The sequence below is a fragment of the Abyssisolibacter fermentans genome, from assembly GCF_001559865.1.
GTDB classification, from domain to species: domain Bacteria; phylum Bacillota; class Clostridia; order Tissierellales; family MCWD3; genus Abyssisolibacter; species Abyssisolibacter fermentans.
The window spans coordinates 57,672-148,067 of the sequence record NZ_LOHE01000112.1; the positions used below are offsets into that span (position 1 = coordinate 57,672).

A 90,396-nucleotide genomic window follows, 5' to 3' on the forward strand; every position below is an offset into this window, starting at 1 on the left:
AACAATACTGAAGATGCTTACAAAGCATCAATCAATAAAGATGGAAGTAATAAAAAGAATAATCAAAAAGATAAAGAAAAAGCTAATAAAGAGAAACAAACTAAAGATAGTGAAAGTAGTAAACTAATAAATAATATTGGCAACCATATAGATATAAAAATATAATATGAGGTGTATGATGTATATTTATATTGTTTCTGGTGGAATAATATGTTTTATAATAGGTTTAGTTATACTTATTATAAATAGTGGTGGAGAAAAAGAAGAACTAGAAAATTTCAATGATTTTGTTACAATGAATGATAAAGAAACAACAGATAATAATACTATAGTCTTAAATGAAATAGTGGGGCAGTTAAATCAGATTATAGAAATGAACAATCTTAATGATAATATAGATACAAAAGAAGTAGAAGAAGATATAGTTGAAGATATAGATACAATAAAAAATAACATTGATTATAAAGAAGTAGAAAAACAACAATTTACTGAAAATAGCAGAACACAATTAACTGAAGCAGAAGAAATTGCTAAATACTACCTTGATGGAATGAGCGTTGTACACATAGCAAAAAAAATGAATAAAGGCATTAGGGAAATAGAAATCATTCTAAAATTGAAAAATTTATATTAAACCAGATTATTAATATATCAAATATTCATTAATAAAACTCATTCTAAATGACAATATAGCTTTACTGATTAACTTTTGCAGAATGTTATTAAAAGTTATATAATAATCTTGGTATTAATATTTTTACAAATTTAATTTTTAAGCAATATTATAATAAATTTAGATAAATTTTTATTGCTAAATAAAATTAAGTATGATATACTACTATAGGTGAAAACACACACTTGGTGACTTTTAGAGTGTGCCAACAGGTTCTCTAAGAGAATGAAGCAGGTGGAGGAAAAACAATGAGGAGGTGTTGAAGATGGCAGTAATATCAATGAAAAGTCTATTAGAAGCTGGAGTACATTTTGGTCATCAAACAAGAAGATGGAATCCAAAGATGGCAGATTATATTTTTACAGCTAGAAATGGCATTTATATTATTGATCTTCAAAAAACAACCAAAAAGGTTGAACAAGCGTATAATTTTGTAAAAGAAGTAGTTGAAAACAATGGAAAGGTTCTATTTGTTGGTACTAAAAAACAAGCACAAGAAGCTATCCAAAATGAAGCTAACAGATGTGGCATGTATTTTGTAAGCCAAAGATGGTTAGGTGGAATGTTAACTAACTATAAGACAATCAATAAAAGAATTGACCGTCTTAAAAAATTAAGAGCTATGGAAGAAGAAGGTACATTTGATGTTTTACCTAAAAAGGAAGTTATAAAGCTTAGACATGAAGCTGAAAGACTTGAAAAATTCTTAGGTGGAATTAAAGATATGAACGGTCTTCCAGATGTATTATTTGTGGTTGATCCTAGAAAAGAAAAAATAGCTATCAGAGAAGCTAGGATACTTGGCATACCAGTTGTTGCAATAGTGGATACTAACTGTGATCCAGATGAAGTAGATTTCGTTATTCCAGGTAATGATGATGCTATTAGAGCTGTCAAATTGTTAACTAAAACAATAGCTAATGCTGTTTTAGAAGGAAAACAAGGAGAGCAAATAGAAGAAGTAGAAGCTGAAAAAGAAATACCAGCAAAATAATTATTGAGATATTAGTAAGGGTTATAAGGGAACAAGTATCCCTTATACTCTTACTTTTTTACAATCTATAGAAAAATGTGTATATTTTCGGAAATTTTAGTTCAGAACTATTACTAATAGATAAATCAATCTTAAAACCCGGATATTATTTAAAATTTTGCTAATAATCAGGGTTATATTTTGATATTTTTAGGAGGCGAATAAAAATGAAGATTAGTGCAGCTATGGTAAAAGAGCTTAGAGAACAAACAGCAGCTGGAATGCTTGATTGTAAAAAAGCATTAGTTGAAGCTGAAGGAGATATGGAAAAAGCAGTTGAGGTATTAAGAAAGAAAGGTCTTTCTAAAGCAGCAAAAAAAGCTGGTAGAATTGCAGCTGAAGGTGTTGTTATGTCATACATACATGGCGGTAGAATTGGAGTTTTAATAGAGGTTAACAGTGAAACAGACTTTGTTGCTAAAGGTGATGAATTCAAACAATTTGCTAGAGATATGGCAATGCAAGTAGCAGCAGCAAATCCAAAATATGTTACAAGAGAAGAAGTTCCACAAGAAGTAATTGAAAAAGAAAAAGAAATATTAAAAGAACAAGCTTTAAATGAAGGAAAGCCTGAACATATAGTAGATAAAATGGTAGTTGGAAGACTAGAAAAATTCTATAAAGAAAATTGTTTATTAGAGCAACCGTTTATTAAAGATCCGGATGCTACTGTTAATGATTTATTAGTTGCGAAAATAGCAAAATTAGGCGAAAACTTAAAAATTAGAAGATTTGTTAGATTTGAAGTTGGAGAAGGCTTAGAGAAAAAAGAAGAAAATTTTGCTGAAGAAGTAGCAAAACAAATTAATGGTTAATAATTAACGGATAAAAAATTAAATGGAGAACACATAGTGTTCTCCATTTAAGTAAGTAATCATAAACATAATATAAGTAGTATATTAGCTTAAGATATCTAATATACTAACGAATATGAAAATAAAGAACTAAATCTTTAATTTAAACAATTTTATATAAAAATTTGCCCAAATTTGTACATGGAAAATATTACGAATTAAAGAGTTTGTAATTTCCTATAAATTACAATAAAAATTAACATCACAAAATTCATATTAATTTAGTGATAAATTTGGTTAATTTAAAGGAATTCTTACAATTTTTATAGAATATTAATAACAGCTAGGAGTGTTAATATGAAAAAACCTTTATATAATAGAGTAGTTCTAAAAATAAGTGGTGAAGCTTTAAAAGGTGAAAAGGGTTTTGGTTTAGACGAAGTCACTATTTTGGACATAGCACAGCAAATAAAAGGATTACAGGAATTAAACGTAGAAGTAGCTATAGTAGTAGGAGGAGGAAATTTTTGGAGAGGTAGAAGCAGTAAAGATATGGATAGAACAACAGCAGACTATATGGGTATGCTAGCAACTGTTATTAATGCTTTAGCTTTACAGGATGCATTGGAAAGAATGGATGTCCTTACTAGAGTACAAACTGCAATCGAAATGAGACAAATTGCTGAACCTTACATTAGAAGAAGAGCTGTAAGGCATTTAGAAAAAGGAAGAGTAGTAATATTTGCTGCTGGAACAGGGAATCCATACTTCTCAACAGATACAACTGCTGCATTAAGAGCGGCTGAGATCGAGGCAGATGTTATTTTATTAGCAAAAAAAGGCATCGATGGAGTATATGACTCAGATCCAATGGAGAATCCTAATGCTCAAAAATTTGATAAATTAAACTATAAAGATGTATTAAATCTAGAATTAGGCGTTATGGATTCAACCGCTGCATCTTTATGTAAAGATAATAAAATACCAATCATTGTTTTTGGCATTGAAGAAAGCAATAATATTGTAAAAGTTGTAATGGGTGAAAAAATTGGTACTCAATTAAATTAAGGAGGTTTAATTTATGTATTTAGAAGTTCATCAAGAAATAGAAGAAAAAATGAAAAAGACTATTAAGGTTTTAAAAGACGATATTAGTAGCATCAGAGCTGGAAGAGCAAATACAGCATTGTTAGATAGAATAACTGTTAAATATTATGGTGTAGATACTCCTTTAAAACAAGTAGCTAATATTTCTGCGCCAGAACCTAGATTGCTTGTTGTACATCCTTATGATCCAAGTATTATTAGTGAAATTGAAAAATCTATACAAAAATCAGATTTAGGAATAAACCCATCAAATGACGGCAAAATTATTAGATTAGCTATACCGCAATTAACAGAAGAAAGAAGAAAAGATTTAACAAAAGTTCTTAAAAAAATAAGTGAAAGTGCAAAAGTTGCTTTAAGAAATGAAAGAAGACATGCTAATGATATACTTAAAAAAATGAATAAAAATGGTGATATTACAGAAGATGATTTGAAAAAAGCTGAAGATGAAGTACAAAAGCTTACTGATCAACATATTAAAAAAGTAGACGAATTAACTGAAAAGAAAAAAGAAGAATTAATGGAGGTTTAGCCTGTTTTGAATTATTTAGTGGGGCTTTGCTTGGAAGAAGCATTATCTAAAATTAATAAAAATCAATATACAATTGAAATTAAATATACTAAAGGTTTGAATAATAAATTTTTAAGTGAACTTAATGAAGCTCGCGTTGTTAAGGTAGATTATTATGATGATGTAGCATCAATTTTAGTTTGTGATTTTTAATCCCCTTCTCTCCAGAGGGGGATTTAGATTTACTGGAGGTAGGCATGGATAAAAATGTTAAAATACAAGAGTTGAAGAAAAAAGTGTTAAGTAGAGAATTGCCTGAACATATTGCTATAACTATGGATGGCAATGGTAGATGGGCTAAAAAAAGGTTTTTACCTAGAACTGTTGGGCATAAAGAAGGTGTAAATGCGTTAAAAAGAATAGTTGAAGTTTGTGGAGATATAAAACTAAAATATTTAACGGTATTTGCCTTTTCAACAGAAAATTGGAAAAGACCAGAGGATGAGGTCAATTATTTATTAAAGCTATTAAGAGAATTCCTAAAGAGTGAATTAAACACTTTGCATAAAAATAGAGTTAAGATTAATATTTGGGGAGATACTAGTGTATTTAGTGATATAATTCAAGAAGAACTCCAATATGCAGTTGAAAAAACAAGAGATAATGATAAACTTATATTAAATTTAGCATTAAATTACGGTGGTAAAGCTGATATAATTAAAGCATGTAAAGAACTTTATCATTCAATAGCAAAAGGTGAAATAAATATAGATGATATAGATGAAGAACTTTTTTCAAAATCTCTTTATAGTAAAGGACAACCTGATCCTAACATATTAATTAGAACTGGTGGAGATTATAGAATAAGTAATTTTTTATTGTACCAAAGTGCATATACTGAATTATGGTTTTCAGATGTTTATTGGCCTTCATTTGATGAGGAACTTTTATATCAAGCTATATTAGATTATAATAATAGAGATAGACGCTTTGGAGGAGTATAAAAAAGAGATATGAGTAAAATAAGTTGCTTATAGTCACATTCGAATTTTAGTTACATCCAAGAGTTAAATTACATGTATAATTTTAATATGTGAGTAATTTAATAATAAAGAAAACAAATCAAAAACGTAATAATGCAAGTTTTTTATTGAATATTAACTAGATAAGGTGGGATAAAATGAAGACAAGAATAATTAGTGCGGCGGTATTAGTAGCAATATTACTAATCTTTCTATATGTAGGCAATATTTATTTAAATATTGGTATATCAGTTATATGTTTTATAGGATTATATGAATTTCAAAAAGTAGTAGAAGCATATAAACTAAAACCTTTTAGAGTAACAAATTATATAACTGCAGCAATATATTTATCATTACTTATAATTTTGCCAAAAGATAAATATAGTATAGTATTACAAGCAACAGTAGTTTTGTATACTTTAGTTTTACTAACTATATTTTTATTTAAAGATGATACAAAGCCAGCTGATATTGGTATAAACTTGATGACAATTGTTTATGTTGTGTTCACTTTATCTCATATGATATTCTTAAATGGAAGTATATATATTTGGTTAATTTTTATTACAGCTTGGTCTACAGATACATGTGCATATTTTATTGGTGTATTTTTCGGTAAGAGGAAATTATGTCCTAAGCTAAGTCCTAAAAAGACAATAGGAGGTTCTATAGCAGGAATATTAGGTTGCATAATAAGTTCTATGATTTTTGGTTATATATTCAAGACTGGAAATATACTACAATTAGGGCTATTAGGATTATTTTGTTCTATATTTGCACAGGTTGGTGACATATGTGCTTCAAAATTTAAAAGAGTTGCTGGCATAAAGGATTATGGAAATCTAATGCCGGGACATGGAGGAATATTAGATAGATTTGACAGTATCATATTTACTGCACCAATTGTTTATTATTTCACTTTGTTTATAATTTAAATTATAAATAAAGTGGTAAGAAAATTAGTAAAAAACATATTCTTAGTGCAAATAAAGTAATAATGAAAGATAACTTAGAATTGAAGGAGAAAATAATGAAGAAAAAAATTAGTATATTGGGTTCTACAGGATCGATAGGAACTCAAGCATTGGATGTAATAAGGAATTCAAAAGATTTTGAAGTGACAGCTCTAACAGCTAATAGTAATATAGATTTACTTGAAAAACAAATAATGGAATTCAAACCCAAATTAGTTGCTGTAGCAGATAATAAAAAAGCTTTAGAATTAAAAAAAAGAATGAATTTATATGATGTTGAAATACTTGCTGGTATGGAAGGGTTACTAGCTGCTGCGAGAGAAGAAGAGTGTGAAATAGTTATATCATCAATAGTTGGAATGGTAGGGTTAAAGCCTACTCTTGAAGCTATAAAACATAAAAAAACAATAGCATTAGCTAACAAAGAAACTTTAGTAACTGCTGGGAAACTAGTAATTGAGGAAGCTAAAAAGAACAAAGTAAATATAATTCCACTGGATAGTGAACATTCAGCTATATTTCAATCTCTATTATCAGGAAAACAGAATGAATTAAACAGAATAATACTAACTGCATCTGGAGGACCATTTAGGGGTAAGAATAAAGATCAATTAAACAATGTTACATTTAGAGATGCTCTTAAACATCCAAACTGGTCAATGGGAAGGAAAATAAGCATAGATTCAGCTACATTAATGAATAAAGGTTTAGAAGTTATTGAGGCTAAATGGTTATTTGATGTTGATATAGAAAACATTGATGTGGTTGTACATCCTCAAAGTATAATACATTCTATGGTTGAATTTGTGGATGGTAGTATCATAGCACAATTAGGACCAACTGATATGCGAATACCAATACAATATGCATTGACATATCCACAGAGGAAGCAGAATAATGTAAAGAAACTGGATTTTTCACAAATAAAAGCACTTACATTTGAGCAGCCGGATATGGATACATTCCCATGTTTAAAACTAGCCATTAATGCTCTGAAGGCTGGAGGAACAATGACAGCAGTATTAAATGCAGCTAATGAGGAAATAGTAAAATTATTTTTAAATGAAAAAATTAAATTTAACGACATACCAATGTATATTCAAAGAGTAATGCAGTATCATAATAATATAATCAATCCAACACTTGAAGATATATTGCAGTCTGATAAATGGGCTAGAGAGTATATAATAGCACAATTTTAAATAAAGGTGGTGGTAATTTTGCCAATTACAACAATATTAGCTGCTATATTTGTATTTTTATTAGTAGTTGTATTTCATGAATTTGGTCATTTTACTGTAGCGAAGTTAGTAGGTATTAAAGTACATGAATTTTCAGTAGGTATGGGACCAAAGATTTTCGGCAAAAGAAAAGGAGAAACCCAATACTCAATAAGAGCCTTACCAATAGGTGGTTATGTGAAAATGGAAGGTGAGGATGAAGAGTCAAAGGATGCTAGAAGCTTTAGTAATAAATCAATTCCAGCAAGAATGGCAGTTTTAGCAGCTGGAGCGATTATGAATTTTGTTTTAGCGATATTGTTGTTTTGCATAATAGCGTACTCAGTTGGTGATATGACAACAACTATAGGTAAAGTTATACCTGGTCAACCTGCATATGAAGCGGGTATAGAAGCTGGAGATAAAATAGTGGCTATATATGGAGCAGAGGTAAATTCTTGGCAAGAAGTAACAGATGCAATAAACAAAAGTGAAAATAAACAAATAGATTTAACATTAGAGAGAAATGGAAATAGGATTAAAAAGACAATAATTCCAGCTTATAATGAAGAAGCAAAAAGATATATGATAGGAATAGAAACTAAACAAGAAAGATCAATTGTAAAATCTGTAAAACGTGGTTTTACTGACACGTTTAATATTCTTGGACAAATGTTTGATTTTTTGGGGAAACTTTTCGCAGGACAGGTAGGAAGTAAAGATGTAGCTGGTCCCGTTGGTATAATAAAAATGGTTGGTCAAGCTGCAAGTTATGGGTTCATACCAGTACTATTTTTTGCAGGATTAATAAGTGTGAATTTAGGATTCTTCAACTTATTACCAATACCAGCACTTGATGGAGGTAGGATAATATTTCTAATAATAGAAGCTTTAAGAGGAAAACCAATTAGTGCAGAAAAAGAAGGTATAGTTCATTTTATAGGTTTTGTATTCTTGATGCTTATTATGGTTGCTGTAACATATAAAGATATAATATATTAAACCCTGATTATTCGTATAACTTTGAATAATATGGGTTAATTATTCACCAAAGGTTATTATAGAAAATTTTGCAATACGAGGTGATATCATGAGAAGGAAGACACATAATGTTTTTGTAGGCGATGTAGGAGTTGGAAGCGACCATAAGGTTACAGTTCAATCTATGACTAATACAGACACGAAAAATAAAGAAGCTACAATCAATCAAATAAAAGAGTTAGAAGCAGTAGGATGTGATATTGTTAGGATAGCAGTTCCAGACATGGAAGCTGCTATTGCTGTTGAACAAATAAAAAAAGCAATCAATATACCTTTAGTAGCAGATATACACTTTGATTATAGATTAGCTATTGAGTGTGTAAAAAATGGAATAGATGCATTAAGAATAAATCCTGGTAATATTGGTTCTAAAGAAAGAGTTTTAGAAGTTATAAAAGCGTGTAAATATCATAATGTTCCCATACGGATAGGAGTAAACTCAGGTTCAGTAAAAAAAGAATATCTACAAAAATATAATGGAGTAAATGTAGATTCACTGGTTGAAAGTGCATTAGAGCATGTTAGAATTTTAGAAGAAAATAACTTTTATGACACAGTTATTTCTGTCAAATCAAGCGATGTTAGACTTTGTGTAGAATCTTACAGAAAGATAGCAAAAGAGACGCAATACCCATTACATATAGGTGTTACAGAAACAGGCACCGTATTTAATGGAACAATAAAATCTTCTATAGGTATTGGGAGTTTATTGTTAGATGGTATAGGTGATACTATTAGAGTTTCTTTAACTGGTGATCCTGTAGAAGAAGTAATGGTAGGAAAACAAATTTTGAGAGCAACAGGTATACTAAACGATGAAGTTGATATTATCTCATGTCCTACCTGTGGCAGAACTCAGATTGATTTAATTTCTATTGCTACTGAGGTTGAGAATCGACTTAAAAGCCTACATAAGCCTCTTAAGGTTGCTGTCATGGGTTGTGTCGTTAATGGTCCTGGTGAAGCTAAAGAAGCTGATTATGGCTTAGCAGGAGGCAAAGGCGAAGGAATTATCTTCAAAAAAGGAAAGATAGTAAAAAAAGTTAAAGAAGAATCATTAGTAGATGAATTAATAGAAACAATTAATAGGGATTTATTATAGTTTAAAAGTATCAGACTAGACTTTTGTCTAGTCTATATTTATAATATAATAAGATATCCATTTGTGATGTGACTTTTAGTACATGTATAAAAATTTATGGTAGTTAAGAAATTTTTACTATAGAAATAAGCTTGAAATCGACTAATACCCAAGATTTAAAGGGGGAGAATTATGCTTTTTAAAGAATTGTTAGATACATTCAACATAACTTCAAATGATGATATTAATAGTATGATAATTAATAAGGTTGTATTAGAAGATAATACTAAAAATTTAACTATAGAACTTAAAACTACAAAAATTATTGATTATAAGATGTTTGATGAAGTAATAATTAATATTAGAGAAAATTTAAAAGAATATAATAAAATAAAATTCAAGTTGAATAATACTCAAGTTGTTGAAGATAATCAAGAGTTAGTTAAAAATTGTTGGAGTAACATAAGTTACTTACTAAAAAGAAATTTAAAACATGCTACTGTATGGATTGATGAGCTTATATGGGAAGTAAAGGAGGACAAGCTATTTATTAAAACTGACAATCAATTAGTATTACTTCCAAGTAATATGATGAGAATAAAAAATACAATTGAGAGCATGTTTGTTGATGAATTTGATCTTAGTTTAAATGTACAAGTAATTAATATCGGAACAAATAATATTAAAGAACATGAAAAGATATTAGCTGATGAAGAAAAGAAATTAATAAAAAATATAAATACTGTTACAAATGAAGCTATTAGTACCCAAGGACAAAACAAAAATACAAATAGTATTAAAAATAGTAAAGGTTCTAATTCTAATGTAATATATGGAAAGAAAACACAAGATGATATTATTAAAATATCTGAAATAAATACTGATTCAGGTAGAGTTACTGTTAAAGGCGAAATATTTAGACTTGAATCAAGAGAATTGAAGGACAATAAAAAGAAATTATATATTTTTGACGTGACAGATTATTCAAATTCAATTACTGTAAAAGTATTTGCAAACAAAACTCAACAAGAAGGTTTAGAAGAAAATTTAAATAAAGGGATGGGTGTAATAGTAACAGGGGATTCAATATATGATACTTTTTCAAGAGAAGTTGTTATAATGGCTAGGCATTTAGAAAAATGTAATTTTAATATAATTACTCAAGATAAAGCAGATGTAAAAAGAGTAGAACTTCATTTACATAGTAGAATGAGTGATATGGATGGTATGTCAGGCTTTAAGGATTTAGCAAAGAGAGCAAAGGATTGGGGTCATAAAGCAATAGCAATAACAGATCATGGAGTAGTACAAAGCTTTCCTGAAGCATTAGATGCATCAAGAAAATATGGTATGAAAATTTTGTATGGTATGGAAGGATATTTATTTAATGATAGTTTACCAAGTGTTATAAACACAAAAGATCAAGAAGTTAACTGTGATTATGTAGTATTTGATATAGAGACTACAGGTTTATCTTCTATAAATGATAAAATAACTGAAATAGGTGCAGTGAAAATATCAAACAATAAAATAGTGGAAAAATATAATCAGCTTGTAAATCCAGAGAAAAACATACCAATTAAAATACAAGAGTTAACAGGTATAACAAACGATATGGTACAAAACAAATCTACAATAGAAGAAGTACTACCCCAATTTTTAGATTTTGTTGGTAATGCTGTATTAGTAGCACATAATGCAAATTTTGATGTAGGGTTTATAAAACAAAATTGTAACAGATTAAACATAGAATTCGATTATACTTATTTAGATACATTACAGTTAAGTAGACAATTATTAACGGAATTAAAATCTCATAAACTAAATAAATTAGCCAAACATTTCAAAGTAAGTCTTGAAAATCATCATAGAGCTTCTGATGATGCACAGGCTACTGCTGAAATATTCTTAAAACTATTAGAAATGGTTGTAGAAAAAAGTGCAGTTAAGCTTGAAGATATTAATTCTTTATTTAATAAAGATATTAACTATAAGTCAGGTAAGACTCATCACATATTAATACTTGCAAAAAACTATGTAGGTTTAAAGAATTTGTACAAGCTTGTATCTGAATCTCATATTAATTTTTTCTATAGAAAACCTAGGATACCTAAATCTATTCTAACAAAATATAAAGAAGGCTTAATACTGGGAACAGCTTGTGAAGCTGGAGAGTTCTATAAAGCAATAATGGATAACAAAAGTGAAAATGAATTAAGAAAGATAATAGACTTTTATGACTTTTTGGAAATACAGCCAGTAGGAAATAATGAGTTTATGGTTAGACAAGGAATAGTAAAAGATTATGACGAGTTGAGAGATATTAACAAAAAAATATATGATTTAGGCAGGAAATATAATAAACCTGTTGTAGCAACTGGTGATGTACATTTTCTAGATCCAAAAGATGAGATATACAGACGTATACTAATGAGTGGAAAAGGCTTTGATGATGCAGATAATCAGCCACCACTTTATTTTAAAACTACAGATGAAATGCTTGAAGAATTTAAATATTTAGGCAAAGACTCAGCTTATGAAGTTGTAGTAGAAAACACGAATTTAATAGCTGACATGGTTGAAGAGATTTTACCAATACCTGATGGTACTTTTCCACCTATTATAGATGGAGCTGATGAAGAATTATATGAAATAACAAACAAAAAAGCAAAAGAGATATATGGTGAACCATTGCCAGAAATCGTTAAAGATAGGTTAGATAGAGAACTTAATTCTATCATAAAAAATGGATATGCAGTATTGTATATTATTGCGGAGAAATTAGTTAAAAAATCATTAAGTGATGGTTATTTAGTTGGTTCAAGAGGTTCAGTTGGTTCTTCCTTTGTAGCTACAATGAGTGATATAACTGAGGTTAATCCGCTGCCAGCACACTATATTTGTCCTAAATGTAAACACAGTGAGTTTATATTAGATGGCAGCTATTCAAGTGGTGTTGATATGCCTGATAAAAAATGTCCTGAGTGTGGCAATGATTATATAAAAGAAGGACATGATATTCCATTTGAGACATTTTTAGGGTTCGAAGGAGATAAAGAACCTGATATAGATTTAAACTTTGCAGGTGAATATCAGCCAACTGCGCATCATTATGTAGAAGAATTGTTTGGAGAAGGACATGTTTATAGAGCTGGTACAATAGGTACAATAGCAGAAAAGACGGCATATGGATTTGTAAAAAAATACTTTAGTGAGAGAGATATGATTGTAAATAATGCAGAAACCAATAGATTGACATTGGGTTGTACGGGTGTTAAAAGGACTACAGGACAGCACCCGGGCGGAGTAATGGTAGTACCAAGAGATAAGGATGTACATGATTTTTCTCCTATTCAGTATCCAGCAAATGATAAAAAATCTGGTGTTATAACAATGCACTTTGATTATCATTCCATTAGTGGTAGGATATTAAAACTTGATATACTAGGACACGATACACCTTCAATAATAAGAATGTTAGAGGATTTAACGGGAGTAGATGCTCAAAGTATAGCACTAGAGGATAAAGAAACTATGGCATTGTTTACTTCAACTAAATCTTTAGGTGTTACTGAGGAAGATATAAACTGTAAAGTTGGTACGTATGGCGTACCTGAATTTGGTACTAAGTTTGTTAGACAAATGCTACTTGATACTATGCCTACTACTTTTGATGAATTAGTCAGAATAAGTGGTTTATCACATGGTACTGATGTTTGGCTTAACAATGCACAAGAGCTAATAAGAGCAGGAGTAACAACGCTGAAAAGTGCTATTGCTACAAGAGATGATATAATGACATATCTTATTCATAGAGATTTAGAAAAGAAAAGATCGTTTACTATTATGGAAAAGGTAAGAAAAGGGAAAGGCTTAACAGAAGATGATGAAAAGTACATGAGAGAGAAGAAAATTCCAGAATGGTATATAGAATCTTGTAAAAAAATAAAATACATGTTTCCAAAAGCTCATGCAGTTGCATATGTAATGATGTCTTTTAGAATAGCGTATTTTAAAGTTCATTATCCACAGGCTTTTTATGCTACTTATTTTACAACTAAAGCAGTTGATTTTGATACACATCTGATAGTACAAGGTATAGAAGTAGTAAAAGATACAATAAAACAATTGGAAGAGTTAGGAAACAACAAGACAGCTAAAGAGAAAAATTTATTGACAGTATTAGAAGTGGTTTTAGAGATGTATGCTAGAGGATTTAAACTTAAAAAAGTTGATTTATATAAATCTGATAGTGATAAATTTTTACTAGAAAATGGAGTAATAATACCTCCTCTCAAATCTTTACAGGGTGTTGGTGAAAATGCAGCTAGAAGTATAGTTAATGAAAGAAAAAAGGGTGAATTTATATCTATAGAGGATTTAGTTAATAGAGCTAAGATTAATAAAACTTCTGTAGAAGCATTAAGAATACATGGTTGTTTAGATGGAATGTATGAAAGAAATCAAATAAGTTTATTTTAATATTTGATTTTTAATACAAAATATGTTATTATTAATATTGAACATATTAAAAATTACGAAAGGAGTGGGAAAAACCCACTCCTTAATTTTGTAATCTACAGGGAATTAGAAAAATTCCCGTAAGATTTTAACAAAATTAACAATACCTTTTTTGATAGAAAATTTTGTTATAATGCATAGCAAATTATAAACCTTATAAATAATATAAATATAATTTACGTAATGCATTTCAACAAAATCAACAACGTTTTTTTTAAGATAGAAGATTTTTGTTATAATGCATAGTAAATTATATACATCATAAATAATATAAATATAATTTACGTAATGCATTTCAACAAAATCAACAACGTTTTTTTAAGATAGAAGATTTTGTTATAATATATTTCGCAAATTATGAACAGCATAAAAGAAAATTATTATATGAAATATATAATTTTTGAAATTTCTTAAATAGTTACCATTAAAAGCAAATTACATAATAAATAAGTGTAATCATAATTTTAGTAATTTATTATAAAAAATATGCTATAAAGCTAAATAGATGAAAATTATGATTATAAATATAATTTGACTAATGTTCAGGAATAATTAAAATTGACTGTAATATTTTTATTACATAGAAGAATTATAGAATGAGAGTTAAGCAATTTATTGTCATAAGTGTTTATAATACACTTTAGTAACTACTTGTAGATTTTGTGAGATTATTATTATTATGAATAACACTAGTTTTTTATGAAAAAATAAGTATATTATATTGGAGGTGAATTTATGAATAAAAAAAGTATTATTGAGTTAGTTAAAAAAATAGTTAAAGATATTTTGTTAAATACTGAATTTTATTTAGTAGATGTAGAATTCGCAAAAGAAGGTATTCATACCTATCTTAGAGTTTTTGCAGATAAACCGGGCGGAATAAGCTTAGATGATTGTCAATATATAAGTCAGAAATTAAGTGCTATATTAGATGAGAAGGACCCGATAGAGGAAAATTATTTCTTAGAAGTATCTTCACCAGGTATAGATAGACCTTTTAAAACTGATGAAGATTTTGAAAGAAATTTAAATGAATATGTTGAAATTAGTTTATATAAAGCTATTGATGGTAGTAAGAAGTTTATGGGAAAACTACTTGATTATAATGATACTGTTGTTACAATACAGGAGGACGATAGCGAGCCACTTGTAATACAAAGAGATCAAATATCAAAAATAAATTTAGCAATATTGATTTAAAAGGGAGGTCTTGGTGAAATGAGAGCTGAGTTTATTCAAGCCTTGGATGAAATAGAAAAGCAAAAAGGCATATCAAAGGACATATTAATAAATGCCATTGAAGCTGCATTAATTACTGCATATAAAAGGAATTTTGGATCTTCTAGTAATGTTGAAGTATTTATCAATAATGAAACTGGAGATGTAAAAGTTTATGCAAAAAAAGTAGTTGTTGATGAGGTAGAAGATGATTTATTAGAAATTTCTCTTAGCAAAGCTAAAGAGATGGATAGCAAATATGAATTAGAAGATGTTGTGAACATCGAAGTAACACCAAGAAATTTTGGTAGAATAGCAGCACAAACTGCTAAACAAGTTGTGGTTCAAAGAATAAGAGAAGCAGAAAGAGAAATAATTTATGATTATTTCATTAATAGAGAGACAGAAATAATAACAGGTACTGTACAGAGGGTTAATAAAAATAATGTTATGATTAATTTAGGTAAAATAGAAGGTGTACTTTTACCTAGTGAACAAATAAAAAATGAAGTGTATAAACAGGGAGATAGAATAAAAGCATATGTTTTAGAGGTTAAAAAAACAACCAAAGGGCCTCAGATATTACTATCTAGAACACATCCAGGTTTTGTTAGAAGATTATTCGAACTTGAAGTACCTGAAATACATGATGGTATAGTAGATATATATAGCATATCTAGAGAAGCTGGTTCAAGAACCAAAATAGCTGTATATTCTAATGATGATAGTGTAGATTCTGTTGGAGCTTGTGTTGGACACAAAGGTTTAAGAGTTAAATCTATAGTAGACGAATTAAGAGGAGAAAAAATTGATATAATAACTTGGAGTAAAGATATAACAGAATTTATAACAAATAGTTTAAGTCCAGCTAAGGTAGTTAGTGTTAGTATTATAGATGAAAATGAAAGATCTGCATTAGTAGTAGTACCAGATTATCAGCTATCATTAGCTATTGGTAAAGAGGGTCAAAATGCTAGATTGGCCGCTAAGCTAACTGGTTGGAAGATTGATATTAAAAGTGAAAGTCAAATAAATGATATTGAGTAGATGGAGTGTTGCTTGTGAGAAAAAGAAAAACACCTCTAAGAAAATGTGTTATTTGTGGAGAAAGAAAAGATAAAAGAGATCTAATTAGAGTAGTTAAAAACAAAGAAAATGAAGTATTTATAGATTTAAGTGGAAAAGCAAACGGTAGAGGAGCATATATATGTAAAAGTATAGAATGCCTAGAAAAAGAATTAAAATCAAAAAGATTAAAAAATACTTTAAGTATTGATATACCAGCGGATACTTATGACCAGTTAAGAAAGGTGATAGAGGATGAACAATAAGTTTTATTCTATGCTTGGGATAGGAAAAAAAGCAGGGTATATAAAAGCTGGTGAAACTCCATGTGTAGATTCCATAAAAAAAGGAAAGGGCTATTTGCTAATAATAGCAGAAGATGCTTCGGATAACACAAAGAAGAAATTCACAAACCTTTCAGATAAAAACAATTTGTCATATCACATTGTTGGCAGTAAGGAATTAATTGGACGTAGCATTGGTAAAGAATTGATATCAACTATAGTAGTATGTAACAAGCAATTTTCTTCAGTGTTAGAAGATTTATTATAGAAAAGATATCGCCTTAAAAATTTAGGGGGTGAACGTATAGTATGACCAAAAAAAGAATTTATCAAATTGCAAAAGAATTAGACATTAGTAGTAAAAAGTTAATAAGTCAATTAAAAGAAGTAGATGTTGAAGTAAATAATCATATGAGTACGGTAGATGATGAGCTAGCTAAGATAATAGAAGAACTTTTCAGTAAAAAAACTGATACATCAGAACAACAAAAACAAAAAGAAGAAGAGGTTGAAGAAATCAAAAAAGAAGAAAAAGTTAAAAAAGTTAAAAAGAATGAAAAAGCTGAAGAAAAGAAAAATGAAGATAATTCAGAGGATAAAAAGATAGAAATAGATGGAACAATAATCGTAAAAGATTTTGCTGAGAAATTAAGTATAAGCTCAACACAACTTATTTCAAAATTGATGTCATTAGGAGTTATGGCTAGTGTTAATCAAGAAATTGATTTAGATACAGCTTCTATCATTGGTGAAGAGTATGGATTTAATGTAGTAAGCATTGAAATAGACGAAGATGATACTGATGATCTTGACTTTGAAGATGATGAAAAAGATTTAAAACCACGTTCTCCAGTTGTAACAGTTATGGGGCACGTTGACCACGGAAAAACTTCATTATTAGACTATATTAGAAACTCTCATATAGCAAACAAAGAAGCGGGTGGAATAACTCAGCATATCGGTGCTTCAACAGTTAGAATAAATAACAAAAAGATTGTATTTTTAGATACTCCAGGGCATGAAGCTTTTACTTCTATGAGAGCTAGAGGAGCACAAATAACTGATATAGCTATATTGGTTGTTGCAGCGGATGATGGAGTTATGCCACAAACTATAGAAGCCATTAATCATGCTAAAGCAGCTGGCGTTCCTATTATTGTAGCTGTTAATAAAATAGATAAAATAAATGCAAATCCAGATAGAGTAAAACAAGAGCTAACAGAGCAGGGTCTAGTACCAGAAGATTGGGGCGGGGATACTATAATGGTTCCAGTTTCAGCTTTAAAAGGAGAAGGCGTTGATGAATTATTAGAAATGGTTACTTTAGTTGCTGAAATGTTAGAGCTTAAAGCTAATCCAAACAGAAGAGCAGTTGGTACAGTAATTGAGGCTGAATTAAATAAAGGTAAAGGTTCAGTAGCTACAGTACTTGTTCAAAAAGGAACATTAAAAGTATCTGATGCTTTTATAGCTGGTACAGCTAGTGGTAAAATTAGAGCTATGCTTGATGAAAAAGGTAAAAAAGTAAAGAAAGCGGGCCCATCTACTGCAGTTGAGATTATGGGTATTTCAGAAGTTCCTGGTGCAGGCGAACTTTTCTATGTTGTAGAAAATGAGAAAAAGGCTAGAGATATAAGTGAAAAGAGAAGACAAAAAATCAGAGATGAAAGAAATAAGTCTAGACAAGTAGTTTCATTAGATGATTTGTTTGATCAAATAAAATCGGGGAATATTAAAGATTTAAATATAATCTTAAAAGCTGATGTAAGAGGTTCTATAGAAGCAGTAAGACAATCGTTAGAAAAACTGAGCAATGAAGAGGTACAAGTAAAAATTATTCATGGTGGAGTTGGAGCGATAACAGAGAGTGATGTAATGTTGGCATCTGCTTCAAATGCTATAGTAATTGGTTTTAATGTTAGACCAACAGTATCAGCTATTAATTTAGGAAATAAAGAAAATGTAGATATTAGAACATACAGAATAATTTATAAAGCTATAGAAGATATACAAGATGCTATAAATGGTATGCTTGAGCCGGAATTTAAAGAAGTTGTTACAGGTAGAGCAGAAATAAGAGCAACATTTAAAGTTCCTAATTTTGGTTTAATTGCTGGTGTTTATGTGACTAATGGAAAGATAGTTAGAAATGCTAATCTAAGACTTTTAAGAGACAATGTAGTTGTATACGAAGGAGAAATAGGATCACTTAAAAGATATAAAGATGATGTAAAAGAGTTAGCTACAGGTTATGAAGGTGGAGTTGGCATTAAAAACTTTAATGATGTTAAAGAAGGAGATGTCATAGAAGCATTTGTAATGGAGGAAGTTAAAAGAAAATAGAATATAAAGAATAAGACGCATACGATTAAGTGAGGTGAACTTACTATGAGTTCAAAGAGGTTAGGTAGAATTTCAGAAGAGATAAAAAAAATAATAAGCAGTTTAATAAGAAATGAATTGAAAGATCCCAGAATAGCTCCAATGACTAGTATTATGGAAGTTTCAGTTACAAAAGATATGAGATATGCAAAAGTATATATTTCTGTTTATGGAAGTGACAAGGAGAAAAATGATACAATAATTGCACTTCAGAAGGCTGCTGGTTTTATAAGAAAAGAAGTAGGTAGAGAGATAAAGCTTAAATATATACCACAAATAGAATTTGCATTAGATACCTCCATAGAGAATGGTATTTACATGAATCAATTAATTGAAAAGGTAAAAAAACAAGAGAGTGAAAAAAATGAATTTTAAAGAAAATGTTAACCTTTTAAAAATTAAATTAGATAAAGCGAGTAAAATAGGTATCATATCTCATATAAAACCTGACGGCGATAATTTAGGTTCATTGTTCTCGCTTGGAACAGTATTGAAAAGACAATATGGTGATAAAATAGATATACTTAAAAGCGATAATATACCAGATAAATATAATTTTTTATCCAATTATAATAAAGCGATAGAACCTAACAAAGATACAAACTATGATGTTGTGATAGTTTTAGACTGTGGTGATGAAAAAAGATTGGGCAAATATGAACATGTACTAAATGGTGCAGTAGTCGTTAATATTGACCATCACATAAGTAACAAAAGTTTTGGAGACATAAATTTTGTCTATAGTGATGCTAGTTCTACAGGTGAAATAGTTTATAAAATTTTAAAACAGATGAATATAAAAATTGATCAAGAAATAGCAACGTGTATTTATGTTGCTATTTCAACTGATACAGGAAGCTTTAAATATGATAACACAACAAAAGAAACACATGAAATAGCTGGTAAACTATTAGACTTAGGTATAGATTTAAACAATATTACAAAAAGGGTTTATCAAAGTATAAAACTAAATGATGCTTTGTATTTTATTAGAACTTTAAAAAATATAGAATTCTTTTATGATTATAGATTAGCTATTGTATGTAGTAGTAATGTTAATGGTTATAATAATCAAGATACCGAAGGAATAGTGGAATATGCTAGAGACATTGACACTGTAGAAGTAGCTTGTTTTATTAAAGAAATAGAGGAAAATAAAATTAAAGTTAGTTTGAGGTCTAAAAGTTATGTAGATGTAGCAAAGATAGCTGAAAAGTTTGATGGTGGTGGCCATGTTAGAGCAGCTGGATTTACATTATGTAATACAATTGACTGTGTAAAAGACAAAATAATACTTGAAATCGAAAAATATTTAGGGTGATATAATGGATGGAATAATAAATGTATTTAAACCCAGCGGTATGACTTCGCATGATGTAGTTAGTTTTATTCGAAAAAAAGCTTGTCAAAAGAAAGTAGGTCATACAGGAACATTAGACCCCAATGCTGTTGGCGTTCTCCCTATTTGCTTAGGAAGAGCAACTAAAATAGCACAATTTTTATCAGATGATAAAAAAAGTTATAGATGCGAGCTAATGTTAGGAAAGCAAACTGATACTCAAGACAGATATGGGAAAATAATAAAAACATCTGATAAAAAAGTAAATAAGGAAGAAATATATAACGCTATAAATAGTTTTAGAGGAGCTATTAAGCAAATACCACCCATGTATTCAGCACTAAAACATAATGGTAAAAAATTATATGAATTAGCCAGAGAAGGGAAAAACATAGAACTCAAAGCAAGGGATGTATTCATTTATAATATAGATATAGTCCATATAGGAGAACAAAGTGCTTTATTTGATGTAGAATGTTCCAAAGGGACATATATTAGATCATTATGTAATGATATTGGCGAAATTCTAGGAACTTTTGGATACATGAATTTTTTATTAAGGTCTAAAGTTGGTATATTTGATATAAATAGCGCCAAAACCGTTGAAGAAATTGATGAAATGGCACAAAAACATCAATTAGAATGTATTCTGAAACCAATAGATTATGCTCTTTATAATTTTGAAAAATTCATATTAAATGATATTCATTATAAACGAATAATAAATGGAGTTAAAATAATCCTTAATGATAGTAAATATGATATAAATAAATTATATAGAGTTTATTGTAGAGATACGTTTATTGGCATTGGTAAAATTGAAATAATTAATAATAGAAAATTATTAAAAATGCAAAAAGTTTTTATAAAAGGTGATTGATGTGCAGCTTTATATAAATGACAATATAAAAATAAATGAAAAAGTAGCCATAGCTTTAGGAAACTTCGATGGCTTACATATAGGACATCAAAGGTTAATAAAGATTATGAAAAACAAAAGTAAAGAACTTGATTTAAAAAGTATGGTTTTTACATTTTCAAATCATACTAAGTGCATACTAGATAAAGATTATAAGCCTGATTTACTGATGAATAATGAGCAAAAGGCTGAAGAAATTGAAAAGATGAATGTTGATTACTTATACATGATAGATTTTAGTAAAGATATAATGAAATTAACTCCAGAAGAATTTATTAAAAAGGTACTACTCAGTAGATTCAATATTGGACTAATAGTTGTAGGTTTTAATTATAGATTTGGTTATAAAGGACAAGGAGATATAGAGGTTCTTAAAAAATTATCAGAAAAATATGGCTTTGAAATAATAGTAGTTCCTCCTGTTAAATGTGATAGTGGATTAATAGTTAGTAGCACTTATATTAGAAAATTAATAAAAGATGGGAAAATAAATATTGCTAATATGTTATTAGGTAGAAATTTTAGTTTGCAAGGTAAAATAATAAAGGGCAAATGTCTAGGTAATAAGTTAGGATTTCCTACTGCTAATATAAAAATATCTAATATCATCATACCACGGTTAGGTGTCTATAAAACATCAGTTATATATGGTGAAAAAAGTTTTGATAGTATAACAAATGTCGGTATGACACCAACATTTGATGGACATGAAATAGTAGTAGAAACTCATTTAATAGATTTTAATAAGGATATTTATGGGGAAAATATAAAAGTGGAATTGTTAGATTTTATTAGACCCGAAAGAAAATTTAATGACATAGAAGAATTGATTAGCCAAGTCAAAAAAGATATAGTATGTATAAAAAAGTAAGACAAAGGATAAAAATATTAGATATCATGATAAACTTAATATAATTATTTAGGTTATATTAATTATCAGGGTTTACATTAATATTGGGTTGTGATAAAATAAATTGTGATTTCCTTTTGCTCTGTATTTTGTTACCTCGGCAGGTACATAGCTTAAGGTGTATAATAAATTTAGGAGGTATATTAATGATTGGTAAAGAAAAGAAATTAGAAATTATTGAGCAGTACAAAGTACACGAAGGAGATACTGGATCACCAGAAGTTCAAGTTGCTATATTAACTTATAGAATTAATGATTTAAATGAGCATTTAAAAGAACACAAAAAAGACCACCATTCAAGAAGAGGTTTATTGAAAATGGTTGGTAAAAGAAGAGGTTTATTAAACTACTTAAAAAATAAAGATATTGAAAGATATCGTGATCTAATAGCAAAACTTGGATTAAGAAAGTAATTTGGAGCGGGGATGTACCCGCTCTATTATTATAATTATTAAGAAAACTATGATATAATTACTAATGAATTTTATAAAAGTCAACTTTAATAATAATAAATAGTAGAAGACTTTTATATATCTATAAGGAATTATGAAATAATTTCTTTAAATAGATTAGAGCAAAGTCTACCTTATGATTTATTTAAATTGGAGAGTTCGTTATTATTGGTAAAGTTAGATATTAAATAAGTTAGTGTGTGTATTTTTATATGTTATAATAGTATTAAACAGAGAAATAAAATCTATGATTTTATGTTGTTGTTCATGAGTAGAGAACTTAAATATATGATTTCTTGTGAATTCACTTGAAGAAAATAGGTAGTGAGTCATATTATAAAATGAATAACAGATACAACTTTTGCTTTTTCCAACGAAGAAATCTAGTAGGAGTTAGATTAAGCAAAAAAACTTTAATTTGCATTTAATACAGTTTAATAAATTACATAAAAATAAACATATATACATTTGATAATTGGACAATATAATAACATACTAGTAATAGTTATAAAGCTCATAGATGTATGATGAAGAGTAGAGTAAATTAGGACTAAAAAGGAGGTAAATAATATAATGGAAAGAAATTTTGAGATTTCCATTGCAGGAAGAAAGCTTGTAGTAACAACAGGAAAAGTTTGTGAACAAGCAAATGGTTCTTGCCTTGTTAGATATGGTGATACTGTTGTAATGGTAAATGTAACTGCTTCAAAACAACCTAGAGATGGAATAGATTTTTTCCCTTTAAGTGTTGATTTTCAAGAAAAATTATATTCAGTGGGTAAAATACCTGGTGGATTTATCAAAAGAGAAGGTAAACCTAGTGATAAATCTGTTTTAACATCAAGATTGATAGATAGACCACTAAGACCACTATTTCCTAAAGGATTTAGAAATGATGTACAGGTAGTAGCAACAGTATTATCTGTAGATCAAGATTGTTCACCTGATGTGGTGGCAATGGTAGGTTCTTCAATAGCTTTAAGCATATCAGATATTCCTTTTGATGGACCAACAGGAGCTGTTTCAGTAGGATTAATAGGAGATGAGTTTGTTCTTAATCCAAATGAAAAGCAAATGGCTAGCTCCGATTTACAGCTTGTAGTAGCTGGAACAAAAGATGCAGTAATGATGGTTGAAGCTGGAGCTAATGAAATTTCAGAGCAAAAAATGCTTGATGCAATATTACTTGCGCATGATGAAATAAAAAGAATTTGTGACTTTGTAGAGAGTATAAAATCAGAAGTCGGAAAAGAGAAAATAGAAGTAGAATTATTTAAAGTAGATGAAGAAATACAGAAAGAGATAATTGAGTTTGCTTCAAACAAACTTGTTGATGCAATAAAAACTATAGAAAAGCAAGAAAGATTAGAAAATATTGAAAAAGTAAAAACAGAAGTAAAAGAGATATTTGGTGAAAAATATCCTGAAAATATAACTGATATAAATGAAATATTAAATTCTATGCTTAAAAAAGAAGTTAGAAAAATGATAACAGTTGATAAGAATAGACCTGACAATAGAAAATTAGATGAAATAAGAAAGATATCATGCGAGGTTGGTTTATTACCTAGAACACATGGTTCTGGATTATTTACAAGAGGTCAAACTCAAGCATTGACAATAGCTACACTAGGAGCTCCTGGAGATGTACAAATTTTAGATGGATTAAATGATAAAGAAGAAAAGAAAAGATATATGCATCATTACAATTTTCCTCCTTACTGTGTAGGAGATACTAGACCGATGAGAGGTCCTGGTAGAAGAGAAATTGGTCATGGAGCATTAGCAGAAAGAGCATTAGTACCTGTATTACCTGATGAAAATGTTTTTCCATATACAATTAGGCTTGTATCAGAGGTTTTGAGCTCTAATGGTTCATCATCTCAAGCAAGTGTATGTGGAAGTACTTTAGCGTTACTAGATGCAGGAGTACCTATTAAAGAGCCTGTAGCAGGTATTGCAATGGGATTAATAAAAGAAGAAGATAATGTTAGTATTCTAACAGATATTCAAGGTATGGAAGATTTCTTAGGTGATATGGATTTTAAAGTAGCTGGAACTAAAGATGGTATAACAGCTATTCAAATGGATATAAAAATTCATGGTATAGATAGAAAAATATTAACAGAAGCACTTGAAAAAGCTAGGATTGGTAGACTGTTCATATTAGACAGAATGCTTGAAGTTATATCAGAGCCTAGAGAAGAGCTTTCAAAATATGCACCAAGAATTTTCACTATGGAAATTAATCCAGAAAAAATTAGAGATGTTATTGGCGCAGGTGGAAAAACAATTAATAAAATAATAGATGAAACTGGTGTCAAAATAGATATAGAAGATAATGGTAAAGTTACTATCTCTACAAATGAAGCAGAAAGTGGAGAAAGAGCCATTAAGATAATATCAAATATTGTTAAGGAAATAGAGGTAGGAGAGATATACTTAGGTAAGGTTGTTAGAATAACTAATTTTGGAGCTTTTGTTGAATTACAACCTGGAAAAGAAGGCTTAATACACATTTCTAATATAGCGAAAGAAAGAATCAAGAAAGTAGAAGATGTATTAAAGGTTGGAGATGAAGTACTAGCTAAAGTAACTCAAATTGATAACCAAGGTAGAATAAATTTATCGAGAAAAGATGCTTTACCTAAAGATGAAGAAAATAATAAAAAGGCATAAACCTATTGGTTTACGCTTTTTTGTACTCAATATTATAATTTTTATAACATGTAAGAAATTTAGAATCTTTTAAACGGATAATTTTATAATTTCGTTATATGGAGGGCAAAGTCTTCCTTTTAAACTTTAACGAAGACTTTGTTCTAAAAAGAAAATTAGCTATCAATTATTAATTGTAGCTTTTTTTTATGAGAAAATTAAATTATTTTTGTAAAAAACATTTAATTAGGTATTTAAATCTTCATTTATTAATATTAATTGTTATATAGAATAAATGGAGGTTTATTATATGAGAAGAATATTTTTTATATCTAAAAGAAAAGTGCTTATGATTATTGTAGCTGCGGTATTAATTATTCTATCAATATTTGGTTATGTTAGGTTAAATGATAATGCAACTGTTTTTGATGTCGACGAAGCTTTGATATATAAAGGTTCAAAAGATGATAAGATTATTGCATTGACATGTAATGTTGATTGGGGAGAAGAGTATATACCTGATATGCTAAAAATTTTAGAACAAAATAATGTTAAAATAACTTTTTTTGTTACTGGAACATGGGCAAAAAAAAATCCAGAAGTTTTAAAAAGTATTTACAAAGCAGGACACGAAATTGGTAATCATGGTTATTTCCATGAGAAATATGGAAATCTAAGTTATACTCAAAATACTAATGAGATTAAAAAAGCAGAAAATATAATCAACAGTATAATTAACGTAAAATGTAAATACTTCGCACCACCATCAGGACATTATAGCGATAATACAATAAAAGCTGCAAAGGCATTAAACTATAAAATTATTATGTGGAGTATAGATACAATTGACTGGAGAAATGATAGCACGAAGGATATTATAATAAAGAGAGTTTTAAGCAAAGCATGTAATTCAGGTATTGTGTTGATGCATCCTAAACCAGAAACAATAAAAGCACTACCAATTATTATTGAAGAGCTAAGGAAAAAAGGTTATAAACTCGGAACAATAACAGATATAATAAACCCAGATTAATCATAGGAAATTAAAATCGTATACTATTATAAACTCATTCTTCCAATGAATTAGTGATTCATTTTAGTACTTTGTTCATAATTCAAAACTACACAGACATTATTCAAAGTTATATAAATAATAAGGGTTAAAATAAATGTTCTTGTCTTGAAACTTTACGGTTTATGATTTATAATTAACTATGCTTAGGTAGAAATAAAATAAGGGAGAGAATAATGTACAATAAAATAACTTTAAAAAATGGACTTAGAGTTGTTATTGAAGAGATTCCTCATGTAAGATCAGTAACAATAGGATTATGGGTTAAAGCTGGTTCAGTAAATGAAAAAGAAAATAACAACGGCGTGTCACATTTTATAGAACATATGTTATTTAAAGGAACAAAAAATAGAACAGCAAAGGAATTAGCTGAAGTTATTGATAATATAGGAGGTCAAATTAATGCATTTACATCTAAGGAATGTACTTGTTTTTATGCAAAGGTGTTAGATGAGCATTTTGAAACTGCTGTAGATGTATTAAGTGATATGATATTTAATTCTAATTTCGATGAAGATGATATAGAGAAAGAAAAAAAAGTAGTAATAGAAGAAATAAATATGTATGAGGATACTCCAGAAGAAATAGCTCATGATTTAATATCAAAAGCTATATTTAATAATCATTCATTAGGATTTCCTATACTTGGACATGCTGATACATTATTAAACATGGATAGAAGTGAAATTATGCGTTATTTTAATGAACACTACATACCTAATAACACAGTAGTTTCAATAGCAGGAAATGTAAAAACTCAAGAAGCTATAGATTTGATAGAAAAATATTTCAAAAATTGGAGTTATAGTGATAATATAATTAAAGAACATGTGGCTCCTGAAATAGAGAGTAATTTTCTCTATAAGAGTAAAGAAACAGAACAGCTTCACCTTTGTATGGGTATGCAAGGTATACCAGCAAGTAGTAAATATTATTATTCACTAATGGTGTTAAATAATATTTTGGGTGGCAGCATGAGTTCTAGATTATTTCAAAAGATTAGAGAAGAAAAGGGTTTAGCATATTCCATATATTCATATCCACTGTTATATAGTAATGCAGGAGCATTTATTATATATGCTGGGATTAATCCTCAATATATAGTAGATGTTGTAGATATGATATTAGCAGAAGTAAATAAAATTAAGAAAAATTGCATTAATGAAAATTTACTGCAAAGGTCTAAAGAACAATTAAAAGGCAATTATATCATTGGTCTAGAAAGTACATCAAGTAGAATGATATCACTAGGAAAATCTGAATTATTATTAAATAAAATTGTTCCTCCAGTAGAAGGATTGGAGAAGATTGACAAAATTACTTTGGAAGATATAGAGCAAATTATTGAAATACTATTTTATGAAGAGAAACTCAATATTGCATATGTAGGAAAAGTTAATGAAAAAGATGAAGTCAATAAAAAATTTAATAGTTTAGTTTCTTTAAAACAAGAAGCATAGAAAATAGAATCTCTAAAACATTTTGATAAATTCAAAATATTTTAGAGATTTTTTATTAAGTAGAGGAGTAATAATAGCAATATATATCTAAATTGATATTATCATAAATGATAATGAATATTTTTAAAATAGTTTCATAAAATTAAATATACTAATTATTAAAAATAAACTTAAAAAAACAATACTAATTAGAATTACATAATAGAAAGGAGGTATAATATGAGATTAACTAAAATGGCAGGTAAAGAAATTTTAAATATAAATAATGGCAGCAGGCTAGGTATTATAGGAAATTCCGATTTATTAATTGATGAAAAAACAGGCAAAATTATATCACTGCTTGTTCCTGATAACGGAAGCCAATTTATAATGTTCAATGATAGGTCAGAAATAGAAATCCCCTGGGAAGCAATCAAAAAAATAGGTAATGACATGTTAATTATAGATATGGAAGGATAAAAAATAGTGTATGTATTATATAAAACATTTTAATATATAACCCAGATTATTCATAGAAAATTAAATACTTTTTTTTAATGAAGCTCATTCTACGAATGAGATAATAATTATTTCTATAATTCTATAAATTAGAAAACATGAACCAAAAACCCTTCTCGAAGATATTATATATATTAGGATGACTAATATGATGTGTTGTAAGAGAGGGGAAAGTATGAAAATAATTGTTCAAAAATTTGGCGGTACATCTTTAGTTAATAAAGATATAAGAGAAAATGCTTTAAACAGAATATTACAAAGATATAATGAAGGTTATAGTTTAGTTGTTGTAGTATCTGCAATGGGTAGAAAAGGAGACCCGTATGCAACAGATTCTCTAATTGAGTTAATCAATAAAGATATTGTCGATTTAAGAAGTATGGATATGATAATGTCATGTGGCGAAATAATATCTTCTGTGGTCTTGTCTAATATGTTAAATGAAAGAGGTCTTCATGCAACAGCTTTTACAGGAGGACAGGCGGGTATAATAACAGATTTTAATTATGGCCATGCGGAAGTTTTATATATAAATACAAGAAAAATATTAAATTGTTTAGAAAAAGGCCAAATAGCAGTAATAACAGGCTTTCAAGGCATGACTAAAAATGGAGAAATAACAACATTAGGTAGGGGCGGAAGTGATACATCAGCAGTTCTATTAGGTGAGTCATTAAATAGTGAATTAGTAGAAATATACACGGATGTAGATGGGGTATTAACTGCTGATCCTAAAATCGTATCTGATGCCAGAGTAATTAAGACAATAAGTTATAATGAACTTTATCAATTAGCTGAAGATGGTGCAAAGGTGATACATCCTAAAGCTGTAGAAATAGCACAAAATAAAAACATGAAGATTTTGATAAGAAATACTGTTAATGATAGCAGCGGAACACTAGTTACAAATTCAGTACAATCTAATAACTTTCTTAAAGATGAAAAAATCATCAGTGCGTTGACTCATAAGTCAAATAAAACACAAATAACTATAAGTACACAGAATGATAAAAACATGATTAATAAACTTATGAAAGAAATTGCTGATAATGGCATAAGCATAGATTTAATAAATTTTTTCGTAGAAAAAATAATATTTACTATTTGTTCAAGTGATTTAAGTAAACTTATTAAAATAATCGAAAAGAAAGATTATGATTACAATATTGTTAATGATCTTAGTAAATTAAGTATAATTGGACATAGAATGTGTGGGAAACCTGGTGTTATGCAAAGAATAGTTAATGCTTTATATAGTGAAAAGGTTGACATTCTTCAAACATCTGATTCTCATACAACGATATGGTGTCTAATACAAACTAAAAATGTAAATAAAGCAATAAATGCTTTACACAAGGAATTTCAACTAAGTAATGATACCAAAGTATATAATTAGGCTATTTGTAAAAACTAATGATAATCTAATTATGAAGAGGTGTAAATAAATGCAAAATGATGAAAAGAGAATTATAAACCAAGATGAAAAAAACGAAGATATAAAAATTATAAATGAGAGGAATCATAAGCTGAATAATGTAAAAGAACTAGGAAATCAAGAAATTCCTATGCCTCCAGAAGATATACACTTTATTTCGATTATTGGAGAGATTGAAGGTCATATTGTTGCTCAACCACAAAAAAAAGCAACAAAATATGAGCATATAATACCACAGTTATTAGCTGCTGAAAGAGATCCTAAAATTAAGGGTCTTTTAATACTGATTAATACAGTTGGGGGAGATGTAGAAGCTGGTTTAGCGTTGTCAGAAATGATAAATAGTATGAGTAAACCAAAGGTTTCATTAATATTAGGTGGTGGGCATAGTATTGGAGTACCTTTAGCAACTTCGTCTGATTATTCATATATTGTTCCAACAGCCACTATGACACTTCATCCAATAAGAATGACTGGTTTAGTAATAGGGGTACCACAAACCTTTAGATATTTTCAAAAGATGCAACAGAGAATATTAGATTTCATTTTGAGAACATCAGATATTTCTAGAGAATACCTAAAACAATTAATGTATGAAACAGACGAAATAGCTAATGATGTAGGAACAATTTTAATAGGTCAAGAAGCTGTTGAATGTGGATTAATAGATGAAGTAGGAGGTTTAGATAAGGCTATAGCTAAACTTTATGAATTAATGGAAAGCTAGTTAACACTTGATTATTTATAACTTAGAGTAAAGCACTATGAATAATCTGGGTTAATAATTAAAACTTCTAAATTACCATTTAATATTAGAAAATAGTAATTTATACGGCTCTGATTTACATTGTTTAGTATAGATAAAAAAGTTAATTTGTGTTATAATTACTCAGTAAAGTGTTAGTGAAAACCATTAACACTTTAGTTTTTTACAGGAGGTTCTTATATGACTTTATTTCAAGCAATAATACTTGGTATTTTCCAAGGTATTTCTGAATTTTTACCAATAAGTAGCTCAGGACATTTAGTTTTACTACAAAGTTTTTTTGGAATAACAGAAGGAACTGTATTTTTTACAGTTATGCTTCACTTTGGTTCATTAGCTTCAATTATTATATTTTATCATAAAGATGTATATAAATTAGTAGTTGAATTTTTTAAGATGATAGGTGATTTATTTAAAGGTAAAGGTCTTAGAGTAAATAATGAATACAGGAAATTAGATATGTTACTTATTATAGGTAGTATTCCTACAGCATTGATGGGATTTTTGTTAAAGGATTTTTTCGAAGGATTATATTCTTCAATTATTAGTGTAGCAATAGCTTTAATAGTAACTGGATTCATATTAATGATTAGTGAAAAAATGGCTACAGGCAAGAAAAATATAACTGGCTTTAAATACATAGATGCTATTATTATAGGTATACTACAAGGTGTTGCAATAACACCAGGAATATCTAGATCAGGTTCTACAATAGTAGGAGGATTACTTGTAGGTTTAAACAAAGAATTAGCAACAAAATTTTCATTTTTTCTTGCATTACCAAGTATATTTGGAGCAACTTTATTGAAAATAGGCGAGGCTTTTTCTGGAGGAGGAGCTGTATTAAATGCACCAATAATAATTGGAACTGTAATATCTACAATAGTAGGATTGTTTGCAATACAATTCTTAATAACTATGTTAAAAAAAGGAAAATTATATTATTTTTCCTTTTATCTATGGATATTAGGAGGAGTTATAATAGTACTAAACTTATTTAAATAGCAGGATTTTAACGAATAAAAAAGAAATACTCATAAGAGGTGGTATGATGAGTAAAAGAGATACAGCTAGTCAAAATAACAAAAGAAGCAGTAATAAAAATACTAAGCAAAGAACAAAGGTAAAACAACAAAGAAGCTATAAGAATGAAATATTAGGAGTAGTTGGTATTGGGCTAGGGTTATTATTTTACGTATTTTTAAAAAGCAGTTCGGCTGGTTATATTGGAGATATGACTAGGAAATACATTTGGATGCTAACAGGTTTTGGAGGGTATTTTATTCCAATAATAATTATGCTTACAGGTTTACTTATATTTGCAAATAAGATAGAAAGCTTTAAAAGGAATCTTATACTTTTATTCATAATATTTATATGTTATTTAATTATTATTGATATAATAGCATTTGGAGATATTACATCTTTACCATTTATGGAGAAATTAAAAATAGCTAAGGAAAGTGGTAGTAACTTACAAGGCGGAGGAATAATAGGAGCAATTCTAGCTTACATGTTTGTTAATTTATTTGGTGTTATAGGTACTTATATAGTATTAGCATGTATTCTTTTAGTAACATTCATATTATTAACTAAGATTAGTCTTGTAAAGATTATAAGAAGCTTTTTTAAGAGTATTTATAGGATATTTAAATGTGCTTATGAAGCAATACTTGATTTTATATTTGTATATGAAGACGTAGAAGAAGTAGTAGAGGATAGACCAATCATAAAGAAACAAGACGATATTAAACTAGAAAATACAAATATTGAGCAGCAAAAATCCGATTTGGATAAAAAAATTGAGATATTAGACTACACAAGAGATGTGCCCAAATTTAATTTATTAGATAAAAAAGTTAACAAACAAGCTTCAGAAAAGAATGTTTCTATAGAAGAAGATAAAACTGTTGTTATAAATCCAAGTAACAGTAAAAGTATATATGATAATTATAAAAAACCTGATATTGAATTTTTGGAAAAAGCTAGTATTGATTATAATGATAATCAAAAAAAATTCATATTAAATAATGCCAATAAGCTTGAAGATACTCTGAAAAATTTCGGAATAGATTCAAAAATAGTACAAATCAGCAGAGGCCCTACCATAACTAGATATGAATTACAACCAGCACCAGGTATTAAAGTAAGTAGAATAGTAAATTTATCAAATGATATAGCATTAAGCTTAGCAGCATCTGGTGTAAGAATTGAAGCACCTATACCAGGCAAAGCTGCTGTCGGTATAGAAGTTCCAAATAGAGTCAAGGATAGTGTTAAAATAAGAGATGTCATAGAATCAAAAGAATTCAAATCATCAGAAAGTAAACTTAGTATAGCATTAGGTAAAGATATCGCTGGGAAAGCAATTATTGCTAACATTGAAAAAATGCCACACATGCTTATAGCTGGAGCTACTGGTTCAGGGAAAAGTGTTTGTATAAATACTTTAATAGCTAGTATATTATATAAAGCTAAACCTGATGAAGTTAAATTAATAATGATAGATCCAAAGGTTGTTGAATTAAGTATTTATAACGGCATACCACATTTATTAATTCCTGTAGTGACAGATCCTAAAAAGGCTTCTAGTGCTTTAAATTGGGCTGTTACAGAAATGATTAATAGATATAATAGTTTTGCAGAAAATGGTGTACGTGATATAAAAAGTTATAATGAAAAGATAAAAGATTTAGATAAGGATAAGATGCCTCAAATAGTAATCATAATTGATGAATTAGCAGATTTAATGATGGCTTCACCAACAGAAGTAGAAGACAGTATATGTAGATTAGCACAAATGGCTAGAGCAGCAGGTATACATTTAATTGTAGCTACTCAAAGACCATCAGTAGATGTTATTACTGGTACTATCAAAGCCAATATACCTTCAAGGCTGTCTTTTGCAGTTTCATCACAATCAGATTCAAGAATTATATTAGATATGAATGGAGCAGAAAAGCTTTTAGGAAAAGGGGATATGCTATATTATCCAGTTGGGTCATCTAAACCAATTAGGGTGCAATGTTCATATATTGATGATAAAGAAGTAGAAAGGATAGTAGAGTTCTTAAAAAGCCAAGGAACACAGGAATATAAAGAAGATATAATAAATAACATTGAAGCAAGCGTTGTAAAACCCATAGATGAAGATGTAGATCCATTACTAACAAAAGCAATTGAGCTTGTTATCAACGAACAACAAGCATCTATATCATATATTCAAAGAAAATTAAAAGTTGGTTATGCAAGAGCAGCGAGAATTGTTGATGAAATGGAAGAAAGAGGTATAGTAGGAGGCCACGAAGGTAGTAAGCCTAGAAAAGTTTTAGTAAGCAAAGAAGAATATGCTGATAATAATGCATAGATTATAAAACCGTCAATTAAATTTTGTTTGGCGGTTTACTATTTAAGCAGAGAATCTAAATCTCGATTTAGTGTGAATTGCTTACTCCTAGGTTAGAAGTGAGTAGGAGTTTCGTTACATATGAAGATATTTAAAAAGTAGGTGTACAATAATGTTAAATAAGGTTCTAATTGAGGATATAATTGAGAGAAAAGATGTTATTTTTATAGATGTAAGAAGTCCCATTGAATATGAAGAGGATCATATACCTGGTGCTTATAATTTACCTATATTTACTAATTCTGAAAGAGAAGAAATAGGTTATATATACAAGCAAGTTGACAAAGATAAAGCAAAAGAGTTAGGACTAAAATATGCTTCTGACAAATTATATGATTACTTTATAAAACTTAAAAAACTATGTAGTAATGATAAAAAGATAGCTGTTTATTGTTATAGAGGTGGTATGAGGAGTAATTCAATTGCTCAAGTATTGAGTATTATGGGATTAGAGGTTTATCTGGTAATAGGAGGTTATAAAAGCTATAGAAAATATGTCATTAATTGGCTAAATGAATATAATAAAGATTTAGAATTAATAGTTTTGCATGGATATACAGGGGTAGCTAAGACAAAAATATTAAATATACTTAAAAAGAAAGGCTATCCAGTATTAAACCTAGAACAAATGGCTCAAAATAGTGGTTCAGTATTTGGTTCAATATCTTTTGATAATAAATCATGTTCGCAAAAAAGTTTTGAATCTGAATTATACAAAATATTAAGAGATGAAAAGAGTAAATATTATTTTACTGAAAGTGAAAGTAAGAGAATAGGAAAAGTTATTATGCCACAGTTTCTGTTCGCTAAATTAATAAATGGAAGACACATATTATTAAATACTAATATTAATAATAGAATAGAAACAGCATTAGAAGATTATATAAAAGAAGATAAAAAAAATGATGATAGGCTTATATTTGCGATATGTAAACTTAAAAATGCACTTGGTAAAAAAGTAGTTTTAGAATTTATAGATAGAATCAAAAATAAAGATTATGAATATGTTATTAAAGAGCTTATGGAAAAATATTACGACCCCTTATACAATTATTCGATTGATAAAATAGAACAATATGATAAAATAATTATGTATAATAAAATAGAAGAAGCAATAGAAGAATTAAAAGCATTTACTAATAATTTAGGCTTGAGAGGAGATATGTAATGAAGCTAAAAGCAGCACTATTGTCACTAGGTTGTTCAAGGAATACAATAGACTCAGAAATAATGATAGGAATATTAGAAGAAAATGATGTTGAATTTGTTGATGATTTAAAAAATGCAGAAGTGATAATTATTAATACATGCAGTTTTATAAATGATGCTAAAGAAGAATCTATCGATGAAATAATTCAAGCTGTACAATATAAAAATGAAGGAAGCTGTAAATATATAATCGTGTGCGGTTGCTTAGCTCAAAGATATAAAGATGAATTAATAAAAGAGATTCCAGAAATAGATGCTATAGTTGGTACAGGAAATATTACAGATATATTTAAAGTAATAAATAAGCTTGTAGCTGGAGAAAAATATTATAAAATAGATTGTATTAATTCATTATATCCTGAAAATTGTAATAGGGTTTTAACAACACCAGAGCACTATGCATATTTAAAAATATCACAAGGATGTGATAATCATTGTACATACTGTATTATTCCTAAGCTTAGAGGGAAATATAGAAGTAGAAATATAGAAGATATAGTAAAGGAAGCAAACTTATTAGTCGACAGAGGTGTCAGTGAAATAATTCTCACAGCAGAAGATACAGGAAAATATGGGATAGATCTATATGGTAAATATATGTTAGCTACTTTGTTAGATGAACTCAATAAAATAGAAGGTTTAAAATGGATTAGATTATTATATATATATCCTGAAACCTTTACAGATGAGTTGATTCAAAGTATAAAAAGAAATGAAAAGGTTTTAAGCTATGTAGATATACCTATTCAACATATAAATAATAGAGTATTAAAAACAATGAATAGAGGAACTTCTAAAGAGAATATTTGTACACTGATTAACAAACTAAGAAGTGAAATAAGTGATATAATAATAAGAACTACATTAATAACTGGATTTCCAGGTGAAACAGAGGAAGAATTTAATGAATTATTAGATTTTGTTAATGAGTATAGATTTGACAGATTAGGAGTATTTGTTTATTCTAAAGAAGAAGGTACACCAGCTGCGTTATTAGATGATCAAATCAAAGAAGAAACAAAACAAGAGCGCTATGATATGATTATGCAGTTACAGATGAAAATATCTGATGAAATAAATAACAAAAAAATAGGAAAGATATATGAAGTGCTTATAGAAGAAGAAATTGAAGATGAAGATTTGTACATTGGAAGATCATATATGGATTGTCCAGAAATTGATGGTATTGTATATGTTCAGTCAAAAGAAAAACTGGCAATTGGTGAAATTGCAAAAGTTAAAATAAAGGAACATTTTGAATATGATTTGAAGGGAGTAATATTGAATGAACTTAGCTAACAAATTAACTATTGCAAGAATATTTTTAGTTCCATTTTTTATGTTTTTCCTTCTAGTGAAAATACCTTATGGAGATATTATAGCTGTATGTTTATTTATATTAGCTGCTTTAACAGATAGTTTAGATGGATATATTGCTAGAAGTAGAAATCAAGTAACGAAATTTGGTAAATTCATGGATCCATTAGCAGACAAACTACTAGTATCAGCTGCATTGATATCATTACTCCAAATGGACAAAATATCAGCATGGGTTGTTATGATTATCATAGCAAGAGAGTTTGCAATAACAGGATTTAGAGTTTTAGCTGCTTCAGAAGGAATAACAATAGCTGCTAGTTGGTGGGGTAAAATAAAAACAATCACACAAATAGTTGCTATTATAACACTACTATTAGATAATTATCCTTTTAGTTTGATTGGGTTACCGTTTGATACGATTTCTGTAATACTTGCTGTTATTTTTACAATAATTTCTGCTATAGACTATATGTATAATAATAGAAAAGTATTTAGTTCTCACTCTAACAAAACTAACGACTAGGAGGCCAGTTATGAAAAGCGAAATCATAAACGTAGGAACCGAAATAATATTGGGCAATATAGTTAATACTCATTCAAGGTATTTGTCAGAAGAATTAGCTAAAATAGGTATTGATGTTTATTATCATGTTTCAGTTGGGGATAATAAAAGAAGATTAGAAGAAATTATAAAAACTGCACTAGATAGATCAGACCTAATCATTTTAACTGGAGGATTAGGTCCAACAGAAGATGATATAACTAAAGATTGTGTAGCATCTGTATTAAACAAAGAGTTAATATTTAGCGAAAAAATCATGAAAGATATAGATGATTTTTATTATGCTAGAAATATTAAATTTGTTAAGTCGGTAGAAAGGCAAGCTTATATAATAGAAGGTTGTGAAGCCCTAAAAAACGAGGTTGGAACTGCACCTGGGATTTATGTTAAAGAAAACGATAAAATAGTAATATTACTACCAGGTCCACCAAGAGAACTTGAAAATGTATTTGAAAATTGTGTAATACCAAAATTAAAAAAGAAAACTAATGAAATAATTGAATCTAAAACGCTTAGTGTTTTTGGAATAGGTGAATCGAATGTAGAAGATGCTATAATTGATTTAATAAACAAGCAAACTAATCCTACAATAGCTACATATGCAAAAGATGGACATGTTGAGGTAAGAGTGACAGCAAAATCGAACAAGTTAGAGGTAGCAGGTAGCTTAATAGAAAATACAGTTAAACATGTAGAAGCAAAAATAGGAGAATATATTTTTAGTAAAGAATTAGAATCATTAGAAGAGGTTGTTTTTAAAATACTTATGGACAAAGGTCTTAAAATAGGTTTTTGTGAATCATGTACAGGAGGTCTAATAAGTAGCAGATTTACAAGAATACCTGGATCGTCTGCAGTGTTTGATAGAGGAATAGTTACATATAGTAATCAGGCTAAGATGGATGAAGTAAGTGTAAGTCCAGAGGATTTAGACAAATATGGAGCAGTAAGTAAGCAAGTTGCAATAGGCATGGCACGTGGATTATATAATAAATGTGATATAGATATAGCCGTATCTGTGACAGGAATAGCAGGACCTACAGGAGGTTCGAAAGAAAAACCTGTTGGCTTAGTATATTTTGGTGTAGTGTTCAAAGATAAAGAATATACAGTGAAAAGGGTATTTTTAGGAGATAGGCACAAGGTTCAAAATAAAACAGCTAATACAGTATTTGATTTGGTGAGAAAATTGCTGCTAGGTAAGGAAATATAAATATGCATTAAAATTATGGACAACAGTTCATAATTTTTTTATAACACGCAATAAATATATTAATTTTATAGATAAATATAAATTTTTCAGACTTTTTTTCACAATAAATTTAAAAAAGATTGACCATATATAAGAAGTATTATATAATATCTATAGAACGTTTGTTCGAAATATTATTAAGGTGGTGAACCAGGAAACTGGGTTATTATGTTAGAGAAAAAGAAAGCTTTAGAAATGGCACTAGGTCAAATTGAAAAACAATTTGGTAAAGGTTCAATAATGAAACTCGGTGAAGATTCAATACTTAATGTTGAATCAATTTCAACAGGTGCACTTCAATTAGATATAGCATTAGGTATAGGGGGAGTACCAAAAGGAAGAGTTATAGAAATATATGGACCAGAATCTTCTGGTAAAACAACAGTAGCACTGCATATAATTGCAGAAAGTCAGAGAAATGGAGGAACCGCAGCCTTCATAGATGCAGAACATGCTTTGGATCCAGTTTATGCTAGAAATCTTGGCGTTAAAACAGAAGATTTAATAGTATCTCAGCCAGATACGGGAGAACAAGGTTTAGAAATTGCAGAAGCTTTAGTTAGGAGTGGTGCTGTAGATGTAATAGTAGTAGATTCAGTTGCAGCTTTAGTACCAAAAGCTGAGATAGATGGTGAAATGGGAGATAGCCATGTTGGATTACAGGCAAGGTTGATGTCACAAGCTTTAAGAAAACTTGCAGGTGCTATAAAAAAATCAAACACGGTTACAATATTTATAAATCAACTTAGAGAAAAAGTTGGTATAATGTTTGGAAATCCTGAGACTACTACTGGTGGTAGAGCGTTAAAATTCTATTCATCCATTAGATTAGATGTAAGAAGAATTGAGACGTTAAAACGTGGCAATGAAATGATTGGTAATAGAACAAAAGTAAAAGTTGTAAAAAATAAAGTTGCACCTCCTTTTAGAATTGCAGAATTTGATATTATATATGGAAAAGGTATATCAAAAGAGGGATGTATACTTGATGCAGCTGTGGAGGATAATATAGTTAAAAAATCAGGTTCATGGTATAGCTATGAAGATAATAAACTTGGACAAGGTAGAGATAATGCAAAGCTTTACTTATCTGAAAATCCTGAATTACTAAATGAAATTGAATACAAAGTAAGAAAAAAACATGACTTATTAAATGATGGTAAAGAAATAGAAAATGAATCAGATAATGAATAGACGATCTCCTATTGGCTAATAATTAGCTAATAGGAGTTTTTTGGAGGTAAAGGTATTAATGGTAATTACAAATATAGAAGAAGAAAATGAAATATATGCTATATATATTGATAATGAATATAGTTATACATTGTCAAAGGATATTATTATAGAATATGAATTAGATATTAATAAAAAAATCGGTTACATGGAGAATATGTATTTAGAAAAAAAATCAATTGATTATGAATGTATAAACAAAGCAATTAAAAAATTATCATATAGCTCAAAGACTCAAAAAGAAATATATAATTATTTAATAGGGTTAGATTACTCAAAGGATTTGGTTAATAGAATCATAGCTAAACTCAAAAAAATAGGGTACATTGACGATTTTAAATATGCCTATAACTATATAACTTATCATAATAAGAATGGGCTTAAAAGCAAAAATATGGCTTTGTACGGTCTAAAGAATAAGGGGGTTAGCTCAGATATAATAAATCGAGTTATTGAAGAGCTAGAAGTAGATGATTATGATGTAGTTATGAAAGTTATAAAAAAGAAAATCAGAATTCCAGAAAAAATATTTGATAGAAAATATGAAGATAAGATAAAAGCTTTTTTATATAGAAAAGGTTTTAAAATAAATACAATTAGCAAAGCAATAAAAGAATTTAAAAATAATATTGAAGATAAATATTTAGGATAAAATCATCATAAATATATAGTAAACATAGTTTATTAATAGAAAATCAAATGCTATAATATATAATTTTGTTTGTAAGACAGCTATTTTATTATTCAACTATAGAGGTAAACGATGCTATATGACGGTTAATAGCATACTTGACATATATGCTCAAAAGTATTAAAATAAAGACGATATCAGCTTTTAAATATAATATATAAATGAATTATTATATTTGATTTTTATGAGCCGAGTAAACTCGGTTTATATTTTATAATATAATAGAAATAATAAATTTTACTATATTATATTAAAAATTTATTTATACTTATATTTTATAAGAGAAGTGAAAAATTATATAATCTATAGGAAATTATAAGTAAGTGGTAATAATTTCGTTTATAGGTTAAGGGATATTAAAAAATAATTTTCCATAGAAAACATGTTATTTTATATATTTTCTTTTACAAAATCTATTAAATACTAAACATAGGTTCATGAATTTTGTATATCGAAAATAATTAAAATTCCTACGTAATATCAGGAACTTATTTTTTTACATTCCTAACAATGGAAGCTTTAAATTTTATAGATACTAAATTTAAAGACTTTATATGATTCATTTTGAATGCAAATGTAAGATAATCGAATTAATTTAATAGTAAAGGAGGTGCTTGTTATTCTTGAAATATTAGCAGGAGGATTAATAGGAGCAGTTGTAGGAGTATTCCTTGGTATATATATAAGAAAAAATATTGCTGAAAACAAAATTATGACAGCAGAAGAACAAGCTAAAAGAATAGTTGAAGATAGTTATAATAAGGCAGAAACAATTAAAAAAGAATATGTATTAGAAGGAAAAGAAGAGGTTCACAAACTTAGAACCGAAATGGAAAGAGAAAATAGAGATAGAAGAAATGAACTACAAAAACTAGAAAGAAGGCTTATTCACAAAGAAGAGGTTTTAGACAGAAAAAGTGAAGCTTTAGAGAAAAAAGAGGATTTTTTATCAAAGAAAATTAAAACTTTTGAAGAAAAAGAATCACAAATTAAAGTTTTATATCAACAACAAGTAGATAAGCTTGAAAAATTATCTGGATTAACATCTGAAGAAGCTAGAGAGTTATTATTGAATGATATTAAAAAAGAAATAAGTCATGAAGCTGCTATACTAATAAAAGAAACTGAAAATAATGCAAAGCTTGAAGCTGATAAAAAAGCTAAAGAAATAGTATCATATGCTATTCAAAAATGTGCTGCTGATCATGTTGCTGAGAGTACAGTTTCAGTAGTTGCTCTTCCAAATGACGAAATGAAGGGAAGAATCATAGGAAGAGAAGGTAGAAATATAAGAACCTTAGAAACTGCTACAGGCATAGATCTAATAATTGATGATACTCCAGAAGCAGTTATTTTATCTGGATTTGATCCAATAAGGAGAGAAGTAGCCAGAATAGCTTTGGAAAAACTGATAACTGATGGAAGGATTCATCCAGCAAGAATTGAAGAAATGGTTGAAAAAGCTAGAAAAGAAGTTGATAATCAGATTCGTGAAGTTGGAGAACAAGCAACATTTGATACTGGTATTCACGGCATACATCCAGAATTAGTAAAATTGTTAGGCCGACTTAAATTTAGAACTAGTTATGGTCAAAATGTTTTAAAACATTCAATGGAAGTCTCACATTTAGCTGGTATTATGGCTGCTGAGATTGGTGTAGATGTGAAAGTTGCTAAAAGAGCAGGATTATTACATGATATTGGTAAAGCTGTTGATCATGAGGTTGAAGGACCACATGTTAGCATTGGAGTAGATTTATGTAAAAAATACAGAGAATCTAAAGCTGTTTTACATGCTGTAGCAGCTCATCATGGAGACATAGAACCAAAGACAATTGAAGCTGTTCTAGTTCAAGCTGCTGATGCTGTATCAGCTGCAAGACCTGGTGCAAGAAGAGAAACCTTAGAGTCTTACATTAAGAGATTAGAAAAATTAGAAGAAATAGCTAATTCTTTCGAAGGTGTAGAAAAATCATTTGCTATACAGGCAGGAAGAGAAATTAGAATAATAGTTGATTCAGAATTAATTAGTGATTTAGATATTATTCATATTTCAAGAGATATTGTAAAGCGAATAGAAGATGAATTAGAATATCCAGGACAAATAAAAGTAAATGTTATTAGAGAAACGAGAGCTATTGAATATGCAAAATAAAGAGAAGTTTATGCTTCTCTTTTTATAATGCATAGCAAATTATTATCCTTAAAAGTTAACTATATATAATTTGTGTAATGCATTTCAAAAAAGTCAACCTCTAGAATTTAATATGAAGACTTTTTTATAATCTATAGGAAATTAGAATTAATTTCCGTTTATAGATTTCAACAAAATCAACAAATGACTTTTATTGATAGAAGATTTTGTTATAATGCATAGTAAATTATTATCCTTAAAAGTTAACTATATATAATTTGTGTAATGCATTTCAAAAAAGTCAACCTTTAGAATTTAATATGAAGACTTTTTATAACACATAGAAAATTATATTCATTTAAACTATAGATAATTAATATAATTTTCGTAAATGTGTTTCAAAAAAGTAAACATATAAAATTCTTTTTTATAATCTATAGGAAATTAGGATTAATTACTCCATATGGAAATACAATACAAATATGAATTATTTAGAGTAATTTATTCAAAAAATTAAAATATTTTATATAATTAGGTATATAGGTATTTAATAATACATAAAATGACAGCTGATATTTACTAAATAATAAAAATTTTACGAAATTGTAACTATTTCATAGATTTATAAAAATATGATTTTTAAATAATAATATATACAAAGAGAAGAAAATTATGTAAAAATATAATACAAAATTATACATATATAATAAATATGGTAAATAATAATGAGCATATAATATTTATTTTTTATTTTTTTATCAATGTAGGAGGATTTTAACAGTTTTTGTTGAATTCTAATATTAGTTTTTATAATATATACAAATAATTAAAGGGGGCTTTTTTCCATGAATGTATTAAAAGTGTCAGCAAAATCAAGTCCAAATTCTGTTGCGGGAGCATTAGCAGGTGTATTAAGAGAGAAAGGTACGGCTGAAATCCAAGCAATTGGAGCAGGTGCTCTAAATCAAGCAGTAAAAGCAGTAGCGATAGCAAGAGGGTTTGTTGCTCCTAGTGGTGTTGATTTAATTTGTATACCAGCTTTCACTGATATTCAAATTGATGGTGAAGAAAGGACAGCTATAAAATTAATAGTTGAACCAAGATAACAAAAATTAGCCCAAAAAAGTCTGCAAATCGTTTGCAGACTTTTTTATGAATTACAAAATATTGATATTATATTTATTTATATTAAGATAGGGTTAAGTACTAAAGTACAAAAACGATAAAAGAATGAGGGGTATAAATGAAATTAAAAGTTTTGGTAGATAATAATACATTTATAGATCGATATTTTTTGGGAGAACCAGGAGTATCATATTACATTCAAGATGAAGAAATAAAAATATTATTTGATACAGGTTATTCAGATGCATTTATTAAAAATGCAAAGAAAATGAATATAAGTCTTATGGATATAGATTACATAGTAATATCACATGGACATAATGACCATACATGGGGCATAATACCTTTAATTAGACATTATTCAGAAGCAAAGATAGAAAGTATAGCTTATAAAATACCAACGCTTATAGCACATCCAGAAACGTTTTTACATAAGGAATATAATAATGAAGAAATAGGCAGTATTATTAACAGTGAAAAATTAAGCAAACATTTTAAAATGAATTTGAGCAAATCACATGTTTGGTTAACAGAAAAAATTGTTTTTCTTGGTGAAATAGAAAGATGTAATAATTTCGAGAATAAAGAACCAATAGGGAAATATGAAAAAAACGGTATTAAAGAAGATGATTATTTAATAGATGATTCTGCATTAGTTTACAAATCATCAGAAGGATTAGTAATAATAACTGGATGTTCTCATGCAGGTATATGTAATATTATCGAACATGCAAAAAAAATATGTAAAGACGATAGAATCATTGATATAATAGGAGGATTTCATCTGTTAAATCCAAGTGAGAAACAACTAGAAGGTACTATAGACTATTTCAAACAAGCAGACATAAAAGAGATTCATGCATGTCACTGTACAGATTTAAAATCAAAAATAGCATTGTCTAACATTGTAAACTTAGAAGAAGTAGGTGTAGGTCTTTCGTTAGAGTATAAATAAAATACAATTTTTTATTAACATACCACAAAATAAAATTATTGATAAATTGTAGGGATAATAATATAATTATGTATAAAATAGTGTGAGGTGATAAAATATGGAGTGCGAGCGAAAAAATACATTTAATGATATTGCAAATGAATATGAAAAAAACAGACCAACATATCCAGCAAAGTTATTTAAAGATATTGTACAATATGCTGATTTAGATAAAAATGATAGAATCATAGAAATAGGAAGTGGAACAGGAAAAGCGACAGAAGGTTTTGTTAATATTGGGTATAATAATATAACATGTGTTGAACTTGGAAGTGAACTTATAGCATTAACACAAGAAAAATTCAAGAATGAAAAAACAATTAATTTTGTTCATAGATCATTTGAAGAGGCAAAGATAAAATCAAATGATTATGACTTAGCAATATCAGCAACAGCCTTTCATTTTGTAGACCCTAAAGTAGGTTATCCTAAAGTCCATAGAATTCTAAAAAAAGGTAGTTCACTAGCATTCTTTTGGACAGTGCATGTTCAAGAATATGATGAGATATATAATCAAATAAGAGAATTATATAAAAAGTATGCACCAGAATTAAATGACGAGAAAATGCCTACACCAGAAGAAGATATAAATGACATTGGAAAAAATATTAAAGCAACAGAGCTTTTTAGTAACTTAGAAATAAAGAAATATAAATGGATGCATACATATACTTCAGATGAGTATGTTGGTTTATTAAACACTCATTCACGTCATAGAATTTTAGAAAAAGAGAAAAAAGAGCCTTTACTTAAAGAGATAAAAGAGATAATAGATAATAATGGAGGTAAAATCGAAAAACAATGCTTAGTAGCTCTATTCTTAGGTAAAAAAATATAAATGAATAATTTTGGATTATATTGATATAGAAATGAGGATTATAAATGACAAGAAAGATAGTTGTAGAAGATTATAACCCAAAATGGGCAGAGGAATTCGAAAAACTAAAAGCAGTATATTTAGAAAAATTGAAGGAAATAAACGTAGATATACAGCATGTTGGTAGTACATCCGTATGTGGGTTAGCTGCAAAACCAATAATAGATATAGATATAATAGTACAAAATGATGAAGATTTAAAGAATGTGATTAAAAGACTTGCTAGCCTAGGCTATGAGCATGAAGGAAATATGGGTATTAAAGGTAGAGAAGCATTCAAGAGAGTATCAGATGAAGTACCATATAATACAGTTATTAAAGAATGGATGCCGCATCATTTATACGCAGGTATCAGAGGTTGTGTAAGTTTAGAAAATCATTTGCTATTAAGAGATTATTTAAGACAAAATAAAGATGCAGCATTAGAATATGGTAACCTAAAGAAAAAACTAGCAGTTAAATACAAATATGATATTGATACGTATGTAGAAAAGAAGACATCGTTTATAATAGATATACTAAGCAAATCTGGAATATCAAAAAAAGATTTGCTAGATATAGAAAAACAGAATAAGAAGTAGAATAAAAGCATACATTGTATTCAATAAGTGAATGTCTTAAATATGAGACAAATCACTTATTTTTTTATCTTTATTTGTGATATCAAAATGGATATTTTTATATTGTACTTATTTTCAAATAATTCATTTTAGTTATTATTAAAATAATTTATAAAAGTTTGTAACTGTATATGATAATTAAATATTAGTTAATAATGTTAAGCCTGTATAGTATAATAATAAAAGTTAGGTTGAAAAGCTTTGAGGAGGTTTATTAATGGCAGATTACAAACAATTGTGGAGTTCGTTAGATATTGACTTAGAAAAACATGATCAACTTTGTGAAGTTTTACCAGAGTTTTATAGCGAAGTATACATGTCACAAGAAAACAGACCTGAAGGAATGAATTATTTTAATATGGTTATTTCAGAAATACATGGTTTAAGAATTAAAGAAATAAATGAAGGAAAAAAAGATAATAAAAAAGTAGTAGGAACATTTTGTGTATTTGTACCAGACGAAATAATAACAGCAGCAGGAGGAGTAAGTGTTGGGCTTTGTGCAGGTTCGGATTTTTGGCATCCAGATGGTGAAAAAATAGTTCCTAAAAATACTTGTCCATTAGTGAAAGCAGCTGTAGGAGCTTATTTTGGTAAAACATGTCCATACTTTCAATCATGTGATTTAATAGTAGGGGAAACAACTTGTGATGCAAAGAAAAAAGCATGGGAAATTTTTAGCGAAGAAATAGATACTCATGTAATGGAATTACCACAAATGAAAAGAGAAAAGAACAAGCAACAATGGAAAGAAGAAGTTGAATTATTCAAAGAAAAAATGGAGCAAGTCACTGGTAACACTATAACAGAAGATGTTTTATATGAAAGAATAAAAATTCATAATAAAAAGAGAAAAGTACTTAAAAGATTATATGATTTTAGAAAACTAGATAATTCACCGATAAGCGGAAAAGATACACTACTTATAACACAAATAGCTTTTTATGATGATCCAGAGAGATTTATAGAAATGACAGAAAAGCTATGTGATGAATTAGACGAAAGAGTGAAAAAAGGTATAGGAGTATACAAAAAAGATGCTCCAAGACTTCTTATTACTGGTACACCTATGGCTGTTCCTAACTGGAAAATGCATCATATTATTGAAACAAGTGGAGCTGCTGTTGTAGCGGAAGAAACATGTACAGGAACAAAATATTTTAAAAATTTAATTTCAGAAGAAAGTAAAGACATGGATGGTATGATTAAAAACATAGCAGATAAATATATCAAAACAAACTGTGCAGTATTTACGCCAAATACTGATAGGATTGATGACATTGTAAGCTTGTATAAAGAATATAATGCAGATGGAGTAATATACTATACTCTACCATTTTGTACCTGTTATGCTAGTGAGTTTAGAAGTGTTAAAGAAGCACTAGAAAAAGAAGGAATACCTGTTATAATGATAGAAACAGGGTATGGATTAGAAGATGCAGGTCAAATTAAGACAAGGTTAGAAGCATTCTTAGAAATGATAGAAGGTTAGATTAAACTATGTATTCATACATTCTATTTCCAAATCATAATAACGGCTTACTAATGGAAAAAGTACTGAAAAAGAACAGAATAAAATATACAATATCACCAACTCCAAGAGAACTAAGTGTGTGTTGTGGTATATCCATAATGATAAAAAAAGAAGACAAAGAAAGAGTTGAAAAATTAATACAAGCAACCCCTAATTTAAAAACCGAAGGAATTCATAGTTTAAAGATGAAAAAAAAGAAAAAATTCATCAATATATAGATTGAAAGGGGCATCAAATTGTATTCAATTGGAATAGATTCAGGTTCAGTAGCCACAAAGGCAGTATTATTTAATGGGGAAGTAGTAGATTATATAATAAGTCCTACAGGCTGGAATCCAAAAGAGAGTTCTAAAAATATTTATAAAGAGATATTAGAAAAAAATAAAATCTATAAAAGCCAGATAGTAAACGTAATAGGTACTGGTTATGGTAGAATTTCTATGGATTTCATAGATAAAGCAATAACAGAAATTACTTGTCATGCAAAAGGAATGCATTATTTAAACACTGATACTAGAACCATATTAGATATTGGCGGTCAAGACAGTAAAGTTATAAATATTGATGAGAACGGGAATGTAATAGATTTTTTTATGAATGATAAATGTGCTGCGGGTACAGGACGTTTTTTACAAGTAATGGCAGTAACACTAGGCATTGATATTGAAAAAATTGATGAAGAGATAGACATTAATAAAAAAGCACAAAAAATATCTAGTATGTGTACTGTTTTTGCTGAATCAGAAGTTGTAAGTTTGTTAGCTCAGGGTATGGATAAAGCAAGTATATTTCTAGGAATATTAGAGTCAATTGGAGACAGAGCATCTACTATGTTGCATAGAATAAATCTTAATGCAGAAATAAGTTTTAGTGGTGGTGTAGCGAAAAGTAATCTCATTAAAAAAATTATAGAAAAGAAGATAAAAAAAGAAATATATGTGCCTTATAATTCGCAAATTATAGGAGCATTAGGGGCAGCAGTAAAAGGGTATAAAATCGATTGATTTCGATTTTATACCCTTTGTTATATAGCATCTCATGGGTTTATTTCCATATTAAGAAATATTGAATAATAATGAATTATTTAGTTATTTATAACATAAATAAAAATATATGTATGAGTTTTTTATGATATAATTACATTAATAGTAAAATGATAAAAAAGTCCGAATTTCAGAAATATTTTCAAATCCATAATTTAATTGAAATATCAAATACATTTAAAAATAATTTATTAAAACATTTGAAGCGATTAATACGGAAATTATACTAAATGTAGATGCGGAATTATTATTTTTATGATATAGTTCATAATATATAGTGTTTTGAAAAAATTTAACTATTAATATTAAAAAATTTCTAAAGAATTTAATGAGTATCTTATGAATAAATAATTTGAATATACTTAGATTAGTAGAATAAATAGAAAAGAGGTTTGCAATGGAATACAGTTTATATGAGAAACAAAAAAATACCAACACGAAAATAAATGAAAAACTCCTTGGGGGTTTTAAATATTGGTTATTGGAAGCAGGTTTAACCTCTAAAACAGTACAAAATCATGTTGGAAATGTAGAGTTTTATATTAACGAATTTTTGACATATTATGAAGTGATAACTGCTGATGCAGGGTGGTCAGAGATAGATATGTTTTTCAGTGATTGGCTTATAAGAAAAACATTTGCTACAGAATATACAATAAAGAAAAATATAACTTCACTAAAAAAATTTTATAAGTTCTTATATGAAGAAAATATCATAGAAAAAAAGGATTATGATTTATTTTTAGAGACTATTAAAAAGAATAAAGAATCATGGATTAAAGTAGCTAATCAGTATAATGATAATGTTGAATATTTAGCATATGAAGATGATTACAACAATAATAACATAGAAACAGAATACGATATAGTAAAAGTAAAGTCATTATTTGAAGCAGTAAAAAAGTTTTCTCAACTAAAGCCTTGGAAAGATTTTGGAAACACAGATGTATTTGGGATTAAATTTCATGATGAAGAAGATATTTTTTTCTGTAGTATACTTGGATATGCTGGAGAGGCATTTGGATTATCTATTTATAAAGGTTTAGAAGGAATAGAAAGCTATTTTAAATTACTAGATAGCAAATATGATTTAGAAGAAGAAATGATTCACGTAATGGATACATGTACACTTTACTTTGACGATAGAAAGGATATTGAAAAAGAAGACTATGAATTAATTCAAATGTCGGGAATTACTTTTAATGGGAAAAAACAATGGCCGTCTTTTAGAGTTTTCAAACCTGGTTTTACTCCAAGATTAATAAATCCAAAGGAATTAAATTTATTAGAACGAATTTTTAGTGTAATAAATGATTATATAATAGATCTAAAAGAAAACTATGATAAGGCTTCATTATTACAATATGGAAAGTGCAATGTTAGAGAATATTCTCTAGATAATACCTATACAGATGTTGTATATAGCTATTCAGAGTTACATGAAAAAAATGAAAGAGTAATAGAAATCCCAATTAACTATAATGAATTGCAAGTAAGACGAATAAAGAAAACATGTAAAATAATAGATGATATTTGGGAAATAGATTCTTTTTATCATATAATGCCAGTAGAGGAGAATGAAGAGATTTACTTTCCATCAATATTTTTAACCGCAAGTGTAAATATGGAGATCATAGTTGGCTATTCACTGACACATCCATATAATATAGCTGAGAACGCTCAGAATTATTTATTATCGTTATTTAGTGACAATAAAATAATACCAAAAAGAATCATTCTTTCAGATGAAAAAATCTATATGTATTTAGATGACATTTTTGAAAAACTTGATATTCCTGTTGATGTAGTAGACAAATTAAATGTGATACCAAATATTAAAAAGGAATTATTTAATGATATTTTAAATGATGAGATAGAAAATTAAAAGTAATAATTTTTGGATAACTAATAAGTAAATAACGTGCTAATTTTATGTTAAGAGGGTGGTAGTTTATGATTGTTTTAAATGGGGGATCATATTATCCACAATCAAAGGATATAGATAAAGAATGGATATCAAGGATAAAAAAAGACGATTTAATCATATTTATACCTTCAGCAACAACACGCTCACAAGTGGAGTATTATGAATTTTTTAGGAAACAGATGCTTATATATGGATTGATTAATGTAGAGTATGTTGATTTATATAAGGATTGGAAAAGAGTTTCTGATGCTAAAGTCATATATATAGCTGGTGGTAATACGTATAAGCTTATGGATATAATGAATAAATCAGGATTTTCACAATATTTAATTAAAGAACACAAAGAAAAAATAATAATTGGCAATAGTGCGGGTGCAGTTGTACTTGGCAAAAGCATTGAAACATCTAATGATAGTGACATAATAGGACTTGATAATAAAAAAGGTCTAAATATAGTTGATTTCTCAGTATGTCCACATTATAATGAGGATAAAAAAGATAGGCTTAATAATTTGTCCAAGATGCTAAAACATAGAGTAATAGGACTAACAGAAAAATCTGGGTTAATAATTGATAATGATAATAAAAAAGAGATTAACTGTATAGAAGAATTCAATGGAATACGCATTTAGAACTCCGTATTCCATTTTAATAATATTATGCTTTTTTTAAGTTTATTAATAATTTTAGATATATTTCATAAAGACAAATGTAAGCAAGGTAGGATAGGAAATAACAGTTATATTTTAGTACAATTAGTACATGGAGGTGAGAAAAATGGATTTTATTCAAAACTTGCAGAGAGCAATCGACTATATGGAAGAGCATATATTAGAACCTATTACATATGAAGATGTTGCAAAACATGTATACATGTCAAGTTATCATTTTCATAGGACATTTAGTTTAGTTACGGGTATTACAGCAAATAAATATATCAGGAATAGAAGATTATCTATGGCTGGGCAGGAACTCACTATATCTGATGTAAAGGTAATTGATATTGCTTTAAAATATGGTTATGATTCGCCAGAAAGTTTTACAAAGGCATTTTACAGATTTCATGGTATTGCGCCGAATGTGGCGAGGCGTGCAGGTATGAAATTAAAGTCTTTTAATCGTCTTCTTATTAAAATAAAAGTGGAAGGTGGTACTGTTATGGACTATAGGATTGAAAAACGAGAAGCATTTAAATTATTGGCTAAGGTTGCAAAGTTTAGAAATGAATCGATTTCAGAAGAGGGAAATACTGAAATTCCAGACTTTTGGAAAGAATGTGGCGAAAATGGCACATTTGATGTTCTCAAACAAAACACTACTAAGCATGATACTTATGGAGCTTGTGCACCAATATCAAAAGAAAGTACACATTTTGACTATGGCATAGGTATGGAATTTAGTGGTGGTAATGTACCGGAGGGATATACCATATGGGAGGTAAAACCTACAGTATGGGCCGTATTTAAATGTATTGGGGAAACCGGAGATTGTATAGGTGAAACATGGGAAAAAATCTTTTCAGAGTTTCTTCCTGGTTCAGAGTATAGTATTATTGATGATACTGATTTTGAATTGTACTCACAAGATAATGATGCAGATTGTTTTTGTGAAATATGGGTTCCTGTTGAGAAAAAGAAATAAGTATAAATTAATTATATAAGATTATAAATACCCCCCATATAGCTTTAGCTAAATGGGGGGTATTAACTTAATTCAACCATTTATATGGTATTAAAAAAGTCCAAGGAATTGTTATTATTGCAATTGTAAGCGCTAATTTAAATCTAAGTTTTACTTCTTTTATATACTTAAATGTACGGTAGTAATTAAATAAGTATATAAATAAACATGATACAAGCATTGCAAATACAACTGTCAAAAATCCTGCAACATTACTAAATGGATTATAACTAATTGCATTAGTAACCTCATAAGGTATATCAAAGGTATTATCTACGACAGTTAGCGTAAGAAACAATATAATAGCTCCAATAAAATCTGCAATAAAACCAAATATCCAGACTTTAAGTATGTTTTTTTTATAAAATGATTTTAGATCAAATTGATAGTTTCGTAATTTAAAAGCATAAAAACAACCAATTACCACTAGAGAATCAATTACAAAGTTCCCTGCAAGAGTAAATAGAATTACAGGTGGTAGAAATAGAATAATCCAGATTGGAAAAATAACATTATAAAGCTTAATTTCTTTCATATTTATTATACTCCTTTTATGATGTATTATAGACATTTTTTATGCTATATGATGAGGGATTGCAGCAAAAATAACTAAATAACATGAAAATTAAAGACAGTAATTTGGCTAATGAAAAAAAGTAAGTCATATTACTGTTTTTCTAATAAGAACTCTTAAACTATTTTGGTAGAGTTGTACCAAAATCTTGTGCGAAAATTCAATGATAAGTCAATATCTTTTTAGTACATTTTATTATAAAGAGTTTACCTTTTATTTAAGATCATTAATTTTTTTGCGTATGATATCAGCTACTTCTTTTTGACAAATGATTGAATTATTCTTTTTAAAATATGATCTTAGAAAATCTTTAAAACTTCTTATTATTTCACTTTCTCGAATAATTGTATTATCAGATGTTTCGTAGTTTGCATAAGAAGGTATGATATATAACAATTCTTCGCCTAATATATAAAAAGACGACTTAATTGATGTAAATTCATTATTATCTTTCATCAAGTAGAGAAAGTAGTTGTTTTTCTTTTCGATATAGTATAATAGATTTTCAAGTATAGAACTTATTTCTTCGATATTAAGAACAATTTCACCAAGCAAAAGATATTTTCTCTTTTTTACAAAGCTATCAAGTGCCTTTAATGGTATGATTTCAACAACTGTATTATTCTTCAGCCTACTTTCGAATATTTTTTTTCTGTCTATTAAAAGATCTGCGAATTGTTTTGGAGCATTAATTTCACTGCATTTATTCTTTATAATTTCTGTAGGAAATGAAAGAAAACAGTTTTCAGGTTGTAGAATATAACTGTCTGCACTGATGTTTTGCTCAAATTCCAGTAGATACGACGAAAATGTTATTTCATCTTTTGTATTGATAAATAAAGGTAAACAGTCGGTTTTTACTTTGTCATACTCATCTATTAACACATCTATAACCTCTGATAAACCATTAGAATAGAATATGCCTTTTTGACAATCAGATGAAATAGTGATAGCCATTTCATTATTCATACATACTAATGCTGGCAAAAACTCATGATGTCCGTCAGAATAACCAGGTGCCATTGTATAGTAAGTTTTGTAAATATTTTGATAGCTAGCAAGAGGCAGCAATGTCTCTAATATTTTAAGGTTATAGCATTTATTAGAATCTAAAAAAGTGCTTCTAAAACGTATAATATGTTCGATGGTGATATCTTTGCTACTTTGTTTTAAATCTTTTAATAACGATGATAAAAGGTTCATTATCTCAGTCATTTCTGGTTGCAGAATGATTTTTATTGTTGTTTTTGTTTTTGTATTTTTAACCATTTCTAGCAATTTACAAATTGCAAGTATAACCTCATTTTTTGAGCTAAGAGGTAGGATTGTTGATTTTTGCAATTCTGAAAAAAACATATTGTTGTCTGGTCTTAGAGTAATATCATAAGAATAATCCTTATTATGGACATAGTAACTTAATATATTATGGATAATCTTTCTGCTTTCGATGATATGAGTACCATATAAAGAACACTCATAGCTCTCTAACATTTTGTTATATTCTGAAACTCTTAGATTGAGTTTTGAAGATATAATTTCGAGCAATTCAAGTGTAGGGACTTGTTCATTTCGCAAAAAACGATATAGCTGTGAACGGTTTATACCGATCATAGTTGAAAATAGTTTTTTATCTATTTGTTTAATAATGAGTAATGTTTCTAAATAATCGCCAAACTTGTACATCTGCATAAAAACTCCTGTGAATATTTATTTTTATTAATTATATTACAATAGCAAATCAAAGTCAATTTTAGTTTTTTAAAGTAAAACAGTTTTAACATTAAAAGTTAAATACAGATAACAAGAAGTGTTCGATTAAATTTCGAAATACATATATATAAATATGGATGATATATCCGAAATATGTTGTTTGAATAGATAACTTATAATATAATGAAGAAAAGAATATAAAGGGAGCATGTGAAAAACTTTTAACAAAAATAGAGTAGTTGAGATTTTAATAACACATATCAATAAGTATGTATAACTATGAGGAGGTATAATAATGTTATCTAAACACTTGTGTAAAAGAATTGTTAGTGTAATATTAATTATATGTATGGTAGGACTTGGGTTACCTATTCATGCATTTGCTAATATCAATCAAACAAAGTTTAATTCAGTAGATGAGAACCAAAATATACTCAGTCAACTACAGGAGATTAACGGAGATATTTCTAACACTAGTGATATAACTGAGTATCTAACTGATTTGGGTATTATTGATGAGGATGGGATTGTAGAGACATCGATGATTAATATTGACGGAAAAGATTTTACTTTACAGGAAGTAAAGGCAATGCTAACAACGGATGATATAGATTTAGAAAAAATTGTATCTGTGGATGGGAGTGAGCTTACTCTAAATAACCTTAAAACCATGATAGAGATAGAAGATGAGATAAGCAGAATTAAAAATGAGTATTTTAATAATGACACCGAATTAACCAAGGAGCATGAAGTTACTTTTAATTCATTAGTAAATCAGATTAGCACATCAGGAATAGATGTACAATCAGATACACAAGCTGTAGATTGGATTTCTCCATCAGGCATAGACCATCAGGCACGTGTGTCATATGAAATTTCAGGTCCTTACTATGCAAATTATAGTTCTGAAAATACTGCTACAGTTACATTTGAGTTAAATAGGGTAAATGAACAAGAGGTTTCTTTCTCATACAATATTTACTCAGGTAGTGCAAGTAGTGAAGGGTATGAACACCACTTTACAGTTGATGATAGACAAGGCAGTATTGTTTTTGCACCAGGGGAAACGGAAAAAACAATTGATATTGTTATAAACCAATTGACAAATGATCCAGAAAAATATGGACTCTCATCAGAACTATCAGAACCGATAGAACCGTATATGCCGAATGAATTTTGGACTGAAGATAGAATACTATATATAAATTGTAATAATATAGAAAATGCTTTATTTGAAAATGAAAATGAAAGCATGACTATTCCTGTAGCAATTAAAAATCAATTTGATTTGGAGAACTGTTATAAAATTGCTAAAGAAATTTATTTACTAGATATATCTAAGATAGAAAACGGGACAAGCTTTGTTGATACACCAGGAAAATATAGGGATATAGAGAATGAGCTAATAATTACTAGTGAAAAACCTATTACTTTTGAAGCTAGAGCCATGATAGATACAGGCGTATTTTCACATATAAATCTCCCTATTGGATATTTTTTGAATGAAAATGGAGGAAATGGAAATATCAAAATAAATATTTCTTCTGAATATCATAATGGGGAAACATATGAACGTCAATATGAAATACCAATTGAAAGTAGTGAAAATAGAAATGATTTTAACCTAAAGGATACCGAGATATATAACCTTGGATTTAATAGTCAGGATGGACTTTTAAATGGTATTATTGAGAATTTTGATGTAGTTTTTGATTATTCAGGACTCGAAGGAGATGTAGATACCTACTTTTGGGATGATAATGATGTTTTCATAAAAAATCAAATGGATTTTATAGATAAAGAAAAACCTTATGTTAAATATGTAAAAGCATCATGGGACACTTATGATTTAAGAGAAAATATACCTATAACAATTACATACTCTGAGCCTGTTTATATAGATGACATAAGTATAAATGTAAATGGGACAGAATTATTACCAATGGAAAGTAATGGAACCATATCAAATAATGTAAGCTTTTTATATGAGGTAGAAACATATGGATTAGAATCATTAAATGTGACAAATATACAAGGTGCTAGAGATTTGTCTGGTAAAATGCAAGATGAAGAAAGTGTAGATACTATTACAGTTATAATTAATGAGCCTAATGTAGAAAAAGCCTTTGATACTGCCCAGGTTAATGTAAATATTGAGGGAGGGGATAATGCTAAAGGTGATATTACGGTATCCTTAAGTGAGGATGATGCCCTTAATGATTTGGTGGTAGATATGCTAAAAAAAGCTGGTACAGTAGATACAGATAGATGGTTACCAAATATTATGGTTAAAGTGATAGGAAAAGACGGTACAGTCCAAAATGTTAACCTGTATGCTGATAATGATGATATGACAATTACAAAGCTAAAGGGTGAGTTTGATGCACCTATTAATTTGTCAAATGAAAATAAACACTATATAGCAGAGTTCTATTTTGATGAAGATATTACTGATTCAGAAGGTTATAAGCTTTTATATGCTCTGACAGCGGAGTATGTTATAGAGCCAATCGTTTTTATCGATGACAATGAGGATCTAGAAATAGTTTATAAAAATTGGCCCTTAAATAATATTGTTTATGTATATGAAAACACACCAGAGATTTCATTAAATTATAATGTAAAAAACAATGCTACATGGCAAAGTGAAGATGATTTTCAATGGTTTAGTAGTGATGTTACTGTTGCCAGCATTGATAAAGCAGGGAATATTATTTTCACAGGAAATGAGGGACAGGTTACTTTTACATTGAAAGCATTAAACGGAGGAGCTGATGGAAAAGAGTTTAGCATAAACAGTAAAACTCTTGTAGTAAAAACAAAACAAGAATCCTTTCTTTATGTTCCTGAGGTTGTTAAAAACATTGAAACAACATTAGGAAATAATGCTAAGGTTTATTATGCTACAAATTTAACCTTAAATAATAGGTTGTTTGCAGGTGAAGAAACTGTAACCAACTATTGTTATCGTCTGTATGAAGCAGAATATGAAAGTTTAGAACTCCAAAAAGGAAAATTGGTACAGGAAGAAATACTTACTGCAAGTGATGATAATGATATTTTTTCTTATACCATAGATAAGAATGTCCTTAATAATATTTCCCTTAAGGGAAGGTATAGTTATATATTAGAAATATCAGCACAGGATTTAAAGACTGGCGAAACATTATCTACATCCGCTTATATTGCTGTAAGAGGGTTACCTGCAAAAGCAAATTTAAATAAACCAGAAAAATATTATATAATAGATGATGCTGATCATTTTGAGGTAAGCTGTGATATAGAAAATCTTATCATTGATGATGAGACTGAGTTTGGTATATCGGTTATCAAAAACGAGGAGGATGGATTTGTATTTTATACAGATAGTTTAGAAGATATTGATAAGAACCACTCAATATCAATAGAGAAAGTGGATAATGATAGATTATTAGATATGTACACAGTATCTTTAAAAGCTAAAAATAGGGTAGAGGATGCTTTTTCATATGACTCTTATGTTTTATATGTGTATAATTCGAAAGCTCTTAAGATATTGGTTAATGGAACTAAAATGGACAGCTTTACAATGAGCAACGGTGATATATTATCTACTATGACTAGTGATGAGATTCTAGCACTAAACAGGAAAATAAATATATCAGATACATTGAGTATTAATAATAATGATTATAATTGGAGCAAAATAGCTGATAAATTTAAATGGGAATCTAGCAATGATGATATAGCATCTATCAAATATAATGATGGTGGGTTTTATAAAAATATTGAGGATTATACTTACTCTTCATTTGATCCTAACAGTAATCTTTTATTACAGGGAAAACAAAGTGGGAGTACTATTATAAAAGCAATACATGATTTAACAGGTATGGAGGCAGATTTAGATGTTACGGTAGATAATCTTGAAGATAAATTATACTTATTCAATGTTTTTCCAAGAACGGAGGCTAATGCATACTATACTAATGGAAAAGGTGTAGAAAAGCAAACTATTACAAATAATAAGGGAAGTATTGCTATTTATGAAGAAAGCGGTATAGAAAGTGATGTATGCTTCAGCTCAAACTATAATAGTTCATTTTATAGTGGTAGTATTGAAAAAAAAGACCTAATTTCTAATCAAAATAACATTTTTGATTTTGGTCTATATCCACAAAATAATATAATGATGTCACCATTCCTTTCTAAAAGAGATATCCATCTAGTAAAAGAAAATGGGGAGCCTTATAATGGAGATGTGATTATTAGGGGCGGGGTATACAGGAATGATAAATACTGTCCAGATGCAAAGATTAATAATATAAAAGGGTACGTGGACCAAACTATTCATGTAAACAATGGATTATTAAAACTAAATTTTAATGCTAATGAATTTATAGCTAACTCTTATATGCCTCCGATTACCCCTAAAGATAATATAGAATTCATAATTGAAGTTAGATTTAAAGATAATAATTTTCGTCCAGAAATAATAAAGCTAAGTTCATATAATGAAAGGTATATCAAAACATTACAAAAGATTGATGCTGATAGAATTAATAATAATATTGGTATAATATCACAGACTGTAGAAACAAATGGTAGAGTGGAACAAGTACCAGAAATATTTGGTATTAATCCTGAAGATTCTGATCCTACTATTATTACAGAGGTATTGCTTCCTAAATATGTTGATACATCATGGGTTAAGTATCGTGACAATTCTTATGGATATCCACATAATCAATACTCAGAAGGTGTAACCTATCCTTTTTCAAGTTTTGTTATTGTAAAAAATGTATTTAAGCCTTCTCAATATGTGAAAAGAGTAAATCAAGATTGGCAAGGCGGCAAAAGAAATCTATCTATTAAATTCACAGAGAATACTGGATACTATCTAGAAATACCAAATGCTTTAAGTTTAGTCAATTTAACTGGTTACGGAAATGTTGAAAATAGTTCTGCGGTGTATAGTGAGGCAAGTAAAATCACAGCTGATATAATAAAAGCATCTGAAATAAATATTCCTAATATTGGAAATATAGATGGAATACTTGAGAAAACTTTAAGAAAATTAAGTAGAAATAATATTGATAGCAGTTCCTTTAGTCTTATTGTTTCTCCTACAGAAGATCCACGTGTATATAAAGGTATATTAAAAATTGCCGTAGGTGAAATGAGTCATGAAAATCCAACAGGTGTTTACATGGCTGACAAGAATTCATCATCAGGTAAGAATCTCATGCCGGGTCTTACTGATTTAATAAGCATGCAAAAAGGTGAATATCTAAAAAATGCAAGAGAAAAAATGAATGAGGCAAAGGAGAAAATGAAGGATGGTAAGCGAAATTCAAATACCGAAAAAACATTCGGTGGGGGAGCATATATTGAATGTGAAATCTCTTATAATACAAAGGCAAAGAAATGGGATTTATCCATTTTAAAAAGTGATACATTTATTGGTATTGGATGTGCTTATGTAACTGATTATAACGCTAAAGTAGGACCGGTTCCTGTTACTGGACAATTTAAAACAGGATTATCAGGAGAAATAGGACTAAAAACCATAATTAGTAAGTACAATGAAGAAGATATCAGAAATTATATAACCGAGCTTCGTATTTATTTATATGTGAAGGCATTTGGAGGTATCGGTTTTGATTATTCAGTTCTTGCTTTGAAAATAGGTGTATTTGGTCAAGTGAGCGTTGATGGACAATTCCTATTTTTAAATAATAAAAATCAGAAAAGGAATGGTCAAAAAATAACCCTGCTTGGGAGAACAGGAATAGAATTTGAGGCTAAAGCTCTATTTGTTAAATATGAAAAGGTAATAGCATCTGCAACATTTCTAAACAAATCCTTTAAATTCAACTCATATAATTATATTAAAAATCTTTATCCAGAATCAGGAAATAAAGCTACAGGAGCTCTTAGCTATAGAGGGGTATATTTAGAGCCTGTTTCTGAAAGTGTCACATACGAAGATAGATCATACCTTAGTACCTTTGATAGGAAATGGAGTACATCTATGCTTAGTAGGGCATTAGATGACGAAATTAATATTATCGAGACTAATGCTTATCCATATGCAAATCCTGCATGGACTGATGACGGTATGATTATGATATATTTATCAGACATGGGCAGTACAGACATTGATGATACAGCGGTATGCTTTACAAAAAATATTGGGGATACGTATCCATTAGGTAAAGAAATAGATAGCTCTGATTATGCTGATACAGATGTTAAAATTGATGGTAAAGGAGATTTTGCTGCAGTTACATGGATAAGATGTATGAATTCCTTGGATAAGAGCCATGGTGACGAATTGACGGGTGAGGATATATTGACAATGACTACAGGTACAGAAATAATGGCAAGTATATATGATGGTACTGATTTTACTACAACAAGACTAACTAATAATTCCATGCCTGACATGGCACCTGTAATTGCTACAAATGGTGAAAAAGTATTAGTTGCTTGGAGAAGTTTATATGCTAGTGATATGGATAATCCTTTAGATTTTGATGGTAGAGATAAAATAATGTATTCCATTTATGATGATGGTGAATGGAGTGATGAAAGGTGTCTGTATGATGGTAGTACAGATAAAATTAAAGGGATTAATGCAAAGATGTTATCAGACGGAACATCAGCAATAACTTATCAAATACAAATAAATGATACAAATAATACAGAAATTGCTTGTGCTATCCTTAATGAAACAGGAGAAGTTGTGAATAATATAAGGATAACAAATAATGAAATTACAGATGAAAATCCACAAATAACATCAGTGCTTTTTCCTGATGGGGTTGAGCGATTTATTATAGGTTGGAATACCGTAAATATTCAAAACGATATTGAAGAAAATGGAATCAGACTGTGTGCGATAAACGATAAGGCTGTTTTATATCCAGAATTTGAAAAGCAAATTAGTAATGCAGGTATAAGCAATTATCAAAGTTTTCATTTTACTAAAGGTGCTAAAAGTCTAGATGATTTATCTATTGTGTGGAAAGAGCCTTATACAGAAGTTAAAGAAAGTGAAGAAGAAAGCTATAGGATAGATAAAGATATCATATATGGAATGAAGTTTATAGAAGATAATGATGATATAGTAGAATCTCCTAAGATAAAGCTTATAGAGCTTGATGATTATAATGTGGTTGATTTCTTTGATTGTTTTACTAATGCTGAAACAAAAGAAATTAATTTAGTAATGCAAACCTCTGATTATAGTAATGACGAGGTAAAGAGTATTGAGACAACAGATGGTGATATAATATTATTGCCAGTTTCAAAATCCAATTTATCTGTTGCAAAAGCAGGTTATAAAAACAATCTAATTGTGGAAGGAGCATATTTTTCCTATGATGATTTAATACCTGAGATGGATATGCCTGTCCAGTTTTGCCTTTTTAATGAGGGTATAGAACCCATTACAAAGGTGACTATTAACCTTTCAGGTGATATACATGTATTTGAAGAGGATACACTTATACGACCAGGTGAATATAAGAATTTTACAGTTTTTTATACAGTACCTGAAAAGATTATTAATCCTGACTATAGTGTTAAAGCAGAATTTCTAACCTCTAATGATACAAAAAGTGATAAATTATATATGGATATTCCAGATGTAGGTATATATCGTATTGACATTACTAAGGAAATGGAAAGAGAACGTAGCTTTAATGTCCACCTATATAATGATACTTTTTCAAAGTTAACACTAGGAAAGCATGTGGTAAAACTAGAATTGTTTAACAATCCTAATCTAGATGGAAGCCCTATTGATTCTATTGCTATTTCTGATGCTAAAAGTCTAGAGTGGATTAATGATGGGATATTCACTCAAAAAGTTTCTTTAGATGAAGAAACTCTGAAAACTTTTTCAGATGAAAGTGGGGAAATACCAGAAGAAGGCTTTAGATTATACTTTAGTACAGTTATAGAGGAAAATGGTTGTCCTATTCGTGAGGTGAATATAGGAAATAATACGACCTATGTTAAATTACACAGCCTACTTACGAAAAATTGTGAGGATACATCCATTACAACTGTAATGGAAAATGAAACAGGTAAAAGTATTGTTAAGTTAGAGGTTTTAAACAACTCAATGAATGAAATAAATAACGGTAATATAATCGTAAATCTAAAAGATGAAAAGGGAAATATAATCGAAACTAAACAAACCTATAATTCCCAAGCTATAGGTAAGGGTTTAATAATGATGGGAGGAGAAGAAAGACTAAATAAAACATTTAACTTCAGTAAGCTAGGTGTTTCAAGTGATGTGATTTTCTCACGTGTTAATGAGGATAGTTGTTTGCTTGATGAATTAAAGTTTAGTGGCGTATATTTAGATTTTGATAAAGATGTTCATGAGTATATAGTTCAAGTATCAGACTTGATTGAAACGCTGATAACAGTAGTACCTGAATATCCTAATGCTAACATAACTATTTCGAAAAATGGACAATTAATCTCAGATTTAGAGGCCTGCAACTTGGAAAATGGTGAAAATACCTTTGAAATATTTGTAAAAACAAACGCAAATGACCAGAGATATACAGTTATTATTTACAAAGGCATAGATGAGAAACTGAGTACACCAAATAATAGAAATAAAGATTATAAATTCCAAAATGATTACAAGATAGAGAAAAATAGAAAGGTAGTGAATGGTAGAATAGAGCTGTTTTATAATATTAGTAATATAAAAACAAAAGATATGAATATTTCGATACCTGAAGAACATCAGAAGATAACAATGACTATCGATAAAGAGAGTGCACAAAATATGCTTGCTAAAAAGGGCACGATAACCATAGAAAATCAGGGTTATGATCTTAAAGTACCCGTAAGTAATTTAGACCTCAGAGATAATGAGAGTCTTACATTAGAGCTATCAAACCTTGATGATGAAACTTATAATAATGTTTTAAATATGCTGTACTCTCAAAACTTTAAAATGAATGCTGAGCCTGTAATGATAAAGTTATATGGAATAAACAATCAAACACAAAGATACATAGACGGATTCTTTGATTATATACAGTTATCATTTTCATTAGAGGATAAATTCTTATCTGATGCAATAACTCTTTTAAGGTATGATAATAATTCAATCAATCACATTCCTACTGGAGTATATGGAAAGCAGTCTACTTCACTTATGCTGCAATCAGGTATATATGTATTGGCCTTAGGTGATAAAACTTTTGAAGATATAACTAATCACTGGGCAAAAGATTATATTGAAAATATGTCATCAAGAGCACTTTTATATGGAAAAAGCAGCACAGATTTTTGTCCTGATGATATAATGACACGGGCTGAGATGGCAACGCTAGTTCATAGGTTGTTAGCACTTTTAGAAAAGCAAAGTGAACCTAGCTTTTATGATGTATTACAAGGTGCATGGTATGAAAAATATGTGTCATCAGTGGCTTCATATGGACTTATGGTAGGCTATACAGATAATAGTTTTGGTGTAAACAATCGGATAACAAGACAAGAAACAATGGTGCTGATTGATAAAGTCATGACATTTGTTGGGCTAGAAACTGATCTCAGTGATGAAGAAATAGAGACTACTCTTTCTGAGTTTGATGATAGTGAATATATTCCTAATTGGGCAAAAAAATCTGTTGCTATGTGCGTAAAAACAGGAATTGTAAAAGGCTATGACAATAAGATTAGTCCTTCAAGTACAACCACAAGAGCGGAGATTGCTAAGATGTTTTATATATTACTAGATTTAATTACAAAGCAATAATAAATTAATAACTAATGGAACTAATATGTAACACTTAAATATAGACGATATTCAACAGGTATCTTTTTGATCATAAACGCCAGGATTTCAGTGGAATATCATTATTCTCTTAAAAAATTGCTTATATCTTTGAATAAAGGTTGTACTTTCAAAATACGTTGTAGTTACATTGACATTCTTAGTACTGCAAATACTAATTAAAGAGAATGAACATAACTACCATTTTAAAAACGGATAAATGCCAAAGGCACTGAGATGAAAAAATCTTGGTGCCTTTGTTTTCAAACACTTAGTGGGGTTAGGAACTTTTGGGTGAATAATAAAGATTTTATTCAAAGATAAAGGGTATTTAATGCTATTAGTAAATTTGACTTAATAAAACTTCATTATTGACATAATTATTAAATATTCATTTAGAAAGTTGAATACGCAAAATAAATAATTAATCCGTGATTATCCATATAATGTTAAATGATATGCTGTATATTTTAAATTAGAAGCTTTCAGTGAATTCGAAGGCATACCGATTTGGTATGTCGAGAATTAAATGGATATCTTATAAACAGAAGGATATTAGTAATGAATCTCCTATTCAGTTATTTCATAGGAGTAAGCGATTCACACCAAATCAAGATTTGGGTTCACTACTCATAATTTTCTATGAATAATCTGAGTTAATATTAAATCCATATGGCTTGATAAATAATATATACTAGGAAAAAGGAGGATTATTTGTTAAAATAGAGTTAGAAAGTTATCGAAATATGGATATATTAAAACGTTTTATCGACTTTTATTATTAAAAATTTATTTGAAGAAGAGATTGTTAGCATATTCTAATAGAACTAGTAGATAAAAAAGATTAAATAAATTTTTATAAAATAAAGAGAAGACAGAAGAATTAATTAGTAATAAATTAGATGCATTAGCAAGACAATGATGAATTATAAATTGTATAATTAGAAAATTAGCAGAATAAATTGTATATATTGAGGTTGATTTTATGGATGTAAAGGTACTTGTAATTGAAGACAATACAAAATTAAACAGTAAGATATGTAACATCTTGCAAATAGAGAATTTTACAGCTATTAGTGCTAAAAACATAATCGATGCAAAAAAATTATTTGAATATGAAAAACCTAGCATAATACTATTAGATATAATGCTGCCTGGTGGTAATGGTTATGATTTAATTAAACTTTTTAAAAGTGAGTTTGATTGCTGGGTAATTATGATGACTGCACTAAATGATATTGATAGTAAAAAAATATGTTATCAATTAGGAGCTGATGACTATATTACTAAGCCATTTGATTTATTTGAGTTAATCTATAAACTGAATGCTATTAAAAAAAGAATTATTAGAAATTTAAAAAAGTATACCATTGGAGATGTTACTGTGAATGAAGAGGTTTGTGAAATAATCAATGGTAATAAAAAGCTCAGAATTCCACCAAGCCATATTAAATTTATTAAATCTCTATATGAAAAATATAAAACAGGTTCATATTTAAGCAAGTTTGAATTGCAAGCTGAATATTTAGAAGAGTGTAAAGATAACAATAGGATACAAACCCTAGTATCAAGAGTTAGGAAAAATCTAAAATATATAGAAAGTGAAAAAGTATTAATACAAGCTATTTATGGCAAAGGTTATGCACTAGATATTATTGAGTTTAAAGAGGACGAGCAATGAATAAAAAACCTATAATAAGAATAGTATCATGTTTGATTATAATATTAATAGCGAGAATTGTACTTATTGATGTACTAGATAAAATAAATGTATTAACAACAAACTATATAAATGTGATTGATAATGAAATATCTATAGATGATAATTTTGAAAGCATTTATGCCATAAACAATTTAAAATATAATAATGGTGTATTGGATTTTAACATAAAACCTGATAACAATGAGTATACACTTTTTATTAGGTTGCTGACATTTCATCATGAAATATATTTAAATAATAAGTTATATAGTCAGAACATTGACCAAGATAAAAAACAATATAACCAAAATTTTGCTTATAAAACGATTGAGATTAAAGACATATCAAATATAAGGATTTATGGTGATAGTCTAGAAAAATTAGAATTTTTTATAGCTAAAAGAGATATTATGGATAGTGCTGTTGAGAAAAGAACAATATACTATACAATTAAATTGATGAGTCTTTTTTTACTTGTGATGCTTTTTATCATTATGTTTTTGAATGATAAAAAAGAAAAGTGTTTTATTGTTTTTGTTTTAGTAGGGATGACTTCGATAATAAAAAGTATTGCACTGGGTGAATTGCCCGTACTAGCAAGATTGTTAGATGTGAACATAACTAATTATTGTATATATGGAAATATAACAACAGTGGTTAATACCCTTTTACCAATAATTATAATGCTAAATTTGTTTGAGATAAAATTAACTAAGAAAATTTATAAATATATATCTGTAATATTATTATTTACTGTTATAATTTTATCTATTGACTTTTCAAAGTATTATTATAAAGTATTTATTGCTTTTTCTTTTGTAAATATAAGCATAACTATATATGGAGCTACATATAAAAAAAGTTACTATAAAGTAATCGTTTTAAATGGCATTATATATTTTTCTCTAGCAGTCTATCAATTAAATGTAATGAATGGTAATTTAAGAACAGGAGTTTTACATTTTTATACTAGTACTGGATATATTGGTGCTATAATTTATCTTATTGGATTTGCTATAGTTTTTATAAAAAAGTACAAAAGTAGAATAAAAGAATCAATAGAGATAAAAAAGGAGCTTGAAAGAATCACTCTTTTAAGAGGGATAAGCCATGATTTAAAGTTACCATTAAGTGTGATAAAAATAAGTAGTCAAATGATAGAAAGTCAGAAGCTAAATTGTAAGCAGATAAAAGAATTTGCTAATGATATAACACAGGAAGTAAATATATTGGAAAAAATGACGGATAACATAAATGCATATCTCAAGCTTGGTTATAAAGATGGAAAGGATTATCACACAAGTGTAAAAGCTGTTTTTAAAAGGATTGAAAAAGATTTTAATTTAATAAATTATAACAATAAGTATGACTTTAGTGTATTATACGACAACAAGGATTATTATGTTAATATAGATGAACTTGAATTGTATAGATTACTTTATAATTTACTTGATAATTCTTTTAAATACTGTAATGATTACGATAGAATATTAATAAGTTATAAAGTAGAGGACAGACTAGTGATTACAGTTGAAGATACAGGAATTGGAATGGATTCTGAGCAAGCTAATAAGATTTTTTCTCCATTTTACAGACTTGATAAAAGCAGAACTAAAGAAGGTTTAGGTTTGGGTCTTAGCGTTGTAAAAGGCATAGTTGATGAATGTGGTGGAGATATATCCATAAAATCTGAAATTGGTAAAGGTACAAAAGTAATAATATTATTACAATTTACTACTAAAACTATATAAATCGTACAATTATGACAGGATTAAAGTTCTGTCTTTTTTTTTTGCTATAATAAAGCTAAATATAGTAGAGGATGTTGCTTATTTAGATTAAAGAATACTAAAAATTTTAGGAAGTAGGTGTAAGTTTAATAAGAAACAGCAAATAAATAAGAAAGAGGGATAAAATGACTATAAAAAAAACGATCCAGAAATCATTAAGTTTTATTATATTATTAATCATTATGGTTTCATGTATGGTGTGTACTATTTATGCTGAGGATAATGTTAATACAATTAATAAAATTGCCTTTATAGATGAAGGCGTAGAAAATTATAATACTTTAGTTAAAATAATTTCAGAAAAAATGCCCGTATATGTTATTAAAAATGATAGTGATGGCATATTACAAATAACTAATATTTTGAGTGATTATGATAGTTTAGATAGTATAGCTATTTATTCAAAAGGAATGAGTGGAGGAATTAAATTAGGAACTAGTTTTATAAATACTCATAATATAGATAGATATAAAGAGTACATGCAGAGTTGGAGTAACAGTATAACCCCAACAGCAGATATTCTATTATATGCATGTAATACTGCAAAAAGCGGTGAAGGAAAACAGTTTATAAACCAAATATCTGAAATAACAGGTGCAGATGTTGCAGCATCTACTAATTATACAGGTACATATGGCGAAAATACAGACTGGGAGCTTGAATACTGTGCTGGAAGTGTAGAATCAGGTAAGGATTTTGATACCAAAGGTATGTATAAATACAGAGCAAAGCTTGATGGGACAACTAGAATTTGGGATGGAGAAGGAGAAGATGAATATGGTGAACCAAATCGCGATTGGAGTTGTGCTAAAAACTGGTCAGGAGATAAAATACCTGATGCAACTGATATAGTTATTTTTGATAGTACTTCAATCAAAGATGTAAATGTAGACGGTGAATATGCAGTCTATGATTTAATTATAAAAGAAGGATATACTGGATTTATTTATGGTAATAATCTTACAATTACAAATGATCTTGAGATGAATGGTGGTAATATTGGTTTATACAGACTAAATGTTAATGGTGCAACTAATATTACCAAAGGTAGTATAGCATGTAATTTTCTCTACACATATGGGGATGTTAATATATCAGGCTTAGAAAATCCCATTGATAGCGAAATACATATCTGTAAAGATAAGAAAGAGGATACAGCGACGACAATTAGTGGTGATTTTGAGGTAAATTCTATTTCATTTGACGATTCTAACCATGATTATCAGGTGAATGGTTGTATTTCTATTAATAAAGGTCAAGATTCACCCAATAGACTTGAATTCAACAATAATGGGAATATAAGCATAAATGATGGAGCTAAAATAGATGTTAGTAAATGTGAATGTTACTATAATAGTTATGATCATAGATATGATTATAATTACCACAATTATGGTAACATCACTGAAAATGGTACAGGAAGGCTATATTTTGATGCAAATGATTTTTATTTTTGCGATAGTAATGGATATCCAGTGATTCAATCTGCTGTAGGTGAAAAAATATTTATTTCGTTAATTGATTTTGATTCAAATCTAGATAAAAATAAAAAGGACACAGTTACGGTTATTGTAAAAAGAGAATCGGATTTAAATGATACTGTAACATTGACATTAACTGAAACAGAGAATGACAGCAGCTTGTTTAGAAATTTTGCAGGACTAGAGCTAGTAGCTACAGATTCAATACCGCTAGAAGGACAGCTTAAATATGATGGCTCTGAAAATCTAATTGCAGAATATACTGACAGTAATTCTCCAGAAGATACCGTTAGCTGTAAGATGGATAGAGATCCTATAATATGGGACGGAGAAGGAAAAGAAGATTATGGCAATCCAATATACGATTGGAATTGTGACAAAAACTGGAGTACAGATACTGCTCCGAAAATGTATGATATAGTACTATTTAACGACACTTCATGTAAAAATGCTTTTCAATCACGAGAATATGAGATATCAAAAATAGTAGTTGATGTAGGTTATGAGGGTGAAATAAAATTTGATAGATCATATGATCCAGAGCATTTTATAACAAAGGTATTTAATGATGTAGTTGTTAATGATGGAACAATTACATTAAATTCACATATGACTATAAACGGTGATTTAGATATTCAAGATGGTACTTTTAATAATGAATTAAATTCAAGTAATAATGTAATTAATGGAAACTTAAATCTTAGTGGTGGGGAGTTTAAGTTTTCAGGTGACATATTAGAAATAAAAAATGGTTTAAATATTAATGGAGGAAAATTTAATTTTCTACGGGATTATTTAAATCTAAAAGGAAATGTAGATATTAGTGGTGGAACAATATATATTAAAAAAGCTATAATAAAAGATAGTGGAAATAAAATAACAATTAACAATATAGATGAAAAAATTGTTGATGAGCTTGTTATTGAAGAAAATACAGAATTTAATGGTAATATGAGTGTAGGTTCGCTTGCATTAAATCCAAATAAAACATTAGATATTAATGGTATTTTTACTTGTTACGATGCATTTATAAATAATGGAACTATAAATGTAGCTGATGGCTCAACATTAGACTTTAAAAATGTTATGACCTATGAAAATAATATTATTAATGATAATGACACAGGAAAAATATTGTATAATTCAGGCGGTATAGGTTTTGTAAACAAAGATGGAGATCCTATTGGAACAGCTAAGGTTGGAGATGAAATTTATGTAGAAGTAATTGATTTAAGTAACAATAAGAATGTACATGTAAAAGATACAGTTACGGTAACTGTATCTAGTCAAGAAACAGGAGATTATGAAACAATTTCGTTAACAGAAACAGATATCAATACCAGCGTTTTTCGGTCTGAAGTAGGTTTAGAATTAATTGGTACTGATTCAGAACCAATAGAAGGGCAGCTTAAATTCAATGGAAGTGAAGACCTTGAAGCTGTTTATGTTGATGCAAGGGATGAAGATGATACTGTTTCATGCAATCTTTATAAAAAACCTATTATCTGGGATGGAGATGGAGATGATAACAATTGGACAACTCCTGAAAATTGGAGCACGGATACTGTACCAACAAGTTATGATAGTATAACTTTAAATGATACTTCTACAAAAGATATTAATATTGATAACAATATTGAGATGTATAAATTTAATGTTGAAGAATCATATACAGGAGAAATAACTGGTATAGAAAATGCTTCGTTTTATTCAGCCTCAGATGTGACAATAGCAGGAGGTACAATTAACATTTCTGGAAGATTTCAAACAGGAGGAAATCTAACAGTAAGTGGAGGAAGTATTGACATACAGTATGATGATAATACTAAATACAATATAATTGGTGGTAATTTATTAGTTTCAGATGGAGAAGTGTTAGCTAAGGGGTATTTTGATGTAAAAGGTAACATGTTAATTTCAGGAGGTTCTTTTAAACCATCTTATGAAGGGGCAGAAACAAACATATATAGTTATGGTGATGTAGATCTTTTGGTAAAAACTGAAATCGGAAGATTATATGTATATGGTAATCATTTGAACTGTAGTACTGATAAAGAAAACTTATTTTTATCAATTATTATTAATAAAGATGGTAATGTTGAAATAACAGGAAGCTTAAAGACAAAATATTTCAACAATGATTTTAAAGCTACAACAGATATCTTAGGAAAAGAAACAATAATGACTATAGACAATCAAGGGATAGTTAACAATTATAATGTTTTAAATATTAAAGACGGAGCAATATTTAATGCGAGTAATTACGATTATAATAATTCATGGAATCCGTTTTGCAATTTCGGACAAATAAATGAAATTAATGGTGGTAAATTTTACTGTGACACGAAAGATATGTATTTTACAAATGCTAGTGGAGATAGGATTGTATTTGCAAATGTAGGTGATGCAGTTTTTGTTAAATTATTTGATGCAAATATTAATAAAAATGGATCAAAAAATGAAGAAGTTGTTGTTACAGTAGAAAGTTCAATTACAGGAGACTCAGAAGATATAACTTTAACTGAAACAACATTCGATTCTGGAATATTTACAAATAGCGATGGTTTATTGTTAGTGGCTGATGATTCAGCGCATAATGATGGAAAGCTTAAATATAATGGTACAGAAGATTTGGAGGCATCATATACAGATATTACTGATCCTGAAGATAATTATACATGCAATCTTTTTAGAAGCGCGTTGGTTTGGGATGGTGGCGGAAAAGATAATAGTTGGAATACAGCTGAAAACTGGTCAGAAGACAGAATTCCAGACGAATATGATAATATAGTTTTTAATGGTACGTCAGATAAAAGAGCTGAATCGACTTCTGAAATACCGAAGATTTCTAGTATGACTATAGAAGAATCTTATAAAGGGATTGTAAAAGTAAATAATACTTTGAATGTAGAGGAAGATGTCACTGTAAATGGTGGAAAGCTTGAGATAGGTGATAGCTGGAGGAATCTTACCATTAAAGCAAATGGTTTAATTCTTGGTGGAGGAATAATAGAGGACAAGAGCTATGAAGAAGATATATTTAACAATTTAATAATAACTGGTGGAGAGCTAAAACCTTATAATATAATGGTGAAAAGCAATTTTAACATGACAGGCGGAAAGATTAGAAATAACTGTGGCCAATTAAAATTATATGGAGATGCAATCTTAACAAATGCAGAGAAATTTGATATTGATAGGCTAGATATATATGGAAAAATAACCTTGACAAATGCAGAAGAATTTCATTGTAACAGATTAAATATATATGGAAGCAACATAAATGTTGCGGGAGATAATTTTTCGACTAATTTTATATATATTTATACTAATGGCGATGTTGACTTAAATGGAAATATTAACATATCAGGTGATTATAGTAATGGTTTTGAAATAGGAAGCAATTCAACATTGAATTTAAATGGGAAAATCGAGTTTTGTTTGGAAAGTTCGAATGGATTGAATAATTTTGGAACATTAAACTTAAATGACAATAGTATTTTAGATTTGAGAAAAGCTAGTAAATTTGTCAATTTAGGAACTATAACCATTTCGGATACTGCTAAACTATATTACAATGCAGAAGCCATGGGTGTAATTGATGAATATGGAGCACCAGCACTTAAAGATTTTAATTTTGGTGAAGATTTGCTAGTTTTATTAATTGATAAGAATAGAAATTTGAATAATTCAATAGCTGATAATGTAGAAATAAATCTTATTAACTGGACAAATGGAGATGATGAGAAATATACTCTTGTAGAAACTGGAGTTGGAACTTACGAATTTAGAGGAGCAGGGTTTACTACTAGTGTAAGTGATACTGCAACTAAGGGTAACAATATTTTCGAAGGACAAGATAGTGACGCATTTCAGATTACTTACACTGATATTATGAGTGGTATAGTAGAATATGTAGTATCAAAAAACTGTGCAGAATTAGATATTGAGGGAATAGATGATTTAATAGCAAATGGTATAGATTATGGTAATGTAGATATAAATGGTAATACAAACACCTATACTATAACTCTTCAAAACAGAGGTGATATACCTCTAGGAATTCAAGAGATAAGTCTTGACAATACGGATGATTTCTCATTTTCAGAAGAACCGGATATTTCAGACATGGATCCTGATTCATCTAGAGATATAAATATTGACTTTAAACCAACAGGTTTTGGAGAAAAAACTACAAATCTCATAATTAAGACAAATGATAAGGATGAAGGTGTGATTATTATACCTCTTAAAGGAACTGGGGTTGAACCACCTGTTAGTTTTGGAATTGACGATATAACGTTATTACAAGGAACAGAAAGCTATGAGATTAATGTATTTGAAATATTTGAAGATGCTCAAGATAATGATGAAGATTTAGAGTTTTCAATAGTTAATAACTACGGTTCGTTAATTATCGGTACTGTTATTGATAAAGCTAAGGGTACGTTAATCCTTCAGCTTAACACATGCCAATCGGGAGACGAATTTATAACATTAAGAGCTACTGATACGTCAAATGCTTATGTTGATGAACAATTTAGATTAATGATATCAGAGTGCCATACAATATTAGGAAAAGTAGTAGATTCTGAAGGAAATGCTATTGAAGGTGCAACTGTTAAGATTATAGATGCTTGGGATAATGAAAAGTGTTATACGACAGCAACTTCAAGTGATGGTACTTTTAGTGTATCCTTCCCAGCTTGTGAAATAAATACACCAAGAAAAATAAGAATAAGTAAAGATTCTTTAAAATATAACTCTGAAAGCCATGAGTGGGGAGATGTAAATTTAGGTACAATAACTCTTGCAGTAGAAACAGATGTAGAAAAAGCTCAAAGACTAGCTAATGATTTAACTGTAAAGTGCTTAGGATTACAAAATGGTGATCAAGAATATAGTGTGACAAACAATTTATTATTATCAGATACAGCTGGAGAAGGAAGCATTATAGAATGGAGCTCATCAAATTTAGATGTGATTTCTAATTCAGGTTTAGTTACTAGACCAGCTATCGGACATGATGACGTAGAGGTTGTAATGACAGCAACTGTTAAAGTAAATGACGTGACTGCACAAAAAGAGTTTTTTGTTATAGTTAGAGGATTAGAAGCTAATATTATAAGCATTGATAGTGATGACACTCATATATATATTGAAGAGAGTAAATGCCAAAAACCAATAACCATAAATATAATCAGAAAAGGAGATTTAGAAGAAACTGTATCTGTTGATTATGAAACTATAGATGATTTTGCAGAGGCTGGTACCGATTATATATATAGTAAGGGAACATTAACTTTTTTAAGTGGAGAAAAGAAAAAAACAGTTTCACTATATATTAAAGACGATGATTTATTAGAAGGTCCTGAATATTTCAAACTAGTTTTATCAAATCCAACAGGCAATATAATCATTGACGAATCAGAATCTGAAATAGAAATTGAAGATGATGATCCAATGCCAAACTATGAGATATTTTATATATCAGATATAAGATATTATGCTATGGAAAAAGAAAGTTTAGCTATAGAGATTGAAAGAATGAATGGATCAGATGACACAGTAAGTATAGATTATATTACCAAGGATATTACTGCTAAATCAGGATGTGACTATATAGCTAAAAGTGGTACTCTACAATTTGCACCTGGTGAAGATAATAAAGAAATTACGATTGATATTTTAGATGATAATATATACGAAGATGAAGAAAGTTTTAATATAATACTTTCAAATGTGACTGGAGAAGCTAAAATTGTGATACCAAAAACAAAAATAATTATAGAGGATAATGACTCTTTCGGAATGGAACAACCTAGTGTACCTATACTTCAATCTGCTGCTTACGGAGATGGGCATGTCGAATTAACATGGACTGCTGAAACAGATGCAACTCAATATATGATATATAAAAGCACAATTTCAGGTTTTTATGAATTACCTTTAACTATAGTAGATAGCTCAGTAAATAGCTATGATATTACAGGACTTGATAATGGCACAACATATTACTTTATGGTAAGAGCATCTTACCCAAACGGTGATAGCGAAAATTCAAATGAAATAAGTGCAACACCAAGAGATGAATCTGAAGAGCCAAAAACTGTACCATCTGAACCTACAAATGTATCAGCAACTGCGGGTAATGGACAGGCTCAAGTAAGCTTTACTGCACCTGTTGATAACGGAGGAAGCGAAATCACAAGATATATTGTAGCTTCTGATCCAGAGAACATCACAGCAACTGGCACAGGTACAACGATAACAGTTAAAGGATTAACAAATGGAACAACATATACCTTTACTGTAAAAGCTGAAAATGAGGTTGGATTTAGTCAAAGCTCAGCAATTTCCAATGCAGTGACACCACATAAATCTTCAAGTGGAACAAGCAATAAGCATACAAAACCTATAGATAATGGAGTCAATATACTTGTCAATGGGAAAACGGAAAATGCTGCTACATCAATAACCACAAAAGTAGAAGACAAAACAGTTACAACTGTTACTGTAGACGATAAAAAAGTTGAGGAAAAATTACAAAGTGAAAATAATAATGCAGTGGTGACTATACCAGTTATAAATGATTCAGATGTTGTAGTTGGGCAATTAAGCGGTCAAACAGTAAAGAACATGGGAACAAAAGAGGCTGTTCTTGAAATAAAAACTGAAAATGTAACTTATACACTGCCTGCATCACAAATAAATATTGATAATGTATCCTCGGAGATTGGCAACCAAGTTGAATTAGCGGACATTGTTGTAAATGTAAAAGTGGCAGAACCTTCACAGGATACAGTAAAGATAGTTGAAGATACTGCAGACAAAAATAACTATCAAATTATAGTAAAACCGATAGAATTCGAAATTAGTTGTTCTAGCGATAACAAAACAGTAAAAGTATCTAAATTTAATGCATATGTAGAAAGAACTATTGCAATACCAGATGGTGTTGATGCGAGCAAAATAACAACAGGTATAGTACTTAATCCTGATGGAACTTTCTCACATGTACCTACAACTATAACAATAATTGACGGCAAGTATTATGCAAAAATAAACAGCCTTACAAATAGTGCTTATTCAGTTATCTTCAGTCCGAAGAGTTTTAAGGATGTAGCAAATCATTGGGCAAAGGATTCAATAAATGATATGGGCTCGAGGTTAGTTATTAATGGTGTTGGTGATGGTTATTATGAACCAGACAGGGATATTACCAGAGCGGAATTTGCAACTATCGTAGTGAAGGCTCTTGGTCTTATGAGAAATGGTACTGGAAATGATGTTTTCAGCGATGTGACAAAGAATGAGTGGTACTATGATGCGGTATCCATTGCTTATGAATATGGTATCATATCAGGGTATGATAATGGAAAGTTCGGACCAATGGAAAAAATCACTCGTGAGCAAGCAATGACTATAATAGCAAGAGCAATGGAAATTACCAAACTAAAAGTAGAAATTCAAGATGGTGAAATAGATAAGCTGTTTGAAGAATTTAACGATTTCGAAAAATCAGCAAACTGGGCAAAGAACTCAATTGCTTCGTGTATAAAAGCAGGAATCGTGAATGGTAGAAATGGGCAATTGATTGCTCCGAAGGATAACATAAAAAGAGCAGAGGTTGCTGTAATTGTCAGAAGATTACTAAAGAATTCAAAATTGATATAAATAATTTTAGCTCTCACTATGTGGGAGCTTTTTTAAACTGAGAACTGGAAGCTAAAATTTGTTGTGAATTGTTTTAGTCTATAAAAGATGGTTATTAAAGCCATCTTTTTTTCTTGACAAAAATGCAAATGATGTATATAATGTGATTAATGTATATGATGTGATGTTAATAGATACACACTAAGGAGGTTTAACTTTGAGTAGTTTGAATATAGTGGTTTCCAATACGTCAGAAAAACCACTTTATGAACAAATAAAAGAACAAATAAAATCCGCTATACTAAGAGGAAATCTAAAAAATGGAGAGTTACTGCCGTCGATAAGGAATTTTTCGACTGATTTAAAAGTAAGCATTCTAACAATACGAAGAGTATATGATGAACTTGAACAAGAAGGATTTGTTTCAAGACAAGCGGGAAAAGGAACTTTTGTATTGGCTGGAAACAAGGATTTGATAGAAGATACGAAAAGAGTGCTTATTGAAGAAAAGATGATAGAAATGGTGACTCTATCAAAAACAATGGGTGTAAAAATTCAAGATTTACATGACATGCTGGACATTGTATATGAGGAGGTTTAAAAAATGAACAGGATACTTGATGTAAAGGATGTTTCAAAACATTTTAAAAAATTTACTTTAAACCATGTTTCTTTACAGTTAAAAGAGAACTGTATAACAGGTTTTTTAGGTAAAAATGGGGCTGGGAAAACGACTTTGATTAAAATAATTTTAGGACTATTAAAGAAGGATAGTGGTGAAGTAATATTTTTTTCTAATCGATATGGAGATATTGAAACAGTTAAAAATAAGATAGGAGTTGTTTTAGATAACGGTTATTTTTATGAAAATCTGAATTTAAAACAGATGAAAAATGTAATAGCATCCACTTACAGACAATGGGATGAACACACTTATCAAAAATACTTAAAGAAATTTCAGTTAAGTGAAAATCAGTTAATTTCTTCATTATCAAAAGGTATGAAGATGAAGTATGCATTAACATTGGCATTATCTCACGGTGCAGACTTGTTGATTATGGATGAACCAACTTCAGGATTGGATCCAGAAATTAGAAAAGAGCTGATTGATATTCTTGGAGAATATGTTCAAAAAGAAGGGAAAAGCGTCTTTTTTTCTACTCATATAACAAGCGATTTGGAGCGTTGTGCTGATGAGATTGTTATTATTAACAATGGGGAAATAATGGAACAAATGAGTAAAGATGAGATGATAGAGAGTTATCGAATGATAAAGGGAACTTTGGATGATTTGAAAAAAATACCAAAGAAATCTATTAAAATATTAGATCAAACCAAATACGGTTTCATTGGAATAACTAGCTATTATGAGGAAATAAAACGACATGCTCCAAAAGTCCTTTTGGAAAAAGCTACTTTAGAAGATATTTTTCTTGCAAAGACAGGAGGGGTTGGAAATGAAGATTATATATAATTTAGTAAAAAAAGATTTTATTTTAATAAAGAGGTATTTATTGATAATGCTACTATTTGTTATTGTTTCTCCTATTTTCATTTCAACTAGGACTCCAGAATTTCAAAGTAATGGGACTGTATTATATGGAATACTAGTTTTATTAATTACCTTTATGACTTATCACATGATCTCAATGGAAGAAATGAAGCATAAGGCAGTTATCTATTTACATATTACCCCTATGTCCAATAAAAAGATGGTACTTTCAAAATACATAGTAGTTACATTCACATTCTTAGTAACTACGATTGTTTATTGCACTCTAACTCTAATACCGTTTACGAAGGTTGGAGAGGTAGATATTAAAAGCATTATGATATGCTTTGTTTGTATTGAATTGTTTTTTGGGTTCTATATTACTTTGACCTTTAAATTAGGTTATGTCAAGCTTCAGATGATAAGTGCAGGAATAATATTCTTGTCTCCTTTCATTATTCAATTGTTATCAAAGCAAGTTAGCTTGTTTAATTATATTGCAACAAGTGTTCAATCCTTGTCTAATTGGGTTATTATAGTAAGCACTATGCTTTTAGATATTTTAATTGTATTTATTGGAACGAATGCTTCAAACAGTTTCTTGAAAAAGCAAGAGTATTAGGAGGTAAATAATGAATCTTAGTAATGAATTACTATTTTTTATGGTCATGGGTATGGTTTCCTTAACCTATGCAATTTATCAAATATCTAGCTTTTATAGGAATAAGGATAAAATTGAATATACTACTGCGACTATTATTGAGACTACGACAGTAGTACCAGAAGCGATGAAGAAAAATAATTCAAGATGGGCATCTGTAAGCTTGGTAGTAGATGGAAAGGAGTATATCTCTTCTAAAAGAATTCAAGTATCTATGAATACATCTGTGGGAGATCAGATAAAAGTAGCATATTTCAATGATAATCCTAGTGAAATCTTTACACCGAGTTTAAAGAAGGGTGTAGTATTTTTAGTTATTGGTGTCGCATGTTTATTAATTAATATTTATTTAAAATCTAAATACTAATGAAAGCGAATGAACATACACTTTACCATTTTAAAAACAGATAAATACACAAAGGTACTGAGATGAAAAATCTTGGCGACTTTGTTTTGGGAAATACCAAGTGTAGACAGCTACCTTTGGTTAATAATAAAGATTTTGTTACATTTATAAAGATGTATTTAATGCGATTAGTAGATTTAATTATAATAAAACTTCATTATTGACAAAAATTATTAAATATCAATTTAAGCATTTATTTGAAAATAACAATAAAGTAAATATACATATAAACCATGAGATTGTAATATATTTCATGGTTTCACTTTTATATAAACAAAATATAGCAATAAAAGAAAAAAAAGGTTATTTAAAATAAATATAGAAATATTATAGATAATAAGTAATTCTGATTTGTATAAATATGTTTCCATGTGTAGCGTATAGTAGGAATATCGAAAAGAAGTTGATTGTATTTACAAGTCCTTTTAAAAAAAGCTATTTATGTTTGAGATGGATATAGCAAATTTTAAGAATAATAATTTAAAATATGGGATTTTTATTAGATTAGGGTTTGAATGTAAAACGAAGAGATGTGTTGATGAACGAATTATTACCATCTATAATAGGTAAATAATGTAGGATTATATATTAATAAAGGCGAGAGATTTTGTGTATAACATTGGTATATGTGATGATAATCATGAGATTTGTTTACAAATTAAAGATGCAATAAAAAAATACTGCAGGATGCAAATTGAAGTTGTTAGGATAAATATTTTACATTCAGGAGAGGAAGTATTTGAGTTATTCACTGACGGATATGGATAAATAAAGAAATTACCTAATTTATTACATTAACATATATAGTTTATGACATCTAGCTCAAAAAAACTTAAGTTTGGGTTACGATTTTGTTGTCGGCAATTCATTGGAAGGAGGGAGAGTAATTAAAAAATAATTTTAAAATTTGCAGGTGGTTTGGCGAGCATTGCTTTGATGATTACAACATTAAATGTAAATTCGACATGCATGTTTATCATACATCAACCAAAGATGACAGAATCTGCCTCTAAACTTAGGAAAACCAATGTTTTATAATTTTTCAAAGATGATATCAAGAAAGATGGTATTAAATGAAGTATAATGTTCTTTGCATTGTCTGTTTGAGTTAGTATATTGTCAATGTGTAATTCATTATCGTACTACTATTATGTTGATGCTTGCAATTATCAAAACAAGAGAATTGAGTTAATAATAACATAATTTGGTATAATAATAAGAAGGAGTGATACTTGTTGGACTTTTATGCCATAAATTAAAAATGAAGGGAGAAATAATGAAGAAAAATATAAAAGTGCTTTTGAAAGTACTTTCCTTTTTTTCAATTATCGGCTGTGCGGCTTTTAATTTAGATTCATTAATTGGAGGAAGTGCTGCTAGCCGTACAAGTGGTTATCTGTTTGGAGGGTTTATCTTACTCTGGATAGTGATTGTTATTTTAGCAAGAAAAGATAGAAAAACAATAGTATTTATCTCGAACATATGGAAAATAATTTCAATATCTTCATTGATTCTTTTTCTTTCTAATTTGAAAATTTTTTCGGCAATATGGTTTATTCCATTTATTGCACTATTTAATGGAGCTTTATATGGAATAACTTATTGGGTAGATAGTAAGTTAATTGCAGCAGGTGTCCATTTGATAATTGCACTTGCGTTTATTTCGGCCTGTTTTATAGTTTTAAAAAGAGAAAGGAGTGAACACTATGAGAAAAAATAAGAAGTTTTTAGTAATTCTATGTACATTTTTGCTTATTTTACTTTCAGGACTACTTACTGCTTTTGCATGGAGTCCTTTTGATAATATTTCAAAACAATATTCAGAATCAAGCGAAACAAGCATTATGGATACGTTATCTGAAAAAAATTTCAAGGAAATATGTGAGGAAATTAATGTGCTTAGCCAAAATAAGGTTAAATTATCAGATATGCTATATCATGCTTCCACTTTGGCAGAAAAAGTTGATACTATATCAGAAGAAGAATTAATAAGTGAAATTTCTGATGTTAATAACAGTAGTAATTTAAGAACTATTTTAATTCAATTATGTAAGTATAAAAATAATATGGCGGGGATTAAAGACGAAACACAGCTTAAAGTTCTACTACTTGATGAAAAAACTGATTTAGTTTTAAGACAAAATATTGTTTGGGTATTATCTGATAGCGAAGATTCTATGGAAACCCTTACTTCTGTTGCATATGATAAAGATGATTTACTAGCATTTCAAGCAATAAAACGACTAAACTGTTCTTTTCCTGCAACTGCTCGAAAGATAGCTAATGAAATACTTCAAAAAGCAGAACAAGATAAGGAACAAGGTGAAAAACTAAGAGTTGCGATAAAAGTAAAAGCTGAACAATTTAGAAAAGAAGAATCCAATAGAAGCGATAAGGATGATTTTATTAATTTCTGCATAGATATATTTAACAATAGCAATGATGAAATAATGCAGGATACAGTTGTTTTTGCATTGTCCAGCATGAAAGATAAAGAAGCGATTACAACAATAATTGAAAATGAAAAAATTGATTCTGATGTTAAGGCATATTGCATTGATCAAAATTATGAAACACTGGCAGCGATGCTTGAAAACAACCTGTGTTCCGAGGATATCGAAACCGTTATTAAAGCAATGAACATTTATCCTGTTGAGGGGGTAGTTTCTGCTTTAGAAAAACATATCGAGCAAAACAGGAATAATTACAATTTTAGTGAGCTTAAACAACAAGAGGTTAATCCTGTTAACGAAAAATGGCGTAACTACTAAGATTAGTAAATGAGAAAGGAGGAATTTTTATGAAAAAAAGAATGATTTTGAATTTATTATTAGCTTTTATTTTATTATTATCTCAATCAATAGTAGCTTCTGCAGCAACAGGTTATGAAGGATATGCTATTCATAGGGATGGTGCGTTTTTTGGAACAACATGGCATGCTGGGTTGATGGATGAACCATATTCTGATGACTATTTGCCGGTATTGCATATAGGCGGTCTTTCTGGTGGTGTAAAGTGGGATTCATGGGATAATTTCATTAACGGAAATACTTTTAAAGGTGTTTATAAGCCAAAGTCTGGAATCACATCATCTGGTCGGGATTTAGTCAAAGCAACAGGAAGAGCATTAAGAACAGAGAATATTGGCTATACTCCACTAAGTCAAATAGATTATCCAGTTTCAGTTTTAGGTCAGACATGGGTTTTTACTGATGACATTTCACTTATACGTTGTGATGGTGTTGTTGAATATAGCTATGAATGGAATGGATACCGTATTTATGGAAGCGATGATTATTGGGATATTTCAAGAGCAACATTGGGTCATTTAACCCATCATTCATTGGCTTTGGTTACACCTAAAACACAAGCACAGGATAATATGACACTAGTAAGAAGCACTGAGCCAGTATCACCGTAATGCTTTAATAATACATTTAGTTGAAAGTGCATCAACTATACCAAGTGTTTATGATGATTCACATGTGATTAGCTGGTGGGTACCTTTTTCGGGATGGGGAATGAAAGGTCTTGCTTGTTGGAGAAATGTTTCATTTGAGTATACTTATGATTTTTTGAATGGAAATCCAAGATTTTTAACAATATCAAACATTGATTCGTATTTGACAGGTATTAATGTAACATGGTGGCAACCAGAAACTACTGACGATGATATCGTAACAGAAGTTAATCCCGATGATAAAGTTACATTCAATATAAAAGGGACTTATGTTCTAGGTGTTGAGGTAGAAGGTTTTACAATTGGTGTAAGATTCCAGGAGAATGGGATGCTAGTTTAAGATTATATTAAATTAAAAAGCATTTGATATTTGTCAGGTGCATTACTAGAAGGTGTTGGCGATATGAAAAAGGAGTCATTTAACAATAAGATTTTTATAATTGCTGTAGTTTTAATTATTTCAACTGTTTTATGGAGTCCAGTATCTGTAATTGATACAAACACAACTAAAATTGGTTTACCACTTCGTTTTATTTGGTATCATGATTATAGTGGATTACCTATGAATAGATTAAGAATATTTGAAATAAATAATTTGTTGAAGATTGATTTTAGAGTAATAAATTTCTTGGTGGATATAATAATAGTATATTTTTTGATTTTAATGGTTAGAAAGTATTTTGCCATTATTAAAAAAATGTTTCATAATAATTAATAGTATCAAACATGAGGTGGCTGAAATCAATCAGTTACCTCTTTAAAATATTGAACGGTTGAGCTTTTTGATACATGAGTTCACACCCACTGGGGATAGTTATTTTTGGGTGAATAAAATATTTTGTTACAAATATAAAGGTGTATTTAATACGATTAGTAGATTTGATTATAATAAACTTCAAAGTAAATATACATATAAACCATGAGATTGTAATATATTTCATGGTTTTGTTTTTTTACGAAATAAAAATATAATGTAGAAATAAAAGGTTTTTGAAGATAAATATAGAAATGTTATAGGAGTGTAATGTAGAGAAAGAGAGATAATAGCTAAAATGAGAAGTTTATAATACATATTTACAATTTGTATAAAATTTTAATATTCATCATATGTGGAAACGATTGCACATGAGTGAGGGTGAATTTTTTAATTATTGCATAGAAAAATTACCAAATACAGGAGGTTTTTGATGATGCCAAATCAATATATTTATAATCTTAGTTATCCAGATTATGAAGAAGATCTTTGTGCTCTTGAGGTAAAATCTCTTTTCAACTTAAGTTTGGATGGTAAAGTCTTTTTCTCAAGTAAACAAGTAGATCCTTCTATAAGTCCATATTTGAAACAAAGGTTAGAGATTGCTTATAGGACCTCGTCCTTTTCCGATATAATTGAGCTTTTAGAAAAAAATACAATAACTTTAAATGACTTTAAAGTTGAATATTTAAAGTTATTCAGTGATGATCCATATGCTAAGAAAAGAAAAGAACTTTGCAAGGAAGTGGGTTTTAGAATTCAAGGCTTTCCTTCCTTTACTTCTCCTAAAACCACTTTTGGGATCACTTTTTATAAAGATAATTGGTATTTTGGTGTTTTAGCCAAGAATAATCGTAAATGGAAAAAACATAATTCTAAACCTTACTCGTATTCTAGCTCACTTGGAATAAATCTAGCAAAAGCTCTTGTCAATATTGCTGGCAATGGAGATTTTTCAAAAAGATTAATAGATCCATGTTGTGGTGTTGGAACTGTTCTACTAGAAGGCTTTTTTGCTGGCTACGATATTATAGGGTGGGAGATAAAAAGCAAAGTTGCTGAGAATGCTAGAATAAATTTACGTCATTTTAACAATCCACCTAGAGTTACTAGTGGTGATATCCAAGATATTGAGGATACTTTTGATGCTTCGATTGTAGATATTCCCTATGGTAACTTTACTCCTACAAGTGAAGAAAATCGAGTAAGTATTATCAAAAATGCTAAAAGAATCTCAAAAAAAGTAGTTATAGTTTCTTCAGATGATATTACTTATCTTATTTTAAGTCAGAACCTTACTGTTTTAGATTTATGTACCGTAAGTAAAGGCAGAAAGGGTAGTTTTATTAGATATATCTGGGTCTGTGAATAATCATATTAACTCTTTTATTGAGACGCTTTTTTAAGAATTTGTAGATTCGTGAAATGGTTGCTATAGAGAAGAAGTGAAAGTTATTCAGAAACAATTATTTCAAATGCTCGTACTAAACAGAAAAACTTCCAAAATAGAAATTTTTACAAAACGATTAAAAATAGAAGCTAAATAGAATGAATTGAAACATAAATATTGATATGATATAGTATTATCCTAAGATTTAATTGGTATGAAAATTAGTGTTAGTTAATGTCATCAAAATTCAATTATGAATTAGGAGGAAAATATGACAAGTGAAATTATAACAATCCTTATAAGCTTTGTGATTATATTTTTAGCAGGATTTATACAAGGTACAACTAGCTTTGGATTTTCGTTATTATCAGTGCCTCTTTTAGGATTATTTCTGCCACTTAAAATAATAGTTCCAATGCTTATAGTATTTGGTCTTTTAATGAACTCTATTATTCTTTATCAAATTAGAGAACATGTTCAATTGAAAAGGATAGCGGTATTAGTTATTTCAGCAGTTGTAGCTACACCTATAGGAGCAAATTTACTTATAAACTTAAATGAAGGCGTGCTAAAAGTAATAGTAGGGGTAATTGTAACTATAGCAGCAGTATCTTTCCATTTTGGATATAAGGTTAAGATTAATAATGAAAAGTTAGCCTATGTACCCGTTGGTTTTATCAGTGGATTATTAAATGGAAGTGTTAGCATAAGTGGACCACCGGTGATATTGTTCTTGACTAATCAAGACGTTTCAAAACAAGTTTTTAGAGCAACTTTAACTGCGTATTTCTGGATACTTAATAATATGACGATAGCAATATTCATATATAAGAAAATGATTACTGCTGAAGTTTTGAAGTATACTGGATATTTATTACCAGCATTGATTATAGGAGTTTTGATAGGTGTTAAAGTAGGAAACAAAGTTAAAGAAGAATCATTTAAAAAATTAACAACTGTATTAATAGCTTTAATGGGAATATTATCAATAGTTTCAGGGATAAAGTAAATTTATTCCTGAATTAATATCAAAAGAAAATAAGTTACTTAGGTGAATTAATATAAAACAGGGAAGAATAAGTAATGTACAATCATTAAAGACAGATATTTCTGGTGAATATAAATATTCTGTTACAATTACAAAGGTGTATTAATTAAATTAGTAGATTTAGGTATAGTAAATTTATCATTGATAAAATTATCAAATATTCATTAAACATATTTTGTAATAAAAATTAAATAAATATACATATAAACCATGAGATTGTAATATATTTCATGGTTTACTTTTTAGCAAAGCATGATTAATAAATACTGGAACAAAAGGTCATTAAAGATAAATATAGATGTTTTTATTCTATTTTAAACATTATCCTACTCTAGAAATAATTCTTAGGTTATCAAAAGTTGTTGAATATAGGAGGCAATGGAAACTACTTGACAATATAGAGTAGTGAGCTTATAATAAGCATATACTACTTGACAATATAGAGTAGCGGGGGTGTTAATGTTTGGATAAAGCACAATTGTTAAAAGGTATATTAGATGGCTGTATTTTGCAGATTATTCAGTGCAAAGAAACATATGGTTATAAAATAACAGAGGAATTGAATGAAAAGGGATTTTATGATTTAAATGAGGGAACAGTGTATCCTATTCTTGTTCGATTAGAAAAAAAAGGATTAATAACCTCAGCGTCAAGAGTTTCTCCGCTTGGGCCAAGGCGTAAGTATTTTAAATTAAGTGAAGAAGGTCAGATATATTTGGATGAGTTTAAAAAACTATGGCATGGTATAAAAGGTGCAGTTAATACAATCTTAGAAGAGGGTGATAAGGATGAATAATAATAGTAGAAATAAAATTTTTATAACAATTGGATTTACAATTTTATTAGTGGTACAGATGTTAATCTTCTTATCTGCTAAAGGGTTAGAGTCAGCATCTTTATTAGTAATGTTTATAGCTATCATTTTTTTAGCGGTTATAGCAATAATGATAAGTGTAAGTGAATTGAACCAAACAAAAGGAAGAGTTAAAAATTTACCAGAAGAATATAAAAAGGTATATTTAGATGCAAATGAAATCATTACAATGAGTACAATGACAAAAGGTCAAAAACGAGATACTATGGTAATGGTTCTTGAGATTTTTGAACATGCTGCAATAGAAAAAAGAGATGTGAATGAAGTGATTAGAAATGATTTACGAGGATATTTGGATGAGTTTATTGAAGTATCTGGAGGAAGAACAACATCATTATATTTAGTTGGATACTCAACCTTCTCTTTTGTGGCATATTTGTTTGCTATGAAGCTATATTTACTTTCAAGAAATAGTGAATGGAGTTTAGAAGGATTGAAAGCTAATACATTTGATTTAGGTATTATAGTAGTATACGGAGCTATTGCTTATGTTTTTATGCCATTGAATTTAATCATTATGCAAAAGGCAGCAAATGAGCAATGGGTAGGTATTAAACGAGGATTAATATTAATACCGTTTGCTATTCCGATTGGATTAATTGCTACTATGATGTTAATTCGTGATCCTAATATGCTTGCAATTATTGAGATGAAAGTTCCTATTTTTACATCAGTTATATCTATATTTATTGGTGTTGTGGTATTGTTTGGAAGCTTTATTCTAATGAAAATTGCAAGGAAACATAAATGGCATAAATGATATTTATTAAAAAATATATCATTAACTAATTATTTAATATTTATTTAGTATCTTTTTTGATAATAAGAATAAAATAAACTAACGTATGAACCATGAAAATATAATATATTTCATGGTTTTGTTTTTTGTGATAAATATAATGTGTAATACATGGAATAAAAGGATTTTTAAGATAATTATAGAAATATTATAAGAGTGTTGGATATGAAGTGTGATTTAAAGTGTTTATATGAAATGGGAAGGTGTTAAGTAATGGAATATAAAGCTATATTTTTTGATAGAGATGGAACACTTACATATCGAAACAAAGAAAAATTGGAATGGCTCAATCAAACAATAGAAGGATGGTCCAAAAGGAAGTTTAAGTTATATTATAACAGGATGATGCAATTATTTGATATTGCAGGTTATCCGAAAGAAGGGTTAAAAAACATAGATGATGAAAAAGTGTTCTGGAAGAAGTATTATGAAGAATTATTAAAAGCAGAATGTATAGCTGAATCAGTAAAAGAAAAGGCAGAATTACTATTTTCTGAACTTTGGTGTAATAATGACAGAAGTTTATTTGATGAAGTAATAGAAGTAATGGAATACTTTAAGAGCAAAGGATATAAAATTGGTGTAATAAGTGATACATCACCATCATTACAGCTTACTTTAGAAAATTTAGGACTAGGAAAATATATAGATAGTTATATTTGTAGTGATCTCGTAGGAGTTATGAAACCAAATCCACTTATTTATAAGACAGCATTAAAATCACTTGATGTAATAGCTACTGAAAGTATTTACGTTGATGATTATGATGTTGAAGCTGATGGAGCAAGAGAATTGGGAGTTACTTCATTCCATTTAGATAGAAGCGGTATCAAAAAAAGTGAGTGGATGATTGAGTCTCTAAAAGAGATTATTGAGTATGTTGAACGAGTGAAATGAGTCTTGGTTTAGGTGCAGTGAGGTTTATCCCTATTCCATTACATGAAAGATGATGATATAAAAATTTTGCTTATAGTTAATTGTTCCGCATAAAAAGTGTATTTTGTAATTTATGACGAATTCAATTAATGATAAGATGAAATTCTAAAAGTGGGGTGAACTAAATGAGTGATTTAAGTTATCACTGTAAGTGGAGATTAGAATTAGCAAAACAAATTTGTGAAAAAATAAGGGATATTAAAGGAGTAAAAGCAATAATTGTAGGTGGTTCAGTCGCAAGAGGTTACGCTGATGAATATTCAGATTTAGAAATACCTATATTTTGGGATAAGCAACCCGATGAGAATACTCGAAAGCTTATAGTAAAGAAACTGAATGCAGAATATTTTTATCCATATAATTACGAAGCAAGAGAGGATAATGTCATTGTCAATGGATTTAGGATTGATTTATGGCACATTACTCTTGATGAAGAAGAAGAAGTTATCAAATCTGTTACCAAAGATTTTGAAATAGATTTTGGAAGTAGCAATGCTATGGATACTATAAGAACTTCTATACCACTGTTTGGTGAAGAAATAATATATTCTTGGAAGGATAAAGCAAAAGAATATCCGAAAGAGATTGCTATAAAAAATATTAAAGAAAGTCTGAAATCAATTGATAGTACTCATGTTGAACTTTATCTTCAAAGGCAAAATTCAACGTTAATAAATGAGCATATTGCTCATTTACAAAAGAATATATTCCTCATACTTCTTGCTTTAAACAATGAATACTTTCCAACATTTAAATGGATGTATAAATCACTCGAGACTTTTAAAATCAAACCTGAAAATATTGAGCAAAGATTTAGAGACATTTTTACCTACCCACCAAGGAAGGCATTTGAAAATACTTTAATTATTATGTTGGAGACTCTCCATATAATAAATGAGGTATATTCAGAAATTAACACAAATATAGTTTTAAGCAAACTAAAATCTGCTCGAATTGCTCATAATCATCCAGTAAATATTTGGGGTTAATTATACCTTAACGACGTAATCTTCGTATTTTGTGAACTAATGGGTTGACTTAATAAGCTCTAAGTTATATTAAATATCAATTTTATTTTTAACATAGTAGGAAATTTAAAAAAGAATAAAGATTGTTAGTTTTGGATAATGTAGAATATTGTTCATAATAGTGGCTACAATCGGTTTCTGTATTATCTATCGTGTATTTAATACGATTAGTAGATTTAACTATAATAAAAATTCATTGGATGCCTCAAAAAAATTATTAAATATTATTTTGAGCACCTTTTTAATAATAAAATTAAAGAAATATATATAAGCCATGAAATTATAATATATTTCATGGTTTTACTTTTTGAATAAAAAATGTAGAAATACATGGAATAAAAGGTTTTTAAAGATAAATATAGAAATATTACAAGAGTATAATAAATGGGAATAGATATAAGTTTGGATATACATATAATGCTTTAATGGTTAAATAAAAAATGGACGTAGTAATGTGCAATACTGCTAAATTTTAAAATATATTTACAAAGGAGGACTATATGGAAACAAGCGTAAGAGCAATAATTCCTTTCAACGGAGATCTAATTTTAATACATAGAGTAAGAGAAGAAAATGCTCAAATACTTGATTATTATGTTTTTCCAGGTGGACGATTAGAGGTAAGCGAAAGTGTTGAAGAATGTTTAGTTAGAGAACTACAAGAAGAAATAGGAATTGATATAAACCCAGATTATTTATAGAAAATTAAATACTCTACTATATTCTTCTGATTATAAGGTATCCATTAAATTCTCGACATACCAACTCGTATGCCTTCGAATTCACTGAAATCTTCT

The 90,396-nt window shown here is 28.8% G+C and carries 72 protein-coding genes (1 of these 72 cut by a window edge); 70 read left to right on the forward strand and 2 right to left on the reverse strand.

Going from position 1 to position 90,396, the window contains the following annotated elements; genetic code table 11:
* From AYC61_RS19915 to AYC61_RS20150, 48 genes are all read left to right on the forward strand, one after another.
* On the forward strand, positions 1-165 hold the 3' portion of the coding sequence (locus AYC61_RS19915; RefSeq protein ID WP_066507384.1) for a hypothetical protein. 153 nt of this gene lie to the left of the window's left edge; only the last 165 of its 318 coding nucleotides appear in the window; the start codon falls outside the window, past its left edge; the stop codon is at positions 163-165.
* Positions 166-178: 13 nt separating this feature from the next.
* Positions 179-634 (forward strand): hypothetical protein, encoded by a 456-nt coding sequence (locus AYC61_RS19920; protein ID WP_066507394.1) that lies wholly within the window; start codon positions 179-181, stop codon positions 632-634.
* 304 nt (positions 635-938) lie between these two features.
* Positions 939-1,667, forward strand: a complete 729-nt coding sequence (rpsB, locus tag AYC61_RS19925) for a 30S ribosomal protein S2 (RefSeq protein WP_066507397.1) — start codon at positions 939-941, stop codon at positions 1,665-1,667.
* Positions 1,668-1,873: 206 nt separating this feature from the next.
* Positions 1,874-2,521, forward strand: coding sequence for a translation elongation factor Ts (tsf, locus tag AYC61_RS19930; protein WP_066507400.1), 648 nt, complete (start codon positions 1,874-1,876; stop codon positions 2,519-2,521).
* Positions 2,522-2,857: 336 nt separating this feature from the next.
* A complete protein-coding gene (pyrH, locus tag AYC61_RS19935; RefSeq protein ID WP_066507404.1) occupies positions 2,858-3,568 on the forward strand; it encodes a UMP kinase in 711 nt (236 codons plus the stop codon).
* A 13-nt stretch (positions 3,569-3,581) separates the two neighbouring features.
* Complete coding sequence (frr, locus tag AYC61_RS19940; protein ID WP_066507407.1) at positions 3,582-4,139, forward strand: ribosome recycling factor; 558 nt, start codon at positions 3,582-3,584, stop codon at positions 4,137-4,139.
* Positions 4,140-4,145: 6 nt separating this feature from the next.
* Entirely contained in the window at positions 4,146-4,331 is a 186-nt protein-coding gene (locus tag AYC61_RS19945; protein WP_066507409.1) for a hypothetical protein, read from the forward strand.
* A gap of 44 nt (positions 4,332-4,375) precedes the next feature.
* Positions 4,376-5,122 (forward strand): isoprenyl transferase, encoded by a 747-nt coding sequence (locus AYC61_RS19950; RefSeq protein ID WP_066507411.1) that lies wholly within the window; start codon positions 4,376-4,378, stop codon positions 5,120-5,122.
* Between the two features lie 176 nt (positions 5,123-5,298).
* Positions 5,299-6,078 (forward strand): phosphatidate cytidylyltransferase, encoded by a 780-nt coding sequence (locus AYC61_RS19955; RefSeq protein ID WP_066507414.1) that lies wholly within the window; start codon positions 5,299-5,301, stop codon positions 6,076-6,078.
* Between the two features lie 95 nt (positions 6,079-6,173).
* The gene (locus tag AYC61_RS19960) at positions 6,174-7,319 is read left to right on the forward strand and encodes a 1-deoxy-D-xylulose-5-phosphate reductoisomerase (protein ID WP_066507422.1); all 1,146 of its coding nucleotides are present in this window, start codon (positions 6,174-6,176) and stop codon (positions 7,317-7,319) included.
* A gap of 18 nt (positions 7,320-7,337) precedes the next feature.
* Positions 7,338-8,339, forward strand: a complete 1,002-nt coding sequence (rseP, locus tag AYC61_RS19965) for an RIP metalloprotease RseP (protein WP_242866851.1) — start codon at positions 7,338-7,340, stop codon at positions 8,337-8,339.
* 85 nt (positions 8,340-8,424) lie between these two features.
* A complete protein-coding gene (ispG, locus tag AYC61_RS19970; RefSeq protein WP_066507424.1) occupies positions 8,425-9,480 on the forward strand; it encodes a flavodoxin-dependent (E)-4-hydroxy-3-methylbut-2-enyl-diphosphate synthase in 1,056 nt (351 codons plus the stop codon).
* Between the two features lie 171 nt (positions 9,481-9,651).
* Positions 9,652-13,941 (forward strand): PolC-type DNA polymerase III, encoded by a 4,290-nt coding sequence (locus AYC61_RS19975; protein ID WP_082760089.1) that lies wholly within the window; start codon positions 9,652-9,654, stop codon positions 13,939-13,941.
* A 774-nt stretch (positions 13,942-14,715) separates the two neighbouring features.
* Positions 14,716-15,180, forward strand: a complete 465-nt coding sequence (locus tag AYC61_RS19980; protein ID WP_066507426.1) for a ribosome maturation factor RimP — start codon at positions 14,716-14,718, stop codon at positions 15,178-15,180.
* An 18-nt stretch (positions 15,181-15,198) separates the two neighbouring features.
* Complete coding sequence (nusA, locus tag AYC61_RS19985; RefSeq protein ID WP_066507428.1) at positions 15,199-16,245, forward strand: transcription termination factor NusA; 1,047 nt, start codon at positions 15,199-15,201, stop codon at positions 16,243-16,245.
* 14 nt (positions 16,246-16,259) lie between these two features.
* Positions 16,260-16,529, forward strand: a complete 270-nt coding sequence (gene rnpM, locus AYC61_RS19990) for an RNase P modulator RnpM (RefSeq protein WP_066507431.1) — start codon at positions 16,260-16,262, stop codon at positions 16,527-16,529.
* A complete protein-coding gene (locus AYC61_RS19995) occupies positions 16,519-16,815 on the forward strand; it encodes a L7Ae/L30e/S12e/Gadd45 family ribosomal protein (RefSeq protein WP_066507436.1) in 297 nt (98 codons plus the stop codon). The genes rnpM and AYC61_RS19995 overlap by 11 nt, the downstream gene beginning before the upstream one ends.
* 41 nt (positions 16,816-16,856) lie before the next feature.
* Entirely contained in the window at positions 16,857-18,890 is a 2,034-nt protein-coding gene (gene infB / locus AYC61_RS20000) for a translation initiation factor IF-2 (protein WP_066507439.1), read from the forward strand.
* A gap of 45 nt (positions 18,891-18,935) precedes the next feature.
* Positions 18,936-19,304: a 30S ribosome-binding factor RbfA gene (rbfA, locus tag AYC61_RS20005; RefSeq protein WP_066507441.1), complete on the forward strand. Its 369-nt coding sequence runs from the start codon at positions 18,936-18,938 to the stop codon at positions 19,302-19,304.
* On the forward strand, positions 19,294-20,250 hold the full coding sequence (locus tag AYC61_RS20010) for a DHH family phosphoesterase (protein ID WP_066507443.1): 957 nt from the start codon (positions 19,294-19,296) through the stop codon (positions 20,248-20,250). The genes rbfA and AYC61_RS20010 overlap by 11 nt, the downstream gene beginning before the upstream one ends.
* Before the next feature lie 4 nt (positions 20,251-20,254).
* A complete protein-coding gene (gene truB, locus AYC61_RS20015) occupies positions 20,255-21,148 on the forward strand; it encodes a tRNA pseudouridine(55) synthase TruB (protein WP_066507446.1) in 894 nt (297 codons plus the stop codon).
* 1 nt (position 21,149) lies between these two features.
* Positions 21,150-22,058 (forward strand): bifunctional riboflavin kinase/FAD synthetase, encoded by a 909-nt coding sequence (locus AYC61_RS20020; RefSeq protein WP_066507449.1) that lies wholly within the window; start codon positions 21,150-21,152, stop codon positions 22,056-22,058.
* Between the two features lie 185 nt (positions 22,059-22,243).
* Positions 22,244-22,510: a 30S ribosomal protein S15 gene (gene rpsO / locus AYC61_RS20025; protein ID WP_066507450.1), complete on the forward strand. Its 267-nt coding sequence runs from the start codon at positions 22,244-22,246 to the stop codon at positions 22,508-22,510.
* Between the two features lie 612 nt (positions 22,511-23,122).
* The gene (gene pnp, locus AYC61_RS20030; RefSeq protein ID WP_066507452.1) at positions 23,123-25,228 is read left to right on the forward strand and encodes a polyribonucleotide nucleotidyltransferase; all 2,106 of its coding nucleotides are present in this window, start codon (positions 23,123-23,125) and stop codon (positions 25,226-25,228) included.
* 289 nt (positions 25,229-25,517) lie between these two features.
* Positions 25,518-26,240: a polysaccharide deacetylase family protein gene (locus AYC61_RS20035; RefSeq protein ID WP_066507453.1), complete on the forward strand. Its 723-nt coding sequence runs from the start codon at positions 25,518-25,520 to the stop codon at positions 26,238-26,240.
* Positions 26,241-26,455: 215 nt separating this feature from the next.
* Complete coding sequence (locus AYC61_RS20040) at positions 26,456-27,739, forward strand: M16 family metallopeptidase (RefSeq protein ID WP_066507456.1); 1,284 nt, start codon at positions 26,456-26,458, stop codon at positions 27,737-27,739.
* Between the two features lie 219 nt (positions 27,740-27,958).
* On the forward strand, positions 27,959-28,198 hold the full coding sequence (locus tag AYC61_RS20045; protein WP_066507458.1) for a YlmC/YmxH family sporulation protein: 240 nt from the start codon (positions 27,959-27,961) through the stop codon (positions 28,196-28,198).
* A 214-nt stretch (positions 28,199-28,412) separates the two neighbouring features.
* Complete coding sequence (gene dapG / locus AYC61_RS20050; protein WP_066507598.1) at positions 28,413-29,633, forward strand: aspartate kinase; 1,221 nt, start codon at positions 28,413-28,415, stop codon at positions 29,631-29,633.
* A 49-nt stretch (positions 29,634-29,682) separates the two neighbouring features.
* Positions 29,683-30,399 carry a ClpP family protease gene (locus AYC61_RS20055; protein ID WP_066507460.1) on the forward strand — a complete coding sequence of 239 codons (717 nt, stop codon included), beginning with the start codon at positions 29,683-29,685 and terminating at the stop codon, positions 30,397-30,399.
* A 219-nt stretch (positions 30,400-30,618) separates the two neighbouring features.
* Positions 30,619-31,443 carry an undecaprenyl-diphosphatase UppP gene (uppP, locus tag AYC61_RS20060; RefSeq protein WP_066507464.1) on the forward strand — a complete coding sequence of 275 codons (825 nt, stop codon included), beginning with the start codon at positions 30,619-30,621 and terminating at the stop codon, positions 31,441-31,443.
* A gap of 46 nt (positions 31,444-31,489) precedes the next feature.
* Positions 31,490-33,805: an FtsK/SpoIIIE family DNA translocase gene (locus AYC61_RS20065; protein WP_066507467.1), complete on the forward strand. Its 2,316-nt coding sequence runs from the start codon at positions 31,490-31,492 to the stop codon at positions 33,803-33,805.
* A gap of 151 nt (positions 33,806-33,956) precedes the next feature.
* A complete protein-coding gene (gene mnmH / locus AYC61_RS20070) occupies positions 33,957-35,012 on the forward strand; it encodes a tRNA 2-selenouridine(34) synthase MnmH (protein WP_066507470.1) in 1,056 nt (351 codons plus the stop codon).
* Positions 35,012-36,352 (forward strand): 30S ribosomal protein S12 methylthiotransferase RimO, encoded by a 1,341-nt coding sequence (gene rimO, locus AYC61_RS20075; protein ID WP_066507474.1) that lies wholly within the window; start codon positions 35,012-35,014, stop codon positions 36,350-36,352. The genes mnmH and rimO overlap by 1 nt, the downstream gene beginning before the upstream one ends.
* Complete coding sequence (pgsA, locus tag AYC61_RS20080) at positions 36,339-36,896, forward strand: CDP-diacylglycerol--glycerol-3-phosphate 3-phosphatidyltransferase (RefSeq protein ID WP_066507475.1); 558 nt, start codon at positions 36,339-36,341, stop codon at positions 36,894-36,896. Before rimO ends, pgsA begins: the two co-directional genes overlap by 14 nt.
* Positions 36,897-36,906: 10 nt before the next feature.
* Entirely contained in the window at positions 36,907-38,148 is a 1,242-nt protein-coding gene (locus AYC61_RS20085; RefSeq protein ID WP_066507476.1) for a competence/damage-inducible protein A, read from the forward strand.
* A 207-nt stretch (positions 38,149-38,355) separates the two neighbouring features.
* Positions 38,356-39,381, forward strand: coding sequence for a recombinase RecA (gene recA / locus AYC61_RS20090; RefSeq protein WP_066507478.1), 1,026 nt, complete (start codon positions 38,356-38,358; stop codon positions 39,379-39,381).
* 58 nt (positions 39,382-39,439) lie between these two features.
* Positions 39,440-40,072 (forward strand): regulatory protein RecX, encoded by a 633-nt coding sequence (locus tag AYC61_RS20095; RefSeq protein WP_066507482.1) that lies wholly within the window; start codon positions 39,440-39,442, stop codon positions 40,070-40,072.
* 658 nt (positions 40,073-40,730) lie between these two features.
* Entirely contained in the window at positions 40,731-42,266 is a 1,536-nt protein-coding gene (rny, locus tag AYC61_RS20100) for a ribonuclease Y (RefSeq protein WP_420806822.1), read from the forward strand.
* A gap of 824 nt (positions 42,267-43,090) precedes the next feature.
* Positions 43,091-43,351, forward strand: coding sequence for a stage V sporulation protein SpoVS (spoVS, locus tag AYC61_RS20105; RefSeq protein ID WP_066507487.1), 261 nt, complete (start codon positions 43,091-43,093; stop codon positions 43,349-43,351).
* Positions 43,352-43,488: 137 nt separating this feature from the next.
* Positions 43,489-44,325, forward strand: a complete 837-nt coding sequence (locus AYC61_RS20110) for an MBL fold metallo-hydrolase (protein ID WP_066507490.1) — start codon at positions 43,489-43,491, stop codon at positions 44,323-44,325.
* Between the two features lie 97 nt (positions 44,326-44,422).
* The gene (locus tag AYC61_RS20115) at positions 44,423-45,202 is read left to right on the forward strand and encodes a class I SAM-dependent methyltransferase (protein WP_066507492.1); all 780 of its coding nucleotides are present in this window, start codon (positions 44,423-44,425) and stop codon (positions 45,200-45,202) included.
* 44 nt (positions 45,203-45,246) lie between these two features.
* Positions 45,247-45,822 carry a GrpB family protein gene (locus AYC61_RS20120; protein WP_066507494.1) on the forward strand — a complete coding sequence of 192 codons (576 nt, stop codon included), beginning with the start codon at positions 45,247-45,249 and terminating at the stop codon, positions 45,820-45,822.
* 256 nt (positions 45,823-46,078) lie between these two features.
* Positions 46,079-47,353 carry a double-cubane-cluster-containing anaerobic reductase gene (locus AYC61_RS20125; protein ID WP_066507496.1) on the forward strand — a complete coding sequence of 425 codons (1,275 nt, stop codon included), beginning with the start codon at positions 46,079-46,081 and terminating at the stop codon, positions 47,351-47,353.
* Between the two features lie 8 nt (positions 47,354-47,361).
* The gene (locus tag AYC61_RS20130) at positions 47,362-47,613 is read left to right on the forward strand and encodes a putative Se/S carrier protein (protein WP_066507499.1); all 252 of its coding nucleotides are present in this window, start codon (positions 47,362-47,364) and stop codon (positions 47,611-47,613) included.
* Positions 47,614-47,631: 18 nt separating this feature from the next.
* Entirely contained in the window at positions 47,632-48,399 is a 768-nt protein-coding gene (locus AYC61_RS20135) for an acyl-CoA dehydratase activase (RefSeq protein WP_066507501.1), read from the forward strand.
* Positions 48,400-48,835: 436 nt separating this feature from the next.
* Positions 48,836-50,323: a DUF7309 domain-containing protein gene (locus AYC61_RS20140; RefSeq protein WP_066507504.1), complete on the forward strand. Its 1,488-nt coding sequence runs from the start codon at positions 48,836-48,838 to the stop codon at positions 50,321-50,323.
* A 68-nt stretch (positions 50,324-50,391) separates the two neighbouring features.
* Entirely contained in the window at positions 50,392-50,997 is a 606-nt protein-coding gene (locus AYC61_RS20145; protein ID WP_066507507.1) for a Type 1 glutamine amidotransferase-like domain-containing protein, read from the forward strand.
* A gap of 145 nt (positions 50,998-51,142) precedes the next feature.
* A complete protein-coding gene (locus tag AYC61_RS20150; RefSeq protein ID WP_066507511.1) occupies positions 51,143-52,006 on the forward strand; it encodes an AraC family transcriptional regulator in 864 nt (287 codons plus the stop codon).
* 67 nt (positions 52,007-52,073) lie between these two features.
* Here the strand turns inward: AYC61_RS20150 and AYC61_RS20155 are convergent, their stop codons facing one another.
* Both AYC61_RS20155 and AYC61_RS20160 read right to left on the reverse strand, forming a co-directional pair.
* Positions 52,074-52,580, reverse strand: coding sequence for a hypothetical protein (locus AYC61_RS20155; protein WP_066507514.1), 507 nt, complete (start codon positions 52,578-52,580; stop codon positions 52,074-52,076).
* A gap of 252 nt (positions 52,581-52,832) precedes the next feature.
* Positions 52,833-54,302 (reverse strand): transcriptional regulator, encoded by a 1,470-nt coding sequence (locus tag AYC61_RS20160; RefSeq protein ID WP_066507517.1) that lies wholly within the window; start codon positions 54,300-54,302, stop codon positions 52,833-52,835.
* A gap of 322 nt (positions 54,303-54,624) precedes the next feature.
* Between AYC61_RS20160 and AYC61_RS20165 the strand changes: the two genes are divergently transcribed.
* From AYC61_RS20165 to AYC61_RS20260, 22 genes are all read left to right on the forward strand, one after another.
* The gene (locus AYC61_RS20165) at positions 54,625-64,104 is read left to right on the forward strand and encodes an S-layer homology domain-containing protein (protein ID WP_066507521.1); all 9,480 of its coding nucleotides are present in this window, start codon (positions 54,625-54,627) and stop codon (positions 64,102-64,104) included.
* Between the two features lie 1,003 nt (positions 64,105-65,107).
* Positions 65,108-65,803 (forward strand): response regulator transcription factor, encoded by a 696-nt coding sequence (locus AYC61_RS20170; RefSeq protein ID WP_066507533.1) that lies wholly within the window; start codon positions 65,108-65,110, stop codon positions 65,801-65,803.
* Complete coding sequence (locus AYC61_RS20175; RefSeq protein WP_066507535.1) at positions 65,800-67,575, forward strand: HAMP domain-containing sensor histidine kinase; 1,776 nt, start codon at positions 65,800-65,802, stop codon at positions 67,573-67,575. Before AYC61_RS20170 ends, AYC61_RS20175 begins: the two co-directional genes overlap by 4 nt.
* A gap of 164 nt (positions 67,576-67,739) precedes the next feature.
* Positions 67,740-76,772 carry a DUF4347 domain-containing protein gene (locus AYC61_RS20180; RefSeq protein WP_066507538.1) on the forward strand — a complete coding sequence of 3,011 codons (9,033 nt, stop codon included), beginning with the start codon at positions 67,740-67,742 and terminating at the stop codon, positions 76,770-76,772.
* A 196-nt stretch (positions 76,773-76,968) separates the two neighbouring features.
* Positions 76,969-77,352 (forward strand): GntR family transcriptional regulator, encoded by a 384-nt coding sequence (locus AYC61_RS20185; protein WP_338026077.1) that lies wholly within the window; start codon positions 76,969-76,971, stop codon positions 77,350-77,352.
* 3 nt (positions 77,353-77,355) lie between these two features.
* Entirely contained in the window at positions 77,356-78,225 is an 870-nt protein-coding gene (locus AYC61_RS20190; RefSeq protein ID WP_066507547.1) for an ABC transporter ATP-binding protein, read from the forward strand.
* Positions 78,209-78,865 carry an ABC-2 transporter permease gene (locus AYC61_RS20195; RefSeq protein WP_066507550.1) on the forward strand — a complete coding sequence of 219 codons (657 nt, stop codon included), beginning with the start codon at positions 78,209-78,211 and terminating at the stop codon, positions 78,863-78,865. Before AYC61_RS20190 ends, AYC61_RS20195 begins: the two co-directional genes overlap by 17 nt.
* A gap of 10 nt (positions 78,866-78,875) precedes the next feature.
* The gene (locus tag AYC61_RS20200; protein ID WP_066507551.1) at positions 78,876-79,271 is read left to right on the forward strand and encodes a DUF3592 domain-containing protein; all 396 of its coding nucleotides are present in this window, start codon (positions 78,876-78,878) and stop codon (positions 79,269-79,271) included.
* A 648-nt stretch (positions 79,272-79,919) separates the two neighbouring features.
* Positions 79,920-80,078: a hypothetical protein gene (locus AYC61_RS21510; RefSeq protein ID WP_156456546.1), complete on the forward strand. Its 159-nt coding sequence runs from the start codon at positions 79,920-79,922 to the stop codon at positions 80,076-80,078.
* A gap of 129 nt (positions 80,079-80,207) precedes the next feature.
* A complete protein-coding gene (locus AYC61_RS20850) occupies positions 80,208-80,348 on the forward strand; it encodes a cyclic lactone autoinducer peptide (protein WP_082760091.1) in 141 nt (46 codons plus the stop codon).
* Positions 80,349-80,586: 238 nt separating this feature from the next.
* Positions 80,587-81,030, forward strand: a complete 444-nt coding sequence (locus AYC61_RS20205) for a hypothetical protein (RefSeq protein WP_156456547.1) — start codon at positions 80,587-80,589, stop codon at positions 81,028-81,030.
* The gene (locus AYC61_RS20210) at positions 81,017-82,081 is read left to right on the forward strand and encodes a hypothetical protein (protein ID WP_066507554.1); all 1,065 of its coding nucleotides are present in this window, start codon (positions 81,017-81,019) and stop codon (positions 82,079-82,081) included. The genes AYC61_RS20205 and AYC61_RS20210 overlap by 14 nt, the downstream gene beginning before the upstream one ends.
* 29 nt (positions 82,082-82,110) lie before the next feature.
* On the forward strand, positions 82,111-82,731 hold the full coding sequence (locus AYC61_RS20215; RefSeq protein WP_066507557.1) for a hypothetical protein: 621 nt from the start codon (positions 82,111-82,113) through the stop codon (positions 82,729-82,731).
* A 64-nt stretch (positions 82,732-82,795) separates the two neighbouring features.
* A complete protein-coding gene (locus tag AYC61_RS20220) occupies positions 82,796-83,110 on the forward strand; it encodes a hypothetical protein (protein ID WP_156456548.1) in 315 nt (104 codons plus the stop codon).
* A gap of 30 nt (positions 83,111-83,140) precedes the next feature.
* Positions 83,141-83,485 carry a hypothetical protein gene (locus AYC61_RS20225; RefSeq protein WP_156456549.1) on the forward strand — a complete coding sequence of 115 codons (345 nt, stop codon included), beginning with the start codon at positions 83,141-83,143 and terminating at the stop codon, positions 83,483-83,485.
* Between the two features lie 472 nt (positions 83,486-83,957).
* Positions 83,958-84,896, forward strand: a complete 939-nt coding sequence (locus AYC61_RS20230) for a TRM11 family SAM-dependent methyltransferase (RefSeq protein ID WP_066507568.1) — start codon at positions 83,958-83,960, stop codon at positions 84,894-84,896.
* A 289-nt stretch (positions 84,897-85,185) separates the two neighbouring features.
* Complete coding sequence (locus AYC61_RS20235) at positions 85,186-85,923, forward strand: sulfite exporter TauE/SafE family protein (protein ID WP_066507570.1); 738 nt, start codon at positions 85,186-85,188, stop codon at positions 85,921-85,923.
* 502 nt (positions 85,924-86,425) lie between these two features.
* Positions 86,426-86,758 carry a PadR family transcriptional regulator gene (locus AYC61_RS20240; protein ID WP_066507572.1) on the forward strand — a complete coding sequence of 111 codons (333 nt, stop codon included), beginning with the start codon at positions 86,426-86,428 and terminating at the stop codon, positions 86,756-86,758.
* Positions 86,751-87,596, forward strand: coding sequence for a DUF1048 domain-containing protein (locus AYC61_RS20245; RefSeq protein ID WP_066507575.1), 846 nt, complete (start codon positions 86,751-86,753; stop codon positions 87,594-87,596). Before AYC61_RS20240 ends, AYC61_RS20245 begins: the two co-directional genes overlap by 8 nt.
* A gap of 252 nt (positions 87,597-87,848) precedes the next feature.
* Entirely contained in the window at positions 87,849-88,532 is a 684-nt protein-coding gene (locus AYC61_RS20250; RefSeq protein ID WP_066507576.1) for an HAD family hydrolase, read from the forward strand.
* A 164-nt stretch (positions 88,533-88,696) separates the two neighbouring features.
* The gene (locus tag AYC61_RS20255; RefSeq protein WP_066507584.1) at positions 88,697-89,560 is read left to right on the forward strand and encodes a nucleotidyltransferase domain-containing protein; all 864 of its coding nucleotides are present in this window, start codon (positions 88,697-88,699) and stop codon (positions 89,558-89,560) included.
* A gap of 539 nt (positions 89,561-90,099) precedes the next feature.
* Entirely contained in the window at positions 90,100-90,300 is a 201-nt protein-coding gene (locus AYC61_RS20260) for an NUDIX domain-containing protein (protein WP_066507587.1), read from the forward strand.
* Positions 90,301-90,396: the final 96 nt, after the last annotated feature.

Bases quoted from the DNA above. Each gene is read 5' to 3' on its own strand.
- AYC61_RS19920 (WP_066507394.1), top strand. From the start codon at position 179: ATGTATATTTATATTGTTTCTGGTGGAATAATATGTTTTATAATAGGT.
- rpsB (WP_066507397.1), top strand. From the start codon at position 939: ATGGCAGTAATATCAATGAAAAGTCTATTAGAAGCTGGAGTACATTTT.
- tsf (WP_066507400.1), top strand. From the start codon at position 1,874: ATGAAGATTAGTGCAGCTATGGTAAAAGAGCTTAGAGAACAAACAGCA.
- pyrH (WP_066507404.1), top strand. From the start codon at position 2,858: ATGAAAAAACCTTTATATAATAGAGTAGTTCTAAAAATAAGTGGTGAA.
- frr (WP_066507407.1), top strand. From the start codon at position 3,582: ATGTATTTAGAAGTTCATCAAGAAATAGAAGAAAAAATGAAAAAGACT.
- AYC61_RS19950 (WP_066507411.1), top strand. From the start codon at position 4,376: ATGGATAAAAATGTTAAAATACAAGAGTTGAAGAAAAAAGTGTTAAGT.
- AYC61_RS19955 (WP_066507414.1), top strand. From the start codon at position 5,299: ATGAAGACAAGAATAATTAGTGCGGCGGTATTAGTAGCAATATTACTA.
- AYC61_RS19960 (WP_066507422.1), top strand. From the start codon at position 6,174: ATGAAGAAAAAAATTAGTATATTGGGTTCTACAGGATCGATAGGAACT.
- AYC61_RS19975 (WP_082760089.1), top strand. From the start codon at position 9,652: ATGCTTTTTAAAGAATTGTTAGATACATTCAACATAACTTCAAATGAT.
- AYC61_RS19980 (WP_066507426.1), top strand. From the start codon at position 14,716: ATGAATAAAAAAAGTATTATTGAGTTAGTTAAAAAAATAGTTAAAGAT.
- nusA (WP_066507428.1), top strand. From the start codon at position 15,199: ATGAGAGCTGAGTTTATTCAAGCCTTGGATGAAATAGAAAAGCAAAAA.
- AYC61_RS19995 (WP_066507436.1), top strand. From the start codon at position 16,519: ATGAACAATAAGTTTTATTCTATGCTTGGGATAGGAAAAAAAGCAGGG.
- infB (WP_066507439.1), top strand. From the start codon at position 16,857: ATGACCAAAAAAAGAATTTATCAAATTGCAAAAGAATTAGACATTAGT.
- rbfA (WP_066507441.1), top strand. From the start codon at position 18,936: ATGAGTTCAAAGAGGTTAGGTAGAATTTCAGAAGAGATAAAAAAAATA.
- AYC61_RS20010 (WP_066507443.1), top strand. From the start codon at position 19,294: ATGAATTTTAAAGAAAATGTTAACCTTTTAAAAATTAAATTAGATAAA.
- truB (WP_066507446.1), top strand. From the start codon at position 20,255: ATGGATGGAATAATAAATGTATTTAAACCCAGCGGTATGACTTCGCAT.
- rpsO (WP_066507450.1), top strand. From the start codon at position 22,244: ATGATTGGTAAAGAAAAGAAATTAGAAATTATTGAGCAGTACAAAGTA.
- pnp (WP_066507452.1), top strand. From the start codon at position 23,123: ATGGAAAGAAATTTTGAGATTTCCATTGCAGGAAGAAAGCTTGTAGTA.
- AYC61_RS20035 (WP_066507453.1), top strand. From the start codon at position 25,518: ATGAGAAGAATATTTTTTATATCTAAAAGAAAAGTGCTTATGATTATT.
- AYC61_RS20040 (WP_066507456.1), top strand. From the start codon at position 26,456: ATGTACAATAAAATAACTTTAAAAAATGGACTTAGAGTTGTTATTGAA.
- AYC61_RS20045 (WP_066507458.1), top strand. From the start codon at position 27,959: ATGAGATTAACTAAAATGGCAGGTAAAGAAATTTTAAATATAAATAAT.
- dapG (WP_066507598.1), top strand. From the start codon at position 28,413: ATGAAAATAATTGTTCAAAAATTTGGCGGTACATCTTTAGTTAATAAA.
- AYC61_RS20055 (WP_066507460.1), top strand. From the start codon at position 29,683: ATGCAAAATGATGAAAAGAGAATTATAAACCAAGATGAAAAAAACGAA.
- uppP (WP_066507464.1), top strand. From the start codon at position 30,619: ATGACTTTATTTCAAGCAATAATACTTGGTATTTTCCAAGGTATTTCT.
- AYC61_RS20065 (WP_066507467.1), top strand. From the start codon at position 31,490: ATGAGTAAAAGAGATACAGCTAGTCAAAATAACAAAAGAAGCAGTAAT.
- mnmH (WP_066507470.1), top strand. From the start codon at position 33,957: ATGTTAAATAAGGTTCTAATTGAGGATATAATTGAGAGAAAAGATGTT.
- rimO (WP_066507474.1), top strand. From the start codon at position 35,012: ATGAAGCTAAAAGCAGCACTATTGTCACTAGGTTGTTCAAGGAATACA.
- pgsA (WP_066507475.1), top strand. From the start codon at position 36,339: ATGAACTTAGCTAACAAATTAACTATTGCAAGAATATTTTTAGTTCCA.
- AYC61_RS20085 (WP_066507476.1), top strand. From the start codon at position 36,907: ATGAAAAGCGAAATCATAAACGTAGGAACCGAAATAATATTGGGCAAT.
- recA (WP_066507478.1), top strand. From the start codon at position 38,356: ATGTTAGAGAAAAAGAAAGCTTTAGAAATGGCACTAGGTCAAATTGAA.
- AYC61_RS20095 (WP_066507482.1), top strand. From the start codon at position 39,440: ATGGTAATTACAAATATAGAAGAAGAAAATGAAATATATGCTATATAT.
- spoVS (WP_066507487.1), top strand. From the start codon at position 43,091: ATGAATGTATTAAAAGTGTCAGCAAAATCAAGTCCAAATTCTGTTGCG.
- AYC61_RS20110 (WP_066507490.1), top strand. From the start codon at position 43,489: ATGAAATTAAAAGTTTTGGTAGATAATAATACATTTATAGATCGATAT.
- AYC61_RS20115 (WP_066507492.1), top strand. From the start codon at position 44,423: ATGGAGTGCGAGCGAAAAAATACATTTAATGATATTGCAAATGAATAT.
- AYC61_RS20120 (WP_066507494.1), top strand. From the start codon at position 45,247: ATGACAAGAAAGATAGTTGTAGAAGATTATAACCCAAAATGGGCAGAG.
- AYC61_RS20125 (WP_066507496.1), top strand. From the start codon at position 46,079: ATGGCAGATTACAAACAATTGTGGAGTTCGTTAGATATTGACTTAGAA.
- AYC61_RS20130 (WP_066507499.1), top strand. From the start codon at position 47,362: ATGTATTCATACATTCTATTTCCAAATCATAATAACGGCTTACTAATG.
- AYC61_RS20140 (WP_066507504.1), top strand. From the start codon at position 48,836: ATGGAATACAGTTTATATGAGAAACAAAAAAATACCAACACGAAAATA.
- AYC61_RS20145 (WP_066507507.1), top strand. From the start codon at position 50,392: ATGATTGTTTTAAATGGGGGATCATATTATCCACAATCAAAGGATATA.
- AYC61_RS20150 (WP_066507511.1), top strand. From the start codon at position 51,143: ATGGATTTTATTCAAAACTTGCAGAGAGCAATCGACTATATGGAAGAG.
- AYC61_RS20155 (WP_066507514.1), bottom strand. From the start codon at position 52,580: ATGAAAGAAATTAAGCTTTATAATGTTATTTTTCCAATCTGGATTATT.
- AYC61_RS20160 (WP_066507517.1), bottom strand. From the start codon at position 54,302: ATGTACAAGTTTGGCGATTATTTAGAAACATTACTCATTATTAAACAA.
- AYC61_RS20165 (WP_066507521.1), top strand. From the start codon at position 54,625: ATGTTATCTAAACACTTGTGTAAAAGAATTGTTAGTGTAATATTAATT.
- AYC61_RS20170 (WP_066507533.1), top strand. From the start codon at position 65,108: ATGGATGTAAAGGTACTTGTAATTGAAGACAATACAAAATTAAACAGT.
- AYC61_RS20175 (WP_066507535.1), top strand. From the start codon at position 65,800: ATGAATAAAAAACCTATAATAAGAATAGTATCATGTTTGATTATAATA.
- AYC61_RS20180 (WP_066507538.1), top strand. From the start codon at position 67,740: ATGACTATAAAAAAAACGATCCAGAAATCATTAAGTTTTATTATATTA.
- AYC61_RS20190 (WP_066507547.1), top strand. From the start codon at position 77,356: ATGAACAGGATACTTGATGTAAAGGATGTTTCAAAACATTTTAAAAAA.
- AYC61_RS20195 (WP_066507550.1), top strand. From the start codon at position 78,209: ATGAAGATTATATATAATTTAGTAAAAAAAGATTTTATTTTAATAAAG.
- AYC61_RS20200 (WP_066507551.1), top strand. From the start codon at position 78,876: ATGAATCTTAGTAATGAATTACTATTTTTTATGGTCATGGGTATGGTT.
- AYC61_RS20205 (WP_156456547.1), top strand. From the start codon at position 80,587: ATGAAGAAAAATATAAAAGTGCTTTTGAAAGTACTTTCCTTTTTTTCA.
- AYC61_RS20210 (WP_066507554.1), top strand. From the start codon at position 81,017: ATGAGAAAAAATAAGAAGTTTTTAGTAATTCTATGTACATTTTTGCTT.
- AYC61_RS20215 (WP_066507557.1), top strand. From the start codon at position 82,111: ATGAAAAAAAGAATGATTTTGAATTTATTATTAGCTTTTATTTTATTA.
- AYC61_RS20230 (WP_066507568.1), top strand. From the start codon at position 83,958: ATGATGCCAAATCAATATATTTATAATCTTAGTTATCCAGATTATGAA.
- AYC61_RS20235 (WP_066507570.1), top strand. From the start codon at position 85,186: ATGACAAGTGAAATTATAACAATCCTTATAAGCTTTGTGATTATATTT.
- AYC61_RS20245 (WP_066507575.1), top strand. From the start codon at position 86,751: ATGAATAATAATAGTAGAAATAAAATTTTTATAACAATTGGATTTACA.
- AYC61_RS20250 (WP_066507576.1), top strand. From the start codon at position 87,849: ATGGAATATAAAGCTATATTTTTTGATAGAGATGGAACACTTACATAT.
- AYC61_RS20255 (WP_066507584.1), top strand. From the start codon at position 88,697: ATGAGTGATTTAAGTTATCACTGTAAGTGGAGATTAGAATTAGCAAAA.
- AYC61_RS20260 (WP_066507587.1), top strand. From the start codon at position 90,100: ATGGAAACAAGCGTAAGAGCAATAATTCCTTTCAACGGAGATCTAATT.